The 115,343-nt window shown below is 42.1% G+C and carries 121 protein-coding genes (1 of these 121 running past the window's edge); 44 read left to right on the top strand and 77 right to left on the bottom strand.

Translation table 11 applies throughout. The features are described from left to right. The 5 genes from C6Y07_RS09850 to C6Y07_RS09830 form a co-directional block, all read right to left on the bottom strand. A protein-coding gene (locus C6Y07_RS09850; protein WP_066031649.1) for a sugar-binding protein crosses the window boundary here: on the bottom strand, positions 1-225 show its start. 777 nt of this gene lie to the left of the window's left edge; only the first 225 of its 1,002 coding nucleotides appear in the window; the start codon lies at positions 223-225; its stop codon lies beyond the left edge, outside the window. 67 nt (positions 226-292) lie between these two features. Further along, positions 293-748 carry a GNAT family N-acetyltransferase gene (locus tag C6Y07_RS09845; RefSeq protein WP_034660191.1) on the bottom strand — a complete coding sequence of 152 codons (456 nt, stop codon included), beginning with the start codon at positions 746-748 and terminating at the stop codon, positions 293-295. 118 nt (positions 749-866) lie between these two features. Next, positions 867-1,466: a bifunctional 4-hydroxy-2-oxoglutarate aldolase/2-dehydro-3-deoxy-phosphogluconate aldolase gene (locus C6Y07_RS09840; protein ID WP_034660192.1), complete on the bottom strand. Its 600-nt coding sequence runs from the start codon at positions 1,464-1,466 to the stop codon at positions 867-869. After that, on the bottom strand, positions 1,438-2,454 hold the full coding sequence (locus C6Y07_RS09835) for a sugar kinase (RefSeq protein WP_106156631.1): 1,017 nt from the start codon (positions 2,452-2,454) through the stop codon (positions 1,438-1,440). The genes C6Y07_RS09840 and C6Y07_RS09835 overlap by 29 nt, the downstream gene beginning before the upstream one ends. A gap of 86 nt (positions 2,455-2,540) precedes the next feature. Next, positions 2,541-3,551, bottom strand: a complete 1,011-nt coding sequence (locus tag C6Y07_RS09830) for a LacI family DNA-binding transcriptional regulator (protein ID WP_106071357.1) — start codon at positions 3,549-3,551, stop codon at positions 2,541-2,543. A gap of 262 nt (positions 3,552-3,813) precedes the next feature. On the opposite strand from C6Y07_RS09830, the gene kduI reads away from it, so the two are divergent. The 5 genes from kduI (at position 3,814) to C6Y07_RS09805 (ending at position 9,240) form a co-directional block, all read left to right on the top strand. Continuing rightward, positions 3,814-4,641: a 5-dehydro-4-deoxy-D-glucuronate isomerase gene (kduI, locus tag C6Y07_RS09825; protein WP_060597432.1), complete on the top strand. Its 828-nt coding sequence runs from the start codon at positions 3,814-3,816 to the stop codon at positions 4,639-4,641. Between the two features lie 4 nt (positions 4,642-4,645). After that, a complete protein-coding gene (kduD, locus tag C6Y07_RS09820; RefSeq protein ID WP_106156629.1) occupies positions 4,646-5,419 on the top strand; it encodes a 2-dehydro-3-deoxy-D-gluconate 5-dehydrogenase KduD in 774 nt (257 codons plus the stop codon). 108 nt (positions 5,420-5,527) lie between these two features. Beyond that, a complete protein-coding gene (locus C6Y07_RS09815) occupies positions 5,528-6,994 on the top strand; it encodes a spore germination protein (protein ID WP_060597434.1) in 1,467 nt (488 codons plus the stop codon). Positions 6,995-6,997: 3 nt separating this feature from the next. Then, entirely contained in the window at positions 6,998-8,098 is a 1,101-nt protein-coding gene (locus tag C6Y07_RS09810; protein WP_060597437.1) for a GerAB/ArcD/ProY family transporter, read from the top strand. Continuing rightward, the gene (locus C6Y07_RS09805; RefSeq protein ID WP_106156627.1) at positions 8,095-9,240 is read left to right on the top strand and encodes a Ger(x)C family spore germination protein; all 1,146 of its coding nucleotides are present in this window, start codon (positions 8,095-8,097) and stop codon (positions 9,238-9,240) included. Before C6Y07_RS09810 ends, C6Y07_RS09805 begins: the two co-directional genes overlap by 4 nt. 12 nt (positions 9,241-9,252) lie before the next feature. Here C6Y07_RS09805 and C6Y07_RS09800 read toward each other — a convergent pair whose 3' ends face one another. Then, positions 9,253-10,650, bottom strand: coding sequence for a bifunctional glycosyltransferase family 2 protein/class I SAM-dependent methyltransferase (locus tag C6Y07_RS09800; protein WP_106156750.1), 1,398 nt, complete (start codon positions 10,648-10,650; stop codon positions 9,253-9,255). 137 nt (positions 10,651-10,787) lie between these two features. Then, the gene (locus tag C6Y07_RS09795) at positions 10,788-12,152 is read right to left on the bottom strand and encodes a sugar porter family MFS transporter (RefSeq protein WP_095285705.1); all 1,365 of its coding nucleotides are present in this window, start codon (positions 12,150-12,152) and stop codon (positions 10,788-10,790) included. A 272-nt stretch (positions 12,153-12,424) separates the two neighbouring features. On the opposite strand from C6Y07_RS09795, the gene C6Y07_RS09790 reads away from it, so the two are divergent. After that, positions 12,425-13,390, top strand: a complete 966-nt coding sequence (locus C6Y07_RS09790) for an LCP family protein (RefSeq protein WP_106048125.1) — start codon at positions 12,425-12,427, stop codon at positions 13,388-13,390. Between the two features lie 401 nt (positions 13,391-13,791). Continuing rightward, positions 13,792-14,673 carry a Cof-type HAD-IIB family hydrolase gene (locus tag C6Y07_RS09780; protein WP_181185424.1) on the top strand — a complete coding sequence of 294 codons (882 nt, stop codon included), beginning with the start codon at positions 13,792-13,794 and terminating at the stop codon, positions 14,671-14,673. Between the two features lie 56 nt (positions 14,674-14,729). On the opposite strand, the gene C6Y07_RS09775 is transcribed toward C6Y07_RS09780, so the two are convergent. The 5 genes from C6Y07_RS09775 to pgsB all read right to left on the bottom strand — a co-directional run bounded on the left by C6Y07_RS09775 (position 14,730) and on the right by pgsB (position 19,058). Then, positions 14,730-15,953 (bottom strand): C40 family peptidase, encoded by a 1,224-nt coding sequence (locus C6Y07_RS09775; RefSeq protein ID WP_106156625.1) that lies wholly within the window; start codon positions 15,951-15,953, stop codon positions 14,730-14,732. 106 nt (positions 15,954-16,059) lie between these two features. Continuing rightward, positions 16,060-16,230 (bottom strand): extrachromosomal elements maintenance protein EdmS, encoded by a 171-nt coding sequence (edmS, locus tag C6Y07_RS18925; RefSeq protein ID WP_003213661.1) that lies wholly within the window; start codon positions 16,228-16,230, stop codon positions 16,060-16,062. Further along, positions 16,227-17,393: a CapA family protein gene (locus C6Y07_RS09770; protein ID WP_034660209.1), complete on the bottom strand. Its 1,167-nt coding sequence runs from the start codon at positions 17,391-17,393 to the stop codon at positions 16,227-16,229. Before C6Y07_RS09770 ends, edmS begins: the two co-directional genes overlap by 4 nt. Positions 17,394-17,411: 18 nt before the next feature. After that, positions 17,412-17,861 carry a poly-gamma-glutamate biosynthesis protein PgsC gene (gene pgsC, locus C6Y07_RS09765; protein ID WP_012011488.1) on the bottom strand — a complete coding sequence of 150 codons (450 nt, stop codon included), beginning with the start codon at positions 17,859-17,861 and terminating at the stop codon, positions 17,412-17,414. A gap of 15 nt (positions 17,862-17,876) precedes the next feature. Further along, positions 17,877-19,058 carry a poly-gamma-glutamate synthase PgsB gene (gene pgsB / locus C6Y07_RS09760; RefSeq protein WP_034660210.1) on the bottom strand — a complete coding sequence of 394 codons (1,182 nt, stop codon included), beginning with the start codon at positions 19,056-19,058 and terminating at the stop codon, positions 17,877-17,879. 747 nt (positions 19,059-19,805) lie between these two features. Between pgsB and C6Y07_RS09755 the strand changes: the two genes are divergently transcribed. The 9 genes from C6Y07_RS09755 (at position 19,806) to rbsB (ending at position 29,257) form a co-directional block, all read left to right on the top strand. Beyond that, positions 19,806-21,287 (top strand): spore germination protein, encoded by a 1,482-nt coding sequence (locus tag C6Y07_RS09755; protein WP_066031637.1) that lies wholly within the window; start codon positions 19,806-19,808, stop codon positions 21,285-21,287. After that, positions 21,277-22,374 (top strand): GerAB/ArcD/ProY family transporter, encoded by a 1,098-nt coding sequence (locus C6Y07_RS09750; RefSeq protein ID WP_060597449.1) that lies wholly within the window; start codon positions 21,277-21,279, stop codon positions 22,372-22,374. The genes C6Y07_RS09755 and C6Y07_RS09750 overlap by 11 nt, the downstream gene beginning before the upstream one ends. Then, positions 22,364-23,506: a Ger(x)C family spore germination protein gene (locus C6Y07_RS09745; RefSeq protein ID WP_066031636.1), complete on the top strand. Its 1,143-nt coding sequence runs from the start codon at positions 22,364-22,366 to the stop codon at positions 23,504-23,506. The genes C6Y07_RS09750 and C6Y07_RS09745 overlap by 11 nt, the downstream gene beginning before the upstream one ends. 117 nt (positions 23,507-23,623) lie before the next feature. Then, positions 23,624-24,610 (top strand): LacI family DNA-binding transcriptional regulator, encoded by a 987-nt coding sequence (locus C6Y07_RS09740; RefSeq protein WP_060597451.1) that lies wholly within the window; start codon positions 23,624-23,626, stop codon positions 24,608-24,610. Beyond that, entirely contained in the window at positions 24,607-25,485 is an 879-nt protein-coding gene (rbsK, locus tag C6Y07_RS09735; RefSeq protein ID WP_060597453.1) for a ribokinase, read from the top strand. Before C6Y07_RS09740 ends, rbsK begins: the two co-directional genes overlap by 4 nt. Further along, positions 25,482-25,874, top strand: coding sequence for a D-ribose pyranase (gene rbsD / locus C6Y07_RS09730; RefSeq protein WP_060597455.1), 393 nt, complete (start codon positions 25,482-25,484; stop codon positions 25,872-25,874). Before rbsK ends, rbsD begins: the two co-directional genes overlap by 4 nt. A 15-nt stretch (positions 25,875-25,889) precedes the next feature. Continuing rightward, a complete protein-coding gene (locus C6Y07_RS09725) occupies positions 25,890-27,371 on the top strand; it encodes a sugar ABC transporter ATP-binding protein (RefSeq protein ID WP_106036455.1) in 1,482 nt (493 codons plus the stop codon). Between the two features lies 1 nt (position 27,372). Next, positions 27,373-28,326 carry a ribose ABC transporter permease RbsC gene (rbsC, locus tag C6Y07_RS09720; RefSeq protein WP_003215300.1) on the top strand — a complete coding sequence of 318 codons (954 nt, stop codon included), beginning with the start codon at positions 27,373-27,375 and terminating at the stop codon, positions 28,324-28,326. 13 nt (positions 28,327-28,339) lie between these two features. Beyond that, positions 28,340-29,257 carry a ribose ABC transporter substrate-binding protein RbsB gene (rbsB, locus tag C6Y07_RS09715; RefSeq protein WP_095285700.1) on the top strand — a complete coding sequence of 306 codons (918 nt, stop codon included), beginning with the start codon at positions 28,340-28,342 and terminating at the stop codon, positions 29,255-29,257. 37 nt (positions 29,258-29,294) lie between these two features. Here rbsB and C6Y07_RS09710 read toward each other — a convergent pair whose 3' ends face one another. Together C6Y07_RS09710 and alsR are read right to left on the bottom strand one after the other, a co-directional pair. Beyond that, positions 29,295-29,897 carry a flavin reductase family protein gene (locus C6Y07_RS09710; RefSeq protein WP_375567733.1) on the bottom strand — a complete coding sequence of 201 codons (603 nt, stop codon included), beginning with the start codon at positions 29,895-29,897 and terminating at the stop codon, positions 29,295-29,297. 66 nt (positions 29,898-29,963) lie between these two features. Continuing rightward, a complete protein-coding gene (gene alsR / locus C6Y07_RS09705) occupies positions 29,964-30,860 on the bottom strand; it encodes an acetoin biosynthesis transcriptional regulator AlsR (RefSeq protein ID WP_060597460.1) in 897 nt (298 codons plus the stop codon). 150 nt (positions 30,861-31,010) lie between these two features. On the opposite strand from alsR, the gene alsS reads away from it, so the two are divergent. The 5 genes from alsS (at position 31,011) to chrA (ending at position 35,278) form a co-directional block, all read left to right on the top strand. Beyond that, entirely contained in the window at positions 31,011-32,711 is a 1,701-nt protein-coding gene (gene alsS / locus C6Y07_RS09700; protein ID WP_060597461.1) for an acetolactate synthase AlsS, read from the top strand. Positions 32,712-32,746: 35 nt separating this feature from the next. Further along, positions 32,747-33,517, top strand: a complete 771-nt coding sequence (gene budA / locus C6Y07_RS09695; RefSeq protein WP_060597462.1) for an acetolactate decarboxylase — start codon at positions 32,747-32,749, stop codon at positions 33,515-33,517. 153 nt (positions 33,518-33,670) lie between these two features. Continuing rightward, positions 33,671-34,147: a chromate efflux transcriptional regulator ChrS gene (gene chrS / locus C6Y07_RS09690; RefSeq protein ID WP_106036452.1), complete on the top strand. Its 477-nt coding sequence runs from the start codon at positions 33,671-33,673 to the stop codon at positions 34,145-34,147. Between the two features lie 7 nt (positions 34,148-34,154). Continuing rightward, positions 34,155-34,745 (top strand): chromate efflux transporter ChrB, encoded by a 591-nt coding sequence (gene chrB / locus C6Y07_RS09685; RefSeq protein ID WP_189318368.1) that lies wholly within the window; start codon positions 34,155-34,157, stop codon positions 34,743-34,745. After that, positions 34,745-35,278: a chromate efflux transporter ChrA gene (gene chrA, locus C6Y07_RS09680; protein WP_060597737.1), complete on the top strand. Its 534-nt coding sequence runs from the start codon at positions 34,745-34,747 to the stop codon at positions 35,276-35,278. The genes chrB and chrA overlap by 1 nt, the downstream gene beginning before the upstream one ends. A 35-nt stretch (positions 35,279-35,313) precedes the next feature. Here chrA and C6Y07_RS09675 read toward each other — a convergent pair whose 3' ends face one another. Both C6Y07_RS09675 and C6Y07_RS18920 read right to left on the bottom strand, forming a co-directional pair. Further along, the gene (locus tag C6Y07_RS09675) at positions 35,314-36,633 is read right to left on the bottom strand and encodes a UDP-glucose dehydrogenase family protein (RefSeq protein WP_106036450.1); all 1,320 of its coding nucleotides are present in this window, start codon (positions 36,631-36,633) and stop codon (positions 35,314-35,316) included. A 116-nt stretch (positions 36,634-36,749) separates the two neighbouring features. Beyond that, a complete protein-coding gene (locus C6Y07_RS18920) occupies positions 36,750-36,893 on the bottom strand; it encodes a YwzD family small protein (RefSeq protein WP_003214884.1) in 144 nt (47 codons plus the stop codon). A 186-nt stretch (positions 36,894-37,079) separates the two neighbouring features. Between C6Y07_RS18920 and C6Y07_RS09670 the strand changes: the two genes are divergently transcribed. Then, positions 37,080-38,687, top strand: coding sequence for an SWIM zinc finger family protein (locus tag C6Y07_RS09670; protein WP_106036449.1), 1,608 nt, complete (start codon positions 37,080-37,082; stop codon positions 38,685-38,687). Continuing rightward, positions 38,674-41,451 carry a DEAD/DEAH box helicase gene (locus C6Y07_RS09665; protein WP_060597466.1) on the top strand — a complete coding sequence of 926 codons (2,778 nt, stop codon included), beginning with the start codon at positions 38,674-38,676 and terminating at the stop codon, positions 41,449-41,451. The genes C6Y07_RS09670 and C6Y07_RS09665 overlap by 14 nt, the downstream gene beginning before the upstream one ends. Before the next feature lie 70 nt (positions 41,452-41,521). On the opposite strand, the gene ytvA is transcribed toward C6Y07_RS09665, so the two are convergent. From ytvA to C6Y07_RS09650, 3 genes are all read right to left on the bottom strand, one after another. Continuing rightward, positions 41,522-42,310 carry a YtvA family blue-light photoreceptor gene (gene ytvA / locus C6Y07_RS09660; RefSeq protein ID WP_034660232.1) on the bottom strand — a complete coding sequence of 263 codons (789 nt, stop codon included), beginning with the start codon at positions 42,308-42,310 and terminating at the stop codon, positions 41,522-41,524. Between the two features lie 152 nt (positions 42,311-42,462). Further along, positions 42,463-43,323: a Cof-type HAD-IIB family hydrolase gene (locus C6Y07_RS09655; RefSeq protein ID WP_212040908.1), complete on the bottom strand. Its 861-nt coding sequence runs from the start codon at positions 43,321-43,323 to the stop codon at positions 42,463-42,465. Positions 43,324-43,724: 401 nt separating this feature from the next. Then, on the bottom strand, positions 43,725-44,081 hold the full coding sequence (locus C6Y07_RS09650) for a hypothetical protein (protein WP_106030601.1): 357 nt from the start codon (positions 44,079-44,081) through the stop codon (positions 43,725-43,727). 117 nt (positions 44,082-44,198) lie between these two features. Between C6Y07_RS09650 and C6Y07_RS09645 the strand changes: the two genes are divergently transcribed. Then, positions 44,199-44,609 (top strand): YwpF-like family protein, encoded by a 411-nt coding sequence (locus C6Y07_RS09645; protein ID WP_003215215.1) that lies wholly within the window; start codon positions 44,199-44,201, stop codon positions 44,607-44,609. Between the two features lie 27 nt (positions 44,610-44,636). On the opposite strand, the gene mscL is transcribed toward C6Y07_RS09645, so the two are convergent. After that, the gene (gene mscL / locus C6Y07_RS09640) at positions 44,637-45,032 is read right to left on the bottom strand and encodes a large conductance mechanosensitive channel protein MscL (RefSeq protein WP_034660234.1); all 396 of its coding nucleotides are present in this window, start codon (positions 45,030-45,032) and stop codon (positions 44,637-44,639) included. 126 nt (positions 45,033-45,158) lie between these two features. Further along, a complete protein-coding gene (fabZ, locus tag C6Y07_RS09635; protein WP_012011512.1) occupies positions 45,159-45,593 on the bottom strand; it encodes a 3-hydroxyacyl-ACP dehydratase FabZ in 435 nt (144 codons plus the stop codon). A gap of 218 nt (positions 45,594-45,811) precedes the next feature. Here fabZ and C6Y07_RS09630 point away from each other — a divergent pair, with 218 nt between their 5' ends. Beyond that, a complete protein-coding gene (locus C6Y07_RS09630; RefSeq protein WP_060597469.1) occupies positions 45,812-46,867 on the top strand; it encodes a tetratricopeptide repeat protein in 1,056 nt (351 codons plus the stop codon). A 14-nt stretch (positions 46,868-46,881) separates the two neighbouring features. On the opposite strand, the gene C6Y07_RS09625 is transcribed toward C6Y07_RS09630, so the two are convergent. From C6Y07_RS09625 to spoIIID, 4 genes are all read right to left on the bottom strand, one after another. Then, a complete protein-coding gene (locus C6Y07_RS09625) occupies positions 46,882-47,700 on the bottom strand; it encodes a flagellar hook-basal body protein (RefSeq protein ID WP_003215031.1) in 819 nt (272 codons plus the stop codon). Positions 47,701-47,730: 30 nt separating this feature from the next. Continuing rightward, a complete protein-coding gene (locus tag C6Y07_RS09620) occupies positions 47,731-48,570 on the bottom strand; it encodes a flagellar hook-basal body protein (protein ID WP_003215293.1) in 840 nt (279 codons plus the stop codon). A 124-nt stretch (positions 48,571-48,694) separates the two neighbouring features. Continuing rightward, positions 48,695-49,696 (bottom strand): cell shape-determining protein Mbl, encoded by a 1,002-nt coding sequence (mbl, locus tag C6Y07_RS09615; protein ID WP_012011515.1) that lies wholly within the window; start codon positions 49,694-49,696, stop codon positions 48,695-48,697. A 184-nt stretch (positions 49,697-49,880) separates the two neighbouring features. Then, positions 49,881-50,159, bottom strand: a complete 279-nt coding sequence (gene spoIIID / locus C6Y07_RS09610; RefSeq protein ID WP_008343327.1) for a sporulation transcriptional regulator SpoIIID — start codon at positions 50,157-50,159, stop codon at positions 49,881-49,883. A gap of 339 nt (positions 50,160-50,498) precedes the next feature. Between spoIIID and C6Y07_RS09605 the strand changes: the two genes are divergently transcribed. The 3 genes from C6Y07_RS09605 to C6Y07_RS09595 all read left to right on the top strand — a co-directional run bounded on the left by C6Y07_RS09605 (position 50,499) and on the right by C6Y07_RS09595 (position 52,819). Next, complete coding sequence (locus C6Y07_RS09605) at positions 50,499-50,912, top strand: MarR family winged helix-turn-helix transcriptional regulator (RefSeq protein WP_060597470.1); 414 nt, start codon at positions 50,499-50,501, stop codon at positions 50,910-50,912. 15 nt (positions 50,913-50,927) lie between these two features. Then, a complete protein-coding gene (locus C6Y07_RS09600; protein ID WP_060597471.1) occupies positions 50,928-52,115 on the top strand; it encodes an MFS transporter in 1,188 nt (395 codons plus the stop codon). 104 nt (positions 52,116-52,219) lie between these two features. After that, positions 52,220-52,819, top strand: a complete 600-nt coding sequence (locus C6Y07_RS09595) for an undecaprenyl-diphosphatase (protein ID WP_034660243.1) — start codon at positions 52,220-52,222, stop codon at positions 52,817-52,819. 37 nt (positions 52,820-52,856) lie between these two features. Here C6Y07_RS09595 and C6Y07_RS09590 read toward each other — a convergent pair whose 3' ends face one another. Then, positions 52,857-54,245, bottom strand: coding sequence for an MFS transporter (locus tag C6Y07_RS09590; protein ID WP_034660246.1), 1,389 nt, complete (start codon positions 54,243-54,245; stop codon positions 52,857-52,859). Between the two features lie 177 nt (positions 54,246-54,422). Here C6Y07_RS09590 and C6Y07_RS09585 point away from each other — a divergent pair, with 177 nt between their 5' ends. From C6Y07_RS09585 to C6Y07_RS09560, 5 genes are all read left to right on the top strand, one after another. Next, positions 54,423-55,310: a transporter substrate-binding domain-containing protein gene (locus C6Y07_RS09585; RefSeq protein WP_066031628.1), complete on the top strand. Its 888-nt coding sequence runs from the start codon at positions 54,423-54,425 to the stop codon at positions 55,308-55,310. A 40-nt stretch (positions 55,311-55,350) separates the two neighbouring features. Then, positions 55,351-56,028: an amino acid ABC transporter permease gene (locus C6Y07_RS09580; protein ID WP_078061638.1), complete on the top strand. Its 678-nt coding sequence runs from the start codon at positions 55,351-55,353 to the stop codon at positions 56,026-56,028. A gap of 10 nt (positions 56,029-56,038) precedes the next feature. Then, entirely contained in the window at positions 56,039-56,779 is a 741-nt protein-coding gene (locus C6Y07_RS09575; RefSeq protein WP_106156620.1) for an amino acid ABC transporter ATP-binding protein, read from the top strand. Between the two features lie 193 nt (positions 56,780-56,972). Beyond that, entirely contained in the window at positions 56,973-58,181 is a 1,209-nt protein-coding gene (locus C6Y07_RS09565; protein ID WP_066031626.1) for an ammonium transporter, read from the top strand. An 18-nt stretch (positions 58,182-58,199) separates the two neighbouring features. Next, positions 58,200-58,547, top strand: a complete 348-nt coding sequence (locus C6Y07_RS09560; protein ID WP_034660252.1) for a P-II family nitrogen regulator — start codon at positions 58,200-58,202, stop codon at positions 58,545-58,547. Positions 58,548-58,628: 81 nt separating this feature from the next. Here C6Y07_RS09560 and spoIIQ read toward each other — a convergent pair whose 3' ends face one another. Then, a complete protein-coding gene (gene spoIIQ / locus C6Y07_RS09555) occupies positions 58,629-59,525 on the bottom strand; it encodes a stage II sporulation protein SpoIIQ (RefSeq protein WP_060597475.1) in 897 nt (298 codons plus the stop codon). A 116-nt stretch (positions 59,526-59,641) separates the two neighbouring features. Between spoIIQ and C6Y07_RS09550 the strand changes: the two genes are divergently transcribed. Beyond that, the gene (locus tag C6Y07_RS09550; protein WP_189288291.1) at positions 59,642-60,151 is read left to right on the top strand and encodes a GNAT family N-acetyltransferase; all 510 of its coding nucleotides are present in this window, start codon (positions 59,642-59,644) and stop codon (positions 60,149-60,151) included. 32 nt (positions 60,152-60,183) lie between these two features. On the opposite strand, the gene C6Y07_RS09545 is transcribed toward C6Y07_RS09550, so the two are convergent. The 3 genes from C6Y07_RS09545 to C6Y07_RS09535 are packed head-to-tail and all read right to left on the bottom strand — an operon-like array spanning position 60,184 to position 63,066. After that, on the bottom strand, positions 60,184-60,714 hold the full coding sequence (locus tag C6Y07_RS09545) for a TlpA family protein disulfide reductase (protein ID WP_060597477.1): 531 nt from the start codon (positions 60,712-60,714) through the stop codon (positions 60,184-60,186). After that, the gene (locus tag C6Y07_RS09540) at positions 60,711-61,265 is read right to left on the bottom strand and encodes a MauE/DoxX family redox-associated membrane protein (RefSeq protein WP_060597478.1); all 555 of its coding nucleotides are present in this window, start codon (positions 61,263-61,265) and stop codon (positions 60,711-60,713) included. Before C6Y07_RS09540 ends, C6Y07_RS09545 begins: the two co-directional genes overlap by 4 nt. A gap of 1 nt (position 61,266) precedes the next feature. After that, positions 61,267-63,066 (bottom strand): ABC transporter ATP-binding protein, encoded by a 1,800-nt coding sequence (locus tag C6Y07_RS09535; protein ID WP_106071346.1) that lies wholly within the window; start codon positions 63,064-63,066, stop codon positions 61,267-61,269. A 97-nt stretch (positions 63,067-63,163) separates the two neighbouring features. Here C6Y07_RS09535 and C6Y07_RS09530 point away from each other — a divergent pair, with 97 nt between their 5' ends. Beyond that, positions 63,164-63,673, top strand: a complete 510-nt coding sequence (locus tag C6Y07_RS09530; RefSeq protein WP_106061459.1) for a thioredoxin domain-containing protein — start codon at positions 63,164-63,166, stop codon at positions 63,671-63,673. A 45-nt stretch (positions 63,674-63,718) separates the two neighbouring features. Here C6Y07_RS09530 and C6Y07_RS09525 read toward each other — a convergent pair whose 3' ends face one another. Further along, entirely contained in the window at positions 63,719-64,120 is a 402-nt protein-coding gene (locus C6Y07_RS09525; RefSeq protein WP_106156616.1) for a hypothetical protein, read from the bottom strand. A gap of 527 nt (positions 64,121-64,647) precedes the next feature. Here C6Y07_RS09525 and C6Y07_RS09515 point away from each other — a divergent pair. From C6Y07_RS09515 to rpsN, 4 genes are all read left to right on the top strand, one after another. Further along, complete coding sequence (locus C6Y07_RS09515) at positions 64,648-65,070, top strand: DUF5362 family protein (protein ID WP_106071345.1); 423 nt, start codon at positions 64,648-64,650, stop codon at positions 65,068-65,070. A gap of 143 nt (positions 65,071-65,213) precedes the next feature. Next, positions 65,214-65,363 carry a 50S ribosomal protein L33 gene (gene rpmG / locus C6Y07_RS09510; protein WP_003214771.1) on the top strand — a complete coding sequence of 50 codons (150 nt, stop codon included), beginning with the start codon at positions 65,214-65,216 and terminating at the stop codon, positions 65,361-65,363. An 81-nt stretch (positions 65,364-65,444) separates the two neighbouring features. Beyond that, positions 65,445-66,641 carry a GTP-binding protein gene (locus C6Y07_RS09505; protein ID WP_060597482.1) on the top strand — a complete coding sequence of 399 codons (1,197 nt, stop codon included), beginning with the start codon at positions 65,445-65,447 and terminating at the stop codon, positions 66,639-66,641. A gap of 16 nt (positions 66,642-66,657) precedes the next feature. After that, the gene (rpsN, locus tag C6Y07_RS09500) at positions 66,658-66,927 is read left to right on the top strand and encodes a 30S ribosomal protein S14 (RefSeq protein WP_025093900.1); all 270 of its coding nucleotides are present in this window, start codon (positions 66,658-66,660) and stop codon (positions 66,925-66,927) included. Between the two features lie 253 nt (positions 66,928-67,180). Here rpsN and moaA read toward each other — a convergent pair whose 3' ends face one another. Together moaA and fdhD are read right to left on the bottom strand one after the other, a co-directional pair. Beyond that, complete coding sequence (moaA, locus tag C6Y07_RS09495) at positions 67,181-68,188, bottom strand: GTP 3',8-cyclase MoaA (RefSeq protein ID WP_106071344.1); 1,008 nt, start codon at positions 68,186-68,188, stop codon at positions 67,181-67,183. Positions 68,189-68,198: 10 nt separating this feature from the next. Next, entirely contained in the window at positions 68,199-68,987 is a 789-nt protein-coding gene (gene fdhD, locus C6Y07_RS09490; RefSeq protein ID WP_060597483.1) for a formate dehydrogenase accessory sulfurtransferase FdhD, read from the bottom strand. A 134-nt stretch (positions 68,988-69,121) separates the two neighbouring features. Between fdhD and C6Y07_RS09485 the strand changes: the two genes are divergently transcribed. Both C6Y07_RS09485 and C6Y07_RS09480 read left to right on the top strand, forming a co-directional pair. Further along, a complete protein-coding gene (locus C6Y07_RS09485) occupies positions 69,122-70,387 on the top strand; it encodes an L-lactate MFS transporter (protein WP_060597484.1) in 1,266 nt (421 codons plus the stop codon). An 82-nt stretch (positions 70,388-70,469) separates the two neighbouring features. Next, positions 70,470-72,818, top strand: coding sequence for an FdhF/YdeP family oxidoreductase (locus tag C6Y07_RS09480; protein WP_106048112.1), 2,349 nt, complete (start codon positions 70,470-70,472; stop codon positions 72,816-72,818). Between the two features lie 52 nt (positions 72,819-72,870). Here C6Y07_RS09480 and C6Y07_RS09475 read toward each other — a convergent pair whose 3' ends face one another. The 6 genes from C6Y07_RS09475 to C6Y07_RS09450 all read right to left on the bottom strand — a co-directional run bounded on the left by C6Y07_RS09475 (position 72,871) and on the right by C6Y07_RS09450 (position 78,363). Then, the gene (locus C6Y07_RS09475) at positions 72,871-73,545 is read right to left on the bottom strand and encodes a VWA domain-containing protein (RefSeq protein WP_034660275.1); all 675 of its coding nucleotides are present in this window, start codon (positions 73,543-73,545) and stop codon (positions 72,871-72,873) included. Between the two features lie 82 nt (positions 73,546-73,627). Beyond that, on the bottom strand, positions 73,628-74,326 hold the full coding sequence (locus C6Y07_RS09470) for a VWA domain-containing protein (RefSeq protein WP_080869567.1): 699 nt from the start codon (positions 74,324-74,326) through the stop codon (positions 73,628-73,630). A gap of 323 nt (positions 74,327-74,649) precedes the next feature. After that, positions 74,650-75,675 carry a stage II sporulation protein D gene (spoIID, locus tag C6Y07_RS09465; RefSeq protein WP_106071343.1) on the bottom strand — a complete coding sequence of 342 codons (1,026 nt, stop codon included), beginning with the start codon at positions 75,673-75,675 and terminating at the stop codon, positions 74,650-74,652. A 254-nt stretch (positions 75,676-75,929) separates the two neighbouring features. Further along, positions 75,930-77,237 (bottom strand): UDP-N-acetylglucosamine 1-carboxyvinyltransferase, encoded by a 1,308-nt coding sequence (gene murA / locus C6Y07_RS09460; RefSeq protein ID WP_034660278.1) that lies wholly within the window; start codon positions 77,235-77,237, stop codon positions 75,930-75,932. 32 nt (positions 77,238-77,269) lie between these two features. Then, on the bottom strand, positions 77,270-78,004 hold the full coding sequence (locus C6Y07_RS09455; RefSeq protein WP_034660279.1) for a YwmB family TATA-box binding protein: 735 nt from the start codon (positions 78,002-78,004) through the stop codon (positions 77,270-77,272). A 128-nt stretch (positions 78,005-78,132) separates the two neighbouring features. Next, a complete protein-coding gene (locus C6Y07_RS09450) occupies positions 78,133-78,363 on the bottom strand; it encodes a DUF1146 family protein (RefSeq protein ID WP_034660280.1) in 231 nt (76 codons plus the stop codon). Positions 78,364-78,500: 137 nt separating this feature from the next. Between C6Y07_RS09450 and C6Y07_RS09445 the strand changes: the two genes are divergently transcribed. Continuing rightward, a complete protein-coding gene (locus C6Y07_RS09445) occupies positions 78,501-79,007 on the top strand; it encodes a hypothetical protein (protein ID WP_374955720.1) in 507 nt (168 codons plus the stop codon). Positions 79,008-79,047: 40 nt separating this feature from the next. Here the strand turns inward: C6Y07_RS09445 and C6Y07_RS09440 are convergent, their stop codons facing one another. The 21 genes from C6Y07_RS09440 to prfA all read right to left on the bottom strand — a co-directional run bounded on the left by C6Y07_RS09440 (position 79,048) and on the right by prfA (position 96,001). Next, positions 79,048-79,443 carry a F0F1 ATP synthase subunit epsilon gene (locus C6Y07_RS09440; protein WP_034660282.1) on the bottom strand — a complete coding sequence of 132 codons (396 nt, stop codon included), beginning with the start codon at positions 79,441-79,443 and terminating at the stop codon, positions 79,048-79,050. Between the two features lie 24 nt (positions 79,444-79,467). Beyond that, positions 79,468-80,889: a F0F1 ATP synthase subunit beta gene (gene atpD, locus C6Y07_RS09435; protein WP_034660283.1), complete on the bottom strand. Its 1,422-nt coding sequence runs from the start codon at positions 80,887-80,889 to the stop codon at positions 79,468-79,470. 24 nt (positions 80,890-80,913) lie between these two features. Beyond that, positions 80,914-81,780, bottom strand: coding sequence for a F0F1 ATP synthase subunit gamma (locus C6Y07_RS09430; protein ID WP_034660284.1), 867 nt, complete (start codon positions 81,778-81,780; stop codon positions 80,914-80,916). 88 nt (positions 81,781-81,868) lie between these two features. Further along, positions 81,869-83,377 (bottom strand): F0F1 ATP synthase subunit alpha, encoded by a 1,509-nt coding sequence (gene atpA / locus C6Y07_RS09425; RefSeq protein WP_034660286.1) that lies wholly within the window; start codon positions 83,375-83,377, stop codon positions 81,869-81,871. A 16-nt stretch (positions 83,378-83,393) separates the two neighbouring features. Continuing rightward, a complete protein-coding gene (locus C6Y07_RS09420) occupies positions 83,394-83,939 on the bottom strand; it encodes a F0F1 ATP synthase subunit delta (protein ID WP_034660287.1) in 546 nt (181 codons plus the stop codon). After that, positions 83,936-84,457 carry a F0F1 ATP synthase subunit B gene (atpF, locus tag C6Y07_RS09415; RefSeq protein WP_034660288.1) on the bottom strand — a complete coding sequence of 174 codons (522 nt, stop codon included), beginning with the start codon at positions 84,455-84,457 and terminating at the stop codon, positions 83,936-83,938. Before atpF ends, C6Y07_RS09420 begins: the two co-directional genes overlap by 4 nt. Positions 84,458-84,577: 120 nt before the next feature. Beyond that, on the bottom strand, positions 84,578-84,790 hold the full coding sequence (atpE, locus tag C6Y07_RS09410; RefSeq protein WP_003214968.1) for a F0F1 ATP synthase subunit C: 213 nt from the start codon (positions 84,788-84,790) through the stop codon (positions 84,578-84,580). A gap of 48 nt (positions 84,791-84,838) precedes the next feature. Then, positions 84,839-85,573 carry a F0F1 ATP synthase subunit A gene (gene atpB / locus C6Y07_RS09405; protein WP_003215198.1) on the bottom strand — a complete coding sequence of 245 codons (735 nt, stop codon included), beginning with the start codon at positions 85,571-85,573 and terminating at the stop codon, positions 84,839-84,841. Between the two features lie 7 nt (positions 85,574-85,580). Then, entirely contained in the window at positions 85,581-85,964 is a 384-nt protein-coding gene (locus C6Y07_RS09400) for an ATP synthase subunit I (protein WP_024423731.1), read from the bottom strand. Positions 85,965-86,460: 496 nt separating this feature from the next. Further along, complete coding sequence (gene upp / locus C6Y07_RS09395; protein ID WP_003214553.1) at positions 86,461-87,090, bottom strand: uracil phosphoribosyltransferase; 630 nt, start codon at positions 87,088-87,090, stop codon at positions 86,461-86,463. Between the two features lie 147 nt (positions 87,091-87,237). After that, the gene (gene glyA, locus C6Y07_RS09390) at positions 87,238-88,485 is read right to left on the bottom strand and encodes a serine hydroxymethyltransferase (RefSeq protein WP_034660289.1); all 1,248 of its coding nucleotides are present in this window, start codon (positions 88,483-88,485) and stop codon (positions 87,238-87,240) included. 177 nt (positions 88,486-88,662) lie between these two features. Next, positions 88,663-89,202, bottom strand: coding sequence for a TIGR01440 family protein (locus tag C6Y07_RS09385; RefSeq protein ID WP_058013477.1), 540 nt, complete (start codon positions 89,200-89,202; stop codon positions 88,663-88,665). 12 nt (positions 89,203-89,214) lie between these two features. Further along, positions 89,215-89,664 (bottom strand): ribose 5-phosphate isomerase B, encoded by a 450-nt coding sequence (rpiB, locus tag C6Y07_RS09380; protein ID WP_003214714.1) that lies wholly within the window; start codon positions 89,662-89,664, stop codon positions 89,215-89,217. Positions 89,665-89,804: 140 nt separating this feature from the next. Continuing rightward, the gene (locus tag C6Y07_RS09375) at positions 89,805-90,263 is read right to left on the bottom strand and encodes a low molecular weight protein arginine phosphatase (protein WP_060597488.1); all 459 of its coding nucleotides are present in this window, start codon (positions 90,261-90,263) and stop codon (positions 89,805-89,807) included. A 63-nt stretch (positions 90,264-90,326) separates the two neighbouring features. After that, positions 90,327-90,881 carry a manganese efflux pump MntP gene (locus C6Y07_RS09370; RefSeq protein ID WP_034660292.1) on the bottom strand — a complete coding sequence of 185 codons (555 nt, stop codon included), beginning with the start codon at positions 90,879-90,881 and terminating at the stop codon, positions 90,327-90,329. Positions 90,882-90,941: 60 nt separating this feature from the next. Beyond that, positions 90,942-91,994: an L-threonylcarbamoyladenylate synthase gene (locus tag C6Y07_RS09365; RefSeq protein ID WP_081311467.1), complete on the bottom strand. Its 1,053-nt coding sequence runs from the start codon at positions 91,992-91,994 to the stop codon at positions 90,942-90,944. Positions 91,995-92,155: 161 nt separating this feature from the next. Next, positions 92,156-92,599 (bottom strand): GNAT family N-acetyltransferase, encoded by a 444-nt coding sequence (locus C6Y07_RS09360; protein WP_106061452.1) that lies wholly within the window; start codon positions 92,597-92,599, stop codon positions 92,156-92,158. A gap of 63 nt (positions 92,600-92,662) precedes the next feature. Then, entirely contained in the window at positions 92,663-93,319 is a 657-nt protein-coding gene (spoIIR, locus tag C6Y07_RS09355) for a stage II sporulation protein R (protein WP_034660295.1), read from the bottom strand. Positions 93,320-93,437: 118 nt separating this feature from the next. Further along, entirely contained in the window at positions 93,438-93,917 is a 480-nt protein-coding gene (locus tag C6Y07_RS09350; RefSeq protein ID WP_034660296.1) for a hypothetical protein, read from the bottom strand. A gap of 142 nt (positions 93,918-94,059) precedes the next feature. Continuing rightward, the gene (prmC, locus tag C6Y07_RS09345) at positions 94,060-94,944 is read right to left on the bottom strand and encodes a peptide chain release factor N(5)-glutamine methyltransferase (RefSeq protein WP_106156614.1); all 885 of its coding nucleotides are present in this window, start codon (positions 94,942-94,944) and stop codon (positions 94,060-94,062) included. After that, complete coding sequence (prfA, locus tag C6Y07_RS09340) at positions 94,934-96,001, bottom strand: peptide chain release factor 1 (protein ID WP_034660298.1); 1,068 nt, start codon at positions 95,999-96,001, stop codon at positions 94,934-94,936. Before prfA ends, prmC begins: the two co-directional genes overlap by 11 nt. Before the next feature lie 210 nt (positions 96,002-96,211). On the opposite strand from prfA, the gene racA reads away from it, so the two are divergent. Continuing rightward, positions 96,212-96,760, top strand: a complete 549-nt coding sequence (gene racA, locus C6Y07_RS09335; RefSeq protein ID WP_106156613.1) for a chromosome-anchoring protein RacA — start codon at positions 96,212-96,214, stop codon at positions 96,758-96,760. Between the two features lie 34 nt (positions 96,761-96,794). Here racA and C6Y07_RS09330 read toward each other — a convergent pair whose 3' ends face one another. The 10 genes from C6Y07_RS09330 to C6Y07_RS09285 all read right to left on the bottom strand — a co-directional run bounded on the left by C6Y07_RS09330 (position 96,795) and on the right by C6Y07_RS09285 (position 107,188). Beyond that, on the bottom strand, positions 96,795-97,751 hold the full coding sequence (locus tag C6Y07_RS09330; RefSeq protein WP_060597492.1) for an AEC family transporter: 957 nt from the start codon (positions 97,749-97,751) through the stop codon (positions 96,795-96,797). 91 nt (positions 97,752-97,842) lie between these two features. Next, positions 97,843-99,543 (bottom strand): oxaloacetate-decarboxylating malate dehydrogenase, encoded by a 1,701-nt coding sequence (malS, locus tag C6Y07_RS09325; protein ID WP_066031615.1) that lies wholly within the window; start codon positions 99,541-99,543, stop codon positions 97,843-97,845. A 279-nt stretch (positions 99,544-99,822) separates the two neighbouring features. Continuing rightward, entirely contained in the window at positions 99,823-100,425 is a 603-nt protein-coding gene (locus C6Y07_RS09320) for a thymidine kinase (RefSeq protein WP_003214626.1), read from the bottom strand. An 87-nt stretch (positions 100,426-100,512) separates the two neighbouring features. After that, on the bottom strand, positions 100,513-100,713 hold the full coding sequence (rpmE, locus tag C6Y07_RS09315; RefSeq protein WP_003215407.1) for a 50S ribosomal protein L31: 201 nt from the start codon (positions 100,711-100,713) through the stop codon (positions 100,513-100,515). A 130-nt stretch (positions 100,714-100,843) separates the two neighbouring features. Then, entirely contained in the window at positions 100,844-102,127 is a 1,284-nt protein-coding gene (rho, locus tag C6Y07_RS09310) for a transcription termination factor Rho (RefSeq protein ID WP_003215202.1), read from the bottom strand. 364 nt (positions 102,128-102,491) lie between these two features. Further along, positions 102,492-103,457 carry a class II fructose-bisphosphatase gene (gene glpX / locus C6Y07_RS09305; RefSeq protein ID WP_012011567.1) on the bottom strand — a complete coding sequence of 322 codons (966 nt, stop codon included), beginning with the start codon at positions 103,455-103,457 and terminating at the stop codon, positions 102,492-102,494. 32 nt (positions 103,458-103,489) lie between these two features. Beyond that, the gene (locus tag C6Y07_RS09300) at positions 103,490-104,779 is read right to left on the bottom strand and encodes a UDP-N-acetylglucosamine 1-carboxyvinyltransferase (RefSeq protein WP_034660302.1); all 1,290 of its coding nucleotides are present in this window, start codon (positions 104,777-104,779) and stop codon (positions 103,490-103,492) included. Positions 104,780-105,026: 247 nt separating this feature from the next. Continuing rightward, positions 105,027-105,665: a fructose-6-phosphate aldolase gene (gene fsa / locus C6Y07_RS09295; RefSeq protein ID WP_034660303.1), complete on the bottom strand. Its 639-nt coding sequence runs from the start codon at positions 105,663-105,665 to the stop codon at positions 105,027-105,029. A 112-nt stretch (positions 105,666-105,777) separates the two neighbouring features. Continuing rightward, positions 105,778-106,635, bottom strand: a complete 858-nt coding sequence (locus C6Y07_RS09290) for a class II fructose-bisphosphate aldolase (RefSeq protein WP_034660304.1) — start codon at positions 106,633-106,635, stop codon at positions 105,778-105,780. Positions 106,636-106,813: 178 nt separating this feature from the next. Then, positions 106,814-107,188 (bottom strand): response regulator, encoded by a 375-nt coding sequence (locus C6Y07_RS09285; protein WP_003214681.1) that lies wholly within the window; start codon positions 107,186-107,188, stop codon positions 106,814-106,816. A 180-nt stretch (positions 107,189-107,368) separates the two neighbouring features. Here C6Y07_RS09285 and C6Y07_RS09280 point away from each other — a divergent pair, with 180 nt between their 5' ends. After that, on the top strand, positions 107,369-107,899 hold the full coding sequence (locus tag C6Y07_RS09280) for a DUF2529 domain-containing protein (RefSeq protein ID WP_106038971.1): 531 nt from the start codon (positions 107,369-107,371) through the stop codon (positions 107,897-107,899). Between the two features lie 40 nt (positions 107,900-107,939). On the opposite strand, the gene pyrG is transcribed toward C6Y07_RS09280, so the two are convergent. The 7 genes from pyrG to C6Y07_RS09245 all read right to left on the bottom strand — a co-directional run bounded on the left by pyrG (position 107,940) and on the right by C6Y07_RS09245 (position 115,250). Continuing rightward, on the bottom strand, positions 107,940-109,547 hold the full coding sequence (pyrG, locus tag C6Y07_RS09275) for a glutamine hydrolyzing CTP synthase (protein ID WP_003215143.1): 1,608 nt from the start codon (positions 109,545-109,547) through the stop codon (positions 107,940-107,942). A 238-nt stretch (positions 109,548-109,785) separates the two neighbouring features. Beyond that, complete coding sequence (rpoE, locus tag C6Y07_RS09270) at positions 109,786-110,328, bottom strand: DNA-directed RNA polymerase subunit delta (protein ID WP_034660308.1); 543 nt, start codon at positions 110,326-110,328, stop codon at positions 109,786-109,788. A 237-nt stretch (positions 110,329-110,565) separates the two neighbouring features. Continuing rightward, positions 110,566-110,763: a hypothetical protein gene (locus C6Y07_RS09265; RefSeq protein WP_034660309.1), complete on the bottom strand. Its 198-nt coding sequence runs from the start codon at positions 110,761-110,763 to the stop codon at positions 110,566-110,568. Between the two features lie 145 nt (positions 110,764-110,908). Next, positions 110,909-112,051 carry an acyl-CoA dehydrogenase gene (locus C6Y07_RS09260; RefSeq protein WP_106156611.1) on the bottom strand — a complete coding sequence of 381 codons (1,143 nt, stop codon included), beginning with the start codon at positions 112,049-112,051 and terminating at the stop codon, positions 110,909-110,911. 16 nt (positions 112,052-112,067) lie between these two features. Beyond that, positions 112,068-113,180: an acyl-CoA dehydrogenase family protein gene (locus C6Y07_RS09255; RefSeq protein ID WP_106038969.1), complete on the bottom strand. Its 1,113-nt coding sequence runs from the start codon at positions 113,178-113,180 to the stop codon at positions 112,068-112,070. Between the two features lie 11 nt (positions 113,181-113,191). Continuing rightward, positions 113,192-114,055, bottom strand: a complete 864-nt coding sequence (locus C6Y07_RS09250) for a 3-hydroxybutyryl-CoA dehydrogenase (protein ID WP_106036441.1) — start codon at positions 114,053-114,055, stop codon at positions 113,192-113,194. A 19-nt stretch (positions 114,056-114,074) separates the two neighbouring features. Next, entirely contained in the window at positions 114,075-115,250 is a 1,176-nt protein-coding gene (locus tag C6Y07_RS09245) for an acetyl-CoA C-acetyltransferase (RefSeq protein WP_106156609.1), read from the bottom strand. Positions 115,251-115,343 lie beyond the last annotated feature (93 nt).

Genomic DNA, 115,343 nt, shown 5'->3' with positions numbered 1-115,343 from the left:
GTGATGAACGGCTGCCGCATCAGCAGCTCCCCTTTGTACCAGCTGCCAATATTCATTATCAAGTTCCTCCGGTACAAGGACAAAGTGATATTGATAGGTTGATGACGCTTTTTCGGAAGCGCTTTCAATTTTAAATAAATCTTGACCTAATAATGTTAAAAAAATGACAGATACGACACAAAAAGTGAGAAAGGCACCTATCCCGATCCACTTTAATCTTTTCACCACATCCTCCCCCTTTCAAATATTGCGCATAAAAAAAGAGCTGCTTATAAGCATACTCTCTCGACCTCTATAATTCCTTTGTCATAAATAAACTGTTTGGATCTTCTTGATATGAATCGAAAGGCGGACAAATATAAAAACCAACACTCTCATATAGTTTTCTTGCTGGCTCAAAGAAAGACATCGCACCTGTCTCTAAGCTGACACGTGAATAGCCGCGCCTTTTCGCCTCTTGGAGAAGATGGTTCAGCATATACCTTGCTACACCTTTTCGCATATGGAGAGCTGCGGTCCTCATTGATTTGATTTCGCCGTGATCACTTGACAGCTCCTTTAACGCTCCGCAGCCAAGAAGCTCCTCTCCTTCCCGCACACTCCACACTGTGACATCTTGCTTTTTCAAATCAGCTAACGGAAGGGCATGAATGCTTTCTGGCGGGGAATGCTCTTTCATTTCTTCTATATGAGCGGTAATCAGCTGCTCTATTTGTCCATCCGTGAGTGTATCTTGTTGAATGTACATGTCTATCACTCCTTCACGATCATTGTACGTGAAGAGTCAGCATTCACCTGCTGTTATGTCAGATAAACGAACAAACAACCGGCATCCATCCGCCAGTTGTTCGTTTGATATCAACTATTTATGAAGAAAGTACCGCTTGTAACTCTTCTGCTGTACTGCTTTCAAGCTGACTTCCGACTCCTACTGCCACTGCACCTGCTTTCAGCCATTTTGGCACATCGGCTGGATGAATACCGCCCGTTGGAATAAATTCAATCTCTGGAAACGGACCTTGTAAGTTTTTCATATAGGATAAACCGAAGGAACCGCTTGGAAAAAGCTTGAGCAAGCAGTAGCCATCTGCTTTTGCCTGCATGATTTCACTTGGGGTGAGGACACCTGGTACATAGAGTGTGTCGTGAAATGAGAGATGCTCTCCGATCACAGGGAGATATCCTGGACTGACAATAAATTGTGAGCCTGCGTCAATGGCTGATTGTGCCTGCTCAAGGGTTGTGATTGTGCCTGCTCCTACAATCAGATCTTGCTCATGCTGAAAGGACGCGATGATGTGTTCAGCATTAGGCGTGGTATACGTCACTTCAATGGCTCGAACGCCTTTTTTCTTTAAACGCTCAATGGTCTCAATGCCTTCTGCTTCACTCCCCGCTCTCACCACTGCGATCAGCTTACAAGCCGCGAGCTGCTCTTTAACGCTCAAACTTGCTGACTTGCCCATATCCTTCATCTCCCTTCATATATTCCCGTCTATGATATCGTTTAGCTTCTTTCATAAAAGCCTGAAGCTCTTCCCGAGTAGGCAGTCCGTCTTTATCGCCAGGAGACATCACCGCAAGAGCCCCTACAGCATTGCCTCTTGTCACAGATTTTTCATATGATAAACCGTCCAATAAGCCGCTGATGACCCCCACGGCAAATCCATCACCGGCACCGACTGTATCAACGACATCTGGCACATAAAATCCGCTCACAATCCCCTGACTGGCTGCACTTTTATAAAAGGCACCTTCTGCACCGAGCTTCATGACCACAAGCTTGACGCCTTTTTGCAAATAAACATCGGCAATCTCTTCCGGCTCGTGACAGCCTGTGAGCCTTTGCCCTTCTGCAAGCCCCGGAAAAAACCAATCCACTTGAAAAGCCATTTGATTCACCGTATGGATCATATCTTCTTCCTCTTCCCATAGCTGCAGCCGAAGGTTTGGATCAAATGAAATGGTTTTGCCTGCTTCTTTCATTTTTTGAAGAGCACAAAAAGAAAACGCTCTCATTTCACTGGATAATGCAGGCGGAATACCTGTCATATGGAGGTGTCCTGCCTGTTTGAAATAGCTGGTGGGAAAGTCGCTTGGACTCATTGTGCTCGCAGCAGAGCCTTTACGATAATACGTGACGTCAGGGTCTCCATCCATCACTTTTGATTTAAGTAAAATCCCTGTTTGAGCCCCATCATTTGAACGGATCACTGCACTTGTATCGACCCCTTCTTTTTGAAGCTCTTCTAAAATAAATGTGCCAAGTGAATCTGCTCCGACTTTGCTCACCCATCCCACATCAAAACCTAGCCTCGCCAAACCGACTGCCACGTTACTTTCGGCGCCAGCAAGCGCCTTTTGGAATGTATGCACTTGATGAAGCTCTCCGGCTTCTTTTGCAAAAAACATCGCCATTGATTCCCCAAATGTGACCGCATCCAATGCTTTCACTCATTTCTCCCCTTTCTTGGTACCGGTTTCAAATTAGTTAAAAAAGAGAGAGTATGCACGTATGTATACTCTTCTCTGTCTGTTGTTTATAAAGATTTTCTTACGATGATTTCTCCGTCAAGCTGAATGGTTTGGGGCGCACTTTCATCCCCTTCAAGCCGAGTCTTGATTTTTTGCATGGCGGCTTTCCCCATTTCATGAGATGGCTGGGCAACCGTTGTGATTCCAGGTCCAATCAGCTTATACCATTCTGTATCATCAAAGCCTGCGATGCCTATCTCCTCTGGAATCTTTATCCCAAGCTCTACAAGCTCACTAATCAGTTTCAGCATGAGTAATCCATTGGCTGCTAAAATCGCTTTTTTCTGTTGGTTTGATTGTACAAAACGGACAAGCTCTTCTCGCAATTGTTCCTTTTGCTTCAAATCAATTTCTGCAGTGAGCGGCTTCTTATGTTTACTCATAGCTGTCTGCTCATATGCTTCTTTTCGTTCTTCACGAGGACTGATCCCATCGACCGGCTCAGTAAAGAAAGCGATGTGCTCATAGCCTTTCTCATACATTTGTTGAAGCAACCGGATCGTGATATCACGGTTATTCGTTGTCACTGTGTCGACTTTTAGTTCTGGCAATTTCCGGTCAACAAGGACAATTGGTACACCGTTTTTCTTAAAATCCTGCAGAATGTCATTGTTCTGGCCTGTCGTATTGATGATGAGCCCTTCAATATAATGCGCATTCAGCTTGAGGAGCATTTCCCGTTCTTTTTCTGGTCGGTTATCTGTGTTGCATACCATGATACTGTATCCATATTCATCACAAATTTCTTCGACTCCGCGAAGTGTCGCTACAGAGAATGGATTCGTAATGTCGGCTACAATAAACCCAATGACCTTGCTTTTTCTTACTTTCAAACCTTGGGCGAGCTGACTCGGACGATAATGCAGTTCCTCAATGGCTTTTTTAATTTTTTTGACCTTTTCAGTAGAAATTTCATTTGTTCTGCCATTGATATATCTGGATACAGTTGATTTTGAAACACCTGCATAAGCGGCCACTTCGTTGATGGTCACTTTCGTTTGCTTTTTCTCTTTCATTCAAAAAACTCCCACAATCGATATCTTCTCATTTGTTTCGAAACCGATTTCAAATAACTTAAAAAGAGCATATCATAATTTCATGCATTTCAGAAGATTTTTTTGCATGAAGAGGGCAAAAAATCATCTAAATAAATAAAAAGAAAACGATTTCAAAATAACGGTTGACGGCGTTCTCTTTTTCCTCTAGAATTTTCCTTGAAACCGATACCAAATAAAACATCAATATTTTGTTTCAGATGGAAAGGGAGGCTTATCTCAAATGGAAAATCGTTATGCTGTACACCCTGAGCAGGTCAAACGTTTTACAACAGAGGAACTTCGTCGTCATTTTCATATTCCTACGCTATTCGTCAGTGGTGAATTAAAGCTCTACTATTCGCATGAGGATCGCGTGGTGATTGGCGGAGTCAAGCCGTCTGCAGAGCCGCTCAAATTAGATGCCGGAGACTTTTTACGTACGGAATATTTCCTTGAAAGACGAGAGATCGGCATTGTAAATGTCGGCGGTCAAGGAACGGTCACTGTCGATGGTGAAGCCTTTGTACTGGAGCACAAAGATTTCTTATATATTGGGCTTGGACACGAAGATGTACAGTTTGCTAGTTCATCAGGCGAAGAGGCCAAGTTCTATCTTGTATCAGCCACGGCTCATCAAGCGTACCCTACACAAAAAGCAGCCATCGCTGAATTAACACCGAATCACTTAGGAGAAGCGTCTGCTTCAAACGTACGAAACCTGTATCAAGTCATCCACGCAAACGGCATCCAAAGCTGTCAGCTCATGATGGGAATCACTCAGCTGGAAACCAATAACACGTGGAATACGATGCCCGCTCATATTCATGATCGGCGTATGGAAGTGTACTTATATCTTGATATCGAAGAAGATGCTCGTGTCTTTCATTTTATGGGAGAGCCATCTGAAACAAGACATCTCGTTGTCGCAAATGAGGAAGCGGTCATTTCTCCTGCCTGGTCCATTCATTCAGGCTCGGGTACAGCGAATTATTCATTTATTTGGGCGATGGCGGGCGAGAACTATACGTTCAAAGATATGGACTTTGTCCCAATGGACCAGCTGAGGTAATGTGATGACGACGACATCCTATGTAGCGTCCCTCTTTTCTCTTGAAGGTAAAACAGCCCTTGTGACAGGTCCTGGAACCGGCATTGGGCAGGGCATTGCTGTGGCGCTTGCCAGGTCAGGCGCAGATATTATCGGCACATACCACCACACACCGCTTGAGGAAACGAAAGCGTTAGTCGAACAGGCGGGCCGCTCGTTTCATGCGGTTCAGGTTGACTTTTCCGATCCTCAAACTGCAAAGCAGGCTGTCAATGCCATGTTACAAAAGCATACGATTGATATTTTAATCAATAATGCTGGAACCATTAAAAGAGAGCAGGCCGCTCATTATTCAGAGGAAGATTGGCATACGGTCATGGATGTGAATATCAATAGCCTCTTTTTCCTTACCCAAAGGGTTGGGCGGCAGATGCTGAAAAATGGTCAAGGGAAAATCGTCAATATCGCCTCCCTTCTATCGTTTCAAGGCGGCATCTTTGTCCCCGCTTATACAGCAAGTAAACACGCAGTCGCAGGGCTGACGAAGGCTTTTGCAAACGAATGGGCGAGCCAGCATATACAAGTGAATGCGATCGCTCCTGGTTACATTGCGACCAATAACACGCAAGCCATTCGGGACGATGAGAATCGAAATGAAGAGATTCTCAAACGAATCCCTGCCGGGCGCTGGGGAAAGCCTGAGGATCTAGCCGGCGCGGCTGTTTTCCTTAGCTCACCAGCCTCCGATTATATGAACGGTCATATTTTAGCTGTTGATGGCGGCTGGCTTGCGAGATAAACAGGCGAGAGAATTCCTATTTTGAGGGATTCTCTTTTTTTCTATTTGCATAATTCTCCTCCTTCCGAGTCACTCTATAAAAAAACATGACATGAGGGGTGAGGTATTATGAAAAGTCGTATTGAACAAGATATAGCGTCCGTCATCAAGCGTGTCAAAAGCTTTGCCGGGAAAAGTGATGATATCGTGTTCCACTCATTTTCATTTGGCCCTTCTGCTATCTCTGCATGTCTCATGTACGTTGAAGGACTCACAGAATTTGAGATGCTTTCTAAGCAAATCATTTCACCCATGCAAAAGGAATTGGATATCAACGAGGTTGATTCTAGTACGCTTCCGGCCCTGTCTAAAACGTTCTTTGGCATCCAAAATGATGTGCTGGAGGATATGAACCTTGCCATCGAGCAATTATATAGCGGCAGGGCTATTTTATTTGTAGATGGAGCGGCTCAAGCACTTGCGCTCCAAACGAACCTTTTTCAATTTAGAGAAGTAGAAGAGCCGCAATCGGAAGTCCTTGTAAGAGGGCCTCGGATCGGTTTTATTGAAAATCTTGAAAAAAACACGGCTTTAATCCGTGAGCGGGCAAACGACCCTAACCTTGTCATTCAAAAGGTAAATGTAGGTACTCGCAATAAAAAGTCTGCTGCCCTTGTGTACGTTCGTGATATTGTTGATCCCAAATTAGTAGAAGATGTTCTATCACGCATGACCGAAATCAAAATGGATGACATCCCTGAAACCGGCTATATTGAACAGCTGATTGAGGACAGCCACATCTCCATTTTTCCGCAGATTCAAAATACAGAACGTCCTGACCGGGTGATTGCATCTGTGCTTGAAGGCAAAGTCTCCATTTTGCTCGACGGCACACCTTTTGCCCTCATCATGCCTATGACACTTACAGCCTTGATGCAATCACCGGAGGATTATTATCAAAGATGGACAAGTGCGACTCTTTTGCGCCTACTTCGTTATTTTGCCGTACTGTTAACGATTTTTTTACCAGGGCTCTACATCGCTCTTGTCTCATATCACCCCGGTTTATTACCAACACGAATGGCAATCACCATCGCAGGCAGCCGGCAGAATGTTCCGTTTCCTCCTGTTGTCGAGGCGATTCTTATGTCTTTTACGATTGAGCTGCTGCGAGAAGCTGGACTTCGGCTTCCTAGAGCCATCGGGCAGACAATTGGGCTCATTGGCGGCGTCATCATTGGTCAGGCGGCTGTCCAAGCCAATATCGTCAGTGCCTTAATGGTGATTATTGTGTCGCTGACCGCCTTGGCCGATTTCACTGCCCCTTCGTATGACTTTAGTTTCCCGCTGCGCATCTTGCGCTTTATGGCCATTTTCAGTTCAGCGATGTTTGGGTTATATGGCTTGATCATGTGTTATTTATTTGTGCTTTGTCACCTGATGCAATTAAAGACCTTTGGTTTTGACTATTTCACACCTGTTTTGTCTTCACCGTTTTCAGATTTAAAGGATACGTACGTACGTTTACCAATTGGGCTATTTAAATCGAGACCGAAAACAGCAAAAATAAAAAATCTCAAAAGACAAGGAGATTAAACGATGTACAGAGCTGAGAAGCTATCATTGTTACAAGTCACCATTCTGTGCAGCTCTACAATGATAGGCGCTGGAATTTTAACCATTCCACGCAGTTCTGCCAATTCAGGGTTCCCTGATGGCTGGATCATTGTATTAATACAGGGAGTCATCTTTGCTTTCGTTGCTTTTTTGTTAGGATGGATTGCTGAAAAGAATGCACCGGACACCATTTTTGAGTCAAATACTAAAGGAGCCGGTGCAATCTTTGGCACGTTCTTTAATTTAATGCTGATCGCTTATTTACTAGGCATTGTCGGCTTTGAAGCGCGTGTTCTCGGAGAGGTTGTTCAGTTTTTCCTGCTGCAATCGACTCCCATGGCAGTGATTGTGATGATTTTTCTTCTTGTGGCGATCTATCATTTGAAAAGTGGTATCTTTCCAATAGTGAAAATGGTGACATACATATATCCGATGACGATGATCATTTATATTGGGCTCATGCTGTTTAGTTTGAAAATATTCGATTTTGATTACTTACGCCCGGTGATGGCGAATGGGTTTAAAGATTTCAGTAATTTGTTCTCTCAAACATTTATTCAATTTACAGGCTTTGAGGTCATTTTGTTTGTTGTACCACTCATTTATAAAGACAAATGGTCGAAGGCGAAATGGGCCGCTGCGATCGGGGTCGGAATTACCTCACTTATCTACTCTCTCACGCTCTTTATTGTGATTGGTTCCATGACCGTTGGAGAAACGAAATCCCTCACCTGGCCCACTGTCTCACTCATTCAAGCACTAGAACTTGAAGGGGTCTTCATTGAACGATTTGATATTTTTTTACTGACGATCTGGACTTGCCAGCAGTTCATTTGTATGCTTGGCTTTTTCCAATTTGCCATTAAAGGGTGCCACACAGTCTTTAAGACGACCAATGTAACGAGACTACTTTGGCTGCTGTTTTTGATTACCTCTGCCCTCTCTTTATTTCCGAGAAATATCAATGAAGTCTTTTACTTCTCTACTTTACTCGGCTACGCATTGTTCGCGGTTTTAGCCATTCCTTTTATTACAGCTGTTCTGCTGATGATACGTAAAAAATGGGGAGGTCGTTCTGCATGAGAGGAAGGCGTGTATTGTTCATCTTTTTATCCTGCTGTCTTTTCCTTCTATCAGCAGGGTGCTGGGATTTAAAGGATATTGAAAAATTATCATTTGTGCGCGGCATTGGCATTGACGAGGAAGATCAGAAAGGAGTCAAGCTCACCTACCAAAACCTGGTTCCGAAGATGGGTGGGACACAAGAGGCTGATTCTCCTGGCCATGTGAATGTCGTCTCAAAAGGGAAAAATGTGCTGGAGGCTGTCAGTAATGTCGCCTTAAAGGACCCGCCGATCTATAGTGATCATCTAAAAATTTTCTTGTTCGGCAAAAATCAGGCAGAGCATCACGATATTCAAGGAACGCTCAACCACTTTATACGAGATGATGAGGTTCGGCGAAGCAGCTACCTTCTCGTGTCACGAGATGATGCGTCAAAAGTGATCAACCAAAAATTGAAATCACAGCAAAAGGTTCCGGTTGAACATATCTTTGAAACATCCAAAAACCGAAGCTTTAACGGAAAGATTTTGCTGCCAACCCGTATTGGCCGGGCATCTGATTACTTCCAGATGGGTGCTAGCTTCCTTGTCCAAAGTGTAGATGCGATAGACGGTGAACTGATTTATGATGGAGCAGGAATCATTGATGGAAAAACACGAAAGCTGATCGGCTTCATCCCTGCGAAGGATGTCCAATCTTTAAATTGGGTGATGGACCGAATTTCAGGCGGCGTTGTACCTGCCACCTACAAAGACTTTCCGATCACGTATGAAATTAAGAAATCAAAAACCAAGATTGAACCCTATCTGAAGGATGGACATATTTCCTTTAAAATTAATGTCAACACCCAAGGAAAGCTCTCAGAGGATCAGTACCCTGCAGAAAATTCATACGATGAGCAGTACATCAAAAGATATGAGCTTCTTTTTGCGAATAAAATCAAACAGCGAATTCAAAAAGCAGTCCATCATGTGCAAAAAGAGGTGGGCGTTGATCCCATATTTTTAAGCCGGCAGTTTCGTATTAAATACCCTGACTATTGGGAAAAGCATCGAAACGAATGGGATACGCTCTTTCAAGAAGCGGATATCGAATATGATGTCAAAGTCAGCATTTTAAACTTTGGGGCAGAAGGCGCAACAAAAAGCTTCAAATGGTAATGCAAAAGGCGGTTATCTCGAAGGGGAGCCGCCTTTTTTACGCACGACAATTAAAAGCTGATATAGGGTCACTTGATCAGACAACGCTTTTGTTTGAAAGCCAAGTGACGCTCCTACTCTCGCCACCTCGTCAAAAAACAATTGGACGTTCTGATCAATCTGAACATTGATGCGCTGCTCGATCACCCGTTCAAACAAATGGTTTGGGAAAAGCGCACGCATCGTGTTTGGTGTGAAGAACCTCAGATGGGTTCGGTCTAAAATCCCTACATCTTGATACGTAAAATCCCCTGTCATTAACGGGAGAAGCACCTCCGCATGCATCATGTTTGGCAGGCAGCAAATGATCACGCCGCCCAGTTTTAAAGATGCGTGCGCTTGTTCAATGATGTTCCAAGGATCTGACACATGCTCTAAAACATCAGAAAAAATGATGGCATCAAAAAAGGCCTCTTTCTCTAACCATGGGTACTCATCCGCTTTTGCCTCGATGACTTCTTCGTAATATGCCTTTGCGATTGCTGCTTTTAATGGATCGGCCTCTACCCCGTACATGTCAACAGACTGCCGATTCATTAGTTCAAGCCCTGTGGCCCCTGCGCCGCATCCCACATCAAGTACACATGCAGCGTCTTCAGGCAGCAGAGCCGCAAAGTACGGATGGGGGGTCATCAGATTGAGATCAATGCCCCATTTATCTAAAAACCGAAGCCTGTTCTCAGCAAACAGTGTAGAGATGTTCGTTTCTTGATTCGCACGAAAGGTTGCATGACCGTGATGATGCACAAATGAATCGTGGACGATTTGCAGCTGATATCCCTTGAGCAAGGATCTCAAACAAAGATCGTCATCCTCAAATGATCCATACACGAACCGCTCATCAAATAACCCCACCTCTTCAATGAGCTCTCTTTTCACCAGCAGACAAAACCCCACAAGCCGATGTACATATGTTCTCTGACCTTTTCTCGCAGCCGTATAATTTTTCGCAAAGGCTGGGAGCTCCTTCACATTTGTATACGATGGCTCGACCATTTGAGGACCGCTCACATAATTGGAGACAGGTCCTACCATCCCAATACGTTCTGATGCAAATAACGCCTCTTTTAATGGAGAAAGCCAGTTTTCCGTTACGATCGTGTCGTTATTTAAAAAGAGAATGCTATCCCCTGTCGCTTTTTTCGCTCCTTGATTACAGCCCTTTGCAAAGCCTCGATTTTCTGCATTTTCTATGAAAATCACATCGTTCAGCTCTCTCACATATTCCTTCGTCCCGTCGGTTGACGCATTATCAACGATGATGAGTTCATATTGGTCACTTCGGGTATGCTGCTTGATGCTGTCGATACATTTTTTCGTTAAATGCAGTTCATTGTACGTCAGCATGACAATGCTCGTTTTCCCTTTCATCTCATTTCCACCTTTCGCTCGCCTGTTCCATATGTATGTCATATGCAGCACGTTCAGAAGATGAGAGATTGTCCTTTCTTGATTAAACGTTTGTTTAACAAAGAAAAACCAGCTGCATGCGGGCAGCTGGTCGTTGTTCACACCGTTTTTCCTTCCTCACCTGTGACGGCACGGTTCCTCTTTTTTAAATCTTCTTCAATTTCTTCAAGACTTTTCCCTTTCGTTTCAGTCACCATATATTTCACAAACAAGAAGGCGCCTACGCCGATGACCGCGTAAATGAGGAAAAGATTACTGATACCCATCGCGCTTAATAGAGCTGGGAATGTAAGCGAGATGATTAAATTCCCTGTATGAAGGAGGAAAGTAGAGACGCCTGTACCGATTCCTCTTACATGTACCGGGAACAGCTCCGGAAGCATCACCCAAACGACTGGACCCCAGCTGACAGCAAAGATGACGATGAAGAGTCCTAAACAAATAATGGTTGTCCATCCTGCAGCTGTTGACCCCTCGAAAAATCGATTGACCACTGACAGGACAATTAAACTTAGGACCATGCCAGCATTCCCAAATAAGAGCAGCGCTTTACGCCCTACACGGTCAATGATTTTAATCGCCACAAACGTCATGACGACATTCACTGCCCCAATTCCGACGGTTCCTAAAATAGCCGCTGAATTACCAAAGCCAACGCTTGTGAATGTTTTTGGTGCATAGTAAATAATCGTATTGGTACCGATAAACTGCTGCAGAAAGGCAAGACCGACACCAGCGATTAATGCTGGACGTACCCATGGCTCAAATAATTCCTTAAAACCGCCTTTTTCTTCACTTTCTGCCTGTTGAATATCAGAAATTTCTTCTTCAACTTCTTGCTTACTCTTTCTGAGTTTAGATAATATCTCTTTTGCACGGTCTGCCTGTCCATGGACAAACAGCCAGCGGGGACTTTCCGGCATAAATAAAATCCCACATAATAAAAGCACAGAAGGTACGACCGCAATTCCAAGCATCAGGCGCCATGCTTCTGCATCCGCTAAAGCGTAATTCACAATATAGGCGAGTAGAATACCAAATGTGATCATGAGTTGGTTTAATGAGGACAGTGCTCCTCGCGATTCCTTTGGAGCAAGTTCGGATAAATATAATGGAACAATCGTTGTTGAGCACCCGACAGCAAGTCCTAGTACAATTCGGAATAAGACCATCACTTCCGTATTCGGAGCAAGGGCTGTACCAAATCCACCGATAATAAACAAAATCGCTGCGGCGATGATGGCTTTTTTCCGCCCGAATTGGTCTGTCAGCTTCCCAGAAAGAGAGGAACCGAGCATCGCCCCGATTAAAATCGAGCTGACAACAAGTCCCTCTGTAAACGCGTTTAACCCTAAATCCTCTTTCATAAATAAGATGGCGCCAGAAATGACACCTGTATCATAGCCATATAAGGCGCCGCCAAGTGCGCCGAAGAAATAAAGCCATCCATTCCGATTTTTCATGTTCATAACCCCTCTTTTGTTCTGTATGTACTGGATGTTTCTCTATGGAAAATCATTTTCCTCACTTCCTGTCATTTCAAACATTTCAATGTTTTATGACAAATATATTTCATTTGAAGTATCATTGAAACTTTTTACGATAAGGAAACGTCAATTAAGCGTTAGTGAAAAAAATGTCGCACTATATCCCGTTTTAAGGTATATTTGTTTTAGTTTGTAAGCAAAAAGAAGGACATCTTTACTATAAAAATCATAGCGAGGGTTTAAAATATATGGATCAATCAAGAAGCAAACGCAAAGGAAAAAAGCGTTTAAAGCCATGGGTGAAAGTCACTCTATTTATAGTCGGTATTCTTTTACTGACAACCGCTTCTGTCACAGGCTATGCCTACTATAAAGTGACAAGCGCTGCCAAAAAAGCGCAAGTATCTTTAGATCGCGGCGCTCAATCTGTCAAAAGGATTGAAGCATTCGATCCTGGGAAAGACAGCTTTTCTGTCTTGCTGCTTGGCATTGACAGCAGACCGGGCGAAACAGTGAAACAAGCACGAAGCGATGCAATGGTCTTAGCAACCGTCAATCGTACAAATAAAACCGTAAAATTATTAAGCATTCCAAGGGACTCATATGTGAATATTCCAGGGCATGGCTATGACAAAATTACACATGCACACGCATTTGGTGGTGCAGATTTAACCTTAAGTACAGTCGAAGATTTACTAGATATTCCGGTTGATTTTGTGATCCAAAGTAATTTCACAGCATTTAAAGAGATCGTCAATGAACTAAACGGAGTCTCTATTAACGTCAAGGATGAATATGTGGTCAAACAGGTTCTAAAAGATACAAAGGGCAAGGTACAGCTTCAAACAGGAACTCATACACTAGACGGTGATCAAGCTCTCGCATATGTGAGAACAAGAAAGGCAGATAGTGATTTAATGCGCGGACAGCGTCAAATGGAAGTATTAAAAGCCATTTTTGATAAATCAAAATCGTTAACGTCTATTCCGTCATATGACAATATCATTGATACACTTGGTGAGAATGTCTCAACCAATCTTTCAATGAAAGAGCTAGTCGGGCTGTTCCCGCTTCTGACGTCATTGAAATCGGTCGATACCATTCAGCTTAAAGGCTCTGATTACCAGCCAAACGGGGTTTATTATTACCAATTGGATCAAAACCAGCTAAACGAAGTGAAGACTGAATTGAAGAAGCAGCTTGAATTATCATAAACAGAAAGCGTCCCTAAGGGGGCGCTTTCTGTTTGTTGACAAAGGGCTAAAATGGTTTTTATTTTAGCTCTTTGTCTTCTTTTCAGCGTGATTGAAAACCTTTGAATTCTAGGAAGGACGAGCACTGGCGCGGAGCGAATTTGATATTCGTGAGCACCAGCGCGCAGGACTGACAAAGAATGCAAGGGTTTGTCTACACGCTGAAAGCGTCCCTAAGGGGGCGCTTTTCTACTTGTTGACGTTGATGTAGATTTTAACCCTTTGGCTTATTCCCTTGATCATTCGGTCATTTTTGTTTAGCCTTGATAGAGAGGAACAACCATCCTATTGCTCATGAGAATGAAGGAAATCGTACATACTTTGAAGAGGCTATTGCATGCATGAAGGAGGATTTGACAGCGATGAAAAAAATGATTGCGATTGATTTAGACGGTACACTTTTAAATACAAAAAGTGAAATATCTGCTCAAAACCGGGAGGCATTGATTCGTGCGAAGGAAGCGGGATATATTGTCACCATCTGTACAGGGCGGGCGACTTTTGATGTAAAGGAACTGCTTGGCAATTTGGACATCCCCATTATTGCAGCAAACGGCGGAACCGTTCATACCGAAGGATACGAACTTTTCAGCCGTATCACACTTGACCAAGAAGCAGGAAAACGAGCGGCTAAGGCATTAGTGGAACGAAACATTTACTTTGAGGTCTATACGGACGATGCGCTCCTCTCTCCTTTTGATGGAAAAGAGAAGCTGAAAGCAGAATTTGATGTCATCAAAAGTGCGAACCCAAATGAGGATGTAGCTGATTTATGGGAAGGAGCGATGACTCAATTCAAACAATTTGGCATCAAACCAGTAGATGATATTCGCCAGATTTTTGAGTCGAATGAAGCGACCTATAAATTACTCTGCTTCTCATTTGATATGAACAAGCTACAGGAAGCACGAGATCTTCTCGCGGAAATGCCTGAGCTTTCATTGACCTCTTCTGGAAAACATATCATTGAGGTACTGCCAAAAGAGTCTGGGAAAGGACATGCTCTCAAAAAGCTCGCAGCTCATTATGGCGTAGACCGCTCACATATTTATGCGATTGGCGACAGCCCCAACGATCTATCCATGTTTGAGGAAGCAGGCCACCGCATTGCAATGGGGAATGCCGTAGATGTTATTAAAGAAAAGAGCACCTTCATCACAAAAGGCAATCATGAAGACGGTGTTGCTTACTTTATTGATCTGCTTTTACAAAATCAATTCCACGAAAAAAAGACGCTAGTCTGATCAGCGCCTAGAGAGAAGTCTAGAAGTCCGATACGAGCGTGGATCGGGCTTTTTCTTTATTTTTTGATTCTAACAGCCGTCTCATACTTATTCTTCCAGTACGTACTTGTTTTCATATTCGTAAGCACGACACCATTTGAGACGGTCACATGAATGACTTGATTTGACCCTGCATAAATCGCCGGCATCAATGACGTTCCACTAAAGAAAACGAGATCTCCCGGCTTCAGCTCCGAACGTTTCACAGGCGTACCTGTCTTGACTTGACCTGACGCATAGCGAGGCAGATCAATACCAAGCACTTCTCGATACACGTACTGTGTGAACCCTGCTGTGTCAAATCCCTCTTCTGGATTCGTCCCGCCTTTGACATAAGGAACTTCACCAATATACGCAGCGGCTTTTGAGACAACCGGATCTTCTTTTGATAATTTCAGGTCCGTTAATCGTTTCGCACCTGTCCATTTCTCGCGCCAATACGATTCAGACAAATAAGAAATCGTGACACTTTCCGAACGGCTCGCATGAATAAAACGATCGCCCCCAATATACATCCCTACATGAGAAATGCCTGGCTTATATGTGTTGCTAAAAAAGACAAAATCCCCAGGACGTATATCATCTAATGCCACTTTTTCTCCAACCATCCACTGCTGTTCAGCACTTCGAGGTAAATAAATCCCTAGTGATTTTTCAAATAAATATTGTAAAAAGCCTGAACAATCAAAGCCAACCTTAGGGTCTGCTGCACCAAATACATAAGGAATACCTACATATTTCATCGCATCTTTCACAAGACGGTCATCAGAGATTTCTGGTGTGCCGGGCAGTCGTTTGACTGCATAAAATCGGTCCGTCCAGTATTTGCTTTTGCTGACATCTGTTTTCACCACACCCTGACTGAGCGTGATGTGGATGACCTGATCGTTACCAGCGTACAGCGCCACATGCGTCGGGATATCCTTTGTTTCTTCAAGGCTGCGGAAATATACAAGGTCACCGGGCCGGGCTTTGTCCCATGATACCTTTTCCCCAATCTGATACTGGTCGATCACCTTCCGCGGCAAATCAAATGCTCCTGATGTCTTGTACACATATTGAATAAACCCAGATGCGTCAAAGCCCGTTTTTGGATCGGTTCCTCCTTTATGATAAGGTGTTCCAATCAGCTTTTCCGCTTGCTCCAAAGGAGACGCTGTTTGAGCAGATACTTCTGATTGAGACATGAACATCAGCCCTACGAGCACACACCCACCAATCAACATTCCTTTCCATTTCATGATCTTTCCCCTCCTTTCTTCTATAGTTTCGGCATGACACCTTTCATTTTACACCTTTTTTCGACAAAAAAGAGCACGCAATGCGCGCCCTCTATGCTCTTTAAAATTATTTACTTGCTTCCGTTTTTGATTGCTTTTGCTGTTCGATTTTCTGCATTTCAACCGAGATCTTTTGTTTTTCATGATCTGTGAGGCTGTCACTAAATTTAAAAGCAGACATAAAGACAAAGACTAAAATTAACGCAACAAACGGCCAGCTTGCTTTTAGGAATTTCATTTCTTCTCTTTCCCTCCGTTTTCTTTTAAGTGTTTAACTTTATCAGCGTGATCTACTTCAAAGAAAATGTGTCCGTCTTTTTCTTTCCAATCCGCATTCGTACCATTTGTCAGCATACGGATAATGGATTTTGATTCAAAAGATCCTGCTTTAACCGGAGCAGGTGTTGCTTCCTTGATATACATTGGGACAACTTCAAATGTCGCTTTTCCATCTTCATTCAGATGATACTGAACAAGTGCAGAATCACGTGTTCTTGACCAGCCTTGGTCAAAAATAAAGTTCCCTAAGCTATAGAAGATCGCCGTGCCGTTATAGACTTCCATTGGCTCAAGAACGTGCGGATGAGCACCGATAATGATATCAGCACCAGCTTTTGACATCGCTCTTGCCAATTCTCTTTGTCTATCGTTTACCTCATTGTTGTACTCCTGTCCCCAGTGAGCATGAACAACGACGATATCTGCCTTTTCAGCAGCCTGCGAGATCATCGGAATAAAGATAGATGGATCGGCTGGCAAGATACCCGCCTGGCGATTCGTTGCTTTAAAATCTTTCCCATACACATCAGTAAAACCAAGTGTAGCGATTTTGACACCATTTACTTCTTTGTACGAAATGTTCTGCTTCGCATCCTGAAGGTTACGGCCTGCGCCTGTATAATCCATGCCAGCATGTTCAAAGGCATCAATCGTGTTGTTCAGCCCTTTTTCACCATAGTCTGCCGCATGGTTATTCGCAAAGTTTAATACAGAGAAATTCAAATCCTTCAATGCTTTGACAGAATCTTCGTCTGTTTTCAAATGAATATTCTTTTGTGCCGCTTGTTCTTTATCTGATGCGACTGGATGCTCAAAGTTACCAGTCACATAATCTGACACATCAAAATATGGCTTGGCGTAACGAAAGAGATGCTGTTTTCCATAACGGTCTGTTACTTTCTCTACGTTTCTTCCAAACATAATGTCACCGACAAACGAAGCGGTCAGGATGTTTTCTGGATTCTTTTGTACAGTTGGCACTTGTGCTTTCCCGATAAACGTAAATAGAAATGTACAAGCAATGACAATCGGTAAAGCAATCAGTACGTGTTTATTCGTCTTTTTCTTTTGGTTCTTTGTGATTTTCAGCAGCTTTTCCTGAAAGCTCAATTTTTTATTCATCATTGGACACACCTTATCTTAAAATAGATAGTAAACATACATGATGGCAAATGTTGCACCACTTAGAAGTAACGTGCTTCCAAGGGTAATCGTAAGACCCTGCTTTTGAATCGTATTTGCAATCAATCCAGGAACGATAATACCGATTCCGCGGAATTCTGCTATTTCAAATGGAACCACTGGATAGAAGAAATCAAATACAAGCTTTAAGGCGATCCCTGTAATTAGCATCGCAGCAAACTTTCTGCGTCCGTATAAAATCATAAATTTCGATAGACCAAAGCGAACGATGACATACGTAAGCAAGCTGACAGATAAGACGACTAAAATAAAGACTGGCTGGTTAAATACAAGCGCCAGATAACCTGGGACAACAAGTCCAGCTGGTACGATTCCTGTTTTTTCTGCAAAGATTAAACTAAGTAGAACACCTAAAATTAACGAGATATAAAGATCTGATCCGAACATTTTCTATATTTCCTCCTAGCTGACAAGCTGCTTAATTTTGTATTCTTGAATTTTTTCGATTAACGGTTCAGCGGCACCATGAATATTGCCGACTCCATAAACCACTCGATTATGAAGCTTTTTCTCAAGCATATTCATAATTTCTTCTGTAGATTGATATTCAAGGTTGTGTAAGTGGTCAGCCGGAATTTTCCCATCCTCATATGCCTTCACAATTGGATCTGTTGTTTCACCAATCAAGACAAGATCACTTGCTTCAATATAAGGAAGTACATCTTCCGCAAACTGGATCGTTCTATCTACACGATCCGCACGGCAGTTCATGATAATAATCGGTTCATCTGTTGGATATCCAATCTCTTTCACACGCTTCCAAATGTTCAATGTAGATGATGCGTCATTTGCCGCAAAACCATTTACAAAGTGTCCAGGTGTTTTCGCGTCCATTAATGGAAGAATTCTCATCGCTCCTGGATCAGGTGGCGCATTTAACATTCCTCTGAATGCCGTATCTTCATCAATTCCTAATGCCTGTGCAACACCAAGTGCAAGTGAGGCATTATCTGGGAAGACCATGTACTCAAATTTCCGTAAATACTCATCAGAAATCTTGGAATTATCTGCAACAATGACTTCTGTGTTGCGTTTTTTCGCAATCTCTTTAAAGAATTCCGTATATTCACTATCCGTAATAACCAAGTGTCCATTGTAAGGAATTGTCGCTGTAAAGGCTTCTGCTATTTCATCAAGTGTCGGCCCCATTACGTCCATATGATCTTCAAGAACGTTTACGATCACGCCAATATTCGCTTGAAGCAGCTCTTCCTGAAAGATAATTTGGTAATCTGGATTTACTGCCATACATTCACTGACGATGGCATTTGCTCCTCTTTCAACGGTTTCTCTCATAACTTCCTTCTGCTCACCGATATTTGGTCCTTGCGGTTTCCTTTTAATCGGTTTCTCCTCTGGCGTATCCCAATAAATCATTCTTGCATCTGTTCCCGTTGTTTTGCCGACAGTTTTATAACCTGCCTCCATTAAGATACCGGTTGTCAATCTTGTAACGGTAGACTTTCCGCGAATACCATTAATATTGACGCGCACCGGCAAGGCATCGATATTTTTCTGGTGACGCTTCTTTTCAATAAAGCCAATCCCTAACATGATGACACAGGCTATAACGATTAACCACATCGCTTATCTACATCTCCTTTTTTTATGAGTGTGATATGTAAATTCAATCAACAGTATATATGTTCAGCATAAAATCACAATCGGTATTATGTAACATAATCTTTCACTTCCTCGTATGCCAAATTCCTCTAATCAGAAGGCGGATTTGCCTAGCTCTTCTTTAAATGAAAAGGCCAAAAGGCGGACAAAAATTGGTATGAATTTCAGCTTCAATCAAGAGAAAGCGTTACCATCAAGCATCGGAAAATCTTTTGTCCTTTTCTCCCTAAATTTTTTGACAATTATTAAGATGTATTTTGAATCAATGTTTTAAAGCCCTTTAAACTCTATAACATCAGTCATATCAGCGCTTTAAATGAATAGTGCGTGTTTTGGAATGTTTTCGATTTTTGAAGGAACAGGTTAGAAAGTCATCCTCATCGGTCAGAATGCTACGCGTTGACCTATGACAAAGGTCACCTCTAAAAAAATCAAGTCATATGCTTATTTTCGGGTCACAAAAAATTGGGATAAGATGTAAACTATTGATCATTTCGGAATACCTGCTTTTTACGATATTCGCTCCTTATGACCTAAACAATGAAACATTATTCATTTGTTTTTATCAAGATTCATCATTTCTTAACATTTTTAATATGATTTTAGTTGAAAGTTGTCAATTCATGTCATGCTTTCCCCAAAGATGACGAATAAAATCAGCTTCTCCGCTTACACTAAGGTTAAAAAATCTGTGAGAGGAGGCTAAAGATGCCAAACAGCAATGAGCAAACACGGTTGCATTTTTTATCAGGCAGCTTCGAGGAAAAAATCCGGATTCTGAAAAAAACATTTCAGCAAAGCGGGGATTTTGAATACCGAGAGTTAATGGTGAATGAAACGAAATCTGTCCTGTTTTTTATTAAAACAAGAGTAGATGAAGGCAAATTAAATGATTTCATTATCGGCAACTTGTTAGGACCTCCTGGAAAGCAGGAATATACGAAGTCTCTCAGTACACTCGAAACTGGTGACTTGACGCTGATTACAGACAGTATTATTGCTGGAAGCATTGCGTTTCTTGATGAAAATTCCTCACAGATCAAATTGTTTTCTGTCGGTCAGCCGCCGCTGCGCTCTATTTCTGAACCTTCATCTGAAAGTATTATTGCTGGAGCACATGACGGATTTGTTGAAAGTCTTGATACCAACATCTACTTACTGCGTTCGCATTTAAATGATCGAAAGCTCGCCATTCAGTATCATAAGATTGGTACAAAATCTGAAACAAAGCTTGCGACTGTTTATATATCTGATATCGCTAATCAAGAAAAGGTAGAAGAGGTAAACAAACGGATTTCTTCTATTAAAGTAGACACGCTGCTAAGTCCTGGCTCTATTGTTGAGGCGATTGAGGATGATTCATTTTCTATTTTCCCGCAGCTTATTGATACAGAACGCCCTGATAAGGTGAGATCTGCAATCCTTGAAGGGCGAATTGTGGTGATGATGGATGGCAGTCCGATGGCTATCATTCTTCCTGTCACCTTCTTTAGCTTCTTTCAATCACCTGATGATTATAATAGCCGCTGGATTCCGGCTACGTTTATCCGTGTTCTCCGCTATCTTGCCTGTATCATCGCAGTCATTTTGCCATCTTTTTATATCGCTGTCATTGGCTTTCATTATGAGGTCGTCCCAGATGAATTAGCCATAACGATGAAAAATTCAATTATCGGTATCCCATTTCCTCCTTTGATAGAAGCGATGCTAATGGAAATCACCATTGAACTCATTCGTGAGGCAGGGGTGCGTCTACCTAGACCAATTGGTCAAACCATTGGTATCGTAGGTGGTTTGGTCATTGGGGATGCTGTTGTACAAGCAGGACTCATCTCAAATGTTCTTGTCATCGTGGTCGCCGTGACCGCTGTCGCTTCCTTTGTCCTTCCATCATTTGAAATGACGGCCACCATTAGGATGCTGCGTTTCCCGCTCATGTTCATGGCATCAATGTTTGGTTTTATTGGCATTTCATTTGGATTATCCATCATTCTCATGAATTTATGCCGCCTTGAATCACTAGGGGTACCATACTTATCACCTGTTACTCCATTTAACTGGCAGGATTTAAAAGATACTGTAATTCGCCTCCCAATGTGGATGTACAAAAATCGCCCTGTTTATTTAAATCCGCAAAAGAAAAAGCAAATTGAACATTTGAGAGGATGGAAAAAGAAAAATGAAAAATAAAATATCTCCACCTCAAGCTGTCTTTTTTCTCATTCAATCTCAAATTGGTGTCGGTATTTTATCGCTCCCCCACTTTTTGATGAAAGACATGGGACACGATGGCTGGATGGCGATCATTGTCGCCTGTTTTTTTATCCAAATCATCAATACAATTTTCATTTACATCATTCATAAATATCCAGAAACATCATTCTTCCAAGCATTAATTGATGTATTTGGTCAATGGATTGGGAAATTACTGATTGCACTGTATATACTGTATTTTGCCTCCGTCTGTATTGTCGTTTTATCCATTTTCACCAGAATTATTGGTATGTGGGTTCTGCCGCTGACGCCAAACTGGGTCATCAATCTATTACTCATTACTTCCATTGTTTATATTGCGAAGGAGCAAATTACAGCCATTGTCAGGTTTAACTTTATCTTAACTCCCCTTCTCCTTTTGCTTTCCTTGCTGATGTTCTATTCATTAAAAGGGACCAATATCGATTATCTGATGCCTTTTTTTCAAACAGACATTTCTCAGTTTCAGCTTGGGCTGAAGGACGTCGTACTATCGATGAATGGATTTGAGATGATCCTTATTCTTTCTCCCTTTATGAAAGGCACGATTAAGGAACGGTATAAAATCATGACCATTTCAAATATATGCACGACGCTTTACTACCTATTTATTACATTGATTTGTTTTATGTTTTTTAGTCCAATTGAGCTTGATGTGATTCCCAACCCTGTTCTTTACTTATTAAAAACCATTTCCTTCGGTATCATTGAGCGGACAGATTTAATTTTTCTTAGCTTCTGGGTGTTTATTATTCTTGCCACATTGAGTAACTATCTGTACTTTTGTGCAAATGGCATTTCCAGTTTACTGAAGAAAAAGGATCACAAAAAATATGTTTATTGTTTCGCCATTCTGATATATGCGTCTAGCTGTTTTTTGGCAGTCGATAACTTTCGCATTCAGCGTTTCAATGATTTTACAACGATTGCTCAGTATTCGTTCATTTACACACTTCCAGCATTCATGGCGATCGTTATCTTTATCAAACAACGTAAAAAGAAGGTGAAATCACATGCGTCATAAATATGTCCTGACTCTCCTCATGTGCGTGTCTCTCACCATGATGCCTGGCTGCTGGGATCAAAACCTATTAAAAAACATCTCCCTTGTCCTTACTTCCGCCATTGATCAAGGGGAAGATGATAACGCAAAAGTATCGATTACCTACCGAAAAGTACAACAGTCTCAAAGTATGCAGCAAGGAAGTTCAGGTACTTATTCAACCACTGTACTGACAACCAATGCTCCAACTTTACGTAAAGCGGGAACAGACTTCGGCCGAATGGTTGACCAAAAGATTGATATGTCAAAAATGAGGATTTTACTGATCGGTGATGAATTCTCTCAAAATCAACTTCTTCCCTACTTAGACATGTTCTATCGCGATCCGAAAAGTCCTTTGCTTGCCAATTTAGCCGTTGTGAAAGGCGGTTCAAGCATTGATGTGATCAACAAATTACTAAAAGAACAGCTCATTGTCAGTGACTATTTAAACAATCTCATTACAACTGCCTCAAGAGGTTCACAAGTGACCGCTGGAAATATTCAAAGCATACGCTCAAAGATGCTCCAAACAGGAGAAGACTTTACCCTGCCTTTAATTGTATTTGATCAGTCTAAACAACTAATCAAAGTAGCAGGTGTGGCTTTATTCGATAATGAGAAAAAAACTGGTGAGCTTTATGGTCAAGATGCCATGCTTCTCAATCTCATGAATAATAAAATCGGGAAATATGCAAATTTCACTAAAAAGATCAGAAATGATATGGAGTTGAAGGGAAATAACTATATTACCATCCAAGTCACCGACTTAAAACGAGATATTCGTATTCTCAATTCTGATCATCGAAACGTGACAATTGGGCTAGATTTCGAATTCAAAACAGCTGTCGTTGAATATCCGAAAGACAATTTAGATAGTACGAAAAAGATCGATGAACTAAACAAACGATTATCAGCTATTTTCACAAAGGAAGCAGAAAAAGTAATCTCTGTTTTGCAGAAATCAAACTCCGACGTGTTAAGTCTTGGAAGAAAGTATCGCGTTAAAAATTATGATGAATATGTAAAAATGAATTGGAAAACTGATTATCCAAATGTAAAAATCATCCCAAAAATCAAAGTGAATATTACAGAAACAGGGATTACTAGTTAATAAAAGGAAGATAGCATCTTTCTTTTATTTTTTTATTTTTTTAAGATTGTCATTTTAATGCTTTCATGATAATCTATCTGTGTAAACGGTTACACATTCACGAAGGGAGGCACTCCATTGGCTACAATTAAAGATGTTGCAAAAGCTGCACAAGTGTCTGTTGCCACTGTTTCACGCGTGCTTAACGATACTGGATATGTCCATACAGATACGAAAACCCGCGTGACACAAGCGATGCAGGAGCTGAACTACTTTCCCAATGAAGTGGCTAGATCCCTTTTCAAAAGAGAATCACGCTTAATCGGTTTGATTTTACCTGATATTACGAATCCCTTCTTCCCTCAGCTCGCTAGAGGCGTTGAGGACGAAATTCATGCGCATGGTTTTCGATTATTATTCGGAAACAGTGATGAAGATCGAGAGAAGGAAATGGCCTATTTACAAACCTTTAAACAAAATCAAGTGGTCGGTGTCATCGCTGTCACAAACGAACCTGAATCAGATATATACAATGATGATGAATTACCGGTTGTGTTCTTAGATCGAACCGTTCCACATGCACCTTCTGTGTTTGCAGATGCTGCAGCTGGCGGGAAAATGGCCGCAATGGAATTAATCAGACGCGGCAGCCGGCAGATCACACTGCTAAAAGGACCTGCCCACCTTCAAACAGCGAGGCAGCGATTCAAGGGCGCACTCGATGTACTGACGGAAAAAGGAGTCGACTTTCATGTGATGTCTAATGCTTCATTTTCCTTTCAAGAAGCCCGCAAGAGCGCCAAGGCTCTTTTCCAGCTGTACCCTGAAACAGATGGCATCATTGCCAGCAATGACATCGTCGCAACAGCGGTCATACACGAAGCGCTTCGGATCGGAAAAGCCATTCCAGATGATGTTCAAATCATTGGGTTTGATGATATTCCGCAAAGCGAGCTGCTCTTCCCTTCCTTATCTACGATTAGGCAGCCTGCCTATGAGATGGGAAAAGAAGCGGCACAGCTGTTAATCAAAGCGATTCAGAAACAACCTATAGATCAACCAGTTATCCAAATGCCCGTCTCTTTTATTGAACGAGAGACCACAAGAAAGGTGGATTCACAATGAGTCATATTGTCGTAGTAGGAAGCTGTTCTATGGATTTAGTCGTCACATCGGATAAACGGCCAAATGCCGGTGAAACGGTGTTAGGCGAATCATTTAAAACCGTCCCAGGGGGAAAAGGCGCCAATCAAGCAGTCGCAAGTGCCAGACTCGGTGCAGATGTATACATGGTCGGCCGAGTCGGTGATGATGCTTATGGTCAGGATATTGTCAGCAATCTACAAGATCAAGGGGTCCGCACCCCATATATGAAACCGGTTACCGAAATGGAAAGCGGCACCGCTCATATCATTTTAGCAGAAGGTGATAACAGCATTGTCGTGGTCAAAGGAGCAAATGACGAGGTCACTCCTGACTATGTTAGAGAGGCACTTTCTACAATAGATGATATTGGGATAGTTCTCGTTCAGCAGGAAATACCTGAAGAAACAGTCGAAGCTGTCTGCTCCATTTGCAGTGACAAAGAAATCCCTGTGATTTTAAACCCTGCACCTGCCCGCAAAGTATCGCAGCAGGTTTTAGACCAGGCTGCCTATATTACACCGAATGAGCACGAAGCTGTTCTCATGTTTGATGGACTCCCAATTGAAGACGCCTTGCGTCAATACCCTAACAAATTACTCATCACAGAAGGGAAAAATGGGGTTCGATTTTTTGACGGATTGAAAGAAGTGCTAGTTCCAGGCTTTCCTGTTGAAGCAGTTGATACAACAGGAGCAGGCGATACCTTTAACGGAGCCTTGGCTGTAGCCTTAACAGAGGGCAAATCTCTCTATGACGCACTTGCCTATGCCAACCTTGCAGCATCAATGTCTGTCACAAAGTTCGGTGCACAAGGCGGCATGCCAACAAGAGAAGAACTGGAGAAAAAGAAATGAAAAAAAACGGCATCTTAAACAGTCATATCGCCAAGGTACTTGCTGACCTTGGTCATACAGATACAATCGTCATCGCAGACTGCGGTCTTCCTATTCCAGAAGGTCCAGTCAAAATCGACCTGGCGTTATCAATCGGCACACCGTCCTTTCAGGAGGTCACCTCTCTCCTTCTTCAGGAAATGGCGGTTGAACACATTACTGTGGCTAGTGAAATCAAAGAAGCCAATGAGCGAGATCATCTATTTCTAAAGAAAGCGTTCTCACAGCCATTACATGATGTAGACCACGAGACGTTCAAAAACATGACCAAGCAGGCAAAAGCAGTCATTCGCACGGGTGAAGCCACCCCATACGCAAACTGCATTCTTCATGCCGGTGTCATCTTTTAAAAGGAGGAGCCAGATATGAACATTGAGATGCATAACATCCATAAGGCCTTTGGAAAAAACACCGTTCTTTCCGGGGTCTCCTTTGACCTCGTCACAGGTGAGGTCCACGCGCTCATGGGCGAAAATGGCGCGGGAAAATCAACTTTAATGAACCTGCTCACAGGTCTTTATTCATTAGATCAAGGAACGATTCAAATCGACGGAAAAGAAACCGCTTTCAAAAATCCGAAGGAAGCGGAACAACACGGCATCGCCTTTATTCATCAGGAGCTCAACATATGGCCGGATATGACCGTCTTGGAAAACCTATTCATCGGGAAAGAAATCTATACGAAGTTTGGATTGCTAGACACAAAGAAAATGAAGGTTCTTGCCCAAAGCCAGCTGGACCGATTGTCTGTGAACCTCTCGCTTGATCAAGAGGCAGGCAGCTGCTCTGTTGGACAAAAACAGATGATTGAGATTGCAAAGGCATTAATGACTGATGCGAAGGTGATCATCATGGATGAGCCAACAGCAGCTCTAACAGACCGTGAGATTGAAAAGCTCTTTCAGGTCATTGAATCTCTCAAAAAAGAAGGCGTATCCATTGTCTATATTTCTCACCGTATGGAGGAAATCTTTGCGATCTGTGACCGGATTACAATCATGCGCGATGGGAAAACAGTCGATACGAAAGCCATACCTGAAACGAATTTCCATGAGGTCGTCAAAAAAATGGTCGGCCGCGAATTAACAGATCGATACCCTGAGAGATTGCCTTCTCTAGGAGATATTGTCCTTGAGGTGAAGCAAGCGACAAGAAAAGGACAATTCCATGATATCAGTTTCTCAGTCAAAGCTGGAGAAATCGTCGGTGTTGCAGGCTTAATGGGCGCTGGCAGAACCGAAATGATGCGGTCGCTGTTTGGTCTTGATCCTCTTGATCAAGGTGAAATCTGGGTCCATGGGAAAAAGGCTGTCATTAAAAAACCAAGTGATGCCGTCAAGCTCGGCATCGGCTTTATCACAGAGGATCGCAAAGATGAAGGACTCATGCTGGATGCATCCATCCGAGAAAACATTGGACTGCCAAACTTAGAAAGCTTCTCTCCAAAAGGACTGATTGATAAGAAAAACGAACAGGATTTTGTCGACCTGCTCATCAAAAGACTGACAATTAAAACGGCTTCCTCTGAAATTTCTGCTCGAAGTCTCTCTGGTGGAAATCAGCAAAAAGTCGTCATCGCCAAATGGATCGGCATCCAGCCGAAGGTCTTAATTTTAGATGAACCGACAAGAGGTGTCGATGTCGGAGCGAAACGAGAAATCTACCAGTTAATGAATGAACTGACTGATCGAGGTGTTGCCATTTTAATGGTCTCCTCTGAGCTCCCAGAAATTCTAGGGATGAGCGATCGAGTGCTTGTCATTCATGAAGGAACCATCAGCGGAGAATTAAATAAATCAGACGCAACACAAGAACGAATTATGACACTAGCTACAGGAGGGAAGTAACATGAAACCACTTACTTCAAATGGACGATTTGACAACATCATGCAAAAGCTTGGGCCATTCTTAGGACTCATCATCCTTGTCGCCATTGTTTCTATTTTAAACCCAGCCTTTTTAGAGCCATTAAACATCTTAAACTTACTGAGACAAATCTCCATTAATGCCCTCATTGCCTTTGGAATGACGTTTGTTATTTTAACCGGAGGAATTGATTTGTCTGTCGGTGCCATTTTAGCACTTTCTAGTGCTCTGACTGCCGGATTTATCGTGTCTGGTATGGACCCGATTTTAGCTATTATCGTTGGCTGTATCATCGGCGCTATTCTTGGGATGGTCAACGGTCTTTTAATTACAAAAGGAAAAATGGCTCCTTTTATCGCAACACTTGCCACGATGACCATTTTTAGAGGATTAACACTTGTTTATACAGACGGAAACCCGATTACAGGACTCGGTTCTAACTATGCCTTTCAGTTATTCGGCCGCGGGTATTTCTTAGGCATTCCTGTTCCAGCAATCACGATGCTTCTCACCTTTATCGTACTTTGGGTGCTGCTTCATAAAACACCTTTCGGCAGAAGAACGTATGCCATCGGCGGAAATGAAAAAGCTGCGCTCATTTCAGGAATCAAAGTACCGCGCGTAAAAATTATGATCTATTCACTGGCAGGTTTCATGTCTGCTTTAGCGGGTGCCATTTTGACCTCTCGCCTAAACTCAGCTCAGCCAACAGCTGGCACATCCTATGAGCTTGATGCGATTGCTGCTGTTGTACTTGGCGGGACAAGCCTGTCTGGCGGAAGAGGGCGAATTGTCGGCACACTGATCGGGGTGCTCATCATCGGTGTCTTGAACAATGGTATGAACTTACTTGGTGTATCATCATTCTATCAATCTGTTGTGAAAGGGATTGTCATCTTGATTGCAGTCCTACTAGACAGAAAGAAATCTGCTTAAGGAGGCAGCTGCTATGAAAAAATATCTCATTCTCATTCTGACTCTCTCATTATTCATGCTTTCTGCCTGCTCGCTAGAACCGCCAGAGTGGGCCAAATCAACAAAAGATGGAAAGAAAAAAGACATCAAAATCGGGCTCTCGATCTCGACCTTAAATAATCCATTTTTCGTTTCTCTCAAAAATGGTGTGACGAAAGAAGCGAAAAAGCTTGGCATCGAAGTGGTCATTGCAGATGCACAAAATGATTCAGCTAAACAAACCAGTGACGTAGAAGATTTAATTCAGCAAGGGGTTGACGCATTACTCATCAACCCAGCGGATTCATCTGCTATCTCAACCGCTGTCGAATCAGCGAATGCTTCAGATATTCCTGTCATCACATTAGACCGTTCAGCAGAAAGCGGTAAGGTAGAAGCACTGGTCGCCTCAGATAACGTCAAAGGCGGCGAAATGGCAGCTAACTTTATCATCGACAAGGTCGGTAAAGGAGCAAAAGTCGCTGAACTAGAAGGTGTACCAGGCGCTTCCGCTACACGTGAGCGCGGAAAAGGATTCCATCAAATAGCGGATAAAGATCTAAAAGTGACAGCAAAACAAGCGGCTGACTTCGACCGGACAAAAGGACTGAATGTCATGGAAAACCTCCTTCAAGGAAACCCTGACATCAAAGCCGTTTTTGCCCATAATGATGAAATGGCACTTGGCGCTCTAGAGGCGATTCAAAGCTCTGGAAAAGACATTCTCGTCGTTGGCTTTGACGGAAACGAAGATGCACTCAACTCGATCAAAGCAGGAAAACTATCTGCCACAGTCGCCCAGCAGCCAGAGCTGATCGGGAAACTGGCAGTCGGCGCTGCAAACGACGTCCTAAAAGGGAAAAAAGTAGAAAAGAACATCGCAGCTCCACTGAAACTAGAACAGAAAAAATAAACACAAAACCCCCGATAGCTCTCGGGGGTTTTTCCTATTATTCCGGTCTTTTCAACACAAATGACGTCCCTAAATGGGCGTAATCATTTCCCGCTAAACGGGCGACTGGCTTTAGTTCATGAGTCGAAACATATCCTTTTTCTGCATCATACACATCCTCATCTAAATGCGCACACACAACCCGGCCAATGATATGATCGACCGTGATCTCTCCTTCATCATTTTGAAAGGTAAGATGCTTTTCAAGCTGACATTCAAAGCGAATACGTGCTTCCTGAATTCCCGGCACTGACACGACATGGCTCTTTACTTGATGAAGACCGGTTCGATCCAGCTCACTCTCTTCCTGTGGCAGCGTAGCAGCTGTTTCGTTTATATCTTCTATTATCGCTTCATCACTCACATGGACCACAAATTCTCCCCTGTCAATCATATGCTGCGCTGTATCTTTCATCTGACCTTCGCGTCGTCCGATAGAAACTGCGAGGAGCGGCGGGTGTCCGCTGATGACATTAAAGAAACTAAATGGTGCGGCATTGACGACATCATCTTTAGACAGACTTGTAATAAACGCAATCGGTCGTGGAACAATAGAGCCCGATAATAATTTATATGCTTCTTTTCTTGATAGCTGATCCATTTGCAACGTAATCAATTCAGACACGCCTCCTTTTGGTGTATCGACATCATACCATACCCCTTTTTTCTATGCCTCTGATTCCGGCTCGGTGCGATGCAGGATATGGTGGACAAGATGAAATAAAGCAGGATTATGATTCTCTCGTCTATAGGAAATCGTCCATTCCGCCAGAAGCTGTTCACCTTCAATGGACCGATATACAACATCTAGATTAAATAAACGCCGGGCTGATTTTGGAATGACCGCAATACCGATACCAGCTGTGACAAGGCCAATAACCATTTGATATTCCGCTGCTTCCTGCACAATATTCGGAGAAAATCCGTACTTTTCACATAGCAGGACAAAGTGTTGATAAAGGGACGGCCATGATTCCTTTGATAAAGAAATGATCGGTTCATGCCGGATATCTTCGATCGTGACCGCCTCTTTTTTCGCCAGCGGATGATTTTTCGGAATCGCAAAAATACATTCACTTTGCTTCATCAAACGGCTGACAAGTTCTTCATGCGGAGATGTAGGATGTAAAAAACCGATATCAATCTCCCCATTTAAAAGCGCCCCTAGCTGCTGCGGAACAGAAAGCTGCTTCAGCTCAATACTGACAGAGGGATACAGCTCTCTGAATTCGCGTACAACTGGCGGCAGAATATCATACGTCGCTGTTCCAACAAACCCTATGATGATTTTCCCCAGCTCTCCTCTTGCTGTATGCCGTGCATGATCAACGGCTTTATCAAGCTGCTGCAGCACACCACGCACCTCATGTAAAAAGACCTTTCCAGCAGCTGTTAACTCCACCACTCGCTTCGACCGGTGAAACAAAGGAAACCCCAATTCTTCTTCAAACTGCTTAATTTGCTGACTAAGTGGAGGCTGTGTCATATTCAACCGTGCGGCTGCTCTGCCAAAATGCAGCTCCTCCGCTACTGTGACAAAATACTGCAAATGTCTCAGTTCCATCCTTTCACTCCTCGCGCACTTATTCGTGAAACATATTAAAACCACGTTAAACATATATTGGAAAATTTTCTTTTTGAAATGTATAGTAAATCATATCATGAAAATATATTTTCATAAAAAATTTTACTTGCCGAAAGGAGTGCGGGGTAAATGAATTCTCAAGCACAACCCCTAACAAGACGAGGAGCAGAATTGATTGTCGATACGCTGATTGCTCAAGGTGTGACCCATGTTTTTGCGATTCCAGGTGCAAAAATTGATGCCGTATTTGATGTATTAAAAGACAGAGGTCCAGAACTTGTCCTATGCAGACACGAACAAAATGCAGCCTTTATGGCAGCCGCTGTCGGCCGCTTAACCGGCAAACCAGGTGTTTGTCTCGTCACATCAGGTCCTGGCGCATCTAATTTAGCAACAGGTCTATTAACAGCCAATACAGAAGGTGACCCTGTTGTCGCAATCGCTGGAAACGTCATTCGTGCGGATCGGCTGAAACGAACACATCAATCACTCGACAATGCGGCATTATTCAAACCAGTCACAAAATACAGTGTTGAAGTACAAGACGTTCATAATATACCTGAAGCCTTAACAAATGCTTTTCGCGCGGCACAAAAGGGGCAGGCTGGAGCAGCATTTATCAGCTTTCCACAAGATGTCGTGACAGAACACACCACACAAACACCAGTGTCTGCTCACCCTTCTCCAGAACTAGGTCCTGCACCGGATGCTCTCATCAGTTCGGCCATCGCCAAAATTCAAAATGCACACTTACCTGTTGCGATTGTGGGAATGAAAGCAAGTCGTCCAGCTGCTGCAAACGCCACTAGAACATTATTGAAAACACTTGGGATTCCATTTGTCGAAACGTACCAAGGAGCCGGCGTTCTCTCAAGAGAGCTTGAGTCTCAATATGTAGGCAGAATCGGCTTATTCCGGAATCAGCCGGGGGATCTACTCATTGAACAAGCAGATGTCCTTTTGACCATCGGCTTTGATCCAATCGAATATGATCCGAAGCATTGGAATATTCAGCCGCAGCAGCGCCAGATCATCCATGTGGATGACATGCAGGCAGATATTGATCATTTTTATGAGCCAGCGCTTGAGCTTGTAGGCAATATAGCTGAAACCGTTAAACATCTAGCCCATGACAGTGTTCCACTTTCTCTATGCAAAGAACAAATTGATTTAGTCACTGAATTACAGGAGCTGTTAAGCGACATTGAAAAAGCACCAGAAAGAGACAGTCATCTATCTCACCCGCTGAATGTCATTCATACATTAAGACGCCTGATTCCTGATGACACGAAGGTCACGTGTGATATCGGATCTCACGCGATTTGGATGTCGCGTCACTTCCGCGTCTATGAGCCGAACACATTCCTGGTGAGCAACGGAATGCAAACATTAGGCGTCGCCTTACCATGGGCAATTGCGGCTTCCATACTGAATCCAGATGAAAAGATCATTTCGGTCTCAGGTGATGGCGGTTTTCTCTTCTCTGCAATGGAGCTTGAAACAGCCGTCCGCATGAAAACAAATCTCGTTCACCTTGTTTGGAATGACAGCACATACGACATGGTGGCGTTTCAGCAGGAAATGAAATATGACCGCACATCCTGCGTTGAATTCGGACAGATCGACTTAGTGAAATATGCGGAAAGCTTTGGAGCGACTGGATTACGGGTTAACTCACCTGAAGAGCTTTCAACTGTCCTTCAAAAGGGTATAAACATAGAAGGACCCGTTATTATTGATATTCCGATTGACTATCAAGACAACCCAGACCTCGCCAGTCAAAAATGGCCAGAAGTCTTTCGTGAAAAACACACATTGAACGTCAGATAAGATGTCCATACATTACATCAAAGGAGTGAGCGGATATGGGTATGATGCACCCAATGAATCAACAGAACGACACAAGACAACATGACAAACAGCAAGAGGTTTATCAAGTATCGACGATGACCTCTTTACTGGAAGCCGTATATGATGGAGATTTCTCCCTTGCACATATTCCCAAGCACGGTGATTTCGGCATTGGTACATTCAATCAATTAGATGGAGAGCTGATCGGCTTTGACGGCGCATTTTATCGACTGCGCTCGGATGGAACAGCGACACCGGTTACCGATCAAGACTATTCACCATTCTGCTCTCTAGCATTCTTTGAAACAGATATCGTTCATCGAATTGATGCAACCATGACGTCCAAAGAGCTAGAAGAAGAAATCGACCGCATTTTACCTAGTAAGAATGTTTTTTATGCGATCCGCATTGATGGATCATTCAAAAAGGTTCAAACACGTACGGTCGAAAAACAGGAAAAACCTTACGTTCCGATGGTGGAAGCAGTCAAGTCACAGCCTATTTTCGATTTCGAGGATATTCAAGGAACGATCGCTGGTTTCCGTACACCGCAGTACGCACATGGTATTGCGGTGAGTGGATATCATCTTCATTTCATTGATGATGATCGAAGTGTCGGCGGACACGTATTTGATTACACCGTTGATCAAGTGACCATCCGCATTTCTCAAAAACGTCATATGAATTTACATCTGCCAAATACGCAGGAATTCTTCCAAGCAGACATTGATCGAGCTGACCTTGCACAACAAATTGCCAGTGCGGAAAGCAGCCCAGATCAATAAAATGAAGACACCCCGTTGATTCCGGGGTGTCTTTTTATGCAAAAAGATTATTTATCACTCCATGATATTTCATTTCGTTAGTAAATTGAAATTCATTCATTCTATTCGTAATGAAATATGATAAAATACCAACAGAAGAAAGGTGGTTATACGGTGTCAAACGACTATAGCATTCCGAACCTAACATTAGATGAAAGGGATAAACAAATTTTATCCCTATTACACGAGGACGGGCGTATGTCCTATACAGATCTCGGGAAACAAGTCGGTCTTTCACGTGTAGCTGTGCAAGCCCGCATTCAGCAGCTGATTGAAGCAGGCGTCATTGAACGATTCACCACTGTGATTAACCCTGCTAAGATCGGCATTCACGTCTCTGTCTTCTTTAATGTAGAAGTGGAACCGAAATTTTTAGAAGCAGTAGCCCTTCAACTTGAGCAGGAAACAGCTGTCACAAGCCTTTATCACATGACAGGGCCAAGCAAGCTGCATATGCATGGCATTTTTCAAAATGAACAGGAAATGGAGGCATTCCTGACAAAAAAGCTATACCCGCTAGAAGGCGTCGTGAGTGTGGACTGCCAAATGCTCATTAAACGATACAAAAGCCGAATGGGCATGAAATTGTAGACAGGAGTTGAAGCACTTGCAATCATATATTGAACTCATCATCGCTATGGTGCGAACCGGTATTCTCGGTTTTGGCGGAGGCCCTTCCGTCATACCGCTCATTCGCCATGAAGCGGTGGTGAAATATCAATGGATCAATGATGACGAGTTTGGAGAAACACTCGCCATCGCCAATGCATTACCAGGTCCGATCGCGACCAAAATGTCTGCATATCTCGGCTATCGATTGAAGGGCGTATCCGGCGCAATTGTCGCAACAGCTGCTCATATTTTACCAACATGTCTCGCCATGGTGGCACTCGTCACACTTGTCAGCGTCTTAAGCTCCTCACAAATCATTCAAAATATGATTGGCGCCGTGACACCAGTTATTGCCGTTCTGCTAGGCATCATGGCATATGAGTTTGGACAAAAAACGCTGAAAGGCTTCGGAACGATCTTCGGTATCGCTCTATCCCTTCTTGCCTTTATCGGACTGCAGGTGCTGTCCATTCATCCAGGAATCATTGTCATCATCTTTTTATTCTATGGCGCCTTTCATTTCAAACTGAAACAACGCTGGAATCGAACAAATAAAGAGAAAGGAGTGTCTTCATGATGCTGATTCTCTTTTTATTCTGGGCATTCTTCTTGTCCAATCTATTAGGATATGGCGGAGGACCTGCATCCATCCCGCTCAATTATGAAGAAATCGTCAATCATTTTCATTGGATGACGAACGAAGGGTTCTCCAATATGCTTGCATTAGCCAATGCACTGCCAGGACCAATTGCTACGAAGATCGCGGCATATGTAGGCTATGACGTCATGGGCTGGCCGGGCTTTATCGTGGCACTGCTTGCAACTGTACTGCCATCAGCCATTGGATTGATTTTATTGCTCAAGCTGATTGACCGCTTTCGCCAATCCCCTGTCGTAAAAGGCATGACCTTATCCGTACAGCCCGTCATTGCGATGATGATGCTTTTATTAACATGGGAAATCGGCGGAGATGCAGTGAAAGCCATCGGCTGGACGCAATCATTCGCCATTGCCGCGATCTCCTTTTTCTTTATGACCAAATTCAAAATGCACCCCGCCTTTCTCATTGTGGCTGCCTTTTTATATGGCGGATTCATTCTGCCGCATTAAAAAAACCGATAACATGGCCTGTTATCGGTTTTCTTTTACATATAAATTGGAGAAACCGGTCTGCGCCCAATCGAATGATACTCGACCCCTGCTTGTTCTGCCGCTTCAAGCGTGTGACAGTTTCGCCCATCAAAAATAAGCGGCTGTCTCATCCATTCCTTGTAGGACGTGAGCGGAAACGTCTGAATCTCCGTCCACTCTGTTAATATACAAACTGCATGGACATCCTTTATCGCTTCTTCAATCGTTTGAGCAAACAAGACTTGATCCGGCAGTTCACGAGCGGCATGACGTGTAGCAACAGGATCATAAGCCACAAGCTCCGCGCCTAATTGATGGAGTTCATGAGCGATCGGAACCGACGGCGCCTCCCTCATATCGTCTGTATTCGGTTTAAAGGACAGGCCAAGAAGCGCAATTCGCTTCCCTTCAAGATTTGCCCCCAGTCTCTCCTGAATGCTTCGGATAAAACCAGCTCGCTGCTCATTGTTTACTTTAATGACAGCCTTTAGCAGCTCAAAATCGTGGGACACATGCCCTGCGATTTGGACAAGTGCATTTGTATCCTTTGGAAAACAAGAACCTCCGTAGCCAATCCCCGCCTTGAGAAACGAAGAACCGATCCGCTGATCGAGCCCCATTCCCCGCGCAACCCATTCAACATCAGCACCTGTTTTTTCACAAATGGAAGCAATCTCATTCATAAAGCTGATTTTAGTCGCAAGAAAAGCATTTGATGCATACTTGATCATTTCGGCACTTTTTCGGTCTGTTTTGACCACTGGCAGGTGGAAATCAGCATACATCTCCTCTAGCTGGTCTAATACGGCTTTTGTTTCAGCCCCAATGACAAGCCGATCTGCCCTCAAAGTATCTGAAATGGCAGAGCCTTCCCGTAAAAATTCTGGGTTAGATGCAATAGATAACGGCTCATTCCGTCCTAATTCTTGATGTATCATCTGATCGATTTGATCACCCGTTCCGACAGGCACCGTACTTTTCACCACAAGAACCGCACCTGATTTCGCTTTTGTGCCCATCTCCTTTGCAGCCCGAAACACATACTGTAAATCAGCTTGGCCGTCTGCCTGCTGCGGGGTGCCGACCGCAATCATTAACACATCAGCCCGCGGGTAGGCTGCCGCTCCATTTATGTAAAATTGAATTCGTCCTTGCTCAAGATTGCGTTTCAGCAATTCTTTTAATCCTGGCTCATACATTGGTGGATGTCCTTGTTTCAGCTGCATGACCTTTTTCCGGTCAATATCAATACACGCCACATTGTGCCCTGCCTCCGCTAAACACACACCTGTGACCAACCCCACATATCCACAGCCTGCAATTGCAATATTCATGACACCATCAGCTCCCCATACGCCTTATGCTTGTAATGACATCGTATGCCGGGAGCTTTCGTTCCATTCATAAAAGCATACAAAAACCCCCTGCCATCACTAGCAGGGGGTCACTTTTATGAAACAAGACCATTTCGAATATGAGCAATCAGATTTTCAAGCATTTCTTTTGTGGTGACATCATTTGAATTCTCACCAATATCATGAGCGTACATCAAAATTTTTAAAAACTCTTCTTGATTTAAACCCTTATTGTCCATGTCTGTATCCTTTCGATTCCACTAATTTCATTATTATATGCTGTATGGTTGGTTTATGCAATACTCTAATACATCATTCGACAGCTTTTGAAATTTATGACCATTTTCATGAAAAACTTTTTTATAAATCACCATTGAGCTATAATAAAAGAATTGGAATCTTTTACTTGGTTAGGAGCGGATCAAATGCTTCAGCACAACATCAACGAAGAAGAAATCAAACAAACAGCCGAACAGCTCAAAGAACTTCTTCCTGCAACAGATGAAAACAAACAACTCATCAAAAAAGCATTGATTACTTATAGACAGGACAGTGTATATCGTCTCAAGCAAGAATCTGATACGGAATGGTCAGCTTATGTACATGATGTCGTGGCAGCAAGAGTCCACCTTCATGTGCTGTTTCCTGTGAGAAGCAGCTGCTCATGTCCGGCAGATGGACTTTGTAAACACATTCTCGCTGTCTTCTTTTCGCTATACGCTCAAGTAGAGAGTGTGACCGGATTTACAGAAAATTGGTCAGAAAAGGATGAATTACAACGTAGCAAAGAATTGATTCGCCAGCACTTCCAAGTGAAGCGCCCAGACGAACAATCACTCCAAAGCTGGCTGAATTTTTTCCAAGAGGAATTTAACCTCTGGCTGAAACGGACACCAAAGCACCAGCAAACACCGCAGCATTTGTATTACGGCTATTTATCAATCCTAAAAAAACACGCACCTCATTCACCTGAATTCAAGAGTTTGTATGCGATTCATACCTCAATCGATGTGTGGTTAAGGATTCATCAATTGATCGACCTCGAACGGCTTGATGCCGAGAAGGATTTTTATTCCATGAATCCATATGTAGAACAGCTCATGAACACCATTTTCGATTCAGTGGATCACTTGAAGACATACGCCCTTTCCTTTTCCCTCGATCCGTTTCTTGAAAACACACCAACTGCCGTTCGGGCACTTCTTCAAATAAACGGACCTTTCCAGCATGAACGAGTAGCGGTCTTTATGGAGATTTGGGGCACCATATTAAATAGAGGGAAATGGGTTAAAAAAGAAACAGAATTACTGAAGAACGCTCAGCAGCAAGAACAAACGGTTGAACGTACCATCGGGCTGATGCACATGGATTATTTACAGAAAGAAGACGAAAGCCTCTTTCAGCAATTACAGCTGCTCAATGCAGATATGCTGCCAAATGTGCTCAATTGGCTGAAGGATCTCACAAACCGCAAGGACTGGAAGCGGCTCAAGCTCTGGTATCATGAGATCACCTATATTTTAGAGGAATATTGCCAGCTCGACCTTTCCTATAGAGAACTGCGAGGAGCCGTCAGTGATTTCTTCTTTTATTTAGACGCATACTTTAAGCAGACGAAGGATCATCATTTATATGAACGCTACCTCCAAATCTGCATGCCCTATGCGTTTACTGAATATAGTCAGCTATTATATGCACAGCAGCGTTATGCAGAATGGATTGAGATTCACAGCCTTGTTGGTTTCTCCATCAGTGAACTGGAGAAGGATCTGATCAAACAAATTGCAAAAGAGGAGCCTGAAGCGCTCATTCCATCGTACCACCGTGAAATCTCACTGCTTCTCGATCAAAAGAATCGAAGTGCTTATCGAGAATCTGTGAAAATGCTAAAAAAACTACGCACCCTTTATCATAAAACGAAAAAAACCGCGATTTGGGAAAGATATGTCAAGCAGCTGCAGGATTCAACGAAACGGCTGCGTGCGTTCCAAGAGGAAATGAAGAAAGGAAAATTAATTGATGACACGCCATAAACAAATTGTCATTCATGCAGAACAAACAGAAGATTTCTCTTTCACCATTTCAGCGCAAGCAGAGGACGGACACCCTGTTCCACTTAATGAAATGAAGAGGCAGCTTTTCCAATGGCACGAATCGTCTTTTTACGGAACATTTTTAGAAGATGTGAGCTTTATTGGCACACCTGCCTTCCTGTTAAGCCCTTGGATGACCGTTGAATTACTAGGAAAAAATTCATTTAATACCTTTAGTCATGTGACATTAACGGATGAAACGGAACCACTGATGAAGACAGCCTCCACCATTTACGAATTCATCGAGGACGAAGATTTCGTTCCCGATTACGAGGCGTGGACAGAAGGTGTGCTTCGGTTTAAAGACAAAGAAGGACTATTAGATGGCTATACGGCTAATTGGTTCTCCTTTGCCGTACAGGATTACATTCAATATGATGATGCCTTGCAGCACAAATGGAACCGCATGACAGCACAATCGCCTGCGCTCTCATCCTTCCAAGGACACTTTTTAGATGAGCAGGATTTCTTGGAGACGATTGGCTGGATTGATGACGAGACGCCTTTCACTGTCGGCTTGCGCTTAAATGAACCGGATTTCGACGGAGATGATTGGAAAATCGAATTGTTTTTGCGTGATAAGAAAAACAGCGACCTTCACTTTTTTGAGGGTATCCGTTCATTGAAAAGGTCTTGGCATCCGTATCAAGATAAAATCTCAAGAGAGCTGGAGCGATTCAGTCAAATTGTACCTTGGCTCTCTTTCACATCTGGCACCACGCTCATGTCAGAAGACGAAGCATGGCTCTTCCTGTCTGAAGCAAGTGAAACACTTGTGAATATGGGCATTGAGATCCTGCTCCCATCGTGGTGGCAAATCGTCAAAGAAAGCACCATGATGCTAAAAGCAAGGATTTCCTCTACCCCGCGAGGCGAGTCGCATGTCGGAATGGATGCCTTGATGGACTTTAATTGGCGCTTTGCTACAAACGGCATCGAGCTGACAGAAGATGAGTTCAACGAGCTTGTCCAAAGTAAACGGCGCCTTGTCAACATTCGAGGGCAATGGATCAAAATCGATCCAACCTTCATCCAGCAAATGAAAAAATGGATGGAGCGCGCCGAAAATGAAGGGCTGCACATGTCTGATATTTTGTCACGCGAGCTGGCAGATCAAGAAGCATCCTCTGAATCGATACCAGAACTGCTAGACAGCTCAGCATTTGCACATATTCAATTTGAACTTTCGTCTCAATTAAGAGGACTTGTCCATCAGTTAAATGATACGCATGAGCTGCCTTCCTACGAAATGAGTGAGTCCTTCAAAGGCACACTAAGGCCGTATCAGCAGCATGGTGTCAACTGGCTGTTATTTTTAAGATCTCATGGATTCGGGGCTTGTTTAGCAGATGATATGGGCCTTGGAAAAACGATTCAAATGATTGCGTATTTCACATATCTGAAAGAGCAGAAGCAAAATGCCGCTCCATCTCTCATCATTGCGCCGACCTCTGTTTTAGGAAACTGGCAGCGAGAGCTTGAAACCTTCGCACCACATTTGAATGTCGCTCTGCATTACGGGCCATCGCGCCCTCAAGGGGAACACTTTACAAAGGCATACGAGTCAACAGATATTGTCCTGACGTCTTATGGACTCTCACATTCTGATCGTGATGAATTAACGTCAGCAAAGTGGGATACGATTTGTTTAGACGAAGCCCAAAACATCAAAAACGCCCATACGAAACAATCGAGAGCGATCAGACAGCTCAAAGGGCAGCATCACATTGCCCTTAGCGGGACACCTATGGAAAACCGTTTGACAGAGCTTTGGTCCATTTTCGACTTCGTCAACAAAGGATATCTCGGCAGCCTGACGAGCTTTCATAAGAAGTTCGTCCTGCCGATTGAAAAAGACCGTGATGAAAAAAGAATTGAACAGCTGCAGCAGCTGATAAAGCCCTTCCTATTAAGAAGAACAAAGCAAGATGAAGAGGTCGCCCTGAACCTGCCTGAGAAACTCGAAGAAAAAGAATTCATTCCGCTATCCGCTGAGCAGGCTTCTTTATATGAACAGCTCGTGAAGGATACATTCGAACACATGGCTTCGTTAACAGGAATGCAGCGGAAAGCCATTATTTTAAGTATGCTCGGCAGACTCAAACAGATTTGCGATCACCCGGCTCTCTATTTAAAAGAGAGTGGAACAGATGTGAAACTACTGAAACGTTCATTAAAAATGGATAAACTCGCAGAGCTGTTAAAAGCAATACATGAGCAAGGAGAAAGCTGCCTCATCTTTACGCAGTATATTGGAATGGGAAACATGATCAAGCAGCTGGCGGAAAAGATGTTTGGAGAACCAGTTCAATTTTTAAATGGCAGTCTGTCAAAACAGGAGCGGGATAAAATGGTGGATCGCTTCCAGAAGAAAGAATTCAACATCTTAATTCTCTCTTTAAAAGCAGGAGGAACAGGACTTAACCTAACTGCCGCAAACCATGTCATTCACTACGACAGATGGTGGAATCCTGCTGTGGAAAACCAAGCGACAGACCGTGCTTATCGGATCGGACAAAAACGATTTGTTCACGTCCATAAGATGATCACAACGGGCACGATTGAGGAAAAAATCGATCAAATGCTCGAAACAAAACAAACGTTAAATGATCAAATTATCCAAAGTGAAAGTTGGATTACTGAGCTATCGACGAACGAACTAGAAGATTTATTCACATTAAGTGCGGCCGCTCAATCATCTTAATCCCAGCAAAAAGAGGACTTTTCTCAAACATGATGAAAAGTCCTCTTTTTTCATTTCATATGAACATAGGTTAAATGTGCAGCTTTTTCAATGCAGATTTCACGTTCATATACGTATTCAATTCACGGAAGTCCTCTCTCATTTCTCCCATTTTCATCGCAAGATTCGGTTTAATTCCTGTCACAATGAGTTCAGTACCAGTCATTAAAATTAAATCGTTCAGCTTAAAAATTGCATCTGCCACAAATGAATCCACTTCTAATAAACCAGACAGATCGACAATAAAATAATCGTCCTTGGATTGAGAGATATAGGTGGAGACTGTTGAGATAATTTTATGAAATCTTGGCGCTGTTAACGTACCAATGATCGGTAACACAGAAATACCATCTTTCACAGGAACAATTGGAACAGAAATATTCAGCACTTCATCAATCGATTGCTCAAGAAGCTCCTGCTGTTCCTTCTCTTTCGTGACATCTTTTTGCAGACCAACGAAATAAAGACGTTTTCCTTCATTTTCGTCAATCCAAAGAGGAGCCACACTTAGCTCATTCCAAAACATCTGTCCAGATTTTTTATAATTTTTCAGCTGAACAGTGACAGCTTCTTTGTTCTCAATAGCTGTTCTAATTTGATTGAGAGCGATTTGCTCGGTTTCATTTCCTTGAAGGAAACGACAATTCTTCCCCAATACCTCGGGTTCTTGATAGCCTGTCATATCTAAAAAGCCCTTGTTCACATATATTAAAGGATTATCAGGTAAAGACGGGTCCGTCACCGTCAGGCCAACCTGAGTATAATCTAAGGCTTCCTTGATTAAATGCAGATTTTCGGACTTATAAGATTCCAGCGCCATTCGTTTACTCTCCTTAATTTCTTACAAGCGGGTTATGTTCATAATTAAATTATATGATGTTCCACATCAGGTGTAAATAGAAGTAGTTCTGAATTCCTCTTTTGTAGAATGCGCTTTATCCTATGTGATTTATACAAAGACATCCGATTCATCTATTTCAAAAGGTGTCGAATCATATGCGCCACACCATGTTCATCATTTGTTAACGTGACATGATCAGCGATTTCCTTCATATCCTGTCTCGCATTGCCCATCGCAACCCCAACACCAGCTGCTAGAAGCATCGATTCGTCATTTAAACTGTCTCCTACAGCCGCTGTCTGGCTTAAAGGAATACCAAGTCGTTCTGCCAGCCTTGTTAATGCCTGCCCTTTAGATGCTTCCTTTGAACCAATTTCAAAGTTATGATCGGCTGAACTAACCATTGTGACATCTGAATCATCACCAAACATATCCCATCCTGCCTTCAATCTGTCTTCAAAGAAAGAGAAACCTAAGATATTGTAGAATGAAAGCTTTCGATCCTCACGGAACAATTCTTTATATGTATCAATATAAGAAAAACCTGACTGACTGTATTGAACTTCTGCCGCTTGTTTTAAAATATTTCGATCCGTTTTTGGATTAGCACTTTTTAAGCGGTCCATTTCAATCGCAAGAAGCTCTCTGCCGCGATTCGGTGTGAAAATGGCTTCGTTTGTAAAAACTTCATAATAATAGTCACGTTCTTCAAGCCATGACAATATATGTTTGGCCTTTTCTTCGTGTAAAACAGCTGAATGGTACACTTGTCCAGCCGGATCATGAATCACAGCTCCATTGGCACTAATCACCCATGTATTCATACCAAGCTGATCAAAAATAGACCTCACATCAAAATACGCTCTTCCTGTTGAAACGACAACTTCCATTCCATTCGCCGCTGCTTCCTTTAATGCCTGCTCATTTTCCCGACTCACTTTGTGTTCACTGTTCAATAAAGTTCCGTCTAAATCCGTTGCGATCATTTGAATGTTTGTCATCGTTCTCTCCTTTTTGTCTCCATTTTCGGCTATCATACTGCTGATAAAATCCATCATCATTATGAAATGAGTATCCACTATTTGCAAGAGGTGATCGGTTTATCAGTGAATAAAAGGGTACCCGGCCACGCTACATGACCGGATACACACAAGGGGATTTACAGGGGACACATGACCTATACAAAGAAGCTATGGTTCTATTACGCAGTGTTCTTATGCACAAGGCAGCGTCTATCAGCTTTAGCTAGAGGGGGGCTGTCAGATGCTAGACGTTACCTTTTGTTTCAGACCGTACCTCCTTTCCTTTCAACTGCCCTTAGTCTACTGAGAAAGGTCGTATGTGACAAAACATGAAAATGACAAAATGATCTCTCAAATTCTCTATTTCCTCTTTAATTTCTGTTTTTTACCGCTTGAGTATAAAACATCATCTTGTTTTGTTTGATGAAAAACTTATTTTTCATAAATTGATAAAAAACGTCTGAATGAATCCAATTACTAGAAGGCATGTGAATATAATCAGAACCGTCCCACGCAAACCAATAAAAACAAAGCTGTCCGTCATGAATCGACAATTGAAATTCAAAGCAGTCCATTTGATCCTCGGTGACGTATTGAAACGTGAGTGACTCGCCTTCTTCCATGTACACATCACAAAATGAAAGAATGTCTCCCCACGAATAAACGCGAATTGTGCTCTTTGCCTTCTCCTCGCCAATATGTATGTTTCGCAATTGATAGGACTCCATAAAACATCTCCTTTCACTCATATGCAGCTCGTTCTAAGCAGGCAGCGGTTTCATTTATAAAGATGTTGTATGCTATAATAATACTTACGAATAATGAACGCTTGTGAGGTGATAAATATGAAAACCTTTAGGCTGATTGATTTAAAAATCGAACTTGATCCAAAGCAAGATAAAATGTCCAGCATTCCCCTTCGTGACGGTTTAATCATTAATAAAGAAGATGGTGAAAATCACTGGATGATCGAGGCACTCATTCCAAAGAAACATAGACAGGTGTTTGAGGTGCTTTTTCAACAGCACACTGAAGTGAAGATTCTTGTGACAATCACAAAAGAAAACAACCGCCCTGTTCATCTATCTGTCCAAGTCAAAAACATTGTTGCTTTAGAAGAAAACATTTCTGTGCTGCTCGATGGTAAAATGATTACAAACCGTTACAGAACAGAAACCGAAGAAGTACTAAAAGACCTCGTCAAAGAGGGGCTTTCCGGAGAAAAACTGCTGGATGCATTTAAACAAAACACATAAAAAAGAGCGGGATTAGCCGCTCTTTTTCTATTGCACATCTTTCGATTGGCTTTGATTTTTCAATAGATCTCTAATTTCAGTTAGTAAAACTTCCGTTTGATCCGGCGTTTCTACAACCTCTTCTTCCTCTACCTTTTTCCGTTTTAATTTATTCAAATAACGAATAAAGATAAAAATGGAAAACGAGATAATCAAGAAATCAATCACTGTTTGAATGAAGCTCCCATATAAAATTTGAGCAGATCCGATCTTAATAGATAGACTGCTAAAATCATGTCCCCCAATAATAATACCGACGAGCGGCATGATCAAATCATTCACAAGAGAAGTGACAATTTTGCCAAATGCTCCCCCAATGATGACACCTACAGCCAAGTCAATGACATTTCCCTTGACTGCAAATTCTCTAAATTCTTTCAGCATCTTTTATCACCTTCATCTTTTTTTGTCTAATATGACGTTTTTTTGTCAAAAATGCAAGTCCTGATCCGTTCAGGCTGGTCGTTTCCATATAAAAAGCGATTCATCCTTGATGAACCGCCAGGCAAATCATGATACTTTAGGACCGATAGAAAATGTTAGTTCTGCTTCACATGCAACTTCGCCATCTACTGTAGCTACTGCTTTTCCTTTTGCAACCGGACCTCGGAGACGCGTCACTTCTACCTCTAAACGAAGCTGATCGCCAGGCTTCACCTGTCTTTTGAAACGGCAGCCGTCAATTCCTGCAAACAAACCAATTTTCCCTTTGTTTTCTTCTTTACCTAACATAATCACCCCAAACACCTGTGCAAGTGCTTCTACAATAAGCACACCCGGCATGACTGGGTATCCTGGGAAATGACCATTAAAAAATTCTTCGTTCACTGTGACATTTTTAATCCCAACCGCTCTTTTCTCTCCCTCAACCTCTAAAATACGGTCGACCAATAAGAATGGATAACGGTGTGGAATAATGTCTTGAATTTGCTGAGCATCAAGCATATCTTGATCTCTCCTTTTTTCTATATCGATGATCTTCATTTGATTCCTATAGAAGTATATTATGAATGCTCGTATTTTTCAACGTCCGCTCTGCATATATGGTAAAAAATAGAATATATCATTACCTATTGTCATCAAATATAATCCACACTACACTCATTGTTTTTTCACAAATATGGTAATATATATTACATCATTGATTGAATAAGAGGGTAAAAATGAATTTTATGAGTGATAAATCCATTAAAAAACTTCTCCATTCGTGGTATACAATGCTGAAGCATCGACATTTTTCGAAGGCTGAAGAAATCAAAACAACTCTATTAAAGCATAAACGTAAAATATCAAAAAAACAGGAACTCTATTTACATTATCAGCTGATGCTTTTTCGCCATCAGCTCTGGATGAATCAGACAGAGGACCTAGAAAAAATCAAACATGAACTGATGCAGCACAAAGATGATATGAACGAAGAACTGGCCTATTACTTTTACTTCTTTCTAGGGCTCTACGAAGCTTTAAACAGCGATCAAAATGATGCGATCTACTATCTCGAAAAGGCGGAAGAACGCCTGTCATTCCTTAACGATGAGCTGGAGGAAGCAGAGTTCCATTTCCGAACAAGTGGTGTTTATTATAACAACCGCTATTCGTTGTTATCAATTCGTCATGTTCAAAAAGCCATGGATATCTTTGCAAAGCATGGGGATGATCATAGCCTCTATCGTTGTAAAATTGTGCTCGGCCTTAATTATAGCGATCAAAAAAAATATGAGGAAGCAGAAGCTATTTTTATTGAGATCATCGAATACGTGAAAATCATTGATGATCAAGAATTGCTCGGTATCGTTTATTATGACGCTGGCTTTATTCAGTCGAGACAAAATCGTCACAAGAAAGCGCTGGAATACTTTAAAAAAGCACTTCGTCTCCCAGCATACCGGAAGTCCGCACACTCCTATATATCGTGCCTCTACGAAACGGTGCGTTCTTGTTATAAAGAAAATTTAACCGATGAAGGAATGAAGTATATTCAAAAAGGATTAAAAGAAGCCGTTGTTTCTCAGTTTGATATTTTAAGAATCAAGTTCCAAATCTTATTTCTTCTCTACAGCCAAACGCCAAAGGCAGATGAGCAGATCGCAAGGCTCGTCACATGTCTTGAACGAAAAGAAGCTTGGATTGATCTTGAGGATCTGCTTGCCGATGTCTCAGATTTTTATAAAAAAAAGGGCGACTTTGAGCGAGCCGCCTTTTTTATCATGAGAGGCTGATGTCAACCTGCTCATTATCGAATTGTATTCACTAATCCAAGCATCTGATCACCCATCGTAATCGTTCTTGAGTTCATCTGATAGGAGCGCTGTGTTGTCATGAGATCTGTTAATTCTTTAGACATGTCCACATTCGACGTTTCAAGTGCACCTTGCTGAAGTTGAATCGCTTGGCGGTTTGCTCCATTTAGTGCCGTTAATGCACCTTGATAAGTACCGTCAACTGAGAACAAATTATCTCCTTCAGAGACAAGTGCTGAAGAGTTATTGACTTGTACAACACCTAGATTCACTTGCTGATTCGGTTGATTATCTCTTGAAATGGCTGTCAGACGTCCATTTTTATCAATTGAAATATCACGGAAATTCGCATTTAAGACGATTTCATTTCCGTTTTCATCAAGAATCGGATGGCCTTCGCTAGTGACAAGCTGCACTTGATTACGATTATTGCCTGGCTGTAAGTAAAGAGAACCATCTCTTGTATAACGGATATTACCGCCGACATTGACCTGCATATACTGAGATGGCGCTCCAAATGCAACATCAAGATCACGGCCTGTTTCTTTAATCGAGCCTTGCAGCGAGTTAATGGACGCATTGACCATCGTACCCGTACCAAGCCTTAGTCCATCAGGTGTCAGACGACTGTTTGCCACCTGCGCATTTTTTTCATCCACCTGGTTGAACTGTTGTCTGATCAGCTCTGAGAAACGGGTATTTTTCGCACGGTACCCTGTTGTTTCACTGTTCGCGATGTTATTACTGATAATATCAAGCTGCTTTTGCACTTCGTTCATTGATACAGCTGCATTGATCATCGTTCTAAGCATGAGAATCCTCCTTTCTTTGTCATTTCTTGATTAGTACACTCTGCCAATTTCATTTACTGCTTTTTCTAAGCTTTTATCATACGCCTGAACCACTTTTTGGTTTGTTTCAAATGCTCGATAGGCGGTTGTCATTTCTGTATATGATTTTGTCACATCCACGTTCGACAGCTCCGATACACCTTGACTTAACGTATAGGACATTTGACCGTTATTGACTGCGCTTGGCAGGGGCTGGTTATCAGCTGTACGGTATAAATCATTTCCTTCTCTCGCTAAGTTCCTTGTATCCATCGCAACACGTACATCAATTTGCCCGAGATTTTGTCCATTTTCACTCACAGTTCCATCTGCGTTCACTTTGAAATTCTCACTCTGAACCGTGATTGGCTGACCTGTCACAGAAAGAAGGGCACGCCCATTGATAGTCAACTGATTTTGTGCGTTCATTGTAATTGAGCTGCTTTTCGTATAACGAACGCCTTCTGGGGTATTGACCGCATAAAAGAGCGCTGATTTCTGATTGGTCTCCGGATTGATCGGCACATTATTTTCGACTAGTGCTACATCCGTTGTTTGATCTGTTGTTTTTAAAGTTCCTTGTGTAAATTGAGGGATTAGTTCCTGCATATATGTTCCCGTATTAATGCCGCCAATCGGCGTTTGCTGCGGAACACTAAAACCTTTTCCTGAGGAAGTTTGAAAACGTCCTGACTCCATTCGGCTTAGCAGCATTTCTGGAAATGCCCGCATGGTCCCCTCATCCGCTTTATATCCTGGCGTATTCGCATTTGCGATATTATTTGAAAGCATTTCTGTCCGCCGCTCTTGAGCGATCATGGCAGATGTTGCGGTGTATAGTCCTTTTAACACGTGCTCACCTCATTAAAATTCTTTCACATGACCTAAACACAATCTTCTATGAAATATATCGGCATATTTGCAGGGTTCTTTAATAAAAATCCCCCATTCTTTCGAAAAAGAATGAGGGACATCATTAGCTGAGTTTACGCTTTGGCAGCTTGTCCATATTATCAAGCATGACGCCAGTACCAACAGCTACACAATCCATCGGATTCTCGGCAACGAAAACTGGTACTTTCAGCTCTTCTGCAAGCAATTGATCAAGCCCGTTTAGAAGAGCTCCGCCACCTGTAATGATGACGCCGCGATCAATAATATCAGCTGATAATTCAGGCGGTGTTCTCTCAAGAACTTGCTTCGCAGCCTGAACAATCGCAGATACAGATTCACGCAATGCTTCTTCTACTTCTTTGCTTGTGACGGTAATCGTTCTTGGTAATCCTGTCACCATGTCTCGTCCACGAATTGAAATCTCTTCGTGACGTGCGTCTGGGAATACCGTTGCAACTTGGATCTTAATATCCTCAGCCGTGCGTTCACCGATCAACAGCTTGTACTCTTTTTTAATGTAGTTGAGAATTTCCAGATCAAATTTGTCTCCAGCCATTTTAATAGAAGAGGCGGTTACAATGTCACCCATTGAGATGACAGCGATATCTGTCGTTCCGCCTCCAATATCTACGACCATGTTTCCACTTGGCTGAAAAATATCCATACCAGCACCAATAGCTGCTACTTTTGGCTCTTCTTCAAGAAATACATGCTTACCGCCGCTTTTTTCAGCAGCTTCTTTGATCGCCTTCTGCTCAACAGATGTAATGTTTGTCGGGCAGCAGATGAGCATACGCGGCTTAGAGAACAGCCCTTTCACATTTAATGAATTAATAAAATGCTTGAGCATCGCTTCAGTTACTTCAAAATCAGCGATTACGCCATCTTTTAATGGACGAATCGCAACAATATTCCCAGGCGTACGTCCAACCATACGTCTAGCCTCTTCTCCAACAGCCAAAACTTTCCCGCTGTTTTTGTCAAGAGCTACAACAGATGGTTCATTTAACACAATTCCTTTTCCTTTGACATGAATCAGTACATTGGCAGTACCAAGATCAATTCCAATATCCCTAGCAAACATCTATATATATCCTCCTTGAAAATCTGTTTCCATAGCAAATACCACATTCTGCCCTAATTATATATTCTATCATAATTTGCAGAAAAAAAGATATTTCTTTACAAAAGTCTTTACAAAATTTGTGGTTAGAAACTACCGATATGAGGAAGATATATATGTCATGTTTATGAACAAAGAACTAAGCTTACTGTTTCACAGGCTCGCCTTCTAAAATTTCTTCTTTTTTATACTTTAATTTAGTGGCTTCTCCTCCTCGCAAGTGGCGGATTGATTTATGATAATCCAGTATCTCCTTCACTTCATTAGCCAGATCTGGATTAATTTCTGGCAGTCTTTCTGTTAGATCCTTGTGTACAGTACTTTTAGAGACTCCAAATTCTTTCGCAATTACACGAACGGTTTTCTTTGTCTCCACGATATACTTTCCTATCTTGATTGTTCGCTCTTTGATGTAATCGTGCACACCACTCGACCTCCCTAAAATGGATGTGAGAAGTGTGAAATGAGATCCGTATCAATATTATCCATTTTCAGGGGCGCTTGTTCGTCTTAATTTCTCATCCATTAGGTAGTAAATGCCAAACACGATCCCTCACCTCAAACACTCTCTTTGTCAGGTTTGTAACAGTGTATTAGCATTGCATAGGGAATATGCTAAAAATGAAGATGGGACAAGGGATTTATCAGAAAATGCAATCATTTCGAGTGGCGAAAATTTTCACTTTACAAGAATGGGTCGAGCACGTAAAATAGGAAAGGTGATTTTATTTACCTAGCTAAATATTTAAAAAAAGGTGAGCATATGGATACGTTAAATAGAGAGTGTTTACATCAAATACACCAAAGCGCCAGGTTGCTGTCTAAAAAGGCGAACGAAGCGCTTGTTGCTTATGACTTGTACATGTCCCAATGGACTGTACTTTTTTGTTTGGATACATTCGGCCCGAAAACCCAAAAAGACATTTGGACATATTTGAACGTCGAAGCCCCAACCATTACCCGAACCGTAACCCGTCTAGAAGCTAATGGCTGGGTGAAACGTGTACAAGGAAAAGACAAACGTGAAAATCTGATCGTGATGACAGATGATGCTAAGGCCCGATTTGAAGAAATCAAACGTACGATGGAACAATTTGAAGAAGAATGTCTTTCAGATTTCACCCACGAAGAAAAACAACTCCTCCATACACTTTTACACAAATTATCAACTGAATAGGAAGTGACATACATCATGAACGAACGCATTTGGACAAGAGACTTTATCATGATTGTCCTGGTGAATTTATTTACGTTCACCTCTTTTTATGCCCTTTTGACCTTGCTGCCTATTTACACAATGGATGAACTAAATGGAACAGAATCACAGGGTGGCCTTCTTGTGACGGTTTTCTTATTGTCTGCTATTGTGACAAGACCGTTTTCTGGAGCCATTATTGAGAAATTCGGCAAAAAACGGATGGCGATTTTCTCGTCAACGGCATTTGCCTTACTCACTTATTTATACATTCCGATTGATCAATTCCATACGCTTCTCATGCTGCGTTTCGTGCAGGGCATCTTTTTTAGCATTTTGACGACAGTAGCCAGTGCCATTGCGGCAGATATGATTCCAAAACATAAACGCGGGGAAGGACTCGGCTACTTTGTCATGTCCATGAACCTTGCTGTGGTTATCGGTCCATTTATTGCATTGAATCAAGTAGGAAAAGTAGGATTCCATTCCTTATTCCTTCTCTTTTCCATTATCGTTACCATCGGTGCCGCTTTTACGATGCTGATCAGACAGCCAGAGCTTGAAGATGGGGGTAGTGTCGTCTTTCGATTTACTTTTTCTCATCTGTTTGAAAAAGGTGCATTAAAAACAGCGGCAGTCGGCATCATTATTTCCTTCTGTTATTCGCCGATCATTTCATTTATTTCAGTCTATGCCAATTCCCTTCACTTGATGGGGGCAAGCAGTTATTTCTTTATTGTGTTTGCGGCAGCCATGCTTGGATCACGTCCTTTTACAGGCAGACTTTTTGACCGAGTAGGACCTCACATTGTGATCTATCCTTCGATCGCTCTTTTTGCGATTGGTTTATGGATGCTGACAGCTACACATTCAGCTACAATGCTTCTTTTATCAGGTGGTGTCATTGGACTTGGCTATGGATCGCTAGTACCATGTTTACAAACACTTGCCATTCAGCACTCACCAGCTCACCGTACAGGCTATGCGACGGCTACTTTCTTCACTTTATATGATACGGGGATTGCTGCTGGCTCATTTGTATTTGGTCTTCTTGTCAGCTTCACCGACTTTTCAAATGTATATCTCATTGCAGGTATTGTTGTCTTGCTCAGTATGATTGTTTTTTATTGGAGCGAACGAAAGCCCCAAGAAGCAAAAGCACAGAAGGTCTCCCTATCAGAATAGGATACTATTTTAAACTTCATCGGAAACATGCTAAAATATAGGATATTTCAAATAGACGATTATTTGAAAAATAGTTGGCATTAAGCGAAGGTATAGGTGATGTTTTGAATTACGAATTGTTTAAAGTCATACACGGGATGGCTCATCATTCTGAGTTTTTAGATCAGGCCATGATTTTCATTACGAAAAAGGCCATTCTTGTGTATGCCCTTGTCTTATTGATTTGCTGGTTTTTAGGTAATCACAAATTTAAGAAGCATGTCTTCTTTTCGGGTGTAACGGGTATCGCGGCACTTATCGTCAATTTTGCGATTACACTGTTTCATTATGAGGAGCGGCCGTTTGTGGCGCATAAAGTCGACACACTCATTCCGCACTCAGCAGACGCTTCCTTCCCAAGTGACCATACAACAGGTGCACTGGCTCTTTCACTTGCCATTCGATCTCGTAATAAAAAGCTTGGCAACATCTTGCTCGTCTTTGGATTACTCACAGGATTCTCCCGCATCTGGGTCGGTCACCATTATCCATTAGATGTCTTAGGCAGCTTAGTCGTATCGATCGTGGTTGTCTTTATCATGAATAAATTATGGAAGTTCTTTGACTCTCCAATTGACCGCATTGTCACTTTCTATGAGACAATTGTAGGGAAAATATTCAGAAGGAAGCAAAAGGATCAGGGCTCTGACCTGTCTAACTCTTAAGCGGCTTGCGATAATGTGATGAAGAATCTTCTTCCACTTATCGCGCCGCTTTTTTTATTGGCTGTCCTCCTCTGACCTTGTTCGAAAAATAAAGACTGACACCGATGCCGGTAAGGGAAATCATGATCAACGTCCAGCCTAACTGCTCAAAATGAGGACCAGCAATTTCATCCCCAAACAGCATACCGAGGACAGCAGACGACAGAATGGAACCAAGGTAACGGCATGTTTGAAAAAGCCCAGAGGACGTGCCAATCATATGCTGAGGACTTGCCTTGAGCATCGCAGCTTGCAGCGCAACATTCCCAATCCCGTAACTCAGTCCAAGCAGCGCTAGAACCACCCCTTTTCCCCATAATGGTGCCGGAATAAAAAAGAAGGTCATCGCAGACGCTCCAGCCAGCATCAATACCGCACTGGCTAATACTGGATGACGTTCATCCCCGCGATCCACCCACTTTCCTGTTAGCGGCGACACAATGATGCTCACCCCAGACATGCACAGCATAAAAAGACCCGTCATTTCCACACGCCAGCCTAATTCATCCTGGAAATAGCTCGGCAAACCAAAGAAAAGACAATAGAAAAATATATTTAAAATGATAAATTGCACATACACAAGTGACAGCCGCTGCTCCTGTCTGAACATTCGAATTTGAATAAACGGTTCATCCACCTGATACTCCCACCAGATAAAAGCGCCTGCACTCACGAGACAAAGAATCCCCTGTACATATTGAATCCCATCACCTAGTGATAATAAAAACGAAAGCAGAAGGACAATACAAACTGTAAAAAGAAGCATCCCTGGCAAATCGAGCTTCCGTACCGTTTCACCTATACGAAGCTTTCTCTTTTTCTGCTCCTTTGGAAACAAAGTTAGTCCAAGAAAGAAGCTGATCAAAATAAAAGGCAGGTTCACTAAAAAGATAGCCGGCCAGCCGCCGATTGTCATCAAAAAGCCGCCAAGCGTCGGTCCAAGTGCCGTCATCGCCGAAGCAAAAATGGACAATACCGCTAACGCCGAAGCCTGCTTTTCCTGAATATGATCCCGAATGAGTCCGACACCAGAAGGATAAATGGCACTGCTCCCAATCGCCTGCAGCAGCCGGATCACAATCAGCACTGCAAACGTTGGGGCAAACGGCGCACAGATGGCTGACACCGCCACAAGACCTAGCCCGAATAAAAATAATGTTCTCCGGCTCATCACATGATCCCCAATCCGGCCGCTCACCGGCTGCGTCACCGCACTTGCTAAATAAAAAGACGAAATAAGCCAAGATACAGTCGTAAATGACAAACCGAATTCATGCTGAATTTGATGCAAGGCCAAAGAAATCATCGAGGAATTCAGTGGATTTAACATCGTTCCAAAGGCAATAGCAGTTAAAAAAACCTTTCGGCTGTCTCTCCACTTGTTCATACACCGACCCCCTTTTTGTGATCTGGCATGTTTTTTGCCAATCCTTCCGTTATTATGAGATTCATTTCCCTTTTTTACCCTAATCAATTCAAGTTCTCTCTCGGAAAAGCAAGACATACATTTTAAAAAGGGCGAGTGTTGGAAAAACACATATAAAATTGAGAATATGAGGAACAAATGGTAAGATGCTACACATATTTAAAAGCCTACTTTCTCCTTATATGGAGAACGGCTGAAAAGGAGGAGAAGCTTATTATTAAAAAAAGACGGTTTTGGGTCCCAGCCCTTTTCTCGGTTGCAGTATTACTTCTGTCTTCGTGTGGTTCAAATGAAACAAATGGGAACGGAGATAAACGTAATTCTACAGCGAAAGGGTCGCCAATTTTGGAGGATGGAAAATTTATATTTGCAGCATCAGGTGAATTTCACCCGTTTAGTTACATGGATGGAAATCAGATGTCAGGCTTTGATATCGATGTAGGCAATGCGATTAGTGACAAACTAGGCCTCGAGCCTATACAGAAAAAATATAAATTCGCAGGCATCGTCGAAGGTGTGAAAGCAGGAAAATTTGATGCGGCAGTTGCAAGTCATACCATCAATGAGGAACGAAAAAAACACGTCCTTTTATCTAAGCCCTATTACTACTCTGGTCCGCAAATTTTCACAAGACCTGGAGCAGACATTCAACATGCTGATGACTTAAAAGACAAAGAAATCGCTGTATCAAAAGGCTCGTCCTACGCTGATATTGCAAAGGAACATAGCGGGCAGGAACCAAAATATTACGACAGTGATGTAGTCGCTTTAGAAGCACTGGCCAACGGAAAACACGATGCAGTCGTGACGGATTTCGCCACAGGTGCAGAAGCCATGAAGAAAAAATTAAAAATCGAAGCGCAGGAAAGACTCGGACAAAGCGAGCAGGCAATCGCTGTATCAAAAGAAAATAAACAGCTCATAGAAGAGATCAACGATGCGATTGACGCACTAAAAAAAGACGGAACATTAAGACAAATTAGCGAGAAATACTTTGACGAAGACATCACGGTCAAACAAAATTAAAACCACGATTGTGCGCCTTTCTTAGGCGCACTTTCTTCAAATGGAGATGATTGTTTTGCCTACTCTATCACATTTTTTTCAGACGCTGATTGATTCTAGAGGTATTTTTTTAGAAGGAATGCTGCTCACCTTACAGCTCACTGTGATCAGCATCTTCATCGGCATGTTCATCGGACTCTTCTTTGCTTTATTGAAAATATCACGCGTGGCTGTCTTCGGTTATATCGCCAACGCCTATATCTTCCTTGTACGCGGAACACCACTGATTGTTCAAATTTTCATCCTATATTTTGGACTGACCGAATTAAATATCCCCGACTTCTGGGCTGCTTCCATTGCGCTCGCCTTTCATAATGGAGCATATATAGCAGAAATATTCAGAGGCGCCATCCAATCGATCGATCAGGGGCAAAAAGAGGCAGGACGCTCTCTTGGCATGGGACGTTTCCTAACAATGAGACGCATCATTCTCCCGCAAGCAATGCGGCGCGCACTCCCCCCTCTTGGCAACCAGTTCATTATCGGCTTAAAAGATTCATCACTCGCCGCCTTTATCAGCGTCAATGAACTATTTAACGTCGCCACGACCCAAGGCTCCAACAGCTTTGACAATATGACCTATTTACTTGTTGTAGCCGTCTATTACTTAGTTCTTGTCCTGCTGTTAACATTCGCTGTCCAAACCTTTGAGAAGAAACTATCGGTCAGTGACCATTAGGAGGAGAAGCATGACAGAATCAAAGGAACTCATTCGTGTTGAAAAACTCAATAAATACTTCGGAGAGCTGCATGTTTTAAAGGATATCGATCTCACCGTTTATGAAAATGATGTGGTCGTCTTAATTGGTGCCAGTGGCTCTGGAAAAAGCACCCTGCTCCGCTGTTTGAACTTTTTAGAAATAAAAAATAATGGGCAGATCATCATTGATGGGAATCCAGTACATCCAAAACGAGATCAATTAAACGAGATGAGGCAAAAAATAGGCATGGTGTTTCAGCATTTTAATCTCTTCCCGCATAAAACTGTGCTTGAAAACATCATCGAAGCGCCTGTCATGGTGAGAAAAACAAAAAAGGCTCAAGCTGTATCAGAAGCCAACGTCCTGTTGAAAAAGGTCGGACTTGCGGATAAGGCCAACGTATATCCTTCTAAATTATCAGGTGGTCAAAAACAGCGTGTGGCCATTGCAAGAGCTCTCGCCATGAAGCCAGATGTCATGTTATTTGACGAACCTACGTCGGCCCTCGATCCAGAGCTTGTAGGCGAGGTACTGCAAACAATGAAAAGTCTCGCAAAAGAAGGCATGACGATGGTCATTGTCACACATGAAATGGGCTTTGCGAAAGAAGTCGCCGATCGTGTCGTCTATATGCACGAAGGCCGCATCGTCGAAGAAGGCATCCCATCAGAATTGTTCGATTCTCCTCAAGAGGAACGAACCAAGCTGTTTCTCAGCTCCATTTTATAGGTCAAACGCCCTTTATTTTTCGTGCTCAATGCACGTTTTTTCTCTTTTTTTACGAACTTTTCATCCATTTATATTGAATATAACCAAAAACCATGTAAGATTAACTTACATATTTATGTTATATATGACTTTTCTCTCTATAATGAAGAATTAACAAATCAATTAATTCTGAATGATTCAGGGGGAATGCAGCATGCAAATGGGTGATACAGTATTTATGTTCTTCTGCGCACTACTCGTGTGGTTAATGACACCGGGTTTAGCCTTATTCTACGGAGGACTCGTGAGAAGTAAAAACGTCTTAAGCACAACCATGCACAGCTTAACTTCACTAGCAATCGTCTCCATCGTATGGATCATGTTTGGCTATTCCTTGGCTTTTGCGCCAGGCAATGCATGGATCGGAGGCTTAGACTGGATTGGACTAAAAGGCGTTGGCTTTGAACCTGGTTCCTACAGTGAGACCATTCCACATTCATTGTTCATGATGTTCCAAATGACCTTTGCCGTCTTAACAACAGCCATCATCTCAGGTGCCTTTGCTGAACGAATTCGCTACTCAGCGGTCGTCGTGTTTACACTCCTTTGGGTCACATTTGTATACGCGCCAGTCGCACACTGGGTATGGGGCGGCGGTTGGATTGGCGAAATGGGTGCACTTGACTTCGCTGGAGGAAACGTGGTTCACATTTCATCTGGTGTTGCGGGTCTAGTCGTGGCGATTGTGCTCGGGAAGCGTAAAGAAGCAGCAAACTCTTCTCCTCATAATTTGATCTACACCCTTCTTGGCGGAGCTGTCATTTGGTTTGGATGGTTTGGCTTTAACGTTGGAAGTGCCCTTACATTAGACAGTGTCGCGATGTATGCCTTTATTAACACTAATACAGCTGCTGCTGCAGGAATCATCGGCTGGCTGTTAGTAGAGTGGATGATCAACAAAAAGCCGACCATGCTCGGCGCGATTTCTGGAGCCATCGCAGGTCTTGTCGCGATTACACCTGCCGCAGGTTTTGTCACCCCATTTGCTTCTATTATCATCGGAATCATCGGCGGGATCGTGTGTTTCTGGGGAGTCTTCTCACTCAAAGCCAAATTTGGCTATGATGATGCACTGGATGCATTCGGGCTTCACGGAATTGGCGGGACTTGGGGAGGTATTGCAACTGGACTTTTCGCAACAACCTCTGTCAATGACGGCGGAGCCAATGGCTTATTTTACGGAGATGCCAGCTTACTTTGGAAGCAAGTAGTCGCTATTGTTGCCACCTACGCCTTTGTAGCCGTTGTGACATACGTGATCATCAAAGTGGTCAATCTCTTCTTCAAGCTTCGTGCAACCGAAGAAGAAGAATCAGTGGGCCTTGATTTAACCATGCACGGTGAAAAAGCCTATCAAGATTAAAGAAAAAGGGGTGTCTCGATGAGCAAAATGTATAAAGTGGAGATTGTCACACGTCCAGCCAATTTTGAAACATTAAAGGTGGAGCTTGGAAAGATTGGTGTCACCTCAATTACCTTTTCGAATGTGCACGGCTGCGGCCTACAAAAGGGACATACAGAGCTATACCGCGGCGTCAAAAAGGAAAGCAATGTGTACGAACGATTAAAGATTGAAATCGTCCTAAGCAAAGTACCTGTCGAACTGGTCGTAGAAACAGCTCAAAAGGTACTTCGTACAGGCGAACCAGGGGATGGGAAAATTTTTATATATGAGATAGAAAATACAATCAACATTCGGACAGGTGAAGAAGGACCTGCCGCCCTATAAACCATCCTCCGCCAAGTGCGGGGGATTTTTTTAAGACAGAAAAAAACCTCTGCATAATTCATACACAGAGGTTGCAAGGCTTTAAGATTGTTTTGTTTCTTCAGATTGACTGCTGTCTTTAGAGGAATCAGAAGACTTTTCTTGATCAGAGGATTTCCCCTTCTCATCAGACTTTTCTTCAGATTTTTCTCCAGCAGGCTCTTTGGCCTTATCTTCACCAGCAGGTTCCTTCGTTTTTTCATCAGCTTTTGGCTGAGCAGGTTCTTTTGCTTCTTCCGTCACTTCTTGCGCGGCCTTTTCAATAGTCGAAACAGGCTTGTCAATGAAGCTAAGTGGATTAAGCGCTAAACCTTCCATACGAATTTCAAAATGCACATGGTTGCCGCTTTCAGCACCATAAAGATTTTTACCAGAAGCACCGATGACATCATTCTGCTTAACTTCATCGCCTTCTTTGACACTCACTTGTGACAACGATTGATAAACAGTCGATAATCCATCTTCATGTTCAATTTCAACGACGTGACCGAGAACTGGATCTTTTTTCGCTTGAACCACTGTTCCACTAAGAGCAGCTGTGACATCAAACACTTTGCCATCTTTATCTGCAAGATCAATACCTTTGCTCAAGGTATAGGTGTTATTATAGTTTACAAGTGCTGCTTCTTTTTCTTTTTGATCAGCATCTGCTTCATAAAACTTTTTCACGACAGAAACATTATCAGAATTCTGGACCGGCATTGCAACATTTTCAATTGGCTTTCCAACTTCAACGGCATCATCACGCTGTTCTTGCCCTGTTTGATTTCCATCAGATAGTTGGTCTTTCACATCTTTTGATACAGCTTGGTACCAAAGAACGGCTGTTAACACGACCGCTGCGCTGACCAAGTAAATAGCAGGGAATACCCAGCGCTTACGGAAAAATTGCTGAACTTTTGTGATTTTGGAAGTACGTTTCTTTTCTTCCTCTCTCATTTTTCATCACCTCAGCAACATTCTGAACACTTTTCAAAAAATATATACACACGAAATCATTTTTCTTTTTATTTTGCGCAATCGCACCAATAATATGTATGATGAATGAAAAAAAGATGGGGGACTTTATTGTGAAAACTTTCAACCGCATAGCAACAGAAGATGATCTCAAAGCGATCGTTGATATTTACAATTCAACCATTGCTTCAAGAGAAGTAACCGCCGACATAGAACCAGTTTCAGTTGAAGACCGCCGGCAATGGTTTTTGAATCATTCAGAGAAAAGACCTCTCTATGTGAAAACAGATGAGGATGGACATATCTACGGCTGGCTCAGCTTTGAAACGTTTTACGGAAGACCTGCATACAACGGGACCGTTGAAATGAGTATTTACTTAAACCAAGACGATCGAGGGAAAGGCTTAGGGTCACTTTTCTTACAAGAGGCCATTGAGTTGGCACCTTCATTAGGCATTCGAACGTTACTTGCCTTTATTTTCGGGCACAACGAAGCCAGCATTCAATTATTTAAAAAGCACGGCTTTGAGACATGGGGTCACCTGCCACGTATCGCAGAAATGGACGGCAGCAGGTACGATTTAGATATTCTAGGAAAAGAATTATAAAACGAGCGTCTCTCCAACAAAGAGACGCTTTTTTATGAAGCATGTAACAGCTGTTCAAACTGTTTCGCATTTTGAAGAGATTTTCTTTGCAGGATGATGCCATGTTCATCCATCAGAATCGCTTGCGGAACAACAGTTACCCCATACAGCTCCATGATTTGCGAAGAGCGCACATACACAGCTTGATCAGGCAGCAATTGAAGAAGCGATGCATCATCTCCTTGTTCATCTCCATTGATCAAAATGAATTGAGTATCGTCGCTAGAGATGTGCTGCTTCATATCAGACAAAATGCTTTTGCATGTCATACAAGTAGAGTTCACAAATAACAGCATCACGGCTCTTCCGCTCTGCAAATATTCCTTTAAAATGACCTTATCCCCTAAATGTGTATAGCTTCGAAATAACGGCGCCGCATCACCAACATCCGCTTCCTTTAATTCAATCCCATCAAGAGTTTTGATTTTATTCATAAATTTTCCGATAAAGCGGGCAAGCAAAAACACCACAGCCAGCTGAGCAATGACAATGAATAACACAATAATCAGTAGAATATCTGTCATTTCACTTGGTCTCCTTCTATAAATGATTCAAATTGATTCCACTTTCTTTTGAACATCATGATGTCTTTTCCCACCGCTATAATGAAACAGACAGCCACTGCAATCAGAAAACAAATAATGTGAAATTGCCATGGAATTGTTTCTACATAGGGATGCACATAAAACAAGCCAATCACAAGAGCCAGCATCGACACATTACGAATCACAATTCCCCAGTGAAGACGGTCATTTTCAAGTAAACCTCCACAGCCGCATGAAATGTTACGATGTCCTCTCAATAAATTGAAAGTGACCGCTCCAGTATAGGTACATAAAAGTGCTGTAAGACCAATCGCAGGTACAAGAGACATGTTCCATACGAACAATAGACCAGTACAAGCCAATTCAATAGTCAAAAACAAATAAAACATTGGCGCCGTGAGCGCAGAAGGCAGCAGCCGATAAGCATTCATCTGTTGCATATGCGCCGTTTGTTTTCTCACTTTATCAAGCCATGCACCTGCAAAGATGATTCCTAAGAAATAGACACCTATAAAATAAAAGACACTCACCTTACGCCATCTCCTTTTGTTGAAATAGTTGAGATTGTGCCTCATAAAGCCTTTTGTACTCTCCACCTAGCGCCATCAGCTCTTCATGGTTCCCTTCTTCAACGAAAGCACCATCTTTCATCACGATAATGCGGTCTGCTAAGCGGGCCGCTCCCATACGGTGTGTGATAAACAAGACCCCTTGATCCTGCGTATGATCGAATAGCTTTCGAATGAGTGAAATCTCCGATAGCGGATCAAGAGCAGAAGTCGGTTCATCTAAAATGATAAAATCACTTTCTCTAAAGAAGGTTCTCGCCATCGCAAGCTTTTGCCATTGTCCGCCAGACAGTTCATGACCTTCTTCAAAAAACCGGCCAAGCTGCGCATCGTATGTTTCTTCCATTTGATGAATTCTTTTCTCTATGCCTGCTTGCCGCGCAGCTGACACCATGCGCTCTTCCTCATCTATTTCGTCGATACGGCCAAATCCAATGTTTTCTTTCACAGTGAATTCGTACTTCATAAAATCTTGAAAAAGGACAGCCATTCTCGCATGATATGATTTTTTATAAATGGTCGAAATAGACTCACCATTGACCTTTTGCATATTCGGCTTGTCTGGATCATATAAACCGGTCAAACATTTAATCAAGGTCGTCTTACCTGATCCGTTATCCCCCACCAATGCAATGCGTTCACCTTTATTGATATGAAAATGTATATGCTCAATAGCAGGCGTTTTCATATTCGGATAGGTAAAAGAGAGGTTTTCTAGCGTAATGGACCGAATACACTCAATCCTCCGAAGCGATGCCTCTTTCTCTGTCTGTTCATCAATTTCTTCTTCTCTCTTTTGAAAAGTTCTCATTTCATCAATATAGAGACTCGTTTCATATAAACTAGAACATTCCCTCGTTAAGTCTTGAAAACCACTTTGAATATTTTGCACAGCTTGGAGCACAGCGACAAACGTACCCGCTGCTAATTTTTTTTGAAAGATAAGAAAGACAATAAAAAGACCGCAGCACACATAGGCAAATGTCATAAGCAATCCGCCCGCCATCTCCCAGCGAACCTGCCGTTTTAGTAATTTATATTTTTCATCTGCACTTTTTACATAATGACCTTTCCATTTTTGAAGAAGATAATGTCCTATTCCATATAAACGGATTTCCTTCAATGAATCTCGCTGTGCAACAAGGTCGGACACATACATTTCTCTTCGATCGTTAGCAGTTAACATGCGGTTTAGTTGATACCGTGCGCCTCCAAAGAAGAGCTCAATCCACAAGACAGGCAGGGTAAATAAGATCAGAATGACCGCCAAACCCCAATGGATACCGATCATATAAATGAGAAGTGATACAACAGTAATCAATGCGCTCATGATTGTAAAAATACTTCTAACCATACTCAGAACATGCTGATGACTGTTCATCACACGTTGACTTTCATTATAAAAAGACGGATGTTCAAATGTAATATATGGCAGCCTGATTGCCTTTTGAAGCAATTCACCCTTCAAATGCAAACCAATCAAATTTGTCGCTTTTTGCTGACTAAGTTGAAGAATGAATTGAAGCCCATATCCTAAAACCACAATGACCATTTGCAACCCAAATAACCTTAAGACCTTTTGAATGTCTCCTGAAGAAGTCATGAATAAAATAATTTCATTAATCAATGTTTGAATAATCCAGACACTAGCCAAAGGCATAAAACCAACGATCACTTGGATCAATAGAGTTAACAGAAGATATGATCGACTTCTTTTCCAAGTATAGGAGATTGCATATAAACAATGGTTCACTGTACTCATCAAACGCTCCACCTTACACCATTTAGTATAATTGACATATTTTTGATATTTATATTATGATAGCTCTGCGTAACTTCATTCTGAGAGGACGATAACGATGAATTCAATCTTACTTTTACAGCTCACTCTTATTCTTTGCAGTCTTTTATTGACGATCGGAATCATCATCTATTTAAAACACCAGATGGAATTAATCATCTTACCGATCCAGCATGTCGGACAAAAACTTGTTCATCCGCTAATTGAAAAACCATCACCTATTCAAATGAATGATTTGCTGCAAACCAATCACAAGCAACAGCTGCTTATATTCACTGACACAGCATGTCCGCACTGCATCCCATCACTGGAACAATTCCTAGAAACGAAAAGGCAGCGTCAATTAGACATTTCTTTTAGTATTTTGCTAAAGAATGGGCAAGAAGAGGATCAAGAATTATATCGTGATAGCCAAACCATCATGCAAGTTATCTCAGTGGACGAACAAATGATAGGCGCCTTCCAGATTGAAGAGTTTCCATATTACATCATGGTAGAAGAAGATGAAACAATCTCATATGCAGCCCCTTTTCCGGATGGTCTTTATTCAAGGATTTCTGCAAAATAAACATAAATGAGGCATGTGAAGACAACAAACACACGCCTCATTTTTTTATTGGTGTGGATCTGCCTGAACATCCTGATCCTTTTCCCTTGCGATTTCACTCGCTTCACTTGAAGCTGCCGCTTGTTCCTCAGCTTGTTCAAACTCACTGCGAGCCTCATTTGAAATGTCTACTTGGTCACCATGCTGATTCACAGTAACAGACGAAGAAGACGATTCTTTTTGAACCTCTTTCTCTAGTTCCTTTAATTTAGACACATGAAGCTCTAAATCTTTTCCTTGCTGAACTAGAGTCAGTTGTTGAAATAATGCCTTTCTCTCTTCTGGAGAATGGTCGCCTTGAACAATTTTCGCAGCTTGGTTTAAAAAAGAATTTGATGTTTGACCCGCTTGACGACTGTTTGACGTCTGCACAGCATTTGTTAAAAATGAAATTGAAGATATGCTCATGCGTTCACATCCTATTAAATAAAATCCTTGAATTTAGCAGCCACATCTAACGCGTTCTTGGCTAGTACATATCTCACCTGTATCACGATCCACGTAGTAACGGAAAGTTCCAACACCTTGAAGGAAACAAGTTGGCGCTGATTTGCATGAAGTGACTAATTTTTGTAAAATACATCTTGAAGCTGCAGGTTGAACATTGGTCATTTTGTTTAAGAAACGATCTAACATATGAATTCCACCTTCCAATTTTTATGGTAACACAACACAATAATAACCAATTACAATACAACTAACAACATATTTTGATAAATTTACTAATTATTTTTAACTACTAATCTTATTTATGACATAAATTGTCGTTAAAATTTATAGTAAATGTTACTTTTTTCTTATTTGAAGATAATTTATTTATCCATAAATAGTAAAGTGAAGATAGAAATATTTTTTAATTGCTCTACATTCACTCTTCCTAAAGTACTACTTGCTCAAGTATGATAAAGAGTGAATACATAAAGGAGTGAACACCATTGCAACAAACTGAGAAAATCATTCAATCTCTTCATTCGATCACAAAGTGGGGAAAAGTTGGTAGTATATTTCTCTATATTTCAGGCGGCCTAGCTATTCTTATTGGTTTTTGGCTTGTTCTTCCTGCTGCCCTTGGCGTCTTCCTCATTATGATGGGAATCCATGTACAAAAATCTGTAAACGCAGCTGAACAATTAATTCAAGCTCCTGATACTTCTTATGAAGAGTTATTAGAACAATATGCTAAGATGATGAAAATGCAGACGCTATTTGCCATATCAAGTATTGTCACAGTCATTCTCTCATTCATCGTCATTATCTTGATGCTGATATTAGGTGGCCTAGCCTTTCTTCAAGAAATTCCTAGTGACGTCCAGCAATACGAAGGTGAATACGAACAAGAGCTTGGAGACTTTTATTAATGGAGAGGGGTATCAATGAACATTCGATACCCCTTTTGTTTGATCATTTGGCATTGTTCATCCTACTAAGCTTGACATTCCGCCTTGATCATTTTAAAATACAAATCGTAACCATTACGAATTAAAGGAGGATCCTATTACTGATGCGCGTAAAAATTACCTTAGCCTGTACTGAAACGGGTGACAGAAACTATATCACAACAAAGAATAAAAGAACGAACCCGGACCGACTGGAGTTAAAAAAATATTCTCCTCGGCTAAAGAAATATACCCTTCATAGAGAAACAAAATAATTTTTTAGATTTTAAATCGTAATCATTACTTTTTAAGTGAGGCGGAAATCAAAATGAGTATGGTTAAAAGGACAGAAAGAAATGAATAAGCGAATACCTGTTACAGTATTAAGCGGTTTTTTAGGTGCAGGAAAAACAACAATATTAAATCATGTCCTACAAAATCGTAAAGGGTTAAAAGTAGCTGTGATTGTCAATGACATGAGCGAAATTAATATTGATGCAGAACTAGTCAAACAAGGCGGTGAGCTCTCTCGATCAGATGAGAAGCTAGTTGAATTGTCTAATGGTTGTATTTGCTGCACATTGAGAGAAGATTTGTTAATCGAAGTAGAACGCCTGTGTAAGACTGGTCATATCGATTATATTGTCATTGAGTCAACAGGTATTAGTGAACCAATTCCAGTCGCGCAAACTTTCTCTTATATTGATGAAGAAATGGGAATAGATTTGACACGCTTTTGCCGGTTAGACACGATGGTCACTGTTGTAGATGCGAATCGTTTCTGGACCGACTTCCAGTCAGGAGAAAGTTTATTAGACCGTAAACAAGCCGTTTCCGATGATGACGAACGAGAAATTTCCGATTTACTTATTGATCAAATTGAATTTTGTGACGTGCTGATTATAAATAAATGTGATCTAGTATCAAACTCAGAATTAGATCGACTTGAGCGCGTGCTGACCACACTTCAACCAGAAGCATCTATCATCAGAACCTCAAAAGGTAAAGTACAGCCAAGTGACATTTTGAATACTGGTTTATTTGACTTTGAAAAATCCAGTGCTTCTGCTGGCTGGATCAAAGAAATCAACGCCGGGCATTCTCAGCATACGCCGGAAACAGAAGAATACCAAATCTCATCTTTTGTTTATGAAAGAAGACTCCCCTTCCATACTGGCAGGTTAAATAATTGGTTAGATCAGATGCCAGAGCAAATAGTTCGCGCTAAAGGATTTACATGGCTTGCCACACATCATGATTTAACCATTTTAATTTCACAGGCCGGAAAATCTGTTGCGATTGAACCAATTGCATACTGGATTGCTGCCTTGCCTGAGCAAGATAAGGCACGGATATTAAAGCAAGAACCAGAGCTTCTTGACGAGTGGGACGCAGAATTTGGTGATCGGCATACAAAACTTGTGTTTATCGGCGTAGATTTGCCTAAAGCAGATATCATTCGCACACTAGATCAATGCTTACTCACACCTGAAGAATTTGATCAAGATTGGACTACATTTGAAGACCCCTTTCAATGGAAAATCCAACATTAAAAAAGGAGGGTTTTAAGTGGCAAAGAAATCTAAGATTGCTAAAGAAAAAAAGCGGCAGCAGCTTGTATTGAAATATGCAGAATTAAGAAAAGAGTTAAAAGAAAAAGGTGACTATGAAGCTTTACGGAAATTACCTAGAGACTCTTCCCCTACCCGTTTAAAAAACCGCTGTGAATTAACCGGCCGCCCTAGAGGTTACTTACGAAAATTTAAAATGTCTAGAATTGCTTTTCGTGAGCTTGCCTATAAGGGCCACATCCCAGGAGTAAAAAAATCGAGCTGGTAAAGATTGAGTTGATCTTATCACAGCTCTCATAAAAGTAAAGTAGCAAAAAATGTTTAAAATTCTATTTTCCAGGCATTTCTAAACCTTTTTGAGCTACAAAATAACATTTTAAAAACCAGCAGAGTTTCTGCTGGTTTTTTATAATGACTGGATTCATAAGATGAATAGACCTATTTCAAAAAAAGATTGTCAACAATGATTATGACTTTTTCTCTTCTTTTCAAAAATACATGATCATGATACTTTGTTGTCACTACCCACCGATGTATGACATTTCAACTTTTTTCTGATCTTTCTTCTGTTCTCTCTCGGCTGAATATTGATCATGTCTATTCGACCATAGTTCCTTCAATATATTCTTTATATCTTCATTATCTTTAGCCGAGCGAATCACCCGTTTCAGATCAAAACCCAACGATGCAAAAAGACATGTAAACAATTCACCGCGAGCAGAAAGCCTCGCTCTGTTACATGTTCCACAAAAAGCATCTGAAACAGAAGAAATAATGCCTATCTCTCCTGAACCATCTTTATAAAAGAATCGGTTGGCTACTTCACCTGGATATTGAGGAGGTTCTGGTTTGATAGGAAATGTTGAATCAATTAGACCAATGATCTCTTTCTTTGTCATGACATGCTCTAGATTCCATTTGTTCGTATTTCCAACATCCATAAACTCGATAAATCTGAGAACATGTCCTTCTTTTTTAAAGTAAGCTGCCATTGGTAAAACATCCTGATCATTCACACCTTTTTGAACAACCATATTGATCTTAATAGCAAGTCCAGCTTTTTTTGCAGCCTCAATCCCATCAAACACTTTTTGGATAGAAATATTCCTTCCGTTCATTTGCATAAAACGGTCAGGATTTAATGAATCCAAACTAATGGTGACTCTCTGAAGACCTGCTTTCTTTAACTTATCAGCATATAAAGGTAAAAGCGTTCCATTGGTTGTCATAGCAATGTCTTCGATTCCTGGAATTTTTGAGAGCTTTTCTATTAAGATAGGCAAATCTTTTCGCATTAAAGGTTCACCACCCGTGATGCGTATTTTCACCACACCTAAGTCCTTTGCAAAAAGGGTAGCAAGCTGTTCAATTTCTTCGAAACTAAGCAGTTCTTCTTTATTCAAAAAAGGATAATCTGGTCCAAAAATTTCAGCAGGCATACAGTACGTACATCTAAAGTTACAGCGATCTGTTACTGATATTCTTAAATCGCGCAATGGTCGATGTCTCTTATCCAATATACTGTCCATACTTTGCCTCCTATTCTGTAATACGCTGATGGTGAGTGTAGATATTAAAAGATTTTCCTCTGACGAATCCAACTGTCGTGATATTTAATTCTTCTGCCATATTAAGCGCCAGCTCAGTAGGTGCTGATTTTGAGATGACGATCGACACTCCTAGTTTTGCTGCCTTCAATAAAACTTCTGACGATATCCGGCCGCTAAACACAAGGATTTTATCTCTAAGTGGAATTCGATGAAGTAAACAGTATCCATAGATTTTATCTAAAGCATTATGTCTTCCTATATCAGTTCTAGTGATGAATAGCTTCTCTGTGTCACACAGTCCAGCATTATGCACACCACCAGTATGTTGAAATAATTGGCTTTCTTCTTGTAAACACTTCATTAGATGCATACAGGTTTCAGCAGAAATGTTGATTCGATCAATGGCTGTTTTTGCCGTTTTCACATCTTGGAGAAAATAAAAGTGTCTCCCTTTCCCACAACAAGAACCAATCACTCGCTTTGTAAAATCTGATGACTGAAATCCGCTTGGGTGAACTAAATCAACATATGCAAAGCCCATACTTTCATCTATTGTAAACCTTTTAATCTCATTTTCAAATCGAATGACTCCTTCTGAAGCTAAAAAACCGATAACCAATTCATTCAAATGATCTGGTGAACAAACAAGTGTCACAAATTCCTCTCCATTCACGATCACAGTTAAAGGGAATTCTTCTACAACTTCATCTGTTTTGCAAGTAAATTGGCCTTCACTGTATTGGTGTATGACTCGTTTCTTTTTAACAGAAGGATTCATTGTATGATCTTCCTTTCAGCACAAATTTAGTTATATGATCCAATCAAATTATGATATTATTTTAAAAAGTCATAAAATTGTAACATATTCCTATCTTATCAAACTTTTTGATTGCTTTATATGGGGGGAACAAAATGAACAAATCGAAAAATCGCTGGCTCATTGCAACAAGTGCTGTAGGAATTCATTTATCTATTGGGTCTGTTTATGCTTGGAGTGTTTTTACGAATCCTTTACATCAAGCTTTTCAGTGGTCATTGACAGAAATAAGCTTGACCTTCAGTATTGCTATTTTATTTTTAGGATTATCTGCTGCTTTCATGGGGCATTTCGTTGAAAGATATGGTCCAAGAGCATCGGGGCTTTTCTCAGCCATTTTCTTCGGTATCGGAATGACAGGATCAGGGTTCGCTGTCCACATGTCCTCACTCCCTCTCCTCTATTTATTTTATGGTGTACTCGCTGGGATAGGATTAGGAGTAGGTTACATTGCACCTGTATCAACTTTAGTGAAATGGTTTCCGGACCGAAGAGGACTTGCAACCGGCTTAGCTATTATGGGTTTTGGATTTGCTTCTCTTATTTGCAGCCCAATTATCCAATATCTCATTGAAAAAGTGAACATCGCAAATACCTTTTACATTCTTGGAATTTCCTATTTTATGATCATGGTGATCTCATCTCTTTATTTATCACCACCAACATCTGAAGACGTCAAACAGTTTGACGTGTTAAAAACAAATCAAAGAAAAATCCCTCAGGATTTATCACAGCTTACAGCAAATGAAGCGATCAAAACACGACGTTTTTATTATTTGTGGCTCATGCTCTTTATTAATATCACATGCGGAATTGCCATTATTTCAGTTGCATCGCCTCTTGCACAAGAAAGTGTTGGATTCACTGCAGGTGCTGCAGCTGCCCTTGTTGGTATTTTAGGTGCTTTTAATGGTTTAGGGCGGATTGGCTGGGCATCCTTCTCAGATTATATCGGAAGGCCGAATACGTATACAATCTTCTTTAGTATCCAGCTCATTGCCTTTCCTTTACTCCCCTATTTAAAAGAACCGCTCGTCTTTTCAATCGTGATGGCGATCATTTATACGTGCTATGGAGGAGGGTTTGCTTCAATTCCAGCCTATATTGGGGATTTATTTGGCACGAAACAACTTGGTGCCATACACGGTTATATTCTGACTGCCTGGGCCGCTGCTGGTTTAGCTGGACCTTTATTTTCATCCTTTATTCGAGATATAACAGGTAACTACACGCAAAGTCTGATGGTGTTCTCTGGCTTATTTTTCATCGCTTTTATCATATCTCTTCTCATAAGGAAAGATATTCAACAGCTTAGAGAAACAAACCTTACTGCTACTTCTTCTGTCTCAGCCCGACCTTAATTTGAATTTGACAGAATCACAATCTAAAGGTAATTTTTAGATATGAAAACGCTTCATAAAGTAATAGGAGGGTGATGATATCATGGGGAAAACAAAACATAAGGGGCCTATTAAGCTTAATAAAAAACCCTCACCAAAGCTATGGGCCTCTTTTGCGCCTATGGGGCTTGGGAAAGTAAAACCGAAACACATTCGAGATACGATGAAAGTGGCATGGGAAAACAAGGATAATCTCCCCTATGCATATCGTATTTTAACGCAGGGCGTGTGTGATGGCTGTGCCCTGGGTGTTTCAGGGTTATATGACCAAACGCTCGCAGGACCTCATATATGCACCACAAGACTAAATGTACTTCGTCTTAATACAATGCCAGCTATTGATCCAAAATGGTTCGAAGATATTCAACAGCTCAAACAAATGGACAGCACCTCTCTTCGCAAACTTGGCCGTATTCCTTATCCACTGATTCGAAAAAAAGGTGACAATGCCTTTACGCGTATTTCCTGGGATGATGCATTAGATCAAATCGCAGCTAAAATCAAATCAATTGATAAACGGCAGCTCGCTTTCTATTTAACGGCTAGAGGAATTACAAATGAAGTCTATTATACCGCTGCGAAGGCAGCTCGCTTTATCGGGACAAATCATATTGATAATGCGTCTCGCATTTGTCATTCACCGAGCAAAACCGCTCTTAAACGATCCCTTGGTATAGGAGCCTCCAGCTGTAATTACAACGATTGGATCGGAACAGATGTCTTAATTTTTTGGGGATCTGTCGCAGCAAACAATCAGCCCGTTTCCACTAAATATATGTATGCGGCGAAAAAGAAAGGAACCAAAATTATTGTCATCAATCCGTACAAAGAGCCTGCCATGGAAAAGTACTGGGTTCCCTCTATTCCAGAAAGTGCTCTATTCGGCACAAAAATCGCGGATGATTTCTATCAAGTCAATATAGGCGGCGATATTGCGTTTATGAACGGCGTCATCAAACATTGGTTTGACATGGAGCAGCATGCTCCCCATTCCGCTCTTGATCATGAATTTATTCAAGCCCATACTACCGGCATACAGGATTTAAAGCAGCATGTCGCACAGTTGAAGTGGGAGGACCTAGAAGCATCATCAGGCTTATCAAAAGAAAGAATGAAGGAATTTGCGATCCTCCTTGCCAATGCCAATTCAGGCGTTTTTATTTGGAGTATGGGTCTTACCCAGCACCGCTTTGCAACTGATAATATATCACAGGTCGCCAACCTTGCTATGTTACGTGGATTTATTGGCAGGAAACATTGTGGTGTCATGCCAATTCGGGGGCATAGCGGCGTTCAAGGTTCTGGTGAAATGGGTGCTGATCCATTTGTTTTGCCGGGCAGTGATTTTGATGAAGAGAATATTGAAAGAATCGAAAAAATTTGGGGGTTTGACATTCCGAAATGGCATGGTGACACCATTGGGCAATCCTTTGAGAAAATGGCTCTCCCAAAAGAACATCCGCAAAAACTCAAAATGCTGTTTACGAGCGGCGGAAACTTTTTAGAAACGATGCCAAATCCAGATGCGATCGAAAAAGCTTTATCTGAGCTTGAACTCCGTGTCCATCAAGATATCATTTTGAATACCTCTACACTTGTAGAGGCAGAAGAGACGGTAATTGTTCTGCCTGCTATGACAAGGTATGAACAGCCAGGAGGCGGTACATCAACTAGTACGGAACGCATGGTATATTTCAGTCCAGAAATTGAAGGACCTCGCATTGAGGAAGCCAGAGCAGAATGGGACATTTATATTGATCTTGCAAAAAGAGTACGGCCTGAAGATGCTGAGCTGATTCATTTCGAAACGGCTGAAGACATTCGCCGTGAGATTGCGGTCGCAAATCGAAACTATGACGGCATCCAGCATTTGCGTCATAAAGGAGACGTTTTTCAATGGGGAGGTGCCTGGCTATGTGAAGACGGGGAGTGTCCAACACCGGACGGCAAAGGACATCTTCTTCCTGCCCAGCTGCCTCAATACCGAAAAACGGAAGGACATTTTAATATCACAACAAGAAGAGGAAAGCAATTCAACTCCATGATCTATAGTGAAAAGGATGCGTTTAATGGTGGAAAGCGTCATTCTATCTTGATGAATGACGAAGATGCAAAAGAACTTTATGTCCAAGAAGGTGATCCAGTTGTTTTGTTTAATCAATATGGGTCCTATCAAGGAGTGGCTCAATTCGGGGAGTTGAAACGTGGCAATATCGCTGTTTATTGGCCTGAAGGGAACGTTTTAATTCCAAAGGGTGTGTATGAGAGCTACTCACAGATTCCCGAATATAATACGGCGGCCATATTAGAAAAAGCCGAAACTTTTCATGCAAGAAAAGATCAGCACTACGTGGAGAAACGCATTGATGAATTAGAAACCACTTTGAATTGATCTTCAACTAAAAAACAGCTGGGGAAAACAATCCCCAGCTCCTATTCATATCCTACTGACCAAAAGCGCTCGCTTCATTTTGTAGAATGTGATTCAATTCTTCGGCATTCGCAGCCGGTTGATATTGTCCACCACCCGCTTTTGCAACAGACTTTAGACTTTTTGCTTCTTTTTCATTCACGTCAAAGCCGATGATATTGACGATGGTGTCAATTCCGTCTTCATGTAATTCCTTTGCTGCTTGTGAAGGGCTTCCTCCACAAGTTTCTTTACCATCACTGACGACATAGACAATATTTTTTCCTTCAGCCTGGTGATCTTCAAAATCTTGTTTCGTATCTGTTAATGCTTTTGCAAGTGGTGTCCAGCCGGTCGGCTTATACACATTCAGTGCTTGCTGAAATGTTGATGGCTCATATGATCCAAATCCGTAAACGGCTTCAGAGCTTCCACAAGAAACTGCTTTTCCTGCATTTTTATTGGTTCCTTCATGACCAAACACACGTAGCAGGACTTGTGTATCTTCTGATAAAATACTTGCGAAGCTTTGAATAGAACGTTTGGCGATATCGATTTTCTTTTCGCCTTCAACTGATTGTGCCATGCTGCCGCTTAAATCAAGTAATATCACCACATGAGCAGGCTCCTGTTTTGTCACAGCATGAGCTGGTGAAGAAAGAAGCAGGACAAGACTAGCCAAAATGGTTAATACAATATTTCGTTTCATTCATAAAAACCTCCCTTTTTACATTTGTACAGAAAAAGAGAAACGATAGCATACATCAATCGTTTCCCTTTTGTTCAGCAAGTTATTCGTGTAGTTTTAATGATTCTGCCGACAAGATAGAACCCATTTCTTTACCAGTGCTTGCTTGGTAGTATTGGCCTTTACCCGCTTTGGCTACTTGCTTTAATTGACCTTCATAGCCGTCGTTAAAGTCTAATCCGATCACATTAACAACAGTCGATCCTTTTGAGTTATGCAATTCTTTTGCTACTTTTACTGGATCTCCGCCACAAGTTTCTTCACCATCAGTGATTAGGTACACAATATGTTTTGTTCCACCATTAAGCTGTTCATCCGTTTGCTTTGCATTTTCAAGAGCACGAGCAATCGGTGTCCAGCCATTTGGTCCAAGTCCGTTTAAAGAGTTTTCAAAGCTTTCTTTTTCGTAAGGCTGTACGCCATAAACGCCTCTAATGACTTCACATGATTGAGCTTTACCTGAATTTTTGTTGTTTCCTTCAGAGCCAAACAAGCTCATACGAATTTTAGCGTCTTTTGGAAGTGACTGAGCAAATTTAAATACCTCTTGTTTTGCGAGGTCAAATTTGCGTTCTCCCTCTACTTTTCTTGCCATGCTTCCACTTGCATCAAGTAAGATAGTAACTCTTACATCTTTGTTATGTTTTTTGACTGTAGATGCTTTTGCAAATACTGGTGAAGAGATTGACATAGATAATGTCAATACAGCTAAGGTTACGAGTGTAAATACTTTTTTCAACATCATTTTTCCTTCCTCCTTATGTATTTAATTGAAACATCTTAATCGTAAATTATTCTGTCTTGGAATGGTATAGGACTCGGTCCCTTTTTCTCTTTCATCAAAATCACTAAAAATCTGTCAGTTGTCTAGATATATTCACCTAACACATCATTTTTTCTTTTGTTTTCTCCTTCTTTCGAGGGGCTTTGTATCGGCCATCGGTTCTTGTCGGGACGTAAATGTTTAAGATTTCCTGAGGTGCGTCTTAAGTCGCAAATTGACACATTCTGTTCAAACCTCTTGGAACACAAAAAAAGATGCCTCATTTCTGAGGCACCTTTGCTTTATTTTTTAGCCATATACGTGTTGAGAAAACGTTCAGCTGATTCAATTTGAATCCCTTTATAATAATGTTTCACGATAGCCTCTACTTTTTTGCCTGACTGTGCCATATAGTGCGCACCATACTGACTCATTCCAACCCCATGGCCATACCCTTTTGTCGTAATGATAATTTGCTGGCCCTGTCGTTCCCATGTAAAGTCCGCTGAATGAAGTCCTAGTGACTCTCGAATGTCTCTGCCTGTCAGTGTTTTACCGTTTATTACGGCTTTCGCTACTTGATTTCCTGGCGTCCGTTCTACTATCTGTCCTACCTGAGCCTGCTGAGTGAGCGTCACACCTAATTTTTGCTGAAATTCACTAACTGGGATGGTTTTCTTGTTTTGAAATTTTGGCGATTTTTCGTCCCATTTACTTGAGACACTTTTCAAATATGGGATTTCGTTTTTCCAATAAGCTTCAGCATTTTCCGTTTTTCCGTTACTTGTTGAAAAGAATGAGGCATCAATTGGTTTCTCGTCATAAGTCAGCACTTTTCCTTGTGTGCTGGCGACAGCTTCTGTGACTTTTTTTAACTTCCAATTGTACGCTTTCCCCCAAATTTTCTTGAGTTCCTGCTTGTTTTTATAAACTTGGAACATTTGGGTGTCATCTACAAGAGAGCCCTTTGGTGATTTGACGGTCTTATCGATGATCATTTGTCTGACGATATACGTTCTTGCAGCGAGTGCCTGTGCCTTGAGTGCTTCCATTTCAAAATCAGCTGGCATTTCAGACGCTACGACACCGATCACATACTCTTCTAAGGGGATGTTTTCTACCTGCTGATGAGCTGAACGATAGACGGGGATAGCGACGGGTGATTGCTTCAATTTGACTGTACCCTTCACTTCTTTTTTAACTGATGGCTCCGCTGATACATGCTGGCTTACCTCCGGTTTCCCTTGAAACGTCGGCAACACAAGTAAAGTTGGAATCATTAAAATAATGATGCATATTCCTGCGATTGTCCATATCATTGGTTTCATATTTGGCTGCCCCCATTTGTCATTGAATCTCTTTTATCCTATGGGCGGGGACAAGCTAATATGACAGCTTCTTTCATTCAGTGGACAAGTCTTTTGATGAAGATATGAGGCTGTTTATCAACTGATTTTACTGTTCGTCTTTATGAATAAAATTTAAGATGGTTGGATACACTAATGATAAGCTTTAAAAATAAAGCATTCTATGATTCTAAAAAAAATCAGCATGCCCCATGGACACACTGATTTCTTTATAATTACGCGTTCAGATCTGATACAACTTGTTCTTGTGTCACATCTGCTGTTTCATCGTTTACTCTTTCAATATCTGCACCGATTGCTGCAAGCTTCTGGTGGAAGTTCACATAACCACGATCGATATGCTTCAACTCCGTGACACGTGTATGACCTTCTGCTACTAATCCAGCAAGTACAAGTGCTGCTCCTGCTCTTAAATCAGTCGCTGATACTTCAGCACCTTGAAGTTGAACCGGCCCGTTGATAATCACAGAGCGACCCTCAATTTTAATATCGCCATTCATGCGGCGGAATTCTTCAGCATGCATAAAGCGGTTTTCAAACACCGTTTCTGTAATCATGCTTGTTCCGTTCGCACGAAGCAATAGCGCCATCATCTGAGATTGCATATCCGTTGGGAAACCAGGATGTGGCATTGTTTTTAGATCGATTGGCTTGAGCTCAGATGGTCCAATGACTCTTAAACCTTCTTCTTCTTCAATGATCTGAATACCCATTTCTTCCATTTTTGCTACAAGTGATGTCATGTGCTCTGGCACTGCGCCCTTTACAAGAACATTTCCTTCTGTAATAGCTGCTGCCACCATGAAAGTACCTGCTTCAATTCTGTCAGGGATGATGTTGTGTTTTGCACCGTGAAGTGTTTCCACACCTTCGATTTTGATTGTACCAGTACCAGCTCCGCGAACCTTACCGCCCATGGCATTGATGTAGTTTGCCAAATCAACAATTTCAGGTTCTTTTGCTACGTTTTCTAAAATCGTTGTTCCTTCAGCTAATGCTGCTGCCATGATGATGTTTTCAGTTGCACCGACACTTGGGAAATCCAAATAGATTTTCGCACCTTTTAAACGGCCTTTTACTTCAGCCTCGATGAAACCATTTCCTACTTGAATTTTAGCTCCCATTGCTTCAAAGCCTTTTAAATGCTGGTCAATTGGTCTTGAACCAATCGCACAGCCTCCAGGTAATGCAACTCTTGCATGACCTGTTCTTGCTAAAAGTGGTCCCATGACGAGCACAGACGCTCGCATTTTACGGACATACTCAAACGGAGCCTCAGTTTCTAGTGCATGAGATGCATCCACTGATACTTCGTTATTTTCAAAATGTACTTCTGCTCCTAAATGACGTAACACTTCATTGATTGTATATACATCGGAGAGCGTAGGTACATCACAAATTACGCTTTTTTCTGTACTTGCTAACAAAGATGCAGCGATAACTGGTAAAACGGCATTTTTTGCGCCTTCTACTTTAACTGTGCCGTTTAACTTTTGACCGCCGCGGACGATGATTTTTTCCAAGGTCTTCCCCTCCGCGTCCCAAATTCTCTATATTAATATTCAGTCGTTACGATTGGTGTGCCAACCGTAATCGTATGATTTTCGTTCATTTCCGAACTTCTGATGGCAATTTGAACATTCATTTTATCATTTGAAGTCATAATGAACTGTTCCCACTTATCTGTGTAAGCGGAAAGCGACACAAAATTAGACTCAACGAGATACTCAACTGGTTTTGCTTGAAATTCATTTGCTAACGTTTCAGCTTTTTTTTGCAAAACAACATCCATCATACCATTTACATGACCATCGAGACAAGTAAAAATTACAAATTTCTCTTGTAATATGCTTTTTGCATGACGTACGAACTGATCATATGTATGCTCCCAGGTATTCAGTGGGCGAGCACCTTTTTGCTCATATAATAAATACGACTTTTGATTGGATTTTGTGTCGGTCTTCACGAGTAAAATTTTCGATAAAGTATCATTTTTTTCATCTTTGTAAATTCCTGTGACTTTGGTGACATGTTTCTCTTCTTTTTCGGTCCACTCATACTGTCGTAGTTCGTCTTTCAAACGTTGCACTTTTTTTGAAAATTGTTCGGATGAAATGTCTACATTTGTTTTGGCGTGAAGGGTCCATCCATCTACTTCAATTTGCTGGTTTTTCAGACCTTCTGCTATTTGGGCGAGCGGAGAAGATTCTTCCGCACGAACACCTTGAATCATCAGAACAAAAAAAAGAATAAACGCAAATAATGGCCAACCTTTTACATACTTTCTCACTTGTCATTCCCCCTTGCTACAAGTGTTGCCGCAAGGAGGTCTATGCATACGTGGAAAAGTCATCAAAGGCCGTACTTTTGACGCTTCTTTTTACGTTCCCGCATAAGGTAGTGACCAAACCTTTTATGTTAGAACATATAAGGAATTTGTCTAGAGAAATTTAAGTAATCAAGGAAGAAATTGCTGACTGCAGATGCGATGGCAATGGTAATGAGCATCATCAGCAATCTTGCCTGAACGATTTTCCCTTTTTTAATCAGTGGATCAATATTTACGGCAAGCAATGCCCACCATGTTACCGCAATAAAAAACAGGTGGATCACAATACTCACGATGGCTTGTTGTCCTACGTCTTCCATACAGTTGAATCCTCCTTTTATTTATTTCTGTAAAGGAAAACTCCCTTTCATTATATCCTCGAAAATCGGAAAGATGAATCATTTGGAAAAAAGAGCTATATTTAGAGTAAATCCCCTCTTATCCTGGTGCCAGGGAGATGATATACTGCGTGTGGAAGGAGCTGAACACATTGAAAGATTCTTTTCCTGACTTTGTTGATTTGTACGGAGAACTGGTTCCCTCATTTGATCATGAATGGGAGGCCATTGCTTTCTACTTTGATTATAGACAGACACAGCTAGAAGAATTAGCGCAATTGTGTCATTTTCATAACATTTCTTTGGATTATTCTGAGGAAAGCCTGTATCAGTTAGAATCACTATACTTTGATGCATTTACCAAGCAGCTGTTTGCTGAGTGGAAAATGCCAATAGATGCATTAGAAGCGATGATGAGTGTGTATATGGGAGAGGTTGTCCTCCGTCATCATTCAGATGCTGACTGGGTCGTGCGGCCTTATATGGACTCTCCGCATCAATATACGCTTGGTTTGCGCCGGCACAATAAAACGTGGCATAGTACGCAGTTTTGCGAGCACTTATATCTTGAAAAACAGGATTCTCACCCGTATGTGTCGATGTACCAATCTCTCATGTCATTCTAAAAAATCCTTCTTATCATTGTGATAAGAAGGATTTTCTGTTTTATTTCCCTGCTACATTTAAACGGTTTAACGCCCGTTTTAATGCGAGTTCCGCCCGGCGTACATCACTTTCATTCGGGTGGTTCAAATGCTCTTCAGCACGCTGTTTCGCTGATTTAGCACGATCGACATCAACTTTATCTGATGTTTCAGCGGCCTGAGCAAGAATGGTTACTTGTTCAGGGCGAACTTCAACAAATCCGCCACTTACTGCAACCAATTCAGTTGATCCACTATGTTTTAAGCGAACTGCACCGATTTTTAGCGGAGCAACCATTGGAACGTGGCCAGCTAAAATACCAAGCTCACCGCTTTCTGCTCTGACACTGACCATTTCCACATCCGCTTCATACACTGGGCCGTCGGGAGTAACGATATTGACTTGAACGGTCTTCATGCTTTTACCCTCCTAAGGACCAGATTAGGCCTCTACACCCATCTCTTTGGCTTTTTCAACCACTTCTTCAATGCGTCCAACTAAGCGGAATGCATCTTCTGGAAGGTGATCGTATTTACCAGATAAGATTTCCTTGAAGCCTTTAACAGTTTCTTTCAATGGCACGTAAGAACCTTTTTGGCCAGTGAACTGCTCTGCTACGTGGAAGTTTTGAGATAGGAAGAATTGAACACGACGCGCTCTGTGTACCACAAGCTTATCGTCCTCAGATAATTCATCCATACCTAAAATGGCAATGATATCTTGTAGTTCTTTATAACGCTGCAATGTTTGCTGCACTTCACGCGCAATGGCATAATGCTCTTCGCCAACGATCTCAGGTGCAAGTGCACGAGATGTTGAAGCAAGAGGATCAACCGCTGGGTAAATACCCATTTCAGTCAGCTTACGCTCAAGGTTTGTCGTTGCATCAAGGTGAGCGAACGTTGTTGCTGGAGCTGGATCCGTATAGTCATCCGCAGGTACATAGATCGCTTGAATCGATGTAACCGATCCTACGTTTGTAGACGTGATACGCTCTTGCAGCTGACCCATTTCTGTTGCAAGTGTCGGCTGATAACCTACCGCTGAAGGCATACGTCCAAGAAGGGCTGATACTTCAGAACCTGCTTGGGTAAAACGATAGATGTTATCGATGAAGAACAATACGTCTTGACCTAGTTCATCACGGAAATGCTCTGCCATTGTCAAACCAGTTAGGGCAACACGCATACGTGCACCTGGCGGCTCGTTCATTTGGCCGAAGACCATGGCTGTTTTTTCGATAACGCCAGAATCTTTCATTTCGTAGTAAAGGTCGTTTCCTTCACGTGTACGCTCTCCAACACCAGCGAATACAGAAATACCGCCGTGTTCTTGTGCGATGTTGTTGATCAATTCTTGAATCAGAACGGTTTTACCTACACCGGCCCCACCGAATAGACCGATCTTTCCACCCTTGATGTAAGGAGCAAGAAGGTCAACAACTTTAATACCCGTTTCAAGAATTTCAACTTCTGTAGAAAGTTGATCAAAAGAAGGCGCTTGTCTGTGGATTGGATCTCTTTGGGCTTCCACACCAAGTGGCTCATCTAAGTCAATGTTATCTCCCAGTACGTTGAATACACGTCCAAGTGTTACGTTACCAACTGGTACTGAAATTGGTTTTCCAAGGTCTACAGCTTCCATACCGCGCTTCACACCGTCTGTTGATGCCATTGCGATGGTTCTGACTGTATTATCACCTAAATGTAGTGCTACTTCTAAAGTTAAGTCGATAGTAACTTCACTTTCGCTTTCCGCTTTATGCGAAACTCTGATCGCATTATAAATCTCAGGCAAGTGACCGTCTTCAAAATGAACGTCTACGACTGGTCCCATGATCTGACTGATGCGTCCTGTTTTCATTGCATTCCCTCCTGACAATTATTTCTATTCTAAGGCAGCTGCTCCGCCGACAATTTCTGTAATCTCTTGTGTAATCGCTGCTTGACGAGCACGGTTATAAGAGAGTGTCAGGTTGTCGATCAATTCTTTTGCGTTGTCTGTTGCACTCTTCATTGCTGTCATCCTTGCAGCATGTTCACTTGCTTTGCTGTCAAGAAGCGCACCGAAAATCAAACTCTCTGCATATTGAGGAAGGAGAACTTCAAGAATTTCTTCTTCAGAAGGCTCAAACTCATAAGATGCGGAACGTTTATTTGGTGTCGCTGCGGCCGAAAGGTCCGTTAGCGGCAATAATTTCTTCTCTGTTACTTCTTGTGAAATGGCACTGACAAAGTGGTTGTAGAACATGTAAAGTTCGTCAAACGCTTCATCAGAGAACATTTGAACTGTACTGCTTGCTAATTCTTTAATATCAGCAAACGCTACTTCGTCTCCAAGCCCTGTTACTTCAGAAATAACTGGAATACCGCGCTTTTTGAAGAAGTCGCGTCCGATTTTACCAATCACAATCACCGCATATTCATCAGCGGATTGATGACGAGATTGAATGGTTTGGTAAGCGGCACGCAAAATCGAGCTGTTAAAAGGTCCTGCAAGCCCCCGATCAGATGTAATGACGAGATACCCTGTTTTCTTGACAGGTCTTGAAAGAAGCATTGGGTGCTTAGCACTTGTTCCAGTTGCGATTGCAGCAACCACTTCCTGGATTTTCTCCATGTAAGGAACAAAAGACTTCGCATTGTTTTCAGCACGATTCAGTTTCGCAGCTGATACCATTTGCATCGCTTTTGTGATCTGACTCGATTTTTTCGTTGACGTGATCCTTGACTTTATATCGCGTAATGAGGCCAAAGATTTCACCACCTTTTTTCAGGAATCCGTGTTCATTTACGTGAAAAGAGAGAAAAAGAGAATCTTTTTCTCTCGGAAAGATTACTAATTAGTTGCTTGGTGCAAACGTACGTTTAAAGCCTTCGATTGCTGTATTCCACTCTTCATCAGCAGGCATGTTTCCTGTTTGAGAGATGGTGTCAAACAAGTCTTTATGGTTTTCTTCAATGTACATGAATAACTCAGCTTCAAAACGTTTGACATCAGCAATCGCGACATCGTCTAAGTATCCTCTTGTAAGTGCATAAAGAATCGCTACTTGTTTTTCAACTTTAAGCGGTTTGTTCAAGTCTTGTTTTAAGACTTCAACTGTTCTAGCACCACGGTTTAATTTTGCTTGAGTCGCTTGGTCTAGATCAGATCCAAACTGAGCGAATGCTTCAAGCTCACGATAAGAAGCAAGATCCAGACGAAGTGTACCTGCTACCTTTTTCATCGCTTTGATTTGTGCAGAACCACCTACACGAGATACAGACAATCCTGCGTTTACTGCTGGACGTACGCCTGAGAAGAAGAGATCAGATTGTAAGAAAATCTGTCCATCTGTGATTGAAATAACGTTTGTTGGGATATATGCAGAGATATCGCCAGCTTGCGTTTCTACGAAAGGCAATGCTGTGATAGAACCGCCACCCTTTTCGTCACTAAGCTTCGCTGCACGCTCTAATAAACGAGAGTGAAGATAGAAAACATCACCAGGGAATGCCTCACGACCTGGAGGACGACGAAGCAATAATGAAAGCTCACGGTAAGCTGCCGCTTGTTTAGAAAGGTCATCATATACAACAAGTACGTGCTTGCCGTTATACATGAATTCCTCACCCATCGTTACACCTGCATAAGGAGCAAGGTAAAGAAGCGGGGCTGGCTGTGATGCAGAAGCTGTGACTACGATTGTGTAATCAAGCGCACCATGCTTACGAAGTGTTTCAACAACACCACGAACCGTTGATTCCTTTTGTCCGATCGCTACATAAATACAGATCATGTCTTGATCTTTTTGGTTTAGGATCGTATCAATTGCAACAGATGTTTTACCTGTTTGACGGTCACCAATGATCAATTCACGCTGTCCGCGTCCGATTGGAATCAAGGCATCAATTGCTTTAATCCCTGTTTGAAGCGGCTCATGTACAGATTTACGGTCCATAACGCCTGGTGCTTCACTTTCGATTGGACGAGTTTTGCTCGTTAAGATTGGACCTAGTCCATCAACAGGCTGACCAAGTGGGTTCACAATACGTCCGATTAATTCTTCACCTACTGGAACCTCCATGATACGACCTGTACGTTTTACATCGTCACCTTCACGGATATCTTTGTAAGGTCCTAAAATCACGATACCTACGTTAGACTCCTCAAGGTTTTGAGCCATACCCATTACACCGTTAGAGAACTCAACCAGCTCTCCTGCCATAATGTTGTCAAGGCCATGTACACGCGCGATACCGTCCCCTACTTGAATGACTGTACCGACATCTTTTACTTCAATTTCAGATTGATAGTTTTGGATTTGCTGCTTTATCAGCGCGCTAATCTCTTCAGCTTTGATACTCACTAAGGTTTCACCCCTTCTAACGATTTTCGCCTGCAAGCTGACGTTCAATGCGGGAAAGCTTTCCGCTGACACTGCCGTCATAAATGCGGTTTCCGATACGGATTTTCACTCCGCCTATTAGATCCTTGTCAATCACATTTTCAACACGCAGTGATGTGACTCCGGCTTTTTTGGCAAATACTTCAGATAAAGATTGAATTTCAGCGCCGCTCAGCGGTTTCACTGAATACACGACCGCATCGTCTATTTGTTTCGTGCGGTTTGCAAGTTTCACAAACTCAGACGTCATTTCAGAGAAAATATTCGTGCGTCCGCGGTCAATCAATAAATACATGGTGTGCAATACATGTGTCGAAACACCTTTGAAAGCTTCTGCAATCAAATGTTTCTTTTTGTCTGCCGTAATCTTTGGATGAACAAGAAAGTCATTCAATTCTTGGTCAGCCTTTAGAACTTTTTTGATCTCATTCAGCTCTTTTTCAGTTTCGTCTACTGCCGAAGAAGCAAGAACGATGTCAAAAAGAGCAGAAGCGTAACGCTTAGAGACAATAGTCACGCTCATCGGCTTTCGCCTGCCTCTTTAAGATACTCTTGAATCAATTTCTCTTGTGCTTGCTCATCAAGTTCTCTTTCAATCACTTTAGATGCAATGAGTACAGATAGTGATGCAACCTGCTCACGCAGTGCAGCCACAGCTTGTTCTTTTTCTTTCACGATTTCAGTTCTAGCAGACTCTTTCAAGCGCTCTGACTCTTGACGTGCTGCTTGAATGATCTCTTCTTTTTGTTTCTCACCAATCTTTTTCGCATTTTCGATGAGTGTATGTGATTCTTCGCGTGCTTCTTTCAATAAGACACGTTGTTCTTCAAGAAGCTTTTCAGCTTGAACGTGCTTTTGTTCAGCACTTGAAATTTCATTTCCTATATAATCTTCACGCTGCTTCATAATACCTAATAAAGGTTTAAGCGCAAATTTCTTTAAAAGTGCAAGCAGGATGAGCATAGCGATAAGCTGGAATAACATATCCCCGGCGTTGAAACTTAAGCCACCTGCTCCTAAAACCACTGGTAACTGAGACATTTAGTACGGCAACTCCCTTCTTTAAATAATATGTTAAGAAACAAAACATAAAGGAATGGCGAAGTTTCGAACTAATCTGATCTTCGCCATTAAAATTCATATTAGAACGCTTCTCACATATTAACCAAAGAATGCCAAGAATGCGATAACGACAGCGATAATTGGAAGTGCCTCAACTAAAGCGACCCCGATGAACATAAGTGTTCTTAGTTCTCTACCAGCTTCTGGCTGACGAGCGATTCCTTCAACTGTTTTAGATACGATTAGACCGTTACCAATACCTGCTCCTAGTGCTCCCAAACCGATTGCAATTGCTGCTGCTATTAAATTCATTAAAAAGCTCCTCCTTTAAAATAACGTCCTTTTTGGACTCTCAATTTTTTAGTGTTCATCGCTGACTTTATGGGAAATGTACACCATTGTCAGCATGGTGAAGATAAATGCTTGGATTGTTCCGACAAACAAACTGAATGCCTGCCATACAATCATCGGCACGATGGCACCTAATGTACCAACGATACCAAGTGCAATGTTTTGCGTGTAGAAATTGGTCGCAAGTCCTGCAAGCAAACCAAGAAGAATCTCTCCAGCAAAAATGTTTCCATAAAGACGCAAACCAAGTGTTAGCGTGTTTGCAAATTCTTCAATAAGTTTCAATGGTACTAAAAGCGGAATTGGTCTGAAGTAGTCTTTCGTATATTCCTTGACTCCTTTTGCCTTGACACCGTAGTAATGTGTCAATCCCATGACCATAATCGCTAGTGTCATTGTGATTGCAGGGTCTGCTGTTGGTGATTTCCACCACAAGTTGTGATCGACCGTAATCGAGAATGGCAGTCCAAGCATGTTTGAAACAAATATGTACATGAGTAATGTAACGCCAAGCGCTAGAAATGGGGCTCCTGTTTTCATGTCCATCGAACTACCTATGATATTTCGAACAAAATCAACAATCCATTCCATGAAGTTCTGCGCCTTTGTCGGACGAATAGACAGAACACGAGTAGTCAGCACCGCTATGAGAAGAACGATGATACTAGCAATCGTAATCATGAGAACATTGGATAAGTTGAACGTTAACCCTAAAAATTCTGTCGTTTTTGAACTGTGACCCAAAGAGTATTCACCTCTCTTCCATAGTAGAACGTTTAAGTTGAATGAAGGAATCTATCATAATGACAGGATATATTGTCATTAATCCTATAACAACACCTGCCAGATGAACTTCATTAGGGTAACGCCAAGCAATCGCTACTGCGAGAATTGCGTTGGCCCACCTGGCTGTACTTCCCATTGAACGAATGGATTTTCCTTTTTTAACCGCTCGATCAAAAGCGTGCATTCTCCGTATAAGTAGGAATAAATTAAAGAAAGCAAAAATTGTGCCGATAATGAAACCAAGAAACAGTGGTTTAAAACCAGGCATGGCATAGCCAAACACAAAAATTGCCAATAGATAGAACATATATTTACTCTGTCTGCGGAAAATCGCGTTTGGATCGTTCATTCATCTGACTCCCGATGAAAAATATTGTAAAAAAGGTGATAATTGGTGATGAAAACTGCGTAGAAGACGCTTATGATAAGCAGTCCTGTTCGAAAAAAATCAATCACCCATCGGTCTAATTGCACAATCAGACTTGAAATCTAAAGATCTATGGGATGTTGCTTCATTCGCTGATACAAACCCTGATAATTAAAGGGTTCACAATGAGGATTAGTAGAGTGCTATAGGCTATGAAAACCTTACCATAATACCCTCGTTTAGCATACAATAGCGTCTATGATGTGTCAATCCGTTGAAAGTTAAAAAACTTTTCTATAGTGATAGAGCACACAAAATGTTCACAATTTCATCAAACTTTAGGAGACACGTGACATTCATTGAAAAAAACAGCTAATGTTCAGTATACATTGATTTTTCTAAGAACGATATCAACCGTTTGTCATATATTTCAAAAAGCCCACATGCACGTTTGCATGTGGGCTTTTATTAAAACATGTTATTTCGTTCCATACATACGGTCACCAGCATCACCAAGACCTGGGATAATGTAGCCTTTTTCGTTCAATTTCTCATCTAATGCTGCAATGTAGATATCAACATCAGGATGATGCTTTTGCATTTCTTCTACACCTTCAGGGGCAGCAATCAGACACATGAAGCGAATGTTTTTCGCCCCGCGTTTTTTCAAGCTGTTCAATGCTTCGACTGCTGAACCGCCAGTTGCAAGCATTGGATCTACTACGATAAATTCACGCTCTTCCACATCAGATGGAAGCTTCACATAATATTCAACAGGCTTTAATGTTTTCGGATCACGGTATAAACCGACATGTCCCACTTTAGCAGCTGGAATGAGTTTCAAAATCCCGTCCACCATTCCAAGACCTGCTCTTAAAATTGGCACAACACCGAGTTTCTTCCCTGAGATCACGTTTGATTTGGCTACTTGTACAGGTGTTTCTACATCTACCTCTTCAAGCGGTAAGTCTCTTGTGATTTCAAATGCCATTAATGTTGCGACTTCATCCACTAGCTCTCTAAATTCTTTTGTTCCTGTATGAACGTCACGAATATATGTAAGTTTGTGCTGAATAAGCGGGTGATCAAATACATAAACCTTTGCCATTGCTTGCTACAACTCCTTTTCTGTCATCTTCCGGTGAACTTTGCACACTTCCTACAATTCTACATAAAAAGACGTCATCTTTCAATATGATTCGCAAATCCTACAAAAAAAACCCACATGCCAATAATAGGCAAATGGGTCTGCTTTTTAATAATCTAATTCGTTATATAGAGGGAAGCGGGCAGTTAGATCAGATACACGCTTTTTCGCTTCTTCTAATTTCGCTTCATCTTCATGATGTTTTAGAGCAAGCGCAATAATGGAACCGACTTCTTTCATCGCCTCTTGATCGAAACCACGGCTTGTCACTGCTGCTGTACCAACACGTACACCACTTGTGACAAAAGGTTTTTCTGGATCATAAGGAATCGCATTTTTGTTCACTGTAATACCGATTTCATCAAGAACATTTTCTGCAATTTTTCCTGTGATGCCAAGAGAACGCAAGTCGATGAGAACAAGATGGTTATCCGTTCCACCAGATACAAGCTGAATATTTTCAGATAACAGGGTTTCAGCTAGCTGCTTTGCATTATCAATGACGTTTTGTGCATATGTTTTGAAATCTCCGTTCAATACTTCACCGAAAGAAACAGCTTTTGCAGAGATGACATGCATCAGTGGTCCACCTTGAATACCAGGGAAGATCGATTTGTCGATCTTTTTACCAAACTCTTCACGGCATAGGATCATTCCGCCGCGAGGTCCACGCAATGTTTTGTGAGTTGTCGTTGTCACAAAATCTGCATATGGAACTGGATTTGGATGAAGACCTACTGCAACAAGACCCGCAATGTGAGCCATGTCGACCATAAAGTAAGCACCGACTTCATCCGCAATCTCACGGAACTTTTTGAAATCAATTTGACGTGGGTATGCACTTGCACCCGCTACAATTAGCTTTGGCTTATGTTCACGTGCTTTTTCAAGTACATCTTGGTAGTCGATATGCTGCGTTTCTTTATCGACACCATATTCTACAAAGTTGTACTGTACACCACTAAAGTTGACAGGGCTTCCGTGCGTTAAATGCCCGCCATGTGATAAGTTCATACCTAGCACTGTATCGCCATGCTCAAGAATGGTAAAGTATACGGCCATATTCGCTTGAGCACCTGAGTGAGGCTGTACGTTCACATACTCAGCACCAAAAATTTCTTTTGCGCGGTCACGTGCGATATCTTCTACAACGTCTACATGTTCACAGCCGCCATAGTAGCGTTTACCAGGGTAGCCCTCTGCATATTTGTTTGTTAATACAGAGCCCTGCGCTTCCATGACTGCTTCGCTTACAAAGTTTTCTGATGCAATTAATTCAATTTTGTCCTGCTGGCGTTTCCGCTCTAGTTGAATTGCCTTGAATACTTGTGCGTCTTGCTCAGGTAAATGTTTCATCAGCGAAATCCTCTCCAATCTATTTCCATTCGATGTTTTCACCATCTCATTGTACACGGTTTTTGAGTGAAATGTAAAAGTTTTTTTGGGAAATCGACTTCTTTTTTTGCGAAAAACCGAATATTCAAGCGGTGAAGCGTCTTCATCATTCAACATTATATTAGAAATATATCTAAGCTATGATCTTGTATAAACCGCTCGTTCTCCGCCAATCAGCTTCGGACGCGTTTTCGCAAACGTCACATGTGCATGTCCTAATTGATGACGACTGAGGCGAACAGGTACAGCGACTCTCTTTAGATGCATCCCAATCAATGTATCACCGATATCGATTCCAGCATGCGCCTCGATGGATTCAACTAACACAGGATGTTCCATGTGCTGATACGCATGAGCCGCCATCGAACCACCCGCCTTTCGGACAGGTACTGCCGCTACAATCTCTAGGTTAAGCCGGAAAGCCACTTCTTCTTCCACAACAAGAGCACGATTCAGATGCTCACAGCACTGGAAAGCGAGCTCAATGCCAGTCTCTCGTCTTAGCTGATCCAATTCTTGATAGATAGACGCAGCAATTTGCTCACTTCCTGCTGTACCAATATGCTCGCCAGCCACTTCCGATGTACTGCAGCCGATGACTAAAATTTGTCCAGCACGCAGTTCGACCATTTGATGAAACTCTTTTAACATTTCAAGCCAATCTTGACCAATGTTCATGTTAAGCGCTCCTTATAGGTGCTTTTCTTCGTAATCAGCGATTTTACCAATCCGCACAGCATGTCGTCCTGCCGTAAATTCTGTTGTCAGCCAAATGTGCGCAATCTCACGTGCTAATCCAGGTCCAATAACTCGCTCTCCCATCGCAAGGACGTTTGTATCATTATGTTCTCTAGTCGCTTTCGCACTAAATGTATCATGCGCCAGCGCACAGCGAATTCCTTTCACTTTGTTTGCTGAGATGCTCATACCGATGCCTGTCCCGCAAATTAAAATGCCGCGGTCGACTTCTCCGTTTGCCACCATATTAGCTACAGGAAAAGCATAATCTGGGTAGTCTACAGAACCTGATCCACATTCACAACCCATATCAATGTATTCAATCTTCAATTCATCCATCAGTTGTTTGATTTCTTCACGAATATTCGTTCCGCCGTGATCGGATGCAATGGCTACTTTCATCGGGCAATTCCTCCTAAGGGTGAGTTGATCTGTCATGCCTTACATTTATTCTTTATTTATAGTTATATTTTAACCTCTGCCTAGTCATTTGCAAACAAAAGCAGAAAAACCGTTGACGCAACGGTTTTACAGGTTGTCCATTATGAGGATGTCTGATCTTTTTTCAATCTCTCAGCCAGTTGAAAGAGCAATGCTTCAAGTTCATCACGTGTTTCCTGATAAACAGACAGACTTCCTCCAAACGGATCGGATACATCGCCTTCTGTTCCTGTCGCAAATTCCTTTAGAGTGAAGATCTTGTCTTTTGCATGCGCATATTGCTCCACAATCAACTGTTTATGCTGCATGGTCATGGTGAAGACGTAATCTGCTTCTCGCAGAAGATCCTCTGTCAGTTTTGATGAAGAATGGTTCAGTGGAATGCTTTTCTCAAATAATGCTTCGACCGCTTGAGGAGAAGCCTTCCCAGCATCTAAGGCAAAAATGCCCGCTGATTTAACAGTGACCTCTAAACCTTTATCATGTGCAATTGAAGCAAAAAGGGCTTGAGCCATAGGACTTCTGCATGTATTTCCCGTACAAACAAATAAGATTTTCATCTTTCGCCCTCCTTTTCTTCTATTATATAGCATTTCATTCTACATGTTATGTAAGGAGATTGACTAGAGCGGAAATAATAATTTGATACCAAAGGCTAGTAAAATGATTCCGCCAAGCGCCCCGCTATATGATCCAACCCATGATCGAACCTGTTTACCGAGTAATAATCCAAGCCATGTGAGGATCATACTAAAAAAACCAAACAATAAAATGGTCATCCACACGTGAGAACCGTAAATTCCGAGACTTAAACCAACGGAAAAACTGTCTAAGCTGACACTTGTTGCAAAAAGAACGAGACCAGCCCCAACAGGTGCGATAAATGGTTTATCCTCTTTGCGAATAGACGCAACGATCATTTGCAGCCCGAGCACCAAAAGCAGCGCCCCGCCGATATAGGTGGCAAGGAGACCGAGCCAGCCTGATAGGAGCTGACCTGTCAGCATACCAAAAAGCGGCATAAACATATGAAATATCCCAATGACAAGTCCAATATAAATGATCTGGCGGAACCTCAGCTGAACCATCCCCATGCCAAGTCCAACCGAAAAAGCATCCATTCCCAGTGCAAAAGCCATGATGCTGAGCGTCAGCAATTCGCCAGCTAGTTCGTACATGTAAATCCCCCTTGGACACGCATTCTCCTTTAACCTATGTTTGTCCAAGAAGGGTTAGAACTATTTGAACGAAGAGAGGGTACGCCCTCCTGCCGCTTTTTGCAGACGGTTCATGATCGCTGAACCCACTCCCTGCTCTGAAAAGGCTTCTGAAATAATGACATCTACATCTGTCTCATCAAATTGTCTCAGTACACGATATAAGTTTGCCGCAATCGTTTCAGGTTTCCCTCTCCATCCACAGCTGAAAACAACATCTGCCGCAAACAACGATTTCTTTTCTTCTGTTGTCAGCACGCCCACTTTTAGACCTTCTGCCTGGTATGTTTGAATGTGATGCTGCATCTCTTCATCACTTCCAGAAAAAAGATACATTTGAGCTTCAGGTGCATAGTGTGTGTATTTCATTCCTGGCGATACAGGCGCTTCGTCCTTTTTTGTCAGCCCCGGGTCGACACTGACCGCTCCAACTACCTCTTCTAAAGCTTCTTTTGTAATCCCGCCAGGCCTTAAGATCACTGGAAACTCGTCGACACAGGATACAACCGTTGACTCAACGCCAATTCCAGTTGAACCGCCATCGACAATTCCAGCGATTCTTCCATCGAGATCACTCGCTACATGGTCAGCTTGTGTCGGTGAAGGTTTTCCTGAACGGTTGGCACTTGGTGCGGCAATCGGCAGACCAGCTGCTCGGATGAGCTCAAGCGCAATCGGATGGTCAGGCATTCTCACACCGACCGTGGATAAACCTGCTGTGACCTGCTTTGATAAAGCACCCGGCTTACATGGAAGAACAATGGTTAAAGCGCCCGGCCAAAAGGCTTCCATCAGCGCCTTTGCTTTTTCACTTTCTATTTGCGCAAATTCGTGAAGCTGCTGAACCTCCGCAATGTGGACAATCAATGGATTATCACTTGGACGCCCTTTCGCTTCATATATTTTCATGACAGCTTCTGTCTCTTTCGCATTTGCCCCTAGTCCGTAAACAGTCTCTGTCGGAAAAGCGACCACTTCGTTTTGCTGCAATAACACAGCTGCCTGTTCAATTTGTGGATAGTATGTGGATAAACTCTTTTCTAAATCCACAGACCACCTTTTTGTATTTAACATCATACAAACTCCTTTTAAAAAAGATAAAACTGTTGATATATCTCAATTATCCTTTTGAAAGTATAAAAGATGATGATCAATAAAACAAGCGTTGTCCACAATTTGTGGATAACGCTTGTTTAACAGTGGATAAGTATGTGTATAAGTCCAGTATGTTGTGATTAACTTCCTTTTTTATGAAGAACCACAGCTTGTTCTTTCGCCAATATCTCTTTTGCATGTGCAGATACCCACATGCTTTCTGGAATGTCCTCTAATGGCGTGAAGCCCATCAATGCCAAAAAGTCATGTGAGGAGGAGTGGTTTGCGACGACATAAAAAGTATCCACGCCTATTTTTCCTCCGATCGTTTGAACACTTTGGAACAAAGACACGATGTGTCCCTGACCTAGTTTATCTGATATGACAAGGGACCGCAGCAAGCCCTCTTGTTCACTAAGCTGTTCAAGACCTAAACACCCCGCCAGCTGACCGTCCGCATCTTCCATGACAACAAATGTCGTACGCTCTGCAAGCGTGACGCCGCCTTTCGCTTGTCCCTTTTCAAGAAAAGCATTGATCGCTGGGGCATCTTCTTCTGTGGCTATTCTTAATTGATAATACATGCTTTCACCTCTTTTTGATCTCTTACTTCAACTCTATGAGGCAAAAACAGATTTATACCTTTTTTAGGAGAAAAGACTAGAGACCCATTCGAATAAAAAGAATTTCACTTCACCGGTCTCTTCTTTCTCTTCTTTCACCACTTCATTAACAGACTCATCTGTTTGCTGCGCTGTCACTTGGTTATCCTCATCCCCCTCTGGCGATGCGATGGCTTCTCCATTTGAAAAATCGATAAAGCAGAGCGGCGGGAATAACACACACCACCAATTGGCTCCATCCCCTTCTCCAAGTGTAATTAAAATGGCTTCATATTCCCCTGCAGGATAGACGAAATTCCCATATAGCTTTGTTGGAAATGAGGCTTTTTGAAAGCTGACTGAGACGGATTGATCAATGTGCTGTTCCTTCAATTTCGCTTTGGCAATACGATTGATTTCTGGCAGCTTGGTCCGAATTACACGTCTTGCTTCTTCAATGGACGTGAGGTCTTTAACCCACTCTGTCATATTGGCATTGACCTCGTCACGAATGCTTCTTTTCACATCCTGATCCGCTGAACGATCGCTATTTGCTAAAATGCGTAAACGGATCGCTTCGTCTGGTATTACAACAGGCTGATTTGCAGAAGCAGCCGCTGTCTCCTCCCTTCCAAGGTTTGCAAAAGCACCGCATAATAATAGAAACATATAAAGACAAATCATCATTTTACTTTTAAACATGATGTGTTCCCCCCACTTTTTCTCTTCGCTACAAACATTGTGTCCAGGAAACCCATCTCATAAACAGACAAAATGATTTTTTTAATAGATTATAAGTCAAATCAAAAAAGCCGTCCCATTAAGAACGGCTTTGGAGTGAGGATTGGTAATCGGAAGGGTACAGTCTCCCATCCCAATCTCGGCTGATTTTTAACCCTGATTCTGTTTTGATGACAGTCATTGCTCCTTTTTTCTTGATTTCTTTTTTAACCTTTCCTTTTTGATCAATAAATTGAATCATCATTTCATAGTCAAATTCAATTCTGTCATCGCTTTCATCTGAAGGCGTAAACGTAATTTTCTTCAGCTTAATTTGACAATCTTGATCCTTTGCTGCTTCTAACACGCTCGGGAACATGCTGTCTTGTGTATATTCTTGATATTCATGCTCAGTTAAATAAAACTTCAGCTTCTCCTTCATGTCAGTTAGGTCATCTGTTCGATTCACTGTGTATTGTGCTTTTTTATAGCTTTCTCCAAATGCTGCTGCTTCTTTTTTAAAGCTCGGTTTACCACAAGCACTCACAATCAATAGTACACTGACGATGACCAACACCATCGCATACCTTCTGTTCACACCATTCGCTCCTTCAAAACAAATTTATGTAAAAAAATCATGATCAGAATGTTCATTCTTCTATATATACGTTTCTCTTTTACCATAAGTTTCATCTTTACATAATAAAATAGTCCGACTTTTTTCAGCCGGACTTTCCGTTTTGAATGTGTGCGCAAACAGCTCGGTCTTTCCCGTTTATGTCCTTGACGATGCGGACATCTGCCGCGGGAAATGACTGCAAGAGATGTGCTTTTACATCTTGCCCTTGCGTATGTCCAATTTCAAAGACAACGACCGCCTGCTCATGAAGTACACAGTGAAGATCACGAATGAGACGCTTGTAAAACCACAGACCATCACGTCCATCTGTCAGCGCATTCACTGGCTCATGCTTTGTAACCACCTCTGACAAACTGTCCATTTCTTCTGCTGCAATATAAGGTGGATTGGAAATAAACAGATCCACTTTGATGCCTTGATCCATGATAGGTTCGAGTAAGTCACCTTGTAAAAAATGGACGTCTGCACCAAGCGCTTGTTGATTCCGCTTTGCTACCGCAAGTGCTTCATGTGAAATATCCGTTGCTGTGACAGATAATGTTTCTTTTTCAAGAGCCAGCGTAATCGCAATTGCCCCGCTTCCTGTGCCAACGTCCACTGCTTTGAGCGGCTGATCGTGCGGGAAGACGTCACTCACCAGATCCAGCGCCGCCAAAACGACCTCTTCCGTTTCAGGACGAGGAATGAGAACATGTTTGTTCACCTCGAAGGGACGGCCGTAAAAGAATTCAATACCCGTTAGATGCTGAACAGGCACGCCTTTCTTATGCTGCGTGACAAACTCGCTGAATAACCGATCTTGCTCCTCTGGCAGCAGATCATGAAAACGTGCAAGAAGTTCACTTCTGCTTAGGCCCAGTACATGCATCAAAAGGAGCTCTGCTGCGTTTTGGTCTCTACCGGCTTCCGTTAACAAAGAAGAAGCCCATTTAAGGGCTTCAAAGATGGTTCGCTGATTATTTTGCATTTTGAAGCTTTCTTGCTTGGTCTTCCATAATTAATGCATCTATGACCTCGTCAAGTTTTCCCTCTAAAATTTGATCAAGCTTTTGAATCGTCAATCCGATGCGGTGGTCCGTTACACGGTTTTGCGGGAAATTGTACGTACGGATACGCTCTGAACGATCCCCTGTTCCAACAGCAGATTTACGCGTTTGATCATATTCAGCCTGTGCTTCACGCTGGAATTTATCATAAATTCTCGCACGTAACACTTTCATGGCTTTTTCTTTGTTTTTGATTTGCGACTTCTCATCCTGACAGGATACAACCACACCTGTTGGAAGGTGAGTTAATCGAACAGCAGACATGGTCGTATTGACACTTTGTCCGCCAGGTCCGCTTGATGTGAAAGTATCTACACGGATGTCTTTTTCATGGATATCAATTTCAACTTCTTCAGCCTCAGGCAAGACAGCAACTGTCGCTGTTGATGTATGAATCCGTCCGCCTGATTCTGTTTCCGGAACACGCTGCACGCGGTGTGCGCCGTTTTCAAACTTTAGTTTGGAGTATGCGCCTTTCCCGCTGATCATAAAGATAATCTCCTTATAACCGCCTGTGCCAGTGACACTCGCTTCCATCACTTCCGTTTTCCAGCCTTGCATTTCAGCATAACGGCTGTACATACGGTAAAGATTTCCAGCGAAAAGCGCGGCCTCTTCTCCTCCCGCTGCACCACGAACCTCCACAATAACGTTTTTGTTGTCATTCGGATCTTTCGGGATCAGCAAGATTTTCAGCTCGTCTTCTAAACGTTCCGTTTCCTCTGTGAGCTCTGAAATTTCTTCTTTGACCATGTCGCGCATCTCGGCATCCAGCTTCTCTTCCAGCATTGCTTTCGCTTCACTTAACTGGTCGTATGCCGCACGATATTGTCTATATACCTCAACAGTTTCTTGAATATCAGATTGTTCCTTCGAATATTCACGAAGCTTCTTAGGGTCGTTCACCACTTCAGGATCACTTAAATATTCATTTAGCTTTTCATAGCGTTCTTCAATTGATTTTAAACGGTCTAACATGGTCTTCACCTCTGTTTTGTGCGTAACAGTCTAATTATAGTATAGCGGGGTATGACAGTCAAAAAAATTTCCAAAACAATTGATTTTCTGCAATTTTTCGCTAGAAAACACGATCTTTGGCGATTGGTTACTTGTTTTGTCTAACGTGAAGGAACAGGTCCTCCTTGAAGAGAATGGTACTTATAATTGAAAAAAGGGAGGGCATTTGGTTTGAATACAAATGAGGTTGCAAAAGAAATTGGTGTTTCTTCAAAAACGATTCAGCGTTGGGTTAAACAGCTCAACATCCCTGTCGCCCGGAATGAACTCGGACATTATGAATTTCATGAAGAAATTGTACAGCTGCTCAAAGAAGTCAAACACCAAATGAGTGAAGGTGTGATCCTCCAAGACATTCGACTGCCAATCCACGAGGAAACCGTTCAACAGTTATCACCTGCTGCAGAAACTGATGCCTCCACAAGGCGGATTGAAGCATTAGAAAAGCAAGTGAAACAGCTCATTCAGCAGCAATTGCATGTCACTGATGTAGAAAATCGACTGCAAGAACTCGAACGGAAACTGGCTAAAAAAGCAGATGAAGGTGTATCATACCAGCTGCTTCAGCACCGCAGAGAAATTGAAGATCTCACCACTAAACTTGAGCGTCTTGCCGCGAGCTTGAAACAACCCTCTCAAATAGAAGAAAAAAAGGAAATCACACACCCTGACATCAAAAAAAAGCGTGTGCTCTTCCCTCTGTTTCATTCATTTCGCTAAGAAAGGCTGCCTCATGAGGCAGCCTTCTACTATATTATACGGTAAGTGCAATAATGATCGGTAATGTAATGAGTGACATGATGGCACTGATCACAAATGCGGATGCAGTTTCTGCCTCTTGTTTCTCAAATCGTGTTGCGATCATCGCTGCAACAGCTGAACCTGGGAAGGCAACAAGCAATACAGCTTTTGTAATTTCGTCAGCCGAAAGACCCATAAGAACGGCAATAAGATACATAAGTAGCGGTTGTACAGCTACTTTTAATAGTGCAATACTAAATGCTGGTAAGCTTAGTTTAATTTTTCGAATACCTACAGTGACACCGACTGCGAATAGCGCAACCCCTGATGTCACACTTCCGATTTCCTCTAACATTTCATGTCCGATTTCAGGAAGTTTAAATCCTAAAAGGACAAGAATGATACTTGCTAGCGGTGCAAGTGCAAGCGGCTCTGATAAACCGTGCAAAATCGCTTTTGTTGTCATTTTTAGGAAACTTTCGCCGTCTTTGGCTTTTCCTTTTGTTTTTTCACCGACAGTTGACACAATAATGGCAATTGGATCAAGCAATGCATTTACAACTATTCCGGTAATAGCAATCGGAATTGCAACTTCTTGAGCCCCAAATAAACTGCCCAAGACCGGAATCCCCATAAATGCAAAGGTCGGTTGTGCTGAGTTTAACGAGAAAACAGATGAATCTGTTAAATCATATTTAAAAGCAAATTTCGTAACTAAAAGGATAATGATATAAAAACCAACGATTCCGAAAATCAATGCAATGAAAAATGGAATTTGACTATAGAATTTATCTTTTGGTGTTGACAGAATGCTGGCGATAAAGTGCGCTGGCAAAGCATACTTTGTAACAAGTGTACTTACACCTTTTGCAGATTTAGCGTCATAGCTGCCGAAGTTCCCTGCGAACCAACCCAGCGCGATAACGAAAAAAATCGGTGCTAGGAGGATCAAAATATTTAAAAAGTCCATCTTACTATTCCTCCTTGAATCTTTTACATGTCTCTTATTTTATTGCGGCATTGCTTAGATTACCCGAAACAATGCCGCGTTACACTTTTTATTATGCTCTTACAATTTTTTTATATTCAGGAATCCACATTGCATCTTTCACAGCTTGTTCGATGTTGTCAGGCGTTTTTCTTGCGACACCATCTTCAATAGCTGCTTTCGCTACTTCAACAGCCACATGGATTGACACTTCTTGCAATTTATCAATGCTTGGCAGTAGACCAGCACCTGGTTTCTCATGATCAACCATTTCAGCAATTGCATTCGCAGAAGCGACGAACATGGCTTTTGTGATGATTTTTGATTCTGTTACGATCGAACCAAGACCAAGTCCAGGGAAAACGAACGCATTGTTTGATTGTCCGATTTCATATTCGATTCCGTTATACTCAACGTTTTCGAACGGGCTTCCTGTCGCAATCAGTGCACGGCCGTCTGTCCATTTGAATAGATCCTCTGGCACTGCTTCAGCAAGTGGTGTTGGATTAGACATTGGCATGATCACTGGACGCTCTGTATGAGCTGCCATTTCTTTAATGATTTCTTCAGTGAATGCACCGCCTTGACCTGATGTACCGATAAGGATTGTTGGCTTCGCTTGGCGAACAGTTTCAGCAAATGAGATTTGTCCTTTTTCATCGCGTGCCCAGCCTTCTACTTCAGCAGAAGAACGAAGGTATGGTTTTTGGAAATCAAGCACTTCATCTTCAAATTGATCTGTTAGCAAACCTCTGTAGTCTAATGTCCAGAATGCATTGTTGGCTTCTTCTTCCGTTAGACCTTCAAGGACCATTGCGTCACGCACTTGATCTGCGATTCCGATACCAGCTGATCCAGCTCCGAAAATGACAACACGGTGATCTTTCAATTGAGTACCAGTTTTCTTGACAGCTGCAAGAACACCCGCTAAAGTAATGGCACCAGTACCTTGAATATCATCATTGAACGTTAAGATGTTATCATTGTATTTTTTCATGATGTTACGCGCATTTTTGTTTCCAAGGTCTTCCCAGTGAAGTAAGGCTTTCGGGAAGAATTTAAGCGCTGCTTTTACATAAGCATCAATGAATTCTTCGTATTTTTCACCTTGTACACGTTTGTGATGGTTTCCGATGTATAATGGATCATTCAATAATTTTTCATTGTTTGTGCCAACATCTAATACGACTGGAATTACGCGGCTTGGATCAATACCTGCTGCAGCCGTGTAAACAGCTAATTTACCGATTGCGATGTTGATACCACCAACACCCCAGTCACCAATTCCAAGAATGCTCTCAGAGTCAGTTGCAACGATAAGGTCAATATCTCCTGCTGTTGCATGTAAGTTTTCAAATGCTTTCTCAATGCCGTCAATGTTGTCGATTGAAAGATAGACACCATGAGGTCTTCTGTATTCATGGCTGTATTCTTGAATCGCTTCACCAACAGTTGGTGTGTACACAACAGGAAGCATTTCACGAAGCTTGTCTGTTAGAAGCTTATAGAACAATACTTCGTTACGGTTTTGCAAATCACTTAAGTATACGTTTTGACGAAGACGATCTGGCTGTGCCAGAAATTGCTTGTACGCTCTCTCCGCTTGTTGTTCTAGAGTGAGAACAGTTGGAGGAAGTAAGCCTTCTAGTCCAAGCTCTTGTCTTTCTTCTTCAGAGAAAGCAACGCCTTTGTTCAACGTTGGAATCGATAATACATCTTTACCTGTCAAAGTGGTTTCGAGGTACCCTTCTTTTGTTTTCTTCACGTTGTTCATCAAAAACTACCCTCTTTCTAAAATATAAATAAAGTGAACTATTAATTTAAAGAACGATTAAGGAGGAAAATCCTTAATCAAAAAAATTATGACAAGAAATCGAACTTTTCGTTAAAATGCTTTACACTACAGTTAGTCATTTTATGCCTGCTTATGCTAAAACGCAAGCGTTGAAAATTAGATAATTTTTTCGTAGCGTTATTTAATTTATTTAAGTACAAATGATGGGTGTTCAGCCAAAATCTCGAAAAACGAAACACAGCGGCATTTGCTATTTTTTTAATTGTCAAGTGTTGTACCAACGTCAAGTCTTGGTACTTCATGGTGATGTCTGCATCGTGCTTCGTATGATTCCTGCGCACCTACTAAAATAATGGGATCATCATAGGATGCGGGTTTACCGTCGATCAAGCGTTGTGTTCTACTCGCTGGGGAGCCGCATACCGAACAAACTGCTTGAAGTTTTGTTACAAGCTCTGCACATGCCATTAAATGCGGAACAACACCAAATGGCTCTCCTCTGAAATCTTGATCAAGGCCTGCAACAATGACTCGGTAACCTTTATCAGCCAATTGAGTGACAATGTCAATGATTGTCTCATCAAAAAATTGCACCTCATCAATGCCAATGACATCGGTTCTTTCTGATATGTGCGTTATTATGTCTTTTGGTGAGGCTACTGCAATCCCATCGACTGATGAACCGTTATGTGAGACAACTGAGCTTGTACTATATCGGTTATCAATCGCTGGTTTGAATATTTTTACTTCTTGTTTGGCAAAGGTGGCTCTTTTGGCTCTCCGAATCAATTCTTCCGACTTTCCAGAAAACATACTTCCGCAGATGACTTCAAGCCAACCGCTTTGTTTCATCACATACATAAGGTCTTCTCCCCCGTTTTAAAGTTCCATCAATCCACGTAAAAAAACAGGCAAGAACGGATTCCTGCCTGTTTATTGTATCTATTATTACTTAAGACCGTATTTTTTGTTAAAGCGGTCAACACGTCCATCAGCAGAAGCGAATTTTTGACGGCCTGTATAGAAAGGATGGCACTCAGAGCAAATCTCGATGCGTACCTCTTCTTTTACTGATCCAGTTTCAAACTCATTTCCACAAGCGCATTTGACTGTAGCTTTTTTGTAGTTAGGATGAATTCCTGTTTTCATCTACTGTCATCTCCTTCCGCCCTGAATCCAATTCGGAAACAGAGTTAATATCTCAGAATAAATTCTGAAACGCACATGATGAAATTATAACAGTGTGAGTCTATGATTGCAAATGTATTTTTTCAACAAGCTATCTTCTTGATGCAGACATGTTCGCTTGTTTCCATTCTTGCGTTAAAATATCGAAAAATTCTTGGTTTGTCTTTGTTTTTCTCATTTTGCGCATGAACTTCTCAGCAAAGTCAGGTGTATCTGACATCGATTTTCTCATCGCCCATAGACGGTCAAGATGCTCTTTTGGTACAAGCAGTTCTTCTTTTCTCGTACCAGAACGACGAATGTCGATCGCTGGGAAAATTCTTCTTTCTGCAAGAGATCGGTCCAAATGAAGCTCCATGTTCCCCGTTCCCTTAAACTCCTCATAAATCACATCATCCATACGTGATCCCGTATCCACAAGCGCAGTGGCTAAAATCGTCAAGCTTCCTCCTTCTTCAATGTTACGCGCAGCACCAAAGAAGCGTTTTGGACGGTGGAAGGCCGCTGGATCAATACCGCCGGAAAGCGTTCGGCCGCTTGGCGGGATGACAAGGTTGTATGCACGAGCAAGCCTTGTGATGCTGTCCATTAAGATGATGACATCTTTCTTATGTTCAACAAGACGCATGGCACGCTCTAATACAAGCTCTGCTACTTTAATGTGGTTTTCCGGTACTTCGTCAAAGGTTGAACTAACAACATCCCCTGCAACAGAACGTTCGATATCTGTTACTTCCTCCGGGCGTTCGTCTATCAAAAGGACAATCAGCTCTGACTCTGGGTGATTTTCAGAAATGCTGTTGGCAATTTCTTTGAGCAAAATGGTTTTCCCAGCCTTAGGCGGTGCAACAATTAAACCACGCTGCCCAAACCCAACTGGCGCCATCATATCCATAATTCTAGTAGACAGGTGATTAGGCTGTGTTTCAAGAATCATTTGACGATCAGGGAATAGCGGCGTGAGTGCAGGAAAGTGAACACGTTCCTTAGCTGATTCTGGGTCGTCCCCATTTACCGCTTCTACATGAAGGAGGCCATAGTAGCGTTCATTCTCTTTTGGAGGTCGTACCTTTCCAGACACCTTATCTCCGTTTCGTAAATCAAAGCGTCTGATTTGTGAAGCTGAAATATAAATGTCTTCAGAACTTGGAGAATAGTTAATTGGTCTTAAGAAACCAAATCCCTCAGACTGAATAATTTCAAGAACCCCTTCCATAAATAAGAGATCCTCTTGCTCAGCGTTCGCCTTTAAGATGGCAAAAATTAATTCTTTTTTTGTTAGTTTGCTGTAATAAGAGATTTTGTATTTTTTTGCTAACTCATACAGCTCTTTTAATTTCATATTTTCCAAAGATGAAATCGAAACATCTTTCAATATGGACACCACACTTTTCTAGTCAATGTATTTCATTACAAATGCATGACCATTGTATTTGATTAGCTTTTAATTCCGTTTTGTTGGAATGACCTCGCTCTCATGGTAACGCTCCCACTCGTTTTATCGTAAAAGATAGGAACAATGTGAAATTGAGCTTTGTCAACATAGAGAAGGATAATGAGTATATCGTCATGATGCGGCAGTATTTAAACTTGTTGAAGCTTAAAAGAAGTAAATTCGCAGAAAATTTCGCAGCACTCTTTAGTTTTACCTCATTTGCAGAGAATATTCAACTTTAAAAAGAAAATGATATACATTTGACACCTATATGAAAAGCGGGTAATGAATACCCGCTTTCAGATTACGGACGAATGACAAGATTCGGTTTTTTCTTTAAGCTGTGTCTGCCGTCTACGAAACGAACTGTACCCGATTTCGCACGCATAACAACACTATGTGTTGTTCCAACAGAGCCTTTGAATTGAACACCTTTTAATAGCTCGCCGTCTGTTACACCAGTCGCTGCAAAAATGGCGTCGTCGCCTTTCACGAGGTCTTCCATTCTTAGGACTTTGCCAACATCCAGCCCCATTTTCTCACAGCGTCTCAGTTCTTCTTCACTTTGAGGAAGAAGCTTTCCGTGGATTTCACCACCAAGTGCCTTTAACGCAACAGCAGAAAGGACACCTTCTGGCGCTCCGCCTGAACCAAATAGAATATCAACACCTGTGTGATCAAATGCTGTATTAATGGCTCCTGCAACGTCACCGTCATCGATCAGTTTAATTCTTGCTCCTGCTTCTCTCAGTTCAGCAATAATTTTCTCATGTCGATCTCTGTTTAAAATCGTTGCAACGACATCTTCAATATCTTTGTTTTTTGCTTTTGCCACAGCGCGAAGATTATCAATGACAGGCGCTTCGATGTCGATGCAGCCTACCGCTTCTGGACCTACTGCGATCTTATCCATGTACATATCAGGTGCATTCAGCAGGTTGCCATGATCTGCAACCGCAATAACAGCTAAGGCATTCCAGCCGCCGCTTGCCACAATATTTGTTCCTTCTAATGGATCAACAGCAACATCCACGCGGGGTCCGTATCCGTTCCCAAGCTTTTCCCCAATATAAAGCATTGGTGCTTCGTCCATTTCTCCCTCGCCAATGACCACTGTTCCTTTCATCGGAATGGTATCAAATACATCACGCATTGCACTTGTTGCAGCATCATCCGCTTCGTCTTTTAATCCTCTTCCCATCCAACGGGCAGATTTTAATGCGGCTGCTTCTGTCACCCGTACTAGTTCCATCGATAAACTTCTTTCCATTTTTGTCCAAATCTCCTCTCACAGTCAAAGCCTTACGAATTTTGAAGTTCTTCTATTTCTTGGTCATTCAGCTTTTCACGCCAGATGGTTGCACCCAAGCCTTCAAGCTTCTTCTCAAGCAAACTATATCCTCTGTCTATATGTTCAAGCCCTGTGATTTCGGTCACACCGTCTGCCATTAACCCTGCAACGACGAGACAAGCACCTGCACGCAGGTCACTTGCTTTGACCTTTGCTCCTTGAAGCTGCGTTTGCCCAGTTATAATGGCAGATCTACCTTCGACCTTCATGTTTGCACCCATTCGACGCAATTCATCAATGTGCTTAAAGCGGGCTGAGTAGATCGTATCTGTGACCACACTCGTGCCTTTCGCCTTTGTTAAGAGCGCCGTCATCGGCTGCTGAAGGTCAGTCGGAAAGCCCGGATACACAAGGGTTTTGATATCGACAGGCTTGAGTCCTTCGTTTCTGCCAACGATCAGCATCTGATCGTTGCTCGTTTCAATGGTGAACCCCATTTCTCTAAGTTTCGCCGTAATTGATTCTAAATGAGTCGGGATCACATTATCAAGAACAACTTCATCTCCCATCGCAGCACCAGCAATTAAAAATGTGCCTGCTTCTATGCGGTCAGGGATGATGGAATGCTTACAGCCATGAAGAGATTCTACACCTTCGATTCGAATCACATCAGTACCCGCACCTTTGATTTTGGCTCCCATGCTTGCAAGCAGTGTCGCTACATCAATAATTTCGGGTTCTTTTGCGGCATTTTCAATCACCGTTTTTCCTTCAGCCAGTACGGCTGCCAGCATGATATTGATGGTCGCACCTACACTGACAACATCAAGGTAAATACGAGCTCCGACTAATTTTTCAGCGCGCAAATAAATCGCACCCTGCTCGTTTGTCACCTCGGCTCCAAGTGCTTCAAAGCCTTTGATATGCTGATCGATCGGCCTAGGTCCTAAGTGACATCCTCCTGGCAGTCCGATGACAGCCTGCTTGAACCTGCCAAGCATGGCTCCCATTAAATAATAGGATGCACGCAGTTTCTTCACCTTTCCATTAGGAAGCGGCATACTGATCATGGAAGAAGGATTGACGATCATTTCACCTTTTTCAAACGTAACCTTTCCGCCAATCTCTTCTAACAGATCTCGTAATGTGTCAATATCTGAAATATGCGGAAGGCCCTCAATGGTTACTGGAGAATCAGCGAGAATCGTGGCAGGAATCAGTGCCACTGCACTATTTTTCGCACCACTAATATGTACGGTCCCGCGCAAAGGGTCACCGCCGGCAATGTTTAACTTTTCCATATTTGTCTCCCTTCTTAAAGAAGATCACTGTTGGAGTTATACTGTTTGTGGATGTCGCGCTTTAAAAGGTCTTGTCCAAAATTTAGCCAATATCAAGAGAAAGAATACAGGTTAAACGAAATTTGTCGGAAGAAAAATAATCGAAGCTTTGCGAGGCTGTGATGTTCTCTTCTTTGCACAAAACATTTCTTAGCGTTTTTAAGGAAAACTGCGGCAAACGGGAGACAATCCCGCCTGCCACAATCACTTATTTATTCCAGTCTGCTAAAAATTGCTCAATGCCTGCATCCGTTAACGGGTGTTTTGTCAGCTGCTTGATGACTTTCAGCGGCATTGTGCCGATATGAGCACCTCTAAGCGCAGCTTCTGTCACGTGCTGCGGGTGACGAATGGATGCAGCAATGATTTGTGTATCTAATCCGTGAACATCAAAAATAGTTTTCACTTCGCTGATGAGATCGAGACCATTTTGGCCAATGTCATCTAAGCGGCCGAGGAATGGAGAGACATACGTTGCACCAGCTCTAGCTGCAAGCAATGCCTGGTTTGCACTAAAAATCAAAGTGACGTTTGTTTTAATACCAAGGTCTGTTAACGCTTTGACAGCTTTAAGGCCATCTGTTGTCATCGGTACTTTGACCGTGATATTTGGTGCGATGGCAGCAAGCTCTTTTCCTTCTTCAATCATTTCTTCTGCTTTGAGGGAAATGACTTCTGCACTGACAGAACCTGATACGACGTCAGTGATTTCGCGAAGACGGTCGTGGAATGATACGTCCTTTTCTTTCGCTACTAAACTAGGGTTTGTTGTCACGCCTGCTAAAATGCCAAGCTCGTGCGCCTCTTTGATGTCTGCGATATTCGCTGTATCTACGAAAAATAACATAACCGTGCCACTCTCCTATTAATAAATTGTCTGAAATGTAAATTTTGATTGCGCTTTCTCAAGATATGGAGAAAACCGCCTGTGACTCAGGCGGCTTTCGGTTCTCATCAAATTATGCTTGGTTAGAAGAACCAAATTCGCGCATTTTGCCGATAACAGTCGCTTTAATTGCGTCACGAGCTGGTCCAAGATATTTACGTGGATCATACTCTTCTGTTTTTGCAGCAAGTGTTTCGCGTACTGCTTTCGCAGAAGCAATTTGGTTTTCAGTGTTTACATTGATTTTTGCTGTACCAAGTGAAATTGAACGCTTGATGTCAGCAGTTGGGATACCTGTTCCGCCGTGAAGAACAAGTGGAAGGCCTGTCATTTTACCGATTTCTTCCATTTCAGCGAAACCAAGGTTTGGTTCACCTTTGTATGGACCATGAACTGAACCTAGTGCAGGTGCAAGGCAGTCAATGCCAGTGCGTTCTACAAGCTCTTGGCATTCTTTTGGATCAGCATAAATAACGCCCTCAGCGATGACGTCGTCTTCTTGTCCGCCAACAGTTCCAAGCTCAGCTTCTACAGATACACCGTGGAAATGTGCAAGCTCAACTACTTTCGCAGTTGTTGCTACGTTCTCATCGAATGGGTGGTGAGAAGCGTCGATCATGACAGAAGTAAATCCTGCATGGATTGCTTTTGCACAAGATTCAAAGCTTGAACCGTGATCTAAATGAATCGCAACAGGAACTGTTACATTATATTCTTCGATTAACGCTTTTACCATTGCGACAACTGTTTTGAAGCCGCCCATGTAGCGTCCTGCCCCTTCAGATACTCCTAAGATAACTGGAGATTTCTCTTCTTCAGCAGCTTGTAAAATCGCTTGCGTGAATTCTAAATTATTTAAGTTAAACTGTCCAACAGCGTAACCTTTTTCCTTTGCGTCTTTCAACATTTCTGTCATTGAAACTAAAGGCATGATGAAAAATCCTCCCTATGTAGCTAATTTGCTTACTAAAAAAAGCTCTCCACCCTAGCATGACCAGAATTTCTCGCCATATGTAAACTTTCAAAGTCAGATCGCTTTCTTCTTCTTATCTAGGATACCAATTATTCGACAAATCGGCAACAGAATGACTCGATTCAATCATTTCCATCTAACCATTTGTTTCGAGCGGCAAGTATTCTTTAACAGCATCTCGGATTTCATCAATATCAAATGGTTTCGCAAAGTGCGTCAATGCACCGAGTTCTTTTGATTCTTGGATCATGTCTAATTCGCCATAGGCTGTCATAATGATGACACGGATGTCTTCATCAATTAATTTCATGCGTTTTAAAATTTCAATACCATCCATTCCGGGAATCTTCATATCAAGCAGGACAAGGTTTGGTCTATGATTTTTCACAATATCTAACGCCTGAAGTCCATTGGCTGCTTGGAAGGTTTGATAGCCTTCTTTATGAAACACTTCATTTAATAATATTCTAATACCGTATTGATCATCGACAATTAAAATTTTCTCATTCATCTGTTACACCCCATTGCTTTCATTTTTCGCCATAAAAAGAGCTGTTGTTAAATAATTCTGTTTGATTTTCACATTTCCTTTATTTATAATAGTTTACTTTACGACATTTTCTGAGCATTTTTCCTAATATTCTCTTTATATTCTATTATAAAATGATCTGACCGAAGGAGGAAATCAGTCTTGTTAAAAATTTTCACGACCCAGTTATCAGGTATTTTTTCACGTATTGGAGAAAAGCAGGCTGAAGCGATCGAGGATGGTGCACGCCTTCTTGCACAAGCCGTTGTCAGTGGACATGCTGTTTATTTTCACGGAAAGAATGAACTGGCTGCTGTAGCCCTAGAGGCAACTGAAAGCAAGGAGCCCTTTCCAGGTGCGAAAGTACTGCCGCTTGATCAAACGGAGCTCAGCTTGCTTCATCCAAGTGACAGGGTGCTGCTATTTTATTCAGACCCAGAAGACGAGGATATTCAATCTCTTGTAAAAGAGCTGCACGCTCAAGGTACGCCCATTGTTGGTGTCGGTCCAGCACAAAAGGAGCCGTCCATGATTGAAGAGCATTGTGATGTCCACATTGATTTTCAGCTCAAGAAACCGCTTGTGCCCGCTGATGACGGAACAAGGTTCGGTTATCCTGCTTTAATGACATGCTTATACGTCTACCACGCTCTATCGTTTACTGTGAAAGAAATCGTTGAGGAATATGAATAAAAAAACTGCCGAGAAGATCATATTCTCGGCAGTTTTTGATTTATTTTGATTCAGATGCTTGCAGTGAAGCACCAACGAAATCTCTAAATAATGGCTGTGGTCTTGTCGGTCTTGAGACGAATTCTGGGTGGAACTGAGAAGCAAGGAACCAAGGATGATCCTTCAGCTCGATAATTTCAACAAGACGTCCGTCTGGGCTTGTACCAGAGAAGACAAAGCCTGCGGCTTCCATTTGCTGTCTGAATTCATTATTAAACTCATAGCGATGACGGTGGCGTTCGTAGACCACTTCGTCATTGTATGCAGCAAATGCTTTTGAGTCTTCATTTAATTTACATGGATACAGACCAAGACGAAGTGTTCCGCCTAGATCATCTACATCCTTCTGTTCTGGAAGAAGGTCAATGATTGGGAATGCTGTTTCAGGATCAATTTCCGCTGAATGAGCTCCCTCAAGGCCTAGTACGTTTCTCGCATATTCGATCGACGCAACTTGCATTCCTAAGCAGATTCCGAAGAATGGCACTTTGTTTTCACGGGCATATTGTGTAGCAATGATTTTCCCTTCCACTCCGCGGTCTCCGAAGCCTCCAGGAACGATGATGCCGTCTACATCTTGCGCGAAATCAGCCATATTTTCTGCTGTCACTTCTTCTGCATTGATCCATTTGATTTGAACGTCTGCATCAAATGCATAACCAGCATGGCGAAGTGATTCAACGACAGAAATGTATGCATCTTGCAGTTCAACATATTTTCCTACTAGACCAATTGTGACTTGTTTTGAGAGATTTTGTACTTTATCGACTAGCGCTGTCCACTCCGTCATGTCTGCATCTTGGCAGTCAAGTTTCATATGTTCACATACAAGCTTGTCTAGTCCTTGTTTTTGTAAATCTAGCGGAATAGAGTACAGCGTGTCTGCATCCTGACATTCAATAACAGCTTTTGTATCGATATCACAGAATAACGCAATTTTGTCCTTCATGTCTTGGGTCATTGGCATTTCAGTTCTGACCACAATAACGTTTGGCTGGATACCAAGGCTGCGAAGTTCTTTTACACTATGCTGTGTTGGTTTTGTTTTCAGTTCACCAGCTGCTCGGATGTAAGGAACAAGGGTACAATGAATGTACATCACGTTTTCACGGCCAATGTCACTCTTCATTTGACGAATCGCTTCAAGGAAAGGAAGGGATTCGATGTCTCCTACTGTTCCACCGATTTCTGTAATAACCACATCTGCACCTGTTTCTTTTCCGGCACGGTACACGCGGTCTTTGATTTCATTTGTAATATGGGGAATAACCTGTACGGTTCCGCCTAAATAGTCGCCTCGGCGCTCTTTCTTCAGAACAGTAGAGTAGATTTTACCAGTTGTGACGTTGCTGTACTTATTTAAGTTAATATCAATGAAGCGCTCGTAGTGACCTAAGTCAAGGTCTGTTTCAGCACCGTCATCTGTGACGAAGACCTCACCGTGCTGATATGGACTCATCGTCCCTGGGTCTACGTTGATATATGGATCGAATTTTTGAATGGTGACATCCATCCCTCTATTTTTCAGAAGGCGGCCTAACGATGCAGCCGTGATCCCTTTTCCAAGTGAGGAAACAACTCCTCCTGTTACAAAAATATACTTTGTCATTTCGTATGCTCCTCTCTTTTTTACCCTTGCATGACTAGACATGCACAGCTTCATCCTTATTAGAGTGTATCCCTAAATCTCTTGAAAAATAAGAAAGCTCCCTTTCAAATAAATGAAAGGGAGCGTAAATGAACGTATCTTTACGTACTCTTTTTAGAGAGCCCAAAATACATACTACATAGTTCGCTCTCGAAAGTCAAGACGGTTTTGTCCTGTTTTGAGGACCGGTTTGTGAGGGTTATTTTTCTTCTTTATTATCGTCTAAATCGTCTTCGTCAATTTCTGTTAAGCCGTCATCATCTTCGTCGTCATCGTCTTCGTCGAAGTCTTCTATATCTTCGTCAATTTCCTCATCATCGTCTAGGTCGAGATCATCGTCGTCTTCAACAAGATCAAGGTCTTCTTCAAGCTCTTCGATTTCTTCTTCCTCTTCAATTTCATCGAAGTCTTCTTCAACGACAGCTGCTTTTGTTTTTTTCTTTTTCGCTTTTGTTTTCACAGCTGGCTGAACTTCTTCTTCGATTTGATCAACTGGATACCAGCTGCGAAGTCCCCATCTCTGATCACCTAACGAAATAAAGCGGCCATCTATATTTAAGTCTGTATAAAATTGAGCAAGTCGATCATCAAGATCAGATTTTTGTATCCCTTGTAAACGGACCATTTCATCTATTAACTCGGAAAACGTAATCGGTGTTTTGCTGTCTCTGAAAATTTCATATGCAAGTTCAACTAAAGACATGTGCTTGAGCTGCTCCTGTGAGTATTCTTTCAAACTCAAGGTCAGACACTCCCTTTCTATTACATGTATGTATCCATTTATCAGTGAAATAATAAGTGTTTATACCTTATTTTTACGACAAACCATACCTCTCATTATAAACAAATTAGAGGAGTTTATGCCACCTTTAATCATGTTAATTTTTGATTTTTTCTCATGGGGCGCACCATCTGCGTGAAATTGGTCTGGCTTTTGTGTACGGTATGCTTTTTGTCTTTTAGTTTGTTCATCTCTATTTTAAAACTGGATTCTCTGAATGAATAAGATAACGATAGCAATCGTACATACCATTCCCGCAGGCATGAGGACAAATAGTTTTCTGCGGCTGTTTTCTTTTTCTTCCTTCTTTTTTGGAGACTTTGAAAGCTCTGTGGAGACCATAATCCATATGATCATCGTGACTAATCCTAAAATACCCATAAATGTTGTGTTCATCATGATAACCTCCATATTGATACTTTTGCACATTTTATCATATTGATAAGGTGGCATGGGACAATATTGGAAATGATTTCACATTTAAGAACTGATTATCGCACCAAAACAGACCACCTCACGTCAGGTGGTCTTTGCTTGGTTTCTACATATCTAGCAGTTTGCGCGAGATGACTAGGCGCTGGATTTCTTGTGTGCCTTCATAAATTTGAGTGATTTTCGCATCTCGCATGTATCGTTCGACTGGGTAATCCTTTGTATAACCGTAGCCGCCGAAGATTTGAACGGCTTCTGTTGTTACTTTCATGGCTGTATCTCCAGCAAAGAGCTTTGACATAGCTGATTCCTTTCCATACGGAAACCCTTTCGTTTCAAGCCATGCTGCCTGATAAGTAAGCAGCCTGGAGGCTTCAATTGCAGTTGCCATATCTGCCAGCTTAAAAGCGATCCCTTGCTGCTGAATGATTGGTTTGCCAAATTGCTTGCGCTCCTTTGCATAATTCACCGCCGCATCAAGAGCGCCTTGTGCAATCCCAACAGCCTGAGCAGCAATACCGTTTCTACCGCCATCGAGCGTCATCATGGCTATTTTGAATCCTTCTCCTTCTTGTCCGAGCCGGTTCCTTTCATGAATCCGGCAATCTTCAAATCGAATTTCAGTCGTTGGCGATGAGCGGATGCCCAGTTTGCTTTCCTTTTTGCCAACCGAGAACCCGGGGGTCTCTTTTTCTACAATAAAGGCGGTTGTATTTCGAGATGCAGCTTCTTGGTCTGTCACGGCAAACACAATATAATAATCCGCAATGCCGCCATTTGTAATAAAGATTTTCGCACCGTTCAGGACGTATTCACTGCCTGCCTTTACTGCCGTTGTCTTCATTCCACCAGCATCTGAACCTGAACCGCTCTCAGTGAGTGCATATGCCCCTACCTTCTGTCCTTCTGCAAGCGGCTTTAAATAGGTCTCCTTTTGTTCATCTGTTCCGAAAGTATAGATGGGCCACGAGGCGAGAGAGGTGTGAGCGGAGAGGGTGACGCCTGTAGAGGCGCACACTCTTGAAAGCTCCTCAACTGCGATGACGTATGCTAAATAGTCACTGCCGATCCCGCCTACCTCTTCCGGCCAAGGGATACCCGTTAAACCGAGCTCCGCCATCTGGCGAAAAATAGCTGGATCATACGTTTCTGTCTCGTCCCGCTCTGCTGCTGTTGGCTCTACTTCATTTTTCGCAAAATCTCTCACCATTTTTCGGATCATTTCATGTTCATCACTTAATTGAAACTGCATCATGAGCCACCTCGTTTCATATTAGCTGTTTACAAATGACCAGCCTTTGAATTTCACTTGTTCCTTCGTAGATTTCACAAACTTTCGCATCACGAAAGTAACGTTCTGTTTGATAGCGATTCGTATAACCATCCATGCCGAGCAAATGGATCACTTCTGTACTGATCTCAACTGCCGTTTTTGACGCAAATAGCTTTGCCATTGATGCTTCCTTTGTGACCGGACGATTCGCCTCTTTATAAGAAGCCGCTTGATAGACCAGCAGCTTGGCTGCTTCAAGCTTCGCCGCCAAATCACCCAGCCGAATGGTCGTTTCTAGACCTGCTGGGTGCTGCTTTAAATACGTCACTGCCTCCGCTAATGCGGCTTCTGCTATACCAAGGCTTTGAGCCGAGATACCGATTCTCCCCGCATTTAAACTAGACATGGCTATGTGAAAGCCCTCTCCTTCTGCACCGAGCAGCTGCTGCTTTGGAATCCGCACACCATCAAAATGAAGCGTTACTGTTTTTGACCCGTGCAGTCCCATCTTTTTCTCATCTTTTCCGATCGTAAATCCTGGTGTATCTTTTTCGACAATGAACGCCGATATATTTTTTTTCGCAGAGGCAGGGTCTGTCACTGCAAAGACAAGATACAGTTCTGCTTCCCCGCCGCTTGTAATAAACATTTTCGTACCATTTAACACATAGTGGTCGCCTGCCCGCTCCGCTCTTAACTGAATACTGGAGGCATCTGAGCCAGCCTTGGGTTCAGTCAGGCAAAATGCCCCCAGTTTCTGCCCGGATGCAAGCAGCGGAACATAGGATTTTTTTTGCTCATTCGTTCCAAAAGCCAAAATAGGCATCGTCACAACAGATGTATGAACGGACACAATGACACCGATAGTCGCACTCACTTTGGATAATTCATGAATCGCAATGATATATGTTGTAAAATCTGCTCCTAAGCCTTGATACGAAGCTGGTATTGGAATCCCTAGAAAGCCTTGGCGTCCCATTTCAGCTAAAAGTGTTCTTGGGAACTGACCTTGTTCCATGGCTTCCACTTCAGGGAATACACGCTGTCTTGCAAATTCTGCTGCCTGTTCTCTCCAGAGACGCTGTTGATCCGTAAGCAAAACATCCATCTTGACTCCCCCTATGAGTGGTCGTGGTATGTGTAAAAACCTCTCATTGTCTTTTTACCCAGCCAGCCTGCATTTACGTATTTTTTCAAAAGAGGACAAGGTCGGTATTTGCTATCCCCAAGTCCTTCATGAAGGGTATTCATAATAAATAAACATGTATCTAGTCCGATGAAATCAGCGAGACGAAGCGGCCCCATTGGGTGATTCATTCCAAGCGTCATGACCCCGTCAATGCTTTCTGCATCTGCCACGCCTTCATAAAGGGTGTAAATGGCTTCATTGATCATTGGCATCAATATGCGATTTGATACAAACCCTGGGAAGTCTTCCACTTCAATTGGGGTTTTGTTTAATGTCTTTGCTGTTTCATAAACGATTTGATACGTGTCGTCACTTGTTTGCAGCGCTCGAATGACCTCAACCAGTTTCATGACAGGCACCGGGTTCATAAAATGCATGCCAATCACTTGCTCCGGTCTCCCCGTAACAGCTGCTAATTCTGTGATTGACAAGGAAGATGTGTTTGTTGCAAATATCGTCTTCGCCTCTGCAAATTGATCAAGTGTTTCAAAGATTTGTTTTTTCACACTCATTTGTTCAGATGCAGCTTCAATCACTAAATGAGTCTGCTGCACGTCCTTTAAATCTGTGGAAACGGCAAGCCGCTGCGTAATATCTCGGACTGCCTGATGGGCCAGCTTTCCTTTTTCTGCTCGTTTCGTCAGTTGTTTGGTCATGGAGGAAATGGCTCGATGAATCTGCTTTTCAGATGCATCATGCAGCAGGACTGTGTAGCCTGACTGAGCAAAAACTTGGGCAATGCCTGATCCCATTTGACCTGCTCCAACGACCATGACGGTCTCTTCTGTACTCATGACGATGAACGCCTCCCTTTTAATCTACCTTTATCATGATGGCATCTCCTTGACCGCCTCCACTGCAAATCGCCGCGATGCCAATGCCTCCGCCTCTTTGTCTCAATGCATGAATCAAGGTCAATATGATACGTGTTCCGCTTGCACCAATGGGATGACCAAGCGCTACTGCACCACCATTGATATTCATTTTCCGCCGGTCCAGCCCGGTTATTTTTTCACATGCCAGCGCCACAGCTGAGAAGGCTTCATTGATTTCAAAGAGATCGATATCCTCTAGACGCTTGCCTGTTTTCTGTAATATCTTCTCGATGGCAAAGGCTGGTGTTTTCGGAAAATCCTTTGCCTCTACGGCTACCTGCGTATGCCCAAGCACGACTGCCATTGGCTTTACGTCATGCTGCTCCGCATATGTGTCTTTCATTAAAAGAAGCGCACTTGCTCCATCATTGACACCTGGTGCATTTCCAGCGGTAATGGTACCCGTTTGATCAAAAACAGGCATGAGCTTTGACAGCCGTTCATATGACGTATCACGCCGCGGGGATTCATCTTCTGTGATCAGCCGCTCTCCCGTTTTCGTCTTGACGGTGACTGGGGTGATTTCCTGTTGAAAAAAGCCGTTTTTCTGCGCTTCGATGGCCCGTTCATGACTTCTTAGTGCCCAAAGGTCTTGCTCTTCCCGCGTGATACCAAGCTCCTTTGCAGCCATGCTCCCATACTCACCCATATGAACGCCTGTAAACGAACAGGTTAATCCATCTAAAATCATCGCATCTTGTACCGCACCATCCCCCATTTTGTAGCCCCATCGCGCTTTTTTTAGCAAATAAGGGGCGTGTGACATGGATTCCATACCGCCCGCTACGATGACCTCAGCATCTCCAGCTCGAATGATTTGATCTGCTGTGCTCACACTGCGCATTCCTGATGCACAGACTTTATTGATAGTTTGCGTCGGAACGGACCACGGAAGGTCAGCATATCTTGCTGCTTGCCTTGAAGGAATCTGACCTTGTCCTCCCTGCAAAACACTTCCCATGATGACCTCATCCACATGATGCGAACTCGGCACTCTTTCCAGTGCAGCTTTGATCGCTATTCCGCCTAGTTCTGCGGCAGTCAATCCGCTGAAAGCACCGCCTAGTTTTCCAAATGGTGTTCTTGCTCCAGATACAATGACTGTCTTACTCATGTATGTCCCCTCCCTTTTGTTACCGCTTACATATTATCTGAACAGCAGATGTACAGCGCCATGTATAAGCCGATGAACATTCTATTCATCGGC

This window comes from Bacillus sp. LNXM12-1, assembly GCF_003004375.1.
Taxonomy (GTDB): domain Bacteria; phylum Bacillota; class Bacilli; order Bacillales; family Bacillaceae; genus Bacillus.
This window is presented reverse-complemented; position numbering and strand designations above follow the sequence as displayed.

What these genes read in the sequence shown, in the direction of transcription:
- C6Y07_RS09840 (WP_034660192.1), bottom strand. Translation starts at nt 1,466, where the DNA reads ATGGGCAAGTCAGCAAGTTTGAGCGTTAAAGAGCAGCTCGCGGCTTGT.
- C6Y07_RS09360 (WP_106061452.1), bottom strand. Translation starts at nt 92,599, where the DNA reads ATGTATTATCAATTAAGAATAGCCACAGAAGAAGATGCCCCAGCGATC.
- chrA (WP_060597737.1), top strand. Translation starts at nt 34,745, where the DNA reads ATGCTGATTCTCTTTTTATTCTGGGCATTCTTCTTGTCCAATCTATTA.
- C6Y07_RS09450 (WP_034660280.1), bottom strand. Translation starts at nt 78,363, where the DNA reads ATGGAAGACGTAGGACAACAAGCCATCGTGAGTATTGTGATCCACCTG.
- C6Y07_RS09710 (WP_375567733.1), bottom strand. Translation starts at nt 29,897, where the DNA reads ATGGATCAGCTATCAAGAAAAGAAGCATATAAATTATTATCGGGCTCT.
- C6Y07_RS09560 (WP_034660252.1), top strand. Translation starts at nt 58,200, where the DNA reads ATGAGCAAAATGTATAAAGTGGAGATTGTCACACGTCCAGCCAATTTT.
- moaA (WP_106071344.1), bottom strand. Translation starts at nt 68,188, where the DNA reads ATGGACAGTATATTGGATAAGAGACATCGACCATTGCGCGATTTAAGA.
- prfA (WP_034660298.1), bottom strand. Translation starts at nt 96,001, where the DNA reads ATGTTAGACCGTTTAAAATCAATTGAAGAACGCTATGAAAAGCTAAAT.
- C6Y07_RS09665 (WP_060597466.1), top strand. Translation starts at nt 38,674, where the DNA reads ATGACACGCCATAAACAAATTGTCATTCATGCAGAACAAACAGAAGAT.
- fabZ (WP_012011512.1), bottom strand. Translation starts at nt 45,593, where the DNA reads ATGCTTGATGCTCAGCAAATTCAAGACATTATTCCACACCGTTATCCA.
- C6Y07_RS09790 (WP_106048125.1), top strand. Translation starts at nt 12,425, where the DNA reads ATGGATCAATCAAGAAGCAAACGCAAAGGAAAAAAGCGTTTAAAGCCA.
- C6Y07_RS09365 (WP_081311467.1), bottom strand. Translation starts at nt 91,994, where the DNA reads ATGTTAAATACAAAAAGGTGGTCTGTGGATTTAGAAAAGAGTTTATCC.
- C6Y07_RS09750 (WP_060597449.1), top strand. Translation starts at nt 21,277, where the DNA reads ATGAAAAATAAAATATCTCCACCTCAAGCTGTCTTTTTTCTCATTCAA.
- C6Y07_RS09245 (WP_106156609.1), bottom strand. Translation starts at nt 115,250, where the DNA reads ATGAGTAAGACAGTCATTGTATCTGGAGCAAGAACACCATTTGGAAAA.
- C6Y07_RS09755 (WP_066031637.1), top strand. Translation starts at nt 19,806, where the DNA reads ATGCCAAACAGCAATGAGCAAACACGGTTGCATTTTTTATCAGGCAGC.
- kduI (WP_060597432.1), top strand. Translation starts at nt 3,814, where the DNA reads ATGGAAAATCGTTATGCTGTACACCCTGAGCAGGTCAAACGTTTTACA.
- C6Y07_RS09525 (WP_106156616.1), bottom strand. Translation starts at nt 64,120, where the DNA reads ATGAGCATATCTTCAATTTCATTTTTAACAAATGCTGTGCAGACGTCA.
- C6Y07_RS09260 (WP_106156611.1), bottom strand. Translation starts at nt 112,051, where the DNA reads ATGCAGTTTCAATTAAGTGATGAACATGAAATGATCCGAAAAATGGTG.
- pgsC (WP_012011488.1), bottom strand. Translation starts at nt 17,861, where the DNA reads ATGTTCGGATCAGATCTTTATATCTCGTTAATTTTAGGTGTTCTACTT.
- malS (WP_066031615.1), bottom strand. Translation starts at nt 99,543, where the DNA reads ATGAACAACGTGAAGAAAACAAAAGAAGGGTACCTCGAAACCACTTTG.
- atpE (WP_003214968.1), bottom strand. Translation starts at nt 84,790, where the DNA reads ATGAATTTAATAGCAGCAGCAATTGCAATCGGTTTGGGAGCACTAGGA.
- C6Y07_RS09800 (WP_106156750.1), bottom strand. Translation starts at nt 10,650, where the DNA reads ATGAAAGGGAAAACGAGCATTGTCATGCTGACGTACAATGAACTGCAT.
- C6Y07_RS09400 (WP_024423731.1), bottom strand. Translation starts at nt 85,964, where the DNA reads ATGAACGATCCAAACGCGATTTTCCGCAGACAGAGTAAATATATGTTC.
- C6Y07_RS09330 (WP_060597492.1), bottom strand. Translation starts at nt 97,751, where the DNA reads ATGGACTTTTTAAATATTTTGATCCTCCTAGCACCGATTTTTTTCGTT.
- pgsB (WP_034660210.1), bottom strand. Translation starts at nt 19,058, where the DNA reads ATGTGGTTAATCGTTATAGCCTGTGTCATCATGTTAGGGATTGGCTTT.
- glyA (WP_034660289.1), bottom strand. Translation starts at nt 88,485, where the DNA reads ATGAAACATTTACCTGAGCAAGACGCACAAGTATTCAAGGCAATTCAA.
- C6Y07_RS09585 (WP_066031628.1), top strand. Translation starts at nt 54,423, where the DNA reads ATGGTAAGATGCTACACATATTTAAAAGCCTACTTTCTCCTTATATGG.
- C6Y07_RS09285 (WP_003214681.1), bottom strand. Translation starts at nt 107,188, where the DNA reads ATGAATGAGAAAATTTTAATTGTCGATGATCAATACGGTATTAGAATA.
- C6Y07_RS09775 (WP_106156625.1), bottom strand. Translation starts at nt 15,953, where the DNA reads ATGAAATGGAAAGGAATGTTGATTGGTGGGTGTGTGCTCGTAGGGCTG.
- C6Y07_RS09630 (WP_060597469.1), top strand. Translation starts at nt 45,812, where the DNA reads ATGAATTTTATGAGTGATAAATCCATTAAAAAACTTCTCCATTCGTGG.
- C6Y07_RS09580 (WP_078061638.1), top strand. Translation starts at nt 55,351, where the DNA reads ATGGAGATGATTGTTTTGCCTACTCTATCACATTTTTTTCAGACGCTG.
- C6Y07_RS09810 (WP_060597437.1), top strand. Translation starts at nt 6,998, where the DNA reads ATGTACAGAGCTGAGAAGCTATCATTGTTACAAGTCACCATTCTGTGC.
- rpiB (WP_003214714.1), bottom strand. Translation starts at nt 89,664, where the DNA reads ATGAAAGTAGCCATTGCATCCGATCACGGCGGAACGAATATTCGTGAA.
- C6Y07_RS09725 (WP_106036455.1), top strand. Translation starts at nt 25,890, where the DNA reads ATGAACATTGAGATGCATAACATCCATAAGGCCTTTGGAAAAAACACC.
- C6Y07_RS09530 (WP_106061459.1), top strand. Translation starts at nt 63,164, where the DNA reads ATGAATTCAATCTTACTTTTACAGCTCACTCTTATTCTTTGCAGTCTT.
- C6Y07_RS09445 (WP_374955720.1), top strand. Translation starts at nt 78,501, where the DNA reads ATGATATACTGCGTGTGGAAGGAGCTGAACACATTGAAAGATTCTTTT.
- rbsD (WP_060597455.1), top strand. Translation starts at nt 25,482, where the DNA reads ATGAAAAAAAACGGCATCTTAAACAGTCATATCGCCAAGGTACTTGCT.
- glpX (WP_012011567.1), bottom strand. Translation starts at nt 103,457, where the DNA reads ATGGAAAGAAGTTTATCGATGGAACTAGTACGGGTGACAGAAGCAGCC.
- C6Y07_RS09550 (WP_189288291.1), top strand. Translation starts at nt 59,642, where the DNA reads ATGGGGGACTTTATTGTGAAAACTTTCAACCGCATAGCAACAGAAGAT.
- rbsK (WP_060597453.1), top strand. Translation starts at nt 24,607, where the DNA reads ATGAGTCATATTGTCGTAGTAGGAAGCTGTTCTATGGATTTAGTCGTC.
- C6Y07_RS09605 (WP_060597470.1), top strand. Translation starts at nt 50,499, where the DNA reads ATGGATACGTTAAATAGAGAGTGTTTACATCAAATACACCAAAGCGCC.
- C6Y07_RS09670 (WP_106036449.1), top strand. Translation starts at nt 37,080, where the DNA reads ATGCTTCAGCACAACATCAACGAAGAAGAAATCAAACAAACAGCCGAA.
- spoIIR (WP_034660295.1), bottom strand. Translation starts at nt 93,319, where the DNA reads ATGTTTAAAAGTAAAATGATGATTTGTCTTTATATGTTTCTATTATTA.
- C6Y07_RS09625 (WP_003215031.1), bottom strand. Translation starts at nt 47,700, where the DNA reads ATGCTTAGAACGATGATCAATGCAGCTGTATCAATGAACGAAGTGCAA.
- C6Y07_RS09575 (WP_106156620.1), top strand. Translation starts at nt 56,039, where the DNA reads ATGACAGAATCAAAGGAACTCATTCGTGTTGAAAAACTCAATAAATAC.
- C6Y07_RS09470 (WP_080869567.1), bottom strand. Translation starts at nt 74,326, where the DNA reads ATGTTGAAAAAAGTATTTACACTCGTAACCTTAGCTGTATTGACATTA.
- C6Y07_RS09535 (WP_106071346.1), bottom strand. Translation starts at nt 63,066, where the DNA reads ATGAGTACAGTGAACCATTGTTTATATGCAATCTCCTATACTTGGAAA.
- C6Y07_RS09290 (WP_034660304.1), bottom strand. Translation starts at nt 106,635, where the DNA reads ATGCCTTTAGTTTCAATGACAGAAATGTTGAAAGACGCAAAGGAAAAA.
- upp (WP_003214553.1), bottom strand. Translation starts at nt 87,090, where the DNA reads ATGGCAAAGGTTTATGTATTTGATCACCCGCTTATTCAGCACAAACTT.
- prmC (WP_106156614.1), bottom strand. Translation starts at nt 94,944, where the DNA reads ATGCAAAATAATCAGCGAACCATCTTTGAAGCCCTTAAATGGGCTTCT.
- edmS (WP_003213661.1), bottom strand. Translation starts at nt 16,230, where the DNA reads ATGAAATTCCTAAAAGCAAGCTGGCCGTTTGTTGCGTTAATTTTAGTC.
- C6Y07_RS09545 (WP_060597477.1), bottom strand. Translation starts at nt 60,714, where the DNA reads ATGACAGATATTCTACTGATTATTGTGTTATTCATTGTCATTGCTCAG.
- C6Y07_RS09255 (WP_106038969.1), bottom strand. Translation starts at nt 113,180, where the DNA reads ATGGATGTTTTGCTTACGGATCAACAGCGTCTCTGGAGAGAACAGGCA.
- C6Y07_RS09385 (WP_058013477.1), bottom strand. Translation starts at nt 89,202, where the DNA reads ATGAACATTGGTCAAGATTGGCTTGAAATGTTAAAAGAGTTTCATCAA.
- C6Y07_RS09805 (WP_106156627.1), top strand. Translation starts at nt 8,095, where the DNA reads ATGAGAGGAAGGCGTGTATTGTTCATCTTTTTATCCTGCTGTCTTTTC.
- C6Y07_RS09780 (WP_181185424.1), top strand. Translation starts at nt 13,792, where the DNA reads ATGAAAAAAATGATTGCGATTGATTTAGACGGTACACTTTTAAATACA.
- C6Y07_RS09795 (WP_095285705.1), bottom strand. Translation starts at nt 12,152, where the DNA reads ATGAAAAATCGGAATGGATGGCTTTATTTCTTCGGCGCACTTGGCGGC.
- C6Y07_RS09770 (WP_034660209.1), bottom strand. Translation starts at nt 17,393, where the DNA reads ATGAATAAAAAATTGAGCTTTCAGGAAAAGCTGCTGAAAATCACAAAG.
- C6Y07_RS09265 (WP_034660309.1), bottom strand. Translation starts at nt 110,763, where the DNA reads ATGAACACAACATTTATGGGTATTTTAGGATTAGTCACGATGATCATA.
- C6Y07_RS09565 (WP_066031626.1), top strand. Translation starts at nt 56,973, where the DNA reads ATGCAAATGGGTGATACAGTATTTATGTTCTTCTGCGCACTACTCGTG.
- kduD (WP_106156629.1), top strand. Translation starts at nt 4,646, where the DNA reads ATGACGACGACATCCTATGTAGCGTCCCTCTTTTCTCTTGAAGGTAAA.
- C6Y07_RS09475 (WP_034660275.1), bottom strand. Translation starts at nt 73,545, where the DNA reads ATGAAACGAAATATTGTATTAACCATTTTGGCTAGTCTTGTCCTGCTT.
- ytvA (WP_034660232.1), bottom strand. Translation starts at nt 42,310, where the DNA reads ATGGCGCTGGAATCTTATAAGTCCGAAAATCTGCATTTAATCAAGGAA.
- rbsC (WP_003215300.1), top strand. Translation starts at nt 27,373, where the DNA reads ATGAAACCACTTACTTCAAATGGACGATTTGACAACATCATGCAAAAG.
- C6Y07_RS09370 (WP_034660292.1), bottom strand. Translation starts at nt 90,881, where the DNA reads ATGTACGAACTAGCTGGCGAATTGCTGACGCTCAGCATCATGGCTTTT.
- alsS (WP_060597461.1), top strand. Translation starts at nt 31,011, where the DNA reads ATGAATTCTCAAGCACAACCCCTAACAAGACGAGGAGCAGAATTGATT.
- C6Y07_RS09440 (WP_034660282.1), bottom strand. Translation starts at nt 79,443, where the DNA reads ATGAAGACCGTTCAAGTCAATATCGTTACTCCCGACGGCCCAGTGTAT.
- C6Y07_RS09745 (WP_066031636.1), top strand. Translation starts at nt 22,364, where the DNA reads ATGCGTCATAAATATGTCCTGACTCTCCTCATGTGCGTGTCTCTCACC.
- C6Y07_RS09590 (WP_034660246.1), bottom strand. Translation starts at nt 54,245, where the DNA reads ATGAACAAGTGGAGAGACAGCCGAAAGGTTTTTTTAACTGCTATTGCC.
- mscL (WP_034660234.1), bottom strand. Translation starts at nt 45,032, where the DNA reads ATGCTGAAAGAATTTAGAGAATTTGCAGTCAAGGGAAATGTCATTGAC.
- C6Y07_RS09250 (WP_106036441.1), bottom strand. Translation starts at nt 114,055, where the DNA reads ATGAGTACAGAAGAGACCGTCATGGTCGTTGGAGCAGGTCAAATGGGA.
- atpD (WP_034660283.1), bottom strand. Translation starts at nt 80,889, where the DNA reads ATGAAAACAGGACGCATCAGTCAGATCATGGGACCAGTCGTAGACGTT.
- C6Y07_RS09675 (WP_106036450.1), bottom strand. Translation starts at nt 36,633, where the DNA reads ATGAATATTGCAATTGCAGGCTGTGGATATGTGGGGTTGGTCACAGGT.
- C6Y07_RS09845 (WP_034660191.1), bottom strand. Translation starts at nt 748, where the DNA reads ATGTACATTCAACAAGATACACTCACGGATGGACAAATAGAGCAGCTG.
- fsa (WP_034660303.1), bottom strand. Translation starts at nt 105,665, where the DNA reads ATGTTATTTTTCGTAGATACAGCGAATATCGCAGACATCAAAGAGGCG.
- mbl (WP_012011515.1), bottom strand. Translation starts at nt 49,696, where the DNA reads ATGTTTGCTAGGGATATTGGAATTGATCTTGGTACTGCCAATGTACTG.
- C6Y07_RS09505 (WP_060597482.1), top strand. Translation starts at nt 65,445, where the DNA reads ATGAATAAGCGAATACCTGTTACAGTATTAAGCGGTTTTTTAGGTGCA.
- C6Y07_RS09480 (WP_106048112.1), top strand. Translation starts at nt 70,470, where the DNA reads ATGGGGAAAACAAAACATAAGGGGCCTATTAAGCTTAATAAAAAACCC.
- rpmE (WP_003215407.1), bottom strand. Translation starts at nt 100,713, where the DNA reads ATGAAAACAGGAATTCATCCTAACTACAAAAAAGCTACAGTCAAATGC.
- C6Y07_RS09485 (WP_060597484.1), top strand. Translation starts at nt 69,122, where the DNA reads ATGAACAAATCGAAAAATCGCTGGCTCATTGCAACAAGTGCTGTAGGA.
- rbsB (WP_095285700.1), top strand. Translation starts at nt 28,340, where the DNA reads ATGAAAAAATATCTCATTCTCATTCTGACTCTCTCATTATTCATGCTT.
- C6Y07_RS18920 (WP_003214884.1), bottom strand. Translation starts at nt 36,893, where the DNA reads ATGGACAATAAGGGTTTAAATCAAGAAGAGTTTTTAAAAATTTTGATG.
- C6Y07_RS09350 (WP_034660296.1), bottom strand. Translation starts at nt 93,917, where the DNA reads ATGGTGTTGGTCATCGTCAGTGTACTATTGATTGTGAGTGCTTGTGGT.
- pyrG (WP_003215143.1), bottom strand. Translation starts at nt 109,547, where the DNA reads ATGACAAAGTATATTTTTGTAACAGGAGGAGTTGTTTCCTCACTTGGA.
- C6Y07_RS09300 (WP_034660302.1), bottom strand. Translation starts at nt 104,779, where the DNA reads ATGGAAAAGTTAAACATTGCCGGCGGTGACCCTTTGCGCGGGACCGTA.
- spoIID (WP_106071343.1), bottom strand. Translation starts at nt 75,675, where the DNA reads ATGAAACCAATGATATGGACAATCGCAGGAATATGCATCATTATTTTA.
- alsR (WP_060597460.1), bottom strand. Translation starts at nt 30,860, where the DNA reads ATGGAACTGAGACATTTGCAGTATTTTGTCACAGTAGCGGAGGAGCTG.
- fdhD (WP_060597483.1), bottom strand. Translation starts at nt 68,987, where the DNA reads ATGAATCCTTCTGTTAAAAAGAAACGAGTCATACACCAATACAGTGAA.
- C6Y07_RS09830 (WP_106071357.1), bottom strand. Translation starts at nt 3,551, where the DNA reads ATGAAAGAGAAAAAGCAAACGAAAGTGACCATCAACGAAGTGGCCGCT.
- C6Y07_RS09375 (WP_060597488.1), bottom strand. Translation starts at nt 90,263, where the DNA reads ATGAAAATCTTATTTGTTTGTACGGGAAATACATGCAGAAGTCCTATG.
- C6Y07_RS09815 (WP_060597434.1), top strand. Translation starts at nt 5,528, where the DNA reads ATGAAAAGTCGTATTGAACAAGATATAGCGTCCGTCATCAAGCGTGTC.
- spoIIQ (WP_060597475.1), bottom strand. Translation starts at nt 59,525, where the DNA reads ATGAGAGAGGAAGAAAAGAAACGTACTTCCAAAATCACAAAAGTTCAG.
- C6Y07_RS09420 (WP_034660287.1), bottom strand. Translation starts at nt 83,939, where the DNA reads ATGAGCGTGACTATTGTCTCTAAGCGTTACGCTTCTGCTCTTTTTGAC.
- C6Y07_RS09650 (WP_106030601.1), bottom strand. Translation starts at nt 44,081, where the DNA reads ATGGAGTCCTATCAATTGCGAAACATACATATTGGCGAGGAGAAGGCA.
- C6Y07_RS09320 (WP_003214626.1), bottom strand. Translation starts at nt 100,425, where the DNA reads ATGTATGTGATGAAACAAAGCGGTTGGCTTGAAGTCATCTGCGGAAGT.
- C6Y07_RS09600 (WP_060597471.1), top strand. Translation starts at nt 50,928, where the DNA reads ATGAACGAACGCATTTGGACAAGAGACTTTATCATGATTGTCCTGGTG.
- C6Y07_RS09645 (WP_003215215.1), top strand. Translation starts at nt 44,199, where the DNA reads ATGAAAACCTTTAGGCTGATTGATTTAAAAATCGAACTTGATCCAAAG.
- atpF (WP_034660288.1), bottom strand. Translation starts at nt 84,457, where the DNA reads ATGTCTCAGTTACCAGTGGTTTTAGGAGCAGGTGGCTTAAGTTTCAAC.
- budA (WP_060597462.1), top strand. Translation starts at nt 32,747, where the DNA reads ATGGGTATGATGCACCCAATGAATCAACAGAACGACACAAGACAACAT.
- rpmG (WP_003214771.1), top strand. Translation starts at nt 65,214, where the DNA reads ATGCGCGTAAAAATTACCTTAGCCTGTACTGAAACGGGTGACAGAAAC.